A 111,179-nucleotide genomic window follows, 5' to 3' on the forward strand; every position below is an offset into this window, starting at 1 on the left:
GTGATCTTCACCGTTTTCGGGCAATGCGTGGCCGGCGCGCTAATCGTGATGGGTTTCGCCTGGCTGAATGAAAAAGAGGAAGCGGCTAAACGGCGCATCGTTCGCAGCATGTTTTTTCTCTGGGTAGTGATGGGTATTGGGTTTATGGCCTCGGTACTGCACCTCGGCTCCCCGCTGCGCGCCTTCAACTCGCTTAACCGCGTGGGAGCGTCAGCGCTGAGTAATGAGATCGCAGCGGGTTCGATCTTCTTTGCCGTGGGCGGTTTCTGGTGGCTGGTATCGGTTATCGGTAAAATGCCCCCTGCTTTAGGCAAAATCTGGCTGGTGGTCAGTCAACTCCTGGGGGTCGTTTTTGTCTGGGCGATGACCCGTGTCTATCAGATTGATACCGTTCCGACCTGGTATACGGGCTACACCACGCTGGCCTTCTTCCTGACGATGGCGCTTGCTGGTCCGCTTCTGACCGCGCTGCTGTTGCGGGTTGCAAACGTGACATATAAAGGTACCGTTGCCGCCTCCGTCAGCGTGCTGGCGCTGCTCGTCTGCGTGGCGGTCGTCGTGTTGCAAAGCAATGCGCTGGCGACGATCCAGAGTTCCATTCAGCAGGCCAGCGTCCTGCTGCCGGATTATGGTTCGCTTCAGGTCTGGCGCATCGCGCTGCTGACGGCGGGCTTAGGCTGCTGGATCTGCCCGCTGATTCGGCGTCAGGAGCCGAAAACGCTCGGTCTGTTGACAGGTTTTGTGCTGGTGGCGCTGGGTGAACTTATTGGCCGTGGGCTATTTTATGGTCTGCATATGACCGCAGGGTTAGCGATTGCAGGTTAACACAGGCGCGCGGGACCGCCCGCGCGCAAGTAAGGAAAGTTGTAATGAATGACGTCTCACATCGCGAATCGTTCGCGTTCAGCGCCCGGGTACTGGGCGCGCTGTTTTATTTTGCCCCGGACAGCGAACAGACTGCGCCGCTGGTGAGCGCCCTGATCGCCGGTGACTGGGTGCAGGACTGGCCGCTGCCGGAAGAAAGCCTGCTGCCCGTCGCCGCTGCGTTTAAAGCCCCGTCGGACGAAGCGTTGAAGGACGCGTGGCAGCGTCTGTTTATTGGCCCATATGCCCTGCCCGCTCCTCCGTGGGGCTCCGTCTGGCTCGATCGCGAGTCCGTGCTGTTTGGCGATTCGACCCTCGCGTTGCGTCAGTGGATGCGTGAAAACAATATCGCCTTTGAAATGCAGCAGAATGAGCCGGAAGATCACTTCGGCACGCTGCTGATGCTGGCGGCGTGGCTTGCCGAGAACGGTCGCGACACAGAACGCGACCAGCTTCTGGCCTGGCATCTGCTGCCGTGGAGCACGCGTTTCCTGACCGTATTTGTTGAAAACACGGCCCATCCTTTCTACGCGGCGCTGGGTAAACTGGCTCAACTGACCCTGGCAGACTGGCAGTCCACTTTGCTGATCCCGATTGCAGAAAAAACGCTGTACCGATAACAGCGCCTGGCTTGCACATCCGTTGTGCTAGCCAGTTTCGCACATTTTTGCTGCAACACCACTTCGCAACTGTTATACTGTATATAATTACAGTACCGGAGGCGCAAAATGGCTGTTGAAACAAAATTTGTTGTCGTAAGAAAGGGTGAAGAGAAAATGACATTTGCCAGTAAGAAAGAGGCTGACGCTCACGACAAACTGCTCGATATGGCAGAAGCGTTCACCGACTGGCTGTTGCAAAGCGAAATGCAGATGGATGAAACGCAGGCGGAGAACCTTGGGCTGTATCTTGCCGAGCAGAAAGAAGCTGTTCAGCATATTCTGCGTACCAGCAAGCTTCCCGAGCGCGATGCTGCAACGGATAAAACAGCGTCGGATGCGGATGGCAGTAAAAAAATCCGTGCCGTTAAAGCGGCCTGATCGTCAGAATCCCCATCACTTGTCCTGCCACCGTGAGCTGGAAACGGCTCACGGCTTTAACATTGTCGGCTTACAGAACGTCGCGCTGGATATTCTGCCTTTAATTCATCCAGCGTCACCATAAGAAGGGCCTGTTATCTCGATTTGTCCGCCTCAACATTTACGCTAACGTTCAGCCTTTTTGCTTCTATGGTTAACATTTTTTGAGCCAAACCCATATCACCCCCGTGCACTTTATCTATAAGATTTTGTACAAGGGTCATCATCAGGAAATGTTTATTCGCGGGACAGAAATCTGTCATAGTGATCCCGTTATCCTTCAGGCGTTGATGCGCAACCGTCTCTGTCTCTGCAATTATTTCAGCAACTTTTTCATGCATGATGTCGATCTGCTCAAAAACAATGCCGTTAATCATTTCAATCTGTTCTGGCGTAAAATTCGGTTCCATCAATTCCCCTCGTCAGGCGTAGGTTAAAAACACGTGCATCACACGGTGAGCGCTTCGGAATGGCGCGGTAAATTATCACATAACTCTTGCAACTCATTGATCAGCCTTGCCAGGTGGAAACCATCGCACACGGAGTGATGGACCTGAACGGCGAAAGGCAACAAGACTTTTCCATCCTGGTTATAGTATTTTCCAAAGGTGAACATGGGAGCAAAAAAGTTCTGCATGTTAGCCACGTTGATATTAAAACTGGTAAAGCTCGCCCACGGAATATCCGATATGAAGAATATATTTTCCCGGAACTCTTCCTTAGGCCAGTAGGCAAGATTATCACCATAGCGAGAAACGTCTTCTGCATAAACGTTCTGAAAGTGATGAATATTCCCGTCGAAGTGACTCCACAACGATGAAAACGTCTCCGTTTCTTTATGGAAAAGGGTATAGCTTGGATGCACCTCCTTCCATATTACAAGTTCATTATCCTTCATAGCCATACGGAACTCAGAATGGCGGTTAACGACTGTGGCGATAATAGAAATAATCGAAGGATAAAATTTCCAGCCAACCTCTTTGATATGTTTCAGCAGCGCCGTAATATCCAGCTGAACCGTTTGGTTAATCGTGCATTGAGCAAAGCTCTGAAAGACTTCAAAATGCTCTTTCCTTGCCCAACTTGATAAATCTACAGCCGTATATTCTGGCGTTAATTTTGTCATTTCTTAGCCTTAATTGAGCAGCGCTATATATAAGAGTAGCGTAACACAAACCCAGGAGCTGTATAGACGGCAGCGCAGAGGCACCCCTAAATTTTCAGCGTATCGATTACCGCTCTCAGCGCCGGGGAGACGTTGCGGTGCGGGTAATAGAGGTAAAGCCCGTCCATGCGCAGACTGTAGCGCTGCAAGACCCGTATAAGCGTCCCGCGCTCCAGATCGTCAGCCACCAGCTCTACCGGGACATAGGCCAGCCCGAGTCCCAGCCGCGCGGCTTCGGCTTCCATATAGCTGTCCGAAAAGGCCCATTGTCCTTCCGGGCGGTGCGCAATACTTTTTCCGTCCTGAATGAGCTCCCACTGATAGTGGCGACCGTCGGCGAACTGATAGGCAATGCAGGGATGCGAAGTCAGATCAGCAGGCACCTGCGGGAAACCATAGCGCCGGAAATGCGCCGGGGCGGCAACCACGGCCATCTCCATATCGGGCGTAATGCGCACGGCAATCATACCTTGCCCCACCTCCGGCCCCAGCCGGACGCCCGCATCGAATCGCTCGGCAATAATGTCCACGAACCGGCTTTCATTCATTAATTCCAGACGAATATCCGGGTAACGCTGTTTGAATATAGCGAGCTTTGGCAGCAGACATTTTTCAATGGCGTGCTGGCTGGCATTAATGCGCACCGTGCCGGACGGCGTCTGGCGGTAATGTGCCAGTCTGGTCAGCCCGGTATCGAGCGCATCAAAGGCGGAGCCGGCAGTCTGGTAAAGCTGTTCTCCGGCGTGGGTCAGCGACAGCTTGCGCGTGGTACGCACCAGAAGCTGAACGCCCAGCCGCTCTTCCAGCTCCCGAACCGATCGGCTGATCCCGGATTGTGCCAGCCCGAGCCGCTGTGCGGCTGCCGTGAAGCTCCCCTCCCGCACCACCTGGATAAACAGATACAGCTCATTGTAGTTCTCTCGCTTTGCCATTACGCCTCGCGAACCTATAACAAAATGATATTAATTCTAGCAGACCCTGGCCTCTAATCAGCACTATTACTGCTAATTATAATGACCGCATAACAACAACACACGGTATCTCTTATGAAAACATTCACCCAAAAACTATCCGTTGCGCTGCTGCTATGCGCATCATTAAGTGGAGTGACAACAATGAGTTATGCAGAAACGCTAAATCCAAACGCCCCCGTTTCCATGGTGACTACCTGGGATAAAACCTTCGCCGAGAGCGATAAAGTCATTCACCGCAAGGTGACGTTCCAGACCCGATACGGGATCACTCTGGTGGGCGATCTGTACCTTCCTCAGAACCGCGGCGACCAGAAACTGGCGGCGATTGCCGTCAGCGGGCCGTTCGGTGCGGTTAAAGAGCAATCCAGCGGTCTGTACGCCCAGACCCTGGCTGAACAGGGGTTCGTAACCCTGGCCTTCGACCCATCCTATACGGGTGAAAGTGGCGGCCAGCCGCGTAACGTTGCCTCCCCTGATATCAACACCGAAGACTTTAGCGCCGCAGTGGATTTCCTGGGGCTCCAGAAAGAAGTCGACCGTAATCGTATCGGCATTCTCGGCATTTGCGGCTGGGGCGGTATGGCGCTGAACGCGGCATCCATGGATACCCGCGTGAAGGCGGTCGCCACCAGCGTAATGTACGATATGAGCCGCGCGATGGGTCACGGCGTGGGCGACGGGAAAGATCGCTATTCAGCGGCTGACCGTCGGGCCGTGTTGGAGTATCTGAACGCCCAGCGCTGGAAAGATGCCGAGAGCGGCACTTTCGCCCATGGCGGTCATGATATTAATGTCGATGAGAACGGTAAGGTGACGGCAGCCGAGCGTATTCTGCCGGAAGCATTGCCCGCCGATCCGCATCCGGTACTGAAAGAGTTCTACGACTACTACCGTATGCCGCGCGGCTTCCATGCCCGTTCCGTAAACTCCACCGGCGCATGGACCGCGACCATGCCGTTGTCCTTTATGAATATGCCGCTGCTGAGCTATGCCGGGGAGATCGCCATCCCGACGCTGATCGTGACCGGTGAAAACGCGCATTCTCGCTATTTTGCGGAAGATGCGTTTAAGGCCGTCGGCAGCAAACAGAAAGAGCTGGTGATTGTTCCGGGTGCAAACCATGTTGATCTCTACGATAACGTCGCAGGAAAAATCCCGTTCGCGCACTTTGAGCAGTTCTTCAAAACCAGTCTGAAATAAGCTCTCAGCCCCCGGCAATCACGGGGGCGGTATTTTTGCCCGTCAGTCTGCTCGCGCCATCAGCAGTAAGGCATTATATTAACAGGGTTATTTTATTTAATTACAAAACCGCGAATACCTCCCGTTGAATTAATAATTAAGCAATATCCTGGTCAGCCAGCGATATCGCTTTGTTAGCTTGAGGAATCAGGCAAAGCTCAAACCGGAGGTATTCTTTGCTGATTAAGTTAAAGAAAGAACGAACGCATCAGGAGGATCGCCGTCTTGCTCTCTGGCTGGCCACCTCCGCAGGACTGCTGAATGCCATTGCGCTGGGCGCGTTTGGCTTTTTTCCCTCACACATGACCGGCAATACCTCACAACTCTCCAGCGAAGTCTCCTCCACCGACCTCAACGATATTCTTTTTTTTGGCGCCATTATTCTGTCGTTCGTCACGGGTGCCATCGTTGCGAGGATGATTGTTATCTGGGGGATTATCCATAACGTCAGGCTGGTATTCAGCCAGGTTCTTTTTGTTGAAGGGCTATTACTGGCCGGGGTATCTCTGTACGAAATGTATTTTCACTCCTTCGCCACGAATCAGGAGATTATTATTTTCCTGTGCGGGCTGATGGGCATCCATAATTCCACCTCCACTCAGCTATCCGGTGGTCGGGTGAGATCCACGCACATTACCGGCACGCTGACCGATGCGGGCATTTCGCTGGCCTCCGTTATGGTCGCCATGCTGCGCCGGGATTATTCTAAAGACACGGCTGCGCAAAAGAGCCAGCTCAAGACCCATTTAACCACCCTTTTCTCGTTTATTACCGGAGGGATCGCCGGGCTGATCCTGTTCAGAGAATTTGGATTCCACGCGATGCTGGCGCTGGGGCTAATGCTGGTATTCATCGCCGCCTTTTCGATCGTTCGCATCTCCTGGCGCGTGCGAAAGGTGCGCGCCGCCCTCGGTCGTTAGGGTTTATTAATGAGTCTTAGGTGACATTGTCACTTAAGACTCGCTTCTTTAAGACTATTCTGCCTGCCCGCTGACAGCCCTTATGCCATAAGGCTTAACCCAGGTTGTCACTAATTTCATAGGGTTACTGTTTTACCCCCTTCGCTGGAACCCTTCCGCTTCGCTTGCTATAGGTGAAGTACCCCTGCCGAAACATGGCATAACAACAGGCAACCGCAACCGGTGGTTGCTATAACGCATGCGCACAGGGAGACACACCGCAATGCATCCACTACTCAAACGTTCGCTGCTTTTTGTCGGCGCCATTATCGTGGTTCTCGCTCTCCTCACCTGGGGAATTGGGCTGGAGACGATCAAGGCGCGCCAGGTTGACCTGATCTACCTCGGGCAACAGCATTTAATTTTGGTTTTCTCCTCAATGTTCTTTGCCCTGCTGGTCGGTATTCCAAGCGGCATCCTGCTGAGCCGTCCGGCGGCACGGGGTATCGCCGAATACGTGATGCAAATCTTTAACGTGGGCAACACCCTGCCGCCGCTGGCTGTTCTGGCGCTGGCGATGGTGGTGATTGGCATCGGCGATAAGCCGGCCATTATCGCCCTCTTTCTGGCCTCTCTGCTGCCGATTGTGCGTAACACCTATGCCGGGCTGTGCTCTGTTCCCGCGTCACTGCTGGAGGCGGCAAACGGCATCGGCATGACCCGGTGGCAGCGCCTGCGTCAGGTCGAAATCCCTAACGCCTGGCCGGTGATGCTTTCAGGTATTCGTATTGCCACGGCGATTAACGTTGGTACCGCGCCGCTGGCATTCCTGATCGGTGCCAGCAGCTACGGCGAGCTGATTTTCCCGGGTATTTATCTGAATGACTTCCCGACGCTGATCCTGGGCGCGGCGGCCACCGCCCTGTTCGCCCTGATTCTGGATACGCTGCTGGCGGCACTGGGTCGACTGCTGAGCCCACATCTCGCACGATAATTATAACAAGGAGCTTCTATGAGACTGTTTTCCGGCCTGACGGCGCTGTGCGCCGCCGCGCTCTTCACCAGCCAGGCGCTCGCCGCGCCGCTGATCCTGGCGACCAAGAGCTTTACCGAGCAGCACATTCTCTCGGCCATGACCGTGCAGTATCTGCAAAAGAAAGGGTTTCAGGTGCAGCCGCAGACCAATATTGCGACGGTGATATCCCGAAACGCGATGATCAACAAACAAATCGATATGACCTGGGAGTACACCGGTACGTCGCTGATCATCTTCAACCACATCAACAAACGCATGTCGCCGCAGGAGTCTTACGAGACGGTGAAACGTCTTGACGCGAAGCACGGTCTGGTGTGGCTCAAACCTGCCGACATGAACAACACCTATGCTTTTGCCATGCAGCGCAAGCGCGCCGAGGCTGAACATATCAACACCATGTCTGAAATGGTGGCGAAGATTGAGCAGATCCGTAAAACCGATCCGGATAACAACTGGCTGCTGGGTCTTGACCTGGAGTTTGCCGGGCGTAGCGACGGGATGAAACCGTTGCAGGCGGCCTACAACATGACGCTGGACCGCCCGCAGATCCGCCAGATGGATCCGGGACTGGTCTATAACGCGGTGCGCGACGGGTTTGTCGATGCGGGGCTGATCTACACCACCGACGGGCGCGTGAAGGGCTTCGATCTCAAAGTGCTGGAAGACGATAAAGGCTTCTTCCCGAGTTACGCCGTGACGCCGGTTGTACGTAAAGACACGCTGGAGGCGAACCCGGGGCTGGAGGAGGCGCTGAACACCCTCTCTGCCCAGCTGAATAACGACGTTATCACCGAACTGAATAAAAAGGTGGATATCGACCATCAGTCACCGCAGCAGGTCGCCCGAGATTTCCTGCGTAGCAAACAGTTGCTGTAGGAGGCGCTATGGAGACGATTCACTATATTTTCGACAACTGGGACTATCTCTTAACCCTGACACTGCAACACCTGTGGCTGGTCGCGCTGGCCGTGGGCCTGGCGATTATCATCGGCGTGCCGCTGGGCATTTTGATTGTTCGCCACAAATGGCTGGCAACTCCCGTGCTGGGGATCGCCACTATTGTGCTCACCATCCCGTCTATCGCGCTTTTCGGCCTGATGATCCCGCTCTTTTCGCTGGTCGGTCAGGGCATTGGCGCCCTGCCCGCAATAACGGCGGTGTTTCTCTACTCTCTGCTGCCGATTGTGCGTAACACCCACACGGCGCTCGACAGCCTCCCCCCCGGCCTGCGTGAAGCGGGACGCGGCATCGGCATGACCTTCTGGCAGCGTCTGCGCTGGGTGGAAATCCCGATGGCGCTGCCGGTCATTTTTGGCGGCATCCGCACCGCCGTGGTGATGAACATTGGCGTCATGGCGATTGCCGCCGTGATTGGCGCGGGCGGTCTGGGCCTGCTGCTGCTTAACGGTATTGGCGGGAGTGATATTCGTATGTTGATTGCGGGCGCGCTGATGATTTGTCTTTTAGCGATTGTGCTCGACTGGTTGCTGCACCGTTTGCAGGTGGTACTGACTCCGAAGGGGATTCGATAATGATAAAACTGGAAAACCTCACCAAACAATTTTCACAGAAACACGGCCAGACGTTTAAGGCCGTCGACAACGTCAACCTGAACGTGCCCGAAGGGGAAATGTGCGTGCTGCTCGGCCCGTCCGGCTGCGGCAAAACCACGACCCTGAAGATGATTAACCGTCTTATTACGCCCAGCAGCGGGACGATCCTGATTAACGGCGAAGACACCAGCGGGATGGACACCGTGACGTTGCGCCGCAACATTGGCTATGTGATCCAGCAGATTGGCCTGTTCCCGAACATGACCATCGAAGAGAACATTACCGTTGTGCCGCGAATGCTGGGCTGGGACAAAGCGCGCTGTAAATCCCGTGCCGAGGAGCTGATGGATATGGTGGCAATGGATCCGCATAAATTCCTTCACCGCTATCCGCGTGAAATGTCCGGCGGCCAGCAGCAGCGCATCGGCGTCATCCGTGCGCTGGCAGCGGATCCGCCGGTCCTGCTGATGGATGAACCGTTCGGCGCGGTCGACCCGATCAACCGCGAGGTGATCCAGAACCAGTTCCTGGAGATGCAGCGCAAGCTGAAAAAGACCGTGATGCTGGTGAGCCACGATATTGACGAAGCGCTGAAGCTGGGCGACCGTATCGCCGTTTTCCGTCAGGGACGTATCGTGCAGTGCGCCAGCCCGGACGAACTGCTGGCGAAGCCGGCGAATGAGTTTGTCGGTTCGTTTGTGGGCCAGGACCGGACGCTGAAACGTCTGCTGCTGGTATCAGCGGGTGACGTCACCGATCAGCAGCCGACCATTACGGTACGCGAATCAACGCCGCTGTCGGAGGCCTTCGCCACCATGGATGATAACGATATTCGCGCCATTACCGTGGTTGATGAGCACGGAAAACCGCTGGGCTTTGTGAAGCGCCGCGAAGCGCGTCACGCCAGCGGTGCCTGCGCGGACATTCTGCACCCGTTCCGCATGACCGGGAAAGCCGAAGACAACCTGCGCGTGGTGCTTTCTCGCCTGTATGAAAGCAACACCAGCTGGATGCCGATTGTGGACGAAGACGGGCGCTATAACGGCGAAATATCCCAGGACTATATTGCGGAGTATTTGAGTTCAGGACGTACGCGCCGGGCGTTGAATATTCATAGCGACACTTAATCCTGTATGCCGGGCAATGCCCGGCTTTTTTTCGCACGTATACCTTTTGCTAACCTCACGTTTTCCCATCACAATATTGTTTTGTCCTCACGTAATTGCGACCCATGCAACGTCTTCACGCTTACCCCGACATCCGCGCGATGTTTCGCCGACTCCTGATCGCTACCGTCACCGGCGTGCTGGCGGCGCTGGCCGTTGCGGCGTTTCGCCACAGCATGTATCTGCTGGAGTGGCTGTTTCTGAGCAACGAAAGCGGAAGCCTGGTGAATGCCGCTGCTGCGTTATCGCCCTGGCGTCGCGCGCTCACGCCTGCGCTGGGTGGTCTGGCCGCGGGAATGCTGCTGTGGGGATGGCAGCGCATGACGGCACAACGTCCCCACGCCCCGACCGATTATATGGAGGCGCTGGAAACGGGTGATGGCCAGTTTGATTACGGCGCCAGTCTGGTGAAATCGTTCGCCTCGTTGCTGGTGGTCGCCAGCGGAAGCGCCATTGGCCGGGAAGGTGCCATGATCCTGCTCGCCGCCCTCGCCGCCTCCTTTTTTGCACAACGCTGTACGCCGAAATCTGAATGGAAACTGTGGATCGCCTGCGGTGCCGCCGCCGGGATGGCCAGCGCCTATCATGCGTCGCTTGCGGGCAGCCTGTTTATCGCAGAGATCCTGTTTGGCACGCTGATGCTGGCTTCCCTCGGCCCGGTAGTGATTGCCGCCGTGGTGGGCCTGCTCACCACACGTCTGTTAAGCCCCGGCGCAAATACGCTTTATGCGGTGCACCTGAGTGAGACATTAACGGCGGCAGATTATGCGTTGATAGTTGGCGTGGGTCTGCTGGCGGGCGTTTGCGGTCCGCTGCTGATGTGGCTGATGGGGTTTAGCCACGCGCTGTTTCTGCGTCTTAAGCTCTCGCCGCCGTGGCAGCTGGCGCTGGGCGGGCTGATCGTCGGGCTGCTGTCGCTGCTGACGCCAAAGGTATGGGGGAATGGCTACAGCGTGGTTCAGGCATTTTTGCAGTCGCCGCCGCTGCTGTCAGTGATTGCTGGCATCTTTATCTGCAAGCTGCTGGCGGTGCTGGCAAGCAGCGGGTCCGGCGCGCCGGGAGGGGTGTTTACGCCAACCCTGTTCGTCGGTATGGCAACGGGAATGCTGTTTGCGCAGATAGTTGCGCTGTGGTTTCCTGGGGCTGAGACGGCGATCCTGCTTGGGCTGGCGGGTATGGCGACGCTGCTCGCCGCCACCACGCATGCGCCAATCATGTCGGCATTGATGGTATGTGAAATGACCGGGCAGTATTTTTTACTCCCCGGTTTGCTGGTTGCCTGTGTTGTGGCGTCGGTATTGTCGAGAACGTTACGCCACGACTCGATCTACGGACAGCATACCGCCGAAAGCCGAGAGATCGATGTAGTGCGCTAGTTCGCGCTGCTCTGCGCGAGGCAGATAAGGCAGTTCGCCTACCAGCGGGCCAGGCAGTTTTTTGCTCAGCACGTCGATGATTTCAGCGTAGTGTGCAAGGCCCGGATTGATCCGGTTCGCCACCCAGCCAATCAGCGGCAGGCCGTCATTAGCGATAGCCTGCGCCGTCAGCAGGGCATGGTTGATGCACCCTTCCTGAATGCCCACGACCATAATCACCGGCAACTGCTCCTGCACCACCCACTCGGAAAGGGGACGTAAATCGTTCATCAGGCTGCGCCAGCCGCCGGTCCCTTCAACGACAACGTGGTCAACCTTTTCGCTAAGATTCGCCAGACCATCTGAAAGCAGGCTGTAGTTGATCGGCCCGCTATGAGCGACGCTGCTTTCCTCCTCGCTCAACGCGATAGGATTGACGGCATCATACGGCAGTTCCAGAGACGAGACGCTTTGCAGAACCAGGGCGTCCTTATTGCGCAGCCCTTCTGGCGTCTCTTTACTGCCTTTTGCAACCGGCTTGTATCCTGCAACGCGTTTACCGCTCGCCGCCAGGGCCTGGAGTAACGCGCGGGATACGACGGTCTTCCCGACAGACGTATCCGTACCAGTAATAAAGAAACGCTTAAGCATGACTCATTCCACCTCTTGGGTATGCTTCAAAAAATATAAACCAGGTAAATAATTCAGTGGAGAAAGTCTACGGGAAGCGTGCGCTACCCGGCTTGAGATAGCGCAATTTTTCGTACATCTCTGGAAAAGAGTTAGCCCTGAAGCAAACGAATCAGTAATGAGCCGTTGTACATGGCATCTTTAACCAGTGCGGCACCGGCCATCGTGCCCTGGTTGGAAAATTGCGTACTTTCGACCACGATATTTTTGCTGTATGCGGGAAGCGACTGCTGGTTGATACAGGCGGAAATCGCCGGGAAGAGGATATCCGCCGCCTGGCTGAGCGGGGAGCCAATGAGTATTTTTTGCGGATTAAACAGGTTCACCATAATCGCCAGGATGCGCCCGACATTATTGCCTACGCCGGTAATGATGTCCTTCGCCAGCAGATCGCCCTGCCTTGCCGCAGTGCACAGTGCGTCTACGCTCAGCGGCTGTCCGTGCAGCGTGGAGCTCATCGACTGGCTAAGCCGCACCTGCGCCAGCTCCAGCACGCTTTCCACGCTGGCAATCGTCTCCAGGCAGCCATGGTTACCGCAATAGCAGCGTTTTCCATACGGATCGACCTGCGTATGGCCGATCTCCACCAGGCTACTGCTGCCGGCGTGTAAAAGACGCCCGTCGGTGATCACCCCCGCGCCAACGTTGTGATCAATCACAACCTGAATGACGTCGCGCGCGCCGCGCGAGGCGCCAAACAGCGCCTCCGCCATCGTCCAGGCGCTGATATCATGCTGAATGTAGACCGGCACACCGGTATGGCTTTCCAGCACTTCACCCAGCGGCATCTCTTTAACGTTCTCGTAAAAGGGCATGCGGTGCACAATGCCATTTTCGGTATCAATAATTCCCGGCAGGGTGATCGCAATTGCCGTTAAGCGTTCAAGACGCTGCTGGTGGCGAATAAAGAACTGGTCGATATGGGACAGAATGGCATCGAGGAGAGGTTGCTCTGCATCGAGCGGAAGGTCCAGCCGGTCTTCCACCACCAGTTTGCTGCTGAGGTCGCGCAGCGCGAGGAAGATTTCCCCGCGGCTGATGCGCATCGACAGGTAGTGCCAGGCTTCCGTTTCCACCACCAGCCCTACCGCCGGACGGCCACGGCTGCCCGGCTCCTGAATTTCCGTCTCCTGAACCAGATGGGCTTCCAGCATTTCGCGGACAATCTTGGTAATACTGGCGGGTGCCAGTTGTGCCAGGCGCGAAAGATCGATACGCGAAACCGGACCAAGCTGATCAATCAGGCGATAAACGGCGCCCGCGTTGGTCTGCTTGATCTGATCGATATGCCCTGGCTGACTATCAGCAACCACCTCGTACTCCCTTATTTTCGAGCTTCGAAATAAACTGAGGGCTATGGTGAAGCACTTCAATGGCCGACGTCAAATTTTTACTTAGCCATGTGATTTACTGCACATTTTTGCCCACTTTTCCCTATAATTATTGCCCGTAAGATGCGGTAAGTAATTGTGCTTTGAAACGCTGTGCCGCATGGCTCTGTTCATGATGTTTAGACCACACCAGCCACATCTCCGAGACCGCATCCTGCTCGACAATCTTCACCCAGCGCATCTCCGGCAGCTGCACCCGTTTAAACGAGGCCGGGAGAATCGACACGCCAAGCCCTGCGGCAACGAGCCCAATGATCGTCATGGCTTCCCCCACCTCCTGCGCGATAGTCGGAACAAGGCCATATCGCCGCATCAGACCCAGAATATCGTCGTACAGCCCGGTTCCCACCTGGGGGTCAAAAAAGACGAACGGCTCTTTCGCCAGTTCAGCCAACGTGACGCCAGGCCGGGCGGCAAGAGGATGGTCGCTGGGGATCATCGCCATCAGTGGTTCTCGCAGGATCACCTGCCACGCCAGGGTATCAGGCAACTGCGTGTTACGCATCAACCCCAGGTCGAGCGATCCTTCGTTCAGCGGCGCGATTTGCTCCCGGGTATTTATTTCACGCGTCTGAATATGCACATCCGGAAAGTGACGGCGAAACGATGAGAGCGTTTGTGAAACGGCGCTGATAAAGGGAGCCGAGGAGGTAAACCCGATGCGCAGCTCCCCCGTCTCACCGAGATAAAGCCGTTCCGCTCTGGCGGCGGCGTCTTCCACCATGCTCAGGATCTGTCGGCTATCGGTGAGGAACTGTTTTCCCGCTGCCGTCAGGCTCACGCTACGGTTGGTTCGCGCCAGCAGACGCGCCCCCACCTGCTGCTCCAGGATCTGAATCTGCTGGCTTAGCGGTGGCTGAGAGATATTCAGCCTTGCCGCCGCGCGCCCAAAATGCAGCTCTTCGGCGACGGCGACAAAATAGCGGAGGTGACGCAGCTCGATATTCATATTTTTAAAGTATCATTTGAGATTATTAATATATTAGACAGAATATTTACATTTTCCTACTCTGATCTTGTGGTCATACCCGTCACCAGAAACCACGGGGATGTTTAAGCAAGGATTATGTGTGAGCCGTACAACGACTATTGATATCGCGCCGGCCAGCGACATTGATGATTTACCCGCAGCACCGCAGCCGGTTCAGTTTATTAAGCGTGGTACCCCCCAGTTTATGCGCGTCACGCTGGCGCTCTTCTCAGCGGGTCTCGCTACCTTTGCCCTGCTCTACTGCGTTCAGCCAATCCTGCCGGTTCTGTCGCATGAGTTTGGCGTGTCGCCAGCCAGCAGCAGTATTTCCCTTTCCATTTCCACCGGAATGCTGGCGATTGGTCTGCTGTTTACCGGTCCACTTTCGGATGCTATCGGACGTAAGCAGGTCATGGTAACGGCGTTAATGCTGGCCTCCGTGTGTACCTTGCTTTCTACCATGATGACCAGCTGGCACGGTATTCTGGTCATGCGCGCGCTGATTGGGCTCTCTCTCAGCGGCGTGGCGGCGGTCGGGATGACCTATCTCAGCGAAGAGATCCACCCGAGTTTCGTGGCCTTCTCAATGGGGCTGTACATTAGCGGGAACTCTATCGGCGGGATGAGTGGACGCCTGCTGAGCGGTGTGTTTACGGATTTCTTTAGCTGGCGCATTGCGCTGGCCGTTATCGGCTTCTTCGCGCTCGCCTCGGCGCTGATGTTCTGGAAAATTTTGCCGGAATCGCGCCATTTCCGCCCGACCTCCCTGCGTCCGAAGACGCTGTTTATCAACTTCCGTCTGCACTGGCGCGACAAAGGTTTGCCGCGACTGTTTCTGATGGGATTCCTGCTGATGGGGTCATTCGTCACGCTGTTTAACTATATTGGCTACCGGCTGATGCTCTCGCCGTGGCATCTCAACCAGGCATTGGTGGGTTTGCTCTCTGTGGCGTATCTCACCGGGACGTGGAGTTCACCAAAAGCCGGCGCCATGACCGCTCGCTTTGGCCGCGGGCCGGTGATGCTGGTTTCCACCGCCGTCATGCTGTTCGGGCTGCTGATGACGCTGTTCTCCTCCCTGTGGCTGATTTTTGCCGGGATGCTGCTCTTCTCTGCCGGCTTCTTTGCCGCGCACTCCGTTGCCAGCAGCTGGATTGGCCCGCGCGCGCGCCGCGCCAAAGGTCAGGCGTCGTCACTGTATCTGTTTAGCTATTACCTGGGTTCCAGCATCGCCGGGACCCTCGGCGGCGTGTTCTGGCATCACTACGGCTGGAACGGCGTGGGCGGGTTTATCGCCCTGATGCTGTGCGCGGCGCTGCTGGTGGGCGCGAGCCTGCATCAACGTCTGAAATAGGTTAACGTTATTCCCGCATGAACGTAATTGTGCGGGGCTCATTTCTGACGTTAGTTATTCTTAATTCAAAATTAATTAAAATCAACGACTTATTACCATTTCGTGTATTTATCACCCTTCCCTCTCTCTGTAAGCTCATTGACTCCATTCTATAAAAAGAGGGTTTTACATGGCTATTCCAGGCAACATGTGGTTGTACGATGACGGTGGTGCACTGATCAAAGGCGGTTGCGACGTGCAGCAGAGGGAGTACAGCATTGAATTTAAGGGTTTTCACCATAATCTTTCCACGCCGACCGATAATCTGACAGGCAAACCCACGGGTAAACGCATCCACTCCCCGATGATGATTGTTAAGGAATTCGATTACTCATCACCCTATCTCTATAAGGCAGTCGCCACTGGTCAGGCTCTGCAAAAAGCCGAACTCAAGTTCTACAAGATTAATGATGCAGGCCTGGAAGCGGAGTACTTCAATATTCTTCTGGTGGGGGTGCGGATTGTTTCGGTATCACCTGCCATGGCCGCGCCGGGCGACAACAATAACAATCACCTCGAAACGGTTGAATTGCGCTACGAGAAAATTACATGGAAGCATAACGATGGAAATATTATTTTCTCTGACGCATGGAATGAGCGGGCGTCAGCATAACTGGGATCGATATGGATACAATCGAAGAAGTTAACGGCACCTACTTTTACAGAGGCCATTCAAACGTCACCCCGGGCGAGTTACTTGAGATCATTTTTCTGGAGGAGTTCTGTATAGAGTTGGGGATAGATGCAGTTTCAGGTGCGGCTATTTTGGGCGGGCAACCGTGGTTAGGTACGCGAAAGAAGCCAGGGAATGCCATTGAAGGAACAAGCGTTATTTCAAAGTATGCGCGAATGATTTTGAAGGATGTGAAAACCCCATTCGGAATTCGAGTCAAAACTCCGGTGGGTGTACGGATGAGAACAACAACAAGCCTTGCCGCTGTTATTGCCCGCTATTGTCCCTGGTTAGGTTGGGGGTCATTAGTGACCACCCTTTACAGAATTTCGTCGCGCACTCAGGAGAAATATAACCTGATCGCACGACCTAAAGACCGTATACAGTGGACATCGTTCTAATGCTGACAGACGAAATTAGCTCTAAAGTCCTTGATATGTTCAACGATGAAATTTCACGCGAACTTGACGATAACTGGAACGAGATATTGCTTGAACTCGATTCTGATTTATTCGGTTCACCAGGCGATGACCTTCACGACGCGTTAAACCGGTACGAGAAAGAATTTAACGTGGATTTATCTGCTGTTAAATGGTCTCGTTATTTTCCCTGGCAGAACACCCCATTATTAAAGCGCTGGTTTAAGCTGAAGCGGGAAGAGGTGGAATCAACCCGCATTCCGTTAACAGTAAGAATGTTTGCTGAATCTGCAAAAGCAGGAAAATGGCTCTACGACTGAATTGACAGGGGCTTCACGCCCCTGTTATCAAAAGTGCACGGTTCCTCCCTGATTCGCGTTACACTCCCCAGAACACCTCTAACAGAACGAGAACAATAATTATGCAGAAAAACGTTTCTTATCAACAACTCACCCGCACCTTCCAGCGTCTCTCCCGCTTCTCTCACCTCTCCTCCATCGCCAGCTGGGACATGTTTACCATGATGCCGCCCGGCGGCAGCGCCGCGCGCGGTGAGGCGCTGGCGGAGATGAGCGTCCTGCAACATCAGATCCTGACCGATAAAAAAATGGGTGAATGGCTGGCTGCGGCGGCTGAAGAAGATTTGAACGACGTAGAGCAGGCCAACCTGCGTGAAATGACGCGCCACTACCAGCAGGCCACCTTACTGCCGGAATCGCTGGTAGAGGCAAAATCGCTGGCAGGTAGCAAGTGTGAACACGCCTGGCGCACTCAGCGTCCGGCCAACGACTGGCAGGGCTTTTCAGCCAACCTGAAAGAGGTGGTGAAGCTCAGTCGTGAAGAAGCTCGCCTGCGCGCCGAGGCCAAAGGCTGCACGCCTTACGACGCGCTGCTGGATATTTTTGAACCCGACATGACCAGCGCCCGCCTGGATGTGCTGTTTGGCGATATGAAGTCGTGGCTGCCGGACCTGCTGGCAAAGGTTGTGGAAAAACAAGCTCAGCGATCGTTCGTTCCGCCACAGGGTCCCTTCCCGACCGCCACGCAGCGCGAGCTGGGCCTGGAAGCGATGAAAATGCTGGGCTTCGATTTTAACGGCGGTCGTCTGGACGTTAGCGCCCACCCGTTCTGCGGCGGCGTGCCGGAAGATGTGCGTATCACCACGCGTTACGATGAAGACGAGTTGCTCAGCGCGCTTTTCGGCGTGATCCACGAAACCGGACATGCCCGCTACGAGCAAAATCTTCCCCGAGCGTGGGCCGGGCAGCCCGTTGCACTGGCGCGCTCTACGGCGATCCATGAATCCCAGAGTCTGTTCTTTGAGATGCAGCTGGGCCGCAGCGAGGCATTCCTCAAGCATCTGCTTCCGGCGGTCCATGCCCGTTTCGGCAGTCAGGCGGCGTTCAGTGAAGAGAATTTCATTGCCTGGAACCAGCGCGTGAAACCGGGATACATTCGCGTGGATGCGGATGAAGTGAGCTACCCGGCGCACGTGGTGCTGCGCTATGAGATCGAGCGCGCGCTGATCAACGGCGAAATCGAAGTCGACGATATTCCCGCCCTGTGGGATGAGAAAATGCAGGCCTGGCTTGGGTTATCCACCAGGGATAATTATCGCAACGGCTGTATGCAGGATATCCACTGGACCGACGGCGGTTTCGGCTACTTCCCGTCTTACACGCTGGGGGCAATGTATGCGGCACAGCTCTTCCATGCTGCCAAAACTGCGCTGCCCGGGTTGCAGGCATCCATTGCCGGAGGCGATTTCTCGGCGCTGTTTGACTGGCTGCGTCAGAACATCTGGCAGCACGGCAGCCGCTTCAGCACGTCGCAGTTAATCACTCAGGCAACGGGTGAGGATCTGAACATCCGTTACTTCCGCGAACACCTGACTTCCCGCTACCTGTAACCGAACGCGCCGGGGTGACGCCCCGGCGTTGTACATACGGTTACACGCCGATACCAATCACTCACGGAAACCTCGAATTTACAGGGATATAGTTCTTTCAACGGCCCCGCAGTGGGGTTAAATGAAAAACCAAATTCGAGGGTATGAAAATGAAAAAAGTATTAGCTCTGGTTGTTGCCGCTGCTATGGGTCTGTCTTCTGCTGCATTCGCGGCTGAAACTACCGCCACCGCAGCGCCTGCGGCGACCACTTCTGCTCCGGCCAAAACGGTTCACCATAAAAAACATCACAAAGCGGCTAAACCTGCGGCAGAACAGAAAGCACAGGCGGCTAAAAAGCACCACAAAAAAGCGGCAAAACCCGCGGTAGAGCAGAAAGCACAGGCGGCTAAAAAGCATCACAAAAAAGCGGCAAAACACGAAGCGGCTAAACCTGCTGCACAGCCAGCAGCGTAAGAGTACACGCTTAACCGTGCCCTTCGGGGCACGTTGGTAAACCGGCGCTGAACGGGTTTGAGGTCAGCGCCGTTTTTTTATCCGGAGGGCGTATGCTGCGGCGCTATCGGTTTGAGTTCATTCTTATCCTGCTAATCTTGTGCGCGCTCATCGCCAGCCACTTTTATCTTTCCTGAATGTAGCACGCTGATTTTACTCCCACTTTCTCGCTGTCGCGTCTATAGTATTTTCATAGGGTTCACTTTTAATAATCATAATTACCCCCACCAGAGTGTGATATGCGTAAATCTGTTGTGTTGTTACTGGGAACGTTTAGCCTTTTTGCTGGCTTTTCACATGCGGATGATGGTGACGATGTCGCCATTAGCGCCAAAGAGGTAAAGACGCTGTTTTTTGGTCATGACGATCGTACGCGTGTCACCGATCCTACCGAAGCGCCCTGGGATGCCATCGGGCAACTGGAAACCGCCAGCGGCAATTTATGTACCGCAACGCTCATTACGCCACGCCTTGCGCTGACGGCGGGTCATTGCCTGCTAATGCCGCCCGAGGGCAAACCGGATAAAGCGATCGCCCTGCGCTTTGTGTCGCAAAAAGGAATATGGCGCTACGAAATCCACGGTATTGAGGGGCGGGTGGATCCGTCGCTCGGTAAACGCTTAAAACCGGATGGCGATGGCTGGATTGTGCCGCCCGGTGCGGCATCATGGGATTTCGGTCTGATCGTTTTGCGTTATCCGCCATCCGGGATCGCTCCCCTACCGCTTTTTGATGGCGACAAAGACGCGCTCACCGCCGCCCTGAAGGCCGCCGACCGCAAAGTGACGCAGTCAGGCTACCCTGTTGATCACCTCGATTCGCTTTACACCCATACGGACTGCGTGGTGACGGGCTGGGCGCAAAACAGCGTGCTTTCGCATCAGTGCGATACGCTACCGGGTGATAGCGGATCGCCCCTGATGTTAAAAACCGCTAACGGCTGGCAGTTGATTGGCGTTCAGAGTTCAGCTCCGGCGGCGAAAGACCGCTGGCGTGCCGATAACCGGGCGTTGGCGGTGACCGGTTTTCGCGACAGGCTGGAAGCCCTGGCGCAGCTGTAGGTTACTCAGGCCAGTTTAATCATAATCATGCCGGCGAGCAGTAATACCAGCCCTATCCAGCCTTTATTGTTTAAACGCTGCCCGAACATAATCCAGCCTGCCGCCAGGGTGGCGGCAATACCGAAGCCGCCCCACAGCGCATAGGCCACGGAAAGATCGATGCCTTTTACCGCCTGTGACAGGGCGCTAAACGCCCCCAGCACCGCGGCAATCGATAGCAGGCCGTAGGCTTTGCGACGAAAACCGTCGGAAAACTTCAGAAAGACGTTCGCAATAATTTCCAGAACGATCGCTAAACCCAGCCAGGCCGCGTGGATCCATTCAAACTGCTGCATGGGTCTGCTCCTTCTGCTGTTTTGCCGGCTTGCGCGTACCCGATTTAATCAGCACGATACCTGCCACCAGGGTCGTCAACCCGGCAATTTTCATTGTCGTCAAGGTTTCATCAAATATCATGACGCTGAAAAGCGTAATCAATAAAATACCAATACCTTCCCACAGGGCATATGCCACGCCCAGCGCGATTTTTTTAACCGCGAAGGAGAGGAAAATATAGGAAAGCGTAATCATGACCAGCATCAAAATAAATCCGGTGCTGCCATCACTCACGCTCGCCCATTTCATCGACAGGGTGCCGGTAATTTCAGCTACGATAGCCAGCGCTAATAAAATCCAGTAAAACATGTTTTTCTCCTGCTTGAGAATATAATCCATCGAGGCTCGCTGCGGACAGCAAACCAAAAAAATTGGGAATTAAATCAGACAGCTAAGCGCATAGCGCCAGCTCAGGCAGAAGACGTGACTATAGCGCGGAACGCCAGTGTTGTTCACCGGAAAGCATGCAGAGGGAGGTTGAAAACAGAGCAGTGTTGTTTGAAAAATACGTCCTGAACAAATTGTCCATAAAATTACAATTATCCGCGGTGTTGCTTCTCGTCTTTGCGGATGAAAATTGTCCTCAGTAGTTGAACACGCCTGATTTGTATCATAAGCCAGGAATTTACTCAAAGCCTTTTCATTTCTTTACCCAGTCTGTTTGATTTTGGTTAGTTTTTTTAATCCGCTTTCCCCTCTATTATAAATAAAAAACTTTTCAGGAACGTTCATGGCCAAACCCATTATCACCCTCAACGGGCTTAAGATAGTCATCATGCTGGGCATGCTGGTGATCATTTTGACCGGCGTTCGTTTTGCGGCCGATATCATCGTGCCCTTTATCCTGGCGCTTTTTATCGCGGTGATCCTAAACCCGCTGGTGCAGCGGATGGTGCGGATGCGCATACCGCGGGTGCTGGCGATCAGCCTGCTTATCAGTATTATCATCGTTGCGATGGTGCTGTTAGTTGCCTATCTGGGAACATCCCTGAACGAGCTGGCGCGAACCCTACCGACATACCGTTCTTCCCTGGCGACCCCGCTGCTGCAAATTGAACCCTGGCTACAACGCGCCGGCATTGAAGTCTCGGTTGAGGAGTTGCTTAAATACATCGATCCGAATGCTGCCATGACGATTGTCACCAGCCTGCTGACACAGCTTTCCAACGCCATGACCTCCATTTTCCTGCTGTTCCTGACGGTCGTGTTTATGCTGCTGGAAGTCCCTCAACTGCCTGCAAAGCTACAGCACATCATGGTGCGTCCGGTGGAAGGAATGGGCGCCATTCAGCGCGCGCTCGACAGCGTTTCACGCTATCTGGTGCTGAAAACGGCCATCAGTCTGGTGACGGGATTCGTGGTCTGGGGGATGCTCGCCGCGCTGGACGTGCGTTTCGCCTTTGTCTGGGGGCTGCTGGCCTTTGCCCTTAACTACATTCCTAACATCGGCTCCGTGCTGGCGGCGATCCCCCCTATCCTTCAGGTGCTGGTTTTCAGCGGTTTGTATGATGCGCTGATTCTGCTGGCAGGCTATCTGGTGATTAACCTTGTCTTCGGGAACATTCTTGAGCCACGCATCATGGGGCGTGGGCTGGGGCTTTCAACCCTCGTTGTGTTCCTGTCCCTGATCTTCTGGGGCTGGCTGCTTGGGCCTGTCGGCATGCTGCTCTCCGTTCCGCTGACGATTATTGTGAAAATTGGCCTGGAGCAGACCGCCGGTGGACAAAGTATCGCTGTACTGCTGAGCGACATGAGCCATAAGGCCGATTAATTCTCCATCGACAGCACGGGCTTGCGCGTTCTTCCCGCTTCGCGATAGTTGCCCAATGCCCGCTGCCATTCCGTCAGAGGGTAAAGGGTGACATCGCTGCACTGGCTGGCCCGCAGTTTCGGCCAGATGCGCTGAAACTCCGCCTGCCACGCCTCCGTGCTGAGTGCGTCCAGGTAATTACGAATGTGAAACCACGCCACGCGCGGCAACGCCCGCTGCTGCCGGAATGTCTGACCGGAGAGCAGCCCGTAGCAGACAAACGTGCCGCTTTCAGGCATCACGCCCAGGATCGTTTCCGCCAGGCTGCCGCCCGTGGCGTCGTACACCACGTCTGCGCGCGCGGCGGCAGCGTTGACTGCGGCCATATCCTGTTGCGCAATGGGGACGATCCCTAATCCGGCCAAACGTTGAGCGTGCACGGGCGAGCGGTGGATCCCGTAAACCGCCTCTGCACCCGCCTGACGAGCCCATTGCCCGAGCAGAACGGCGCAGTCAGAACCGGCAGCGGTGAGCAGCACCGTTTTACCGGCCGGAGGATAGCGGTCCAGCATCATCTGTGCGGCAAGCGGGTTGATATACGCCCGCGCGGCAAGCAGCGAGTCGACGTCGTCCGGGACAGGAACCGCGTACCCTGCCGGGCAATCGACATAACGCTGCCACGTCCCCTTTCCCCGTAACGGCAGCACCCGCTTGCCCAGCAGCGTCGGGTAAGCGGCGGGCGTTTCGGTTACTATTCCGACCCCTTCATAACCGGCTATCGCAGGCAGCGGCGTGCGATGGCGATACGCCCCGGTTATGGGGATAAGATCGGAGGCGTTCACCGGCGAAAAAAGCATGCGCACACGTATCTCTCCCGGCTGGCGCGGCGGCATGGGGGCGGTTTCCGGTTGCAGTACCGATTCAGGCTCACCAAACCGGCGATACCAGAGGGCCAGATTAAGCATTACGATCGCGCCATCCCATTTCCGGTGCGACATGTTTCAGTATGGACTCGATGACATGCGCGTTGTATGCCACGCCCAGCTGATTCGGCACGGTAAGCAATAGCGTATCCGCTTCAGCGATGGCTTCATCCTTTTTCAGCTGTTCAATCAGCTTGTCTGGCTCTGCGGCGTAACTGCGTCCGAAAATTGCCCGCGTTTTCTCATCCAGATAGCCAACGCTGTCGCTCTCGTTGCGGCCTGAACCGAAATACATCCGGTCGCGATCGTCCATCAGGGCAAAAATACTGCGGCTGACCGAAACGCGCGGCTGACGAGTATGCCCAGCCTCTGCCCAGGCCTGTCGGTAGGCACGGATCTGTTTTGCCTGCTGAATATGAAACGGCTCGCCGGTTTCATCGTCTTTTAGCGTTGAGCTTTGCAGGTTCATCCCCAGTTTGGCCGCCCATACTGCCGTTGCATTGGAGCCAGCCCCCCACCAGATACGATCGCGTAAGCCTTCTGAATGCGGCTCCAGACGCAACAATCCCGGCGGGTTGGGGAACATCGGCTGTGGGTTAGGCTTCGCAAACCCTTCACCACGTAATACATCAAGCAGTACTTCGGTGTGGCGGCGCGCCATATCGGATTCATTTTCCCCTTCCTGCGGCACGTAACCAAAATAACGCCAGCCATCAATCACCTGCTCCGGAGAGCCCCGGCTGATACCCAGCTGTAATCGTCCGCCGGAGATGAGATCTGCCGCGCCAGCATCTTCCGCCATATACAGCGGATTCTCGTACCGCATGTCGATCACGCCCGTACCGATTTCGATGCGTTTGGTTTTCGCGCCTATCGCAGCCAGCAAGGGGAATGGCGAACTGAGCTGGCGGGCAAAATGGTGCACGCGGAAATAAGCGCCGTCCGCGCCCAGCTCTTCAGCGGCGACCGCCAGATCGATGGACTGTAGCAGCGCGTCAGCCGCGGTCTGCGTGCCGGACTGGGAAGACGGCGTCCAGTGACCAAACGACAAAAATCCAATCTTTTTCATAGTGGAATATCCTGATGAAGCATTGCGTGATCCCTACTCTACGCATTCGCGGATGAGAATAAATGGTGATTATTTAACGGAATGCTTCAAATAAACTGACAGAAAACGCAGACCACAGGCATCCCTCCCGCCGAGGAGGCATTCTCCTGCCATCTCATAATGGGATATAGTGTGAACTATTCTTTTTTAACAGGTAACAACAGCAATGGCTCTGATCCCCAAAAACTACGCACGGCTGGAAAGCGGCTACCGTGAAAAAGCGCTTAAAATTTACCCGTGGGTCTGTGGGCGCTGCTCGCGAGAGTTTGTTTATTCGAATCTTCGTGAACTCACGGTTCACCATATCGACCACGATCACACCAATAACCCGGAAGACGGCAGTAACTGGGAGCTGTTATGCCTGTTTTGCCACGACCACGAACACTCAAAGTACACCGAAGCAGACCAGTATGGCACCACCGTTGTCGCGGGTGAGGATGCGCAAAAAGACGTGGGTGTCGCTACGTTTAATCCTTTTGCCGATCTCAAAGCGATGATGAACAAGAAGAAATAATATCAACGGCTTTACCGCCCATCGGCAACAATACGATGTGCCGATCGTCTTACTGTTAAGTGATATTAACAATTGCTGCTAAGTTGTAAATTTCCCCTTGCCGGACGGGACAAATCGGTTATCGTGCCAGGCAACTTTTTCGGCAATACAAGACAGTGGGATGCGCTATGGCGATTTTTGATGGTCACAATGACCTGTTGCTTAACTTATGGCTTCACCATCGCCAGGATCCGGTAACGGCTTTCTTTTCCGGTATTGAGAACGGACATCTCGATTATCCCCGCATGCAGCAAGGCGGATTTTCCGGCGGGCTGTTCGCGCTGTTCGTGCCGCCGCAGGCGTATATCGCCCGCATGGCGCCGCAATACGCCAGCGAGCCGTGGGAGCCGATCGACATTCTCTGGCAGCAGTTGACGATCCTTAAGCAGCTTATCGCACACTCCGCAGGCCGGGCGCGGTTGTGCCTGAGCGCGGCGGATATCGAACGCTGCCGTCAGGATAAGGTGCTGGCAATGGTGGCGCATATTGAGGGCGCGGGCGGTTTTGACGGCGAGGGAGACGATCTACGGGCCTTTTATGCCGCCGGCGTGCGCAGCATTGGGCCTTTCTGGAACATTGCTAACCGTTTCGGCACCGGCGTTAACGGAGCATTTCCCGGCAGCCCGGACAGCGGCCCTGGCCTCACCGCAGAGGGGATCGCCCTCGTCAGGCAGGCTAACGCCCTGAACATGGTGATTGACGTCTCGCATATGAATGAAAAGGCGTTCTGGGATACTGCTCGTCATTCCTCTTCCCCGCTGGTCGCTACCCATTCCAACGCCCATGCTCTGTGCCCGCAACCGCGCAATCTGACCGATCGGCAGCTGCTGGCCATCCGCGACAGCGGCGGCATGGTGGGCGTTAATTTCGGCAACGCCTTTCTGCGCGCCGACGGTAAACGCGATAGTGATACTCCGCTCAGCACAATCGTTCGCCATATCGACTATCTTATTAACATCATGGGTGACGATCACGTCGCGCTCGGCTCCGATTTTGACGGCATTACGTTGCCGGATGAGTTGCACGATGTGAGTGGTTTACCGCGGCTGATCGGCGCGTTGCGCGATAGCGGCTATGATCAATTTGTGCTGAATAAACTGCTGTGGGGCAACTGGCAAAAGGTATTGCAAAATGTTTGGCAACAATAGGTTGCGTTGTAAACATTACGTTAATTCCTTACATATTTTGGGTTGAGCTTTGCCCCCCTGTAGCGCATTATTTGATGACCATCACAAAACTGGCACAAACGATGGCGTTAGTGCTGTATTTTTAAAGAGGAAAAAACGATGTGGAAGAAACCTGCTTTTATTGATTTACGTCTTGGCCTGGAAGTGACGCTGTACATTTCCAACCGCTAATCACTCAGCCCGCCATTCGTGCGGGCATTTTCGTTTTACTACCTGGCCTATCTTCATGTTTATTAAAGTCCTCGGTTCCGCCGCCGGCGGCGGTTTCCCACAGTGGAACTGTAACTGTGCCAACTGTCAGGGTTTGCGCAACGGTACTCTTCAGGCGACCCCTCGCACCCAATCGTCGATCATCGTCAGCGATAACGGCAAAGAGTGGGTGCTGTGTAACGCCTCGCCCGATATCAGCCAGCAGATTGCCCACACGCCAGAACTGAACAAGAAAGAGGTTCTGCGCGGCACGCATATTGGCGGCATTATTCTCACCGACAGCCAGATTGACCACACCACCGGGCTGCTCAGCCTGCGCGAGGGCTGCCCGCATCAGGTATGGTGTACGCCCGAGGTGCATGAAGATCTTACCAGCGGTTTCCCGATTTTTACCATGCTACGGCACTGGAACGGCGGCCTGATTCATCATCCGATTGCCCCGCTCACCGCCTTTAGCGTGGAAGCCTGCCCTGATTTGCAGTTTACCGCTGTCCCCATCGCCAGTAACGCACCGCCCTATTCGCCTTGGCGCGACCGCCCGCTGCCCGGGCATAACGTGGCGCTGTTTATCGAAAACCGCCGCAACGGTCAGACGCTGTTCTACGCGCCGGGTCTCGGTGAACCCGATGACGCCATTCTGCCGTGGCTTAAAAAAGCGGACTGTCTGCTGATTGACGGCACCGTCTGGCAGGACGATGAGCTTCAGGCCGCCGGCGTCGGGCGCAATACCGGCCGCGACATGGGCCATCTGGCGCTCGGCGATGAACACGGCATGATGGCGCTGCTGGCCTCACTGCCGGCAAAGCGCAAGATTCTGATTCACATTAATAACACTAACCCGATCCTTAACGAGCAATCGCCGCAGCGTCACGCCCTCACGCAGCAGGGAATAGAAGTGAGCTGGGACGGGATGACCATCACGCTTCAGGACTAACTATGCACATTCGCGAAACGCTCTCGCCGCAAGAGTTTGAACACGCCCTTCGGGCGAAAGGCGCCTATTATCATATTCACCATCCGTACCATATTGCGATGCATAACGGCGAGGCCAGCCGCGAGCAAATCCAGGGCTGGGTGGCGAACCGTTTTTACTATCAGACGACGATCCCGCTGAAGGACGCGGCAATTATGGCGAACTGCCCGGATCCGCACACGCGTCGCAAATGGGTGCAGCGCATCCTCGATCACGATGGCAGCAACGGTCATGATGGCGGTATTGAAGCCTGGCTCCAGCTGGGCGAGGCCGTGGGGCTTAGCCGCGACGACTTAATCAGCGAACGCCACGTGCTGCCCGGCGTCCGTTTCGCCGTCGACGCTTACGTTAACTTCGCCCGCCGCGCCAACTGGCAGGAGGCGGCATGCAGCTCGCTAACCGAGCTGTTTGCCCCGCAAATTCATCAGTCGCGTCTCGACAGCTGGCCACAGCACTATCCGTGGATCAAAGAGGAAGGCTATTTTTATTTCCGCAGCCGCCTCAGCCAGGCCAGCCGCGACGTTGAACACGGTCTGGAGCTGGCGAAGAGTTACTGTGACAGCGCGGAAAAGCAGGACAGGATGCTGGAGATCCTTCAGTTTAAACTCGATATCCTGTGGTCAATGCTCGACGCGATGACCATGGCCTACGCGCTACAGCGTCCGCCTTATCACACGGTCACCGACAAAGCGGCCTGGCACACAACCCGACTGGTATAAGCATGCAAAAGAACTCAATTGTCGCCTTTCGCCGCGGCTATCGCCTGCAATGGGAAGCCGCGCAGGACAGCCATGTGATCCTCTATCCGGAAGGCATGGCTAAACTCAATGATACCGCGGCCGCCATCCTCGAACTGGTCGATGGCCAACGCGATGCGGCAGCCATTATTGCCGTACTCAACGAACGCTTCCCGGAAGCCGGCGGCGTGGATGACGACGTCGTTGAATTCCTGCAAATCGCTTATCAACAGAAGTGGATTATTTTCCGTGAGCCAGAATAAACCCGCCGTCAATCCACCGCTGTGGCTGCTGGCGGAGCTGACCTATCGCTGTCCGCTACAGTGTCCTTACTGCTCTAACCCGCTGGACTTCGCCCGGCAGGACCAGGAGCTCACCACCGAACAGTGGATCGACGTTTTCCGCCAGGCGCGGGCGATGGGCAGCGTGCAGATAGGCTTTTCCGGCGGCGAACCGTTGACGCGTAAAGATCTGCCGGAGCTAATTCGCGCCGCCCGCGATCTCGGTTTTTATACCAACCTGATCACCTCGGGAATTGGCCTGACGGAGAGCAAGCTCGACGCGTTCAGCGAGGCCGGTCTGGACCATATCCAGATTAGCTTCCAGGCCAGCGATGAAGTGCTTAACGCTGCGCTGGCGGGGAATAAAAAAGCCTTCCAGCAGAAGCTGGCGATGGCCAAAGCGGTTAAAGCGCGCGATTACCCGATGGTGCTGAATTTCGTCCTGCACCGGCACAATATCGATCAGATCGATAAGATCATCGAACTGTGCATCGAACTGGACGCCGATGACGTCGAACTTGCCACCTGCCAGTTCTACGGTTGGGCGTTCCTCAACCGTCAGGGGCTTCTGCCGACGCGGGAACAGATCGCCCGCGCCGAGCGCGTGGTCGCTGACTACCGGCAAAAAATGGCCGCCAGCGGCAATCTGACCAACCTGCTGTTCGTCACTCCCGATTATTACGAAGAGCGGCCAAAAGGCTGTATGGGCGGCTGGGGATCGATTTTCCTAAGCGTGACTCCGGAAGGCACGGCGCTGCCCTGCCACAGCGCGCGCCAGCTGCCGGTGGAATTCCCGTCGGTGCTTGAGCAGAGCCTGGAATCCATCTGGTATGACTCTTTCGGCTTCAACCGCTATCGCGGGTTTGACTGGATGCCGGAGCCGTGCCGCTCCTGCGATGAAAAAGAGAAAGACTTCGGCGGCTGCCGCTGCCAGGCCTTTATGCTTACCGGGAATGCTGATAACGCCGATCCGGTGTGCAGCAAATCGCCGCATCATCATAAAATTCTGGACGCGCGACGCGAAGCAGCCTGTAGCGATATGAAAATTGGCCAGCTTCAGTTCCGCAACCGAACCCGTTCTCAGCTTATCTATAAAACCCGGGAACTGTAGCGACAATGACCATCCGCATCGTTGAGCTGGCGGGCGGTTTACGCGCAACGCTGGTTTATCAGCCGCAGGCGGCGCGCGCGGCGGCGCTGGTGCGCGTGAGCGCCGGAAGCCATCATGAGCCACCGCGCTTCGCCGGCCTCGCGCATTTGCTTGAGCACCTGCTGTTCTGCGGTAGCGAGCGCTATCGGGGCGACGATCGTCTCATGGCCTGGATCCAGCGTCAGGGCGGCAGCGTCAACGCCACCACGCTGGCTCGCCACAGCGCGTTTTTCTTCGACGTTGCCGCCGATAACCTGTCCGACGGCGTCGCACGACTGCGGGATATGGTGCAGGCGCCGCTGCTTTCCCGGCAGGACATCCAGCGCGAAGTGGCGGTCATTGATGCGGAAAACAGGCTCATCCAGCAGCATGATGCCGCCCGGCGCGAAGCCGCGGCGCGCCACGCAATGGAACAACCGGGGACTTTTCGCCGTTTTCAGGTGGGTAGCCATGAATCTCTGGGGCAAGACACGGGATCGCTGCACGCCGCGTTGCGCGGATTTCATCGCCGCTATTATGTGGCCGGACACCTGCAATTGTGGCTACAGGGACCGCAAACGCTGGATGCGCTAGCCGAGCTTGCCCATACGTTTGCGACAGGTTTTGCTTCAGGTGACGTGCCTGAAGCCGCCCCCCCGTTACGCCTTAGCGCTGAAGCAGATTATCAGCTGGCGGTGACGGAGCGACCCGCGCTGTGGCGCTGTCCGCTAATCCGAAAAAGTGACAACGTCACCTTGCTTCGGGAATTCTTGCTGGACGAGGCCCCCGGAAGCCTGATTGACGGGCTGCGGGCGGGCGGGCTGGCAGAAGAGGTATCGCTGGACTGGCTTTATCAGGATGACGATTACGGCTGGCTGGCGCTAACGCTTGACGGCGAACGGCCCGAGGCCATAGATCCGCATATCACGCGCTGGCTGCGGGCCCTACAGCAAACGACGCAAGAGCAACAGCGGCATTATTATCGTCTGGCACAGCAGCGCTTTAGCGCCCTGTCGCCCCTTGACCAGCTGCGCCAGCGGGCGTTCGGTTTTGCACCCGGCGCGGCGCCGGTTGATTTTTCCGCCTTCTGTGCCGACTTACTGGCGGCGCCCACCTCGTATCTGGCCTGCAAAAAAATGGACGCCGCCGAAACAATTTCCAGCCAGGGTTTTTCCCTGCCGCTTAGCCACTGGCGTCGCCAGCCGGTTGCGGATGAGAGCCCCATCGCGTTTTCCTTCTACCCGCAGGCTACCCAATATTCTGCCCCAGCCCTGACGCCAGAAGCCGTTCCGCTGCTGCATTTACCGGCGCAGGCACAACCGCCGACGCTGATCCTCCGCAGGCCTTTTTATTCGCGCGTAAGCGAGTCACAGGGTGTGGCGGCAGGCAAACAATTACGCCCTCTTCTGGCTGAATTGCGCCATATCGGCGGCAGCGGCGAGTGGCAAACGGTGGAGGGTAGCTGGCAGCTAACCCTGCGGCTGCCTGACGCAGTGGTGACGGCGGAACCCATCCTCAGGGCGATTGCCGATCGCCTTTCCCGCCCCACACCGGCTATTACGCCAGCGCCAGAAGGCATCGCGATCCGTCAGCTGCTTAAGCAATTGCCTGAACGGCTGGCATCGGAACCGCCCCGGGACGGCTGGCTGGCGGCGTTAGCTGGCGGCAGCGCCGAACACGCGCACGGGTTAGCCCGGCAACTTGGCCTGCTCCGGGCGCCTGTTAACGCTAAGGGGTCGCCGTTTAGCGATTGTCCCGGCGGGATCGAACGTATCCCGCACGCCAGCGCGGATTCGGCGCTGCTGGTGTTTATTCCGCTGCCACCGGGCGCTTCGCTCGCCGCGCTGCGGCTGCTGGCGCTATGCTGCGAACCGCAATTTTTCCAGCGCCTGCGCGTGGAACAGCAAATTGGCTACGTGGTCAGCTGTCGTTATCAGCGTATTGCCGATCGCGATGGCCTGCTGCTGGCCCTACAGTCACCTGACCGTTCACCCGTGGATCTGCTGGGCTGCTGTAAACGCTTTTTGCGCGAGCTGACGCCGTGCGATGAATCCGGGTTCAGCCTATTGCGACAGCAGCTGGCGACGCAGATCCGGTCACCGAGGGATGCCAGCACCACGGCAGTGGCCGCCCTTCGCCAGCGCTATGGTTTGCCGGTGTTAACCCCGCAGGCTATCGATGCCCTGCAACAGGATGAGATCATCGCGCTGTGGCGCGAAATGACTCGCCGTCGCCGCCGCTGGCGGGTGCTTTTCGCTGGCTGACCGAAACCGCCGCTTTCCTGGTATGCGTGATTTTTAACCATAAAAAAAGCCCCGTACTAAGACGGGGCCTGGCTGCTTATTTCGCTGTTATTTATCCAGCGCGTAGGCAATCACGTAATCACCACGATCCGGCGACTGGCGTGCACCGCCGGCAGAAATCAGAATGTACTGTTTGCCGGTTTTCGGTGATACATAGCTAATAGGACCGCCCTGGCTACCCACCGGGAGACGCGCTTTCCACACTTCTTCCCCCGTAGAGGAATCAAAGGCACGCAGGTAGTAATCCTGGGTTCCGGCAATAAAGACCAGACCGCCCTGAGTGGCGAGCGTACCGCCCAGCGTCGGCATACCGACAGGCATTGGCATGCGCATTTTTACCCCAAACGGACCGGTATCCTGAACGGTACCGACCGGCACCTGCCAGACGATTTTCTGCGTTTTCAGGTCAATGGCAGACAGGGTGCCAAACGGGGGTTTCTGGCACGGAATGCCCAGCGGTGACATGAAGCGGTTTTTGTTGACCGAGTATGGCGTCCCTTTCATAGGAACGGCGCCCATTCCGGCGTTCACGGCTTCACCGCCGGTGTTTGCCACTGCGCTTTGCGGATCTTGCTTAATCAGCTGAACCCACAGACCCAGACGCATGTCGTTGACGAAAATGTACTGGTTGTTCGGATCCGTGGACAGACTGCCCCAGTTCATTCCTCCCAGCGAGCCCGGGAAACTCAGGGAAATATCGGTGCCCGGCATCGTGTACAGACCGTCGTAACGCATCGATTTGAAGCTGATACGACAGGCCAGCTGGTCAAACGGCGTCGCCCCCCACATATCAGACTCTTTCAGGGTCTCCGCGCCAATCTGCGGCATGCCCACGGAACGTGGCTGCGTTGCGGGATACTGCTCACGCGGAATATCCGCTGGTTTTACCGGAACCTCTTTCACTTCGGTGAGCGGTTTACCGGTCAGGCGATCGAGAACGTAAATCTGCCCCGCCTTAGTGCCCACCACGACCGCTGGCTTGTTGCCTTCTTTGGTTGGGAAATCAACCAGGCTCGGCTGCATCGGAATATCGAAATCCCAGAGGTCGTTATGCACGGTCTGGTATACCCACTTCTCTTTCCCGGTTGTCGCATCCAGCGCCAGGATTGAGGTGGCGTACTTGTGGTCTTCCGGAATACGGTCAGCGCCCCACAGGTCAACAGAGGAACTTCCCATCGGGATAAACACGGTATTCATCGACGCATCCCAGGACATAGGGGCCCAGGAGTTTGCGGAGCTACGTTTGTAGTGTTCGCCCGGCTTCAGAACATAGTTCGGATCCGGATTACGCGGATCGAATGCCCAGCGCAGCTGGCCGGTGATCACGTCATAGCCGCGCAGCACGCCGCCCGGCATATCGGTGCTTACGTTATCCGCAACGCGCCCGCCCACCACGACCGTGGTGCCCGCCAGGGTTGGGGCCGACGTCAACACGTAGGTGGGATCTGACACATCGCCCATCCCTTCATGCAGGTTAACGCTGCCGCTAGTGCCGAAGTCCGGACAGAATTTGCCGTTATCGGCGTCTAACGCGATCAGCTTACCGTCAATGGTATTCATCAGAATACGACGCTGGCATGCTGCGCCCGGTGCGACCTGCGCAGGCAGAACCGGCGTGGAGCCGGCTACCGTTGGCTGCACCAGCGGTTTGGTGGCATCGAAGTACGCCAGACCACGGCAGCGCATCCAGATGGCAGACTTGGCGTTGATTTCCGCTTTCCAGATCTCTTTACCGCTGTCGGCATCCACGGCGATCACGTTGTTATGCGGCGTACACAGGAAGACACGATCGCCTACCTGTAACGGCGTTTGCTGATCTTCTGCGCCATTGCCATCCGGGCTTAGCGGAATGTCACCGGTATGGTAGGTCCAGACCGGTTTCAGATCTTTCACGTTGTCACGGGTTATCTGGTCCAGCGCCACAAAGCGACTGCCACCAGCCGTATTACCGTAGTGATCCCAGTTCTGCTGTTTCGCCTCGTCTTTTACCGGCACCAGCGGGCGCTTGTCGCCGCTAAACGGCACGGTCGGATGGGGTTGAAACATCTGAACAAACGTGACGCCCATGCCGATAATAAGGACTGCACAGACCCCCATCGCCCCTTTTGTGGAGGACGGTTTTCCTTCACGCTTGCGCAGTGCAGGCCAGCTGGCTGCTGCCAGCACCATCAGCCCGGCGGGTACCATCAAACGGGAAACCAGCGGCCAGAAGTCGAGTCCGGCATCATAAAATGCCCAAATCAGGGTGCCAAGAAACACAAGGGCAAACAGCCCCACGGCGGAAGACTTGCGGCGGAAGAACTGGATTGCAGAGAGTAGCGTGATAACCCCGGCAATGAGAAAGTACCAACTCCCTCCCAGGGTAACCAGTTTAAAACCGCCGATGGCAAAGAACAGCCCCGTCACAAGAAGTACCACACCCACCAGCAGGCACCACAGGCCTAACCAGCCGAACGGGCGGGGATTATTGTCTGACATAAAAATGAATCTCCTGATTTCTTTATATAAAGCAGGGTTTTATTAACTGCCACGATGCTAAAACCCTGCACAACGCTAATTGTTCGTATGCGAAGCATAAATTAAAAAGAGAACGTAGACAAAAGCTATTATGTGGTAAGAAATGAAAACCAGCGTAATTGCATGGGTTTAGCCGGGTGCAATAAGTGAATATCGCTAACTCCCTCGCTATCGCTGGAATATATGACCAGCCAGGCGTTGCTTAAAGGATGAATATCAGGATTTCCCGACAAGGCCGTTCTTATAACCTCAGATTTTTACAGCTGAGCCTTCAGACAATAGATTTAATTACGCAATACCCATTAATAAGCAGAGAGATTAACCTGAATTAAGTTTCAGGCAGAAATTATTCATGGGTGTGTTAAACATTCAGTCATTAACAGAACTGTAAATGATACTTTCTGCATAAATGCGGATTCACAGCGTGGATAACGCAGACACTACATGAACACTTCGTTAAGACTTCAGTAATAACAACCCCAAATCATAATCACTACATGATCACTATTCATTGACTTTACATTGAGACTAGCGCATATTTTACAGCACAAATCAGCAAGACAATTTTTGGAGGACGTTTTCTATGCCCGCCCGTGATTATCCCGATAAGCGTGTCGCTCGCGGTTTAGCAAAGGAGGCCGATCTCAGGATGTTAAGCGCGCGCATCGATCCCGCGCTGATGGAGTACATCCGCATCACTGCGTATGAAACACGGAAAAGTAAGCAGGAAATCGTGGCGGAAGCGTTAGCGCTTCACCGTGAACAAAGTCAGATTGGATCGTAAACAACAAAAGCCCGAAAGATCCTCCGGGCTTCCGTTGCCGTCGGGATTACTTCACCAGCGAATTTAACGTCTCCAGCGCCTCAGGCGGTAAAACCAGATCGGCTGCCGCCAGGTTTTGATGCAGATGCGCCACCGAAGAGGTTCCCGGGATCAAAAGGATATTTGGCGAGCGTTGCAGCAGCCATGCCAGGGCCACCTGCATCGGCGTCGCACCCAGTGAATCCGCCACCGCCTGTAGCCCGGAAGATTGCAGAGGCGTGAAGCCCCCCAGCGGGAAAAACGGCACCCAGGCAATCCCCTGCTCCGCCAGCGAATCGACCAGCGCATCGTCACCACGATTCACCAGGTTGTACATGTTCTGTACGCACACCACGGAAACCATTTTCTGCGCCTCAGCAACCTGTGAAGCGGTGACGTTGCTCAGCCCTATATGGCGAACCAGCCCCTGCTGTTGCAGCTCCGCGAGGGTGCTTAGCGGCTCGGCAATCGATCCCTCCGCCGGCCCGTGGGCGCTAAACATAATCCGCAGGTTAACCACGTCCAGCACATCCCGCTTCAGATTACGCAGGTTGTCATGCACCGCCTGCGTCAGCTCCTGCGCGGAAAACGCCGGTAGCCAGGAGGCATCTTCACCGCGTCGGGCACCGATCTTGGTCACAATCGTAAGGTCGTCCCGGTATGGATGAAGCGCCTCGCAGATAAGCTGGTTGGTTACATGGGGGCCGTAAAAATCGCTGGTATCGATGTGATTGACGCCCGCCGCCACCGCTTCACGCAGCACCGCCAGCGCGGCATTTTTGTCTTTTGGCGGACCAAAAACCCCCGGTCCGGCAAGCTGCATTGCACCATAGCCAAACCGTTTAACCGTACGCGTTCCGAACGTGAACGTGCCGCTTTTATCAATGCTGCTCATGCTGACTTTCCTCATAAAAATGATCCGGATTTACAACAGGTTCCGCAACGAAACCATTAGTTAAGCAATAGTAAAATTAAAGTTTAAATTCGCTACGACGATAGTATTGATGTAACCCTGCCTCTTCTCTTACGGACGACCGCTATGCTGAAAAATCTGCACGTGATTACCGGTATTCTCTTTGCCCTCACCATATTCTGTCTGCTGCAAGTTGTCACGGGAGGGTTGTTCTACTCTGCCGTTAACAACGATCGTCACAACTTTCAGAACTCCGGGTTGCTCAATGCCCAACAGGAGAGCCTGAGCGACAGCGTTAACACGCTGATTAAAACGCGCGTCACCGTCACCCGCGTGGCGATCCGCTACCTGAAAAACCAGCGTGACCCGGCCTCTCTCGCGGCGATAAACACGCTGCTGGGTACCGCGAACGGTTCGCTGACCAAAGCCGAAAGCTATTATAAGAACTGGCAGGAGATCCCGCAGGTTAACGGTCAGGATCCCGCCCTTACCGAAGAGATGCAGAAGGCCTGGCAGCACATGCACGAGGTGATGCGCTTGTCCATTGCGTATCTGCGCGCCGATAACTATCAGGCCTATGGAGACCTGGACGCCCAGCAGGCGCAGGATAAGATGGAGGCGGTCTATACCCGCTGGCGCGCCGAAAACAACGTTCTGCTGAAAGCCGCCGCCGACGAGAACCAGAGTAGCTTTACCCAGATGCAGTGGACGCTGGCGGCGATTTTCCTGACCGTTATCATCGTGCTGGTCGTGATCTGGCAGGGTTTACAGCACCTGCTATTGAGACCACTCAACGCCATCATGAACCATATTCGCACCATCGCGAGCGGCGATTTGACGCAAAACGTCGATATTTCCGGGCGCAACGAAATGGGCCAACTGGCCGCCGGCCTGCACGAGATGCAGCAGTCGCTGGTGAGCACCGTCAGCGCCGTGCGTGGCAGCACGGATTCCATCTACACGGGCGCAGGGGAAATTGCCGCCGGGAGCAATGACCTTTCCGCCCGCACCGAGCAGCAGGCCGCCTCGCTGGAAGAGACCGCCGCCAGCATGGAAGAGCTGACGGCCACCGTCAAACAGAACTCGGATAATGCCCGTCAGGCGACGCTGCTGGCGAAGAATGCGTCTGAAACCGCCGCTCGCGGCGGTCAGGTTGTGGATAACGTGGTGCGTACCATGAATGACATCGCCGACAGTTCTCAGCAAATTGCGCATATCACCGGCGTTATCGATAGCATTGCCTTCCAGACCAACATTCTGGCGCTCAACGCCGCGGTTGAAGCCGCGCGTGCCGGGGAACAGGGTCGCGGCTTTGCGGTTGTGGCAGGTGAAGTACGGACGCTGGCCAGCCGCAGCGCGCAGGCGGCGAAAGAGATCAAAGGGCTTATAGAGAGCTCCGTCAGCCGGGTGAATACCGGCTCTGAGCAGGTGAGCGAGGCGGGTGCGACCATGAAGGAGATCGTCGTGGCCGTGACGCGCGTGACCGATATTATGGGTGAAATCTCGTCGGCGTCTGACGAGCAGAGCCGCGGTATTGAACAGGTCAGCCTGGCGGTCTCGCAGATGGACAGCGTTACGCAGCAAAACGCCGCGCTGGTACAGGAATCGGCAACGGCGGCGGCCGCGCTGGAAGATCAGTCAGAACAGCTGCGCCAGGCCGTGGCGGCGTTCAGGCTGAATGCTCAGGCTTCTCCGGCATCCCGTCCTGAAAACGTGAAAGCGCCCGCACTGCTGCGCCCGTCAACGGCAGGCGCAAATTCCTCCGACGCAAACTGGGAAACCTTCTGAGTGACGGGCGGGCGAGCCTGTCGCCCGCCTGGCTGATTAGCGGCTACGCTTGGCGTGGCGCTCCCAGTTATCTCGCTTCGCTTCCTCAGACTTACGCAACGAGACATAGCATGCTCCACTGCCGCCGTGATACGGCTGCGCTTCGCAAAAGGCTTGTACTTCGTCAAACTCGGTCAGCCAGCGCGCAAGATAGCTGCGCACCACGTTAGGGTGCGATTGCTGCTCACGCCCTTTACCGTGCACGATGATCAGGTTGCGCAGCCCGTCACGTCCGGCCTGGCGAATAAAGGAATATACCTGCTGGCGGCATTGCTCCGCGGGCTGGCGTAACAGCGTTAAGCTGGCCTGACGGGAATATTTGCCGGAACGCAGCTTATCAAATACTCCCTGCTGTACCCCTTCCCGCTGGAACATCAGCGGCTCTTCGAGGGGTAGCAGTTCAAGAAACCCCAGCGTCAGAAAGTTATCCAGCTGCTCGGTATCCATTTCCTGACGCGCCCGCGTGTTGCGGCTCTGCTGCCAGTGAATATCCGTGCAGCGTTTGAGCGGCTGGACATCCTCCATGGCGTCAAGGAAAAGTGATTTGTCGTCAGGGTTCATGGAATTCCTCCGGCTACATCTGAGTAAGTACTATACCTGCGCCCGTTGCGGGCCTCAATCACTCCGGCAATGGTTCAAATAATGATCTAAGAAGCGGAGTAATGACAGAGGCTATTAAAGTTAATCCAACCTTAACTTAAACTTCAGCCTTCATTAATTTAAACGTTTACGTTAAAAAATCGTGAAATAAATCACTTAACGTTCTTTTCTTTTAACAAAAAGCTGTTATAAATTATTAAACCTGCCCAATGGATAATGCATGTAGGGTCCGCGAAAGGATGCACGACTGTGTGTACTGTGGAGTCTGTTTGATGTCGGGCAGACTCTATTTTTTTAATATTGTTATCTTTATTAATTTCATTTTCTGGCTTCCTTTCTGAACTGCGTTATTAAATAACTTTCCCGGTGCGTAGGCATTGTCCCTTTATATTCCAGCAGCTCATTAATTGTGGTCGCCCCTGTTGCCGGATGACCCGCCCGGCAAAATACATCGAAAGGTTTTTCGAACGTAAATTCATGATCGTACGGCCCCTGATAATAAATTTTGATGGTGAAATCCAGTTCACCCTGTGGTCATTCATTCATCACTGTTTTTAGGCTTCCTGCAACGCTACAGACCGGAGGCTACTATGGATACCTACTATTCGCTGGTCCTGCCCTATCCGCTTATCTTTTTAGGGGTATGGCTGGTGATGCTTTTGGCGTGGTATCTTGTCGGCCTGCCGATTGGACCGGGGGTTTACCCGAGGCTGAATTAAGGAGTATTGATGCTGAGATTACTCGAAGACAAGATTGCGACGCCGCTGGGGCCGCTATGGGTTATCGCGGATGAAGCGTTCAATCTGCGCGCGGTGGAGTGGGAAGAGCACAGCGACCGGATGGTTGAGCTGCTCAATATCCATTATCGCGCCGAGGGTTACCAGCGCATCACCGCCCGCAATCCTGGCGGGCTGAGCGAGAAACTGACGGCCTACTTCGAAGGCGATCTCAGCATTATTGATACCCTGCCAACCGCCACGGCGGGCACCCCTTTCCAGCGCGAGGTGTGGCAGGCGCTGCGTAATATTCCCTGCGGGCAGGTGATGCACTACGGTCAGCTGGCAGAGCAGCTTGGCCGTGCCGGTGCGGCGCGCGCCGTCGGTGCGGCAAATGGCTCTAACCCCGTCAGCATTGTGGTGCCTTGCCATCGCGTGATTGGACGTAACGGCACCCTGACCGGCTATGCCGGAGGCGTTCAGCGCAAAGAGTGGCTGCTGCGTCACGAAGGGTATTTTCTGCTGTAATTCCCAGGCTATTTGTGCCTATTTTTCTTCCCCTTAGGCTCATAATCCTTAATCAATCTGTGGAATTTCAAGGAGATGGCAATACGCTGCCATCTCTTGCCTTTATTGAAGGATTGCCAGGCTTACGTCCTTACCAAAAAGATGTTAAAATTGACCAATATCAATTAAGGCTTGAGCAAACCTATGATCCCGGAAAAGCGAATTATACGACGCATTCAGTCTGGCGGTTGTGCTATCCATTGCCAGGATTGCAGCATCAGCCAGCTCTGTATCCCGTTTACCCTGAATGAGCATGAACTCGATCAGCTTGACAACATTATCGAGCGCAAAAAGCCAATTCAGAAAGGGCAGACGCTGTTTAAGGCGGGAGACGAACTGAAATCGCTCTATGCTATCCGTTCTGGCACCATCAAAAGCTACACTATTACCGAACAGGGCGACGAGCAGATCACCGGCTTCCATCTGGCAGGCGATTTAGTCGGCTTTGACGCCATCGGGAGTGGCCATCACCCGAGCTTTGCTCAGGCGCTGGAAACCTCTATGGTCTGCGAAATCCCGTTTGAAACGCTGGACGATCTGTCCGGTAAGATGCCGAACCTGCGCCAGCAGATGATGCGTCTGATGAGCGGTGAGATCAAAGGCGACCAGGATATGATCCTGCTGCTTTCCAAAAAGAATGCGGAAGAGCGTCTGGCCGCGTTTATCTACAACCTCTCCCGCCGTTTCGCGGAACGCGGATTCTCTCCGCGCGAGTTCCGTCTGACCATGACGCGTGGCGATATTGGTAACTATCTGGGCCTGACCGTGGAAACCATCAGTCGTCTGCTGGGTCGTTTCCAGAAAAGCGGAATGCTGGCGGTTAAAGGTAAGTACATCACCATCGAAAACGGTGAAGCGCTGGCGATTCTGGCCGGTCACTCCCGCAACGTGGCATAACCCGCCCGGATAACGAATGCCAGGTCGATAAATTTTCATGATTTATTGATCTGGCAAAAACTTCCCCCCTGTTTCATTCAAGATATATAGGTTACTCTTTTACTTACAGACTGTGGTGACAGTTGTAAGGAGACCTGTATGGCAAAGTATCAAAACATGCTGGTGGCTATCGATCCTAATCAGGACGATCAGCCAGCATTACGACGTGCTGTGTATTTACATCAACGGATTGGTGGCAAAATTAAAGCCTTTTTGCCGATTTATGACTTCTCATACGAGATGACCACCCTTCTGTCGCCTGACGAGCGTACCGCTATGCGTCAGGGAGTGATCAGCCAACGTACCGCGTGGATCCGCGAGCAGGCGAAATATTACCTGGAAGCGGGCGTACCTATCGATATTAAAGTGGTCTGGCACAACCGCCCTTTCGAAGCCATTATTCAGGAAGTGGTGGCCGGTGGGCATGACCTGCTGCTGAAAATGGCGCACCAGCACGACAAACTGGAATCTGTGATTTTCACGCCGACCGACTGGCACCTGCTGCGTAAATGCCCTTGCCCGGTATGGATGGTGAAAGATCAGCCGTGGCCTGAGGGCGGGAAAGCGGTCGTGGCGGTCAATCTGGCCAGCGAAGAGGATTATCACAATTCGCTGAACGAGAAGCTGGTGAAGGAGACCCTTCAGCTTGCCGACCAGGTTAACCACACCGAAGTCCATCTGGTGGGAGCGTATCCGGTTACGCCAATCAATATCGCCATCGAGCTGCCTGAATTTGACCCGAGCGTGTATAACGACGCGATTCGCGGCCAGCATCTGCTGGCAATGAAAGCATTGCGCCAGAAATTCAGCATCGATGAGAACATGACGCACGTAGAAAAAGGATTACCGGAGGAGGTTATTCCGGACCTGGCAGAGCATTTGCAGGCCGGTATTGTGGTGCTGGGCACCATTGGCCGCACCGGGATTTCTGCCGCGTTTCTGGGGAACACCGCCGAGCAGGTGATTGACCATCTGCGCTGCGACCTGCTGGTTATCAAGCCGGATCAGTATCAGACGCCGGTTGAACTGGACGATGAAGAAGACGATTGACCCAAAATGAAAGCCCGCCGGTAACGGCGGGCTTTTTTTATTACGCTTCGCTCAACCGCTGGGCGGGTGCCTCGTCGCCGGCGTCCATCCAGGGCGCGTGAAGAACCATGCTCGGCAGCGCCAGCTTGATCTCCTGCTGATTCAGCCCTTCCAGAATACGGATGTTGATTTCCTGCTGAATATCCATGTACTTATTGTAATCCGCCGTATTAACGATATGGACCACCTCGAAAGTCAGACGATCGCGATCGAAGCCCAGGAAATGGGCGCGGTCAAACTTCGTTTCCCCGACGTCGGTAATGATCTGTTTAACCATCTCACCCACAGAACGCAGTTTATCCGGCGCCGTGTCGCTGGCGACGCCGAAGGTAAAGACGATTCGGCGCGTTTGCATCCGCTTATAGTTATGCAGCGTCTGTTGCAGCAGGATGGCGTTCCCGCAGACAATCTGCTCCCCGCTCAGGCTGCGTATACGGGTGGTTTTCAGACCAATGTGCTCGACCGTGCCGGCGACATCGTTAAACACCACAAAATCGCCAATTTCGAACGGCTTATCAAAACCGATGGAGAGCGAGGCGAACACGTCGCTCAGGATCGTTTGCACCGCGAGGGCGATTGCAATACCCCCTACCCCAAGGCTGGCAACCAGAGCAGTGATGTTGACGCCCGCGTTAGCAAGAATAGACAGCAGCATCACTGACCAGACAATGGCACGGAGGATGAGCCCCGTGATCACCAGCGTAACCGGGTTTTTATGGCTTCCCGGTGCCAGCATGACGTGACGAAGCCACGACACAACCCCCTGATCCATCCACAGCGCCACCTGAATGGCGAAGACCAGGAACCAGGCGTGGCTCACGGTGCCAAAGAGATGATCCGGTAAGTCAACGAAGCGCAGGCTGAACAACAGCGCCACGACAAACAGCAGGACGCGGCTGGTGCGGTTAAGCATATCCGTCAGGATAAAGCGCATCCGGTTGGTGGTGGGATGCTTGTCGCCCCAGGTGGTGATGCCTTTCTTCACGAAGGCGATCAGGCGCGTCAGCAGCCAGTATACCAGCAGCGTCACAATGACCACCGTGGCGACGCCAATCCAGAATGATGGCGTCATCATCAGCGCGATGATGTCGAAGCGGGACAGAAATTGCATTACACCTCCTCGTATTACACAAAGGGTAAAGTATAGACAGAGGAGAATGGCTGACCGCAGAAATAAGAAAACCGCCCCAGGGGGCGGTTTGGCAGGATGAAGCGAAATTAAAGCGATTTCAGAATCGCATCCACGCTGGCCTTGGCGTCGCCAAACAGCATGTGGGTGTTCTCTTTAAAGAACAGCGGGTTCTGCACGCCAGCGTAGCCGGTATTCATAGAGCGTTTGAAGACAATGACGTTCTGCGCCTTCCACACTTCCAGAACCGGCATGCCCGCAATCGGGCTGCGCGGATCTTCCTGCGCTGCCGGGTTAACGGTGTCGTTGGCGCCAATCACCAGCACGGTGTCGGTATCGGCGAAATCATCGTTGATCTCGTCCATTTCCAGCACGATGTCGTAAGGCACCTTCGCTTCCGCCAGCAGCACGTTCATGTGGCCTGGCAGACGCCCCGCCACCGGATGAATACCAAAGCGCACCTTGATACCGCGCGCGCGCAGTTTTTCCGTGATTTCCGCCACCGGATACTGCGCCTGCGCCACCGCCATGCCGTAACCCGGGGTAATGATGACGGAATGCGAGTTTTTCAGCATCTCTGCGGTGTCTTCCGCGCTTATCTCTCTGTGTTCGCCCACTTCTTCGTCAGAGCCGGTAGAAGAACCGTCAGAACCGAAGCCACCGGCGATGACGCTGATAAACGAACGGTTCATCGCCTTACACATGATGTAAGACAGGATCGCACCGGAAGAACCGACCAGCGCACCGGTGACAATCAGCAGATCGTTGCTCAGCATAAAGCCTGCCGCCGCCGCTGCCCAACCGGAGTAGGAGTTCAGCATGGAAACGACCACCGGCATATCTGCCCCACCGATAGACGCCACCAGATGCCAGCCGAACGCCAGCGCGATAATGGTCATCACCAGTAACGCCAGCACCTGCAAGCCTACGCTTTCGGTGCGCACGAAGATCACCAGCAGCACAAAGGAAACGACCAGCGCCGCCAGGTTCAGCTTGTGGCGGTTAGGCAGCATCAGCGGCTTAGACGAAATCTTACCGCGCAGCTTGCCGAACGCCACAATCGACCCGGTGAAGGTCACTGCACCGATGAAGATGCCAAGGAACACTTCAGTCAGGTGAATGTTAACCAGAATCGGCTCCAGGCCCGGTTCGTGGTACAGGTAGCTGTTAAAGCCCACCAGCACCGCAGCCAGACCCACGAAGCTGTGCAGAATAGCAACCAGCTCCGGCATCTCGGTCATTTCTACGCGTTTCGCCAGACGAATACCAATCGCGCCGCCGATGATCATCGCCACCAGGATCCACGCCACGTTGCCGGTGTCCGGCCCGAAGATGGTGGCAATCAGCGCAATCGCCATCCCGGCGATACCAAAGTTATTTCCCTGCTGAGACGTTTCGTGTTTGGAAAGCCCCGCCAGACTGAAAATAAACAGGATTGCAGCAACAATGTATGCGGCTGTGACTAATCCTCCAGACATATGCTACCCCTTAGCCTTTACGAAACATTTTCAGCATGCGCTGAGTCACGGTGAAACCACCGAAAATATTGATACTGGCGATCAGCACCGCAATAAAGCTCAGGAAGCTGATCCAGCCGCCGTGACCAATTTGCAGCAATGCCCCAACCACAATAATCCCGGAGATGGCATTGGTGACCGACATCAGCGGCGTATGCAGCGCATGGGAGACGTTCCATACAACGTAGTAACCGACCACGCAGGAGAGCGCGAAGACGGTGAAGTGGCCAAGGAACTCTTTTGGCGCGACGTCCGCCAGCCAGCCAAACAGGATAATGACCAGCGCCATGATGACGTATTTGCGCCACGGTGATGCCGGTTTCGCTGGCTCAACGGGCTCTGGCGCCGCTTTCGGGGCAGCCTGAGGCTGAGCAGAAACCTGAATCGGCGGTGCAGGCCAGGTGATTTCACCTTCACGCACCACGGTCACGCCGCGCACCACCACATCATCAAAATCAACGGTGATGTTGCCATCTTTCTCTTTGCAGAGCAGTTTCAGCAGGTTAACGAGGTTCGTGCCGTACAGTTGAGAGGACTGGGTTGGCAGACGCCCCGGCAGGTCGGTATAGCCGATCACCTTCACGCCGTTCGCGGTCGTCGTCACCTGATTTGGCACGGTATATTCACAGTTACCGCCGTTTTGCGCCGCCAGATCGACAATCACGCTGCCCGGCTGCATGGAGTCTACCATTTCTCGGGTGATCAGCTTCGGTGCCGGTTTACCCGGAATAAGCGCGGTGGTGACAATAATGTCCACCTCTTTCGCCTGCGCCGCAAAAAGCGCCATTTCCGCTTTGATAAAGGCCTCAGACATGACCTTCGCGTAACCATCACCGCTGCCCGCCTCTTCCTTGAAGTCCAGCTCAAGGAACTCGGCGCCCATACTCTGCACCTGCTCCTTCACTTCCGGCCGGGTGTCAAACGCGCGGACAATAGCGCCCAGGCTGTTTGCCGCCCCGATAGCGGCAAGGCCTGCCACACCGGCACCAATCACCATCACTTTTGCGGGTGGTACTTTACCTGCCGCCGTAATTTGACCGGTAAAGAAGCGACCAAACTCATGAGCAGCTTCGACAATGGCGCGATAGCCGGCAATGTTCGCCATAGAGCTCAGCGCATCCAGAGACTGCGCGCGCGAAATACGCGGCACGGAGTCCATTGCCATCACGGTGACGCCGCGTGCCGCCAGCTTCTCCATCAGCTCCGGGTTTTGGGCTGGCCAGACAAAACTCACCAGCGTGGTGCCCGCGTTCAGCAGTTCAATTTCACTCTCTTCCGGTGCATTGACCTTCAGAATAATGGGTGATTGCCAGACTTCAGCACCGTCCACGACGTCCGCGCCAGCCTGAATAAAGGCCTCGTCATCGAAACTCGCCAGTTTGCCCGCGCCGCTTTCAATCGCGACGGTAAAACCCAGCTTAAGCAGTTGCTCCACCGTTTTCGGTGTTGCCGCTACGCGGGTTTCATTGGCTAACCGTTCTTTTGGTACCCCAATACGCATAGTTTTCCCTTCCATCGGTTTTTGATGATGGTTTGTCGATAATAGCCCGCGGTTTGTATCAATTTTCGCCAGCGTGATAGCGGCGGAGAATGATTAACCCCGGAAAATAAAACAGTAACAAACTTTCTATAACCTACTGAAAATAGCGCCCGCGATCTACCGCCAGAAAACACTATTTATTACTTTATCTGTGAAAAATAAGCGATCGGGGTCACTGACAGAGATATTTACCTTAAATTCGCCTTCAGGACCGATAAATCGCGCAAGCGAAGCGGTAAAAACATGATATAGCGCCATAAAAGAACAACTCATTAACATTAAATTAACTTGTAAAAGTCATATGCTTTATCAGTTTTGCTTGTCAAACGTCTGTTTTTTCCACATATCACTAAATGTTATCGAATCAGATCCTTTGGTGAGCACAGGCTGTGAAAAATGCCGCAGACAGCGACGGGTGTTAAATGCCATAATCGGGACCGTCTCAAATTAACAACAACACCAGTACATGGTTTGCGCAAGGCGAAGGATTATTTTTATGAAGCTTAAGAACACACTCCTGGCGTCCGCACTTCTTTCCGCGACCGCCCTGTCTGCGAATGCCGCGACAGAGTTAACGCCGGAGCAAGCGGCAGCGTTAAAACCTTTTGACCATACGGTCATTGTGGGTCGCTATAACTCCATTGGCGATGCCGTCGCCGCTGCATCAAAAGCCGCCGATAAAAACGGCGCTGCCTCGTTTTACGTTGTTGACCAGTCCGATCAGGGCAACAGCGGCAACCAGCGCGTGACCGTTGCGCTGTACAAAGAGAATGCCCCGAAAGCGGATGAACAGAAAAACCGCGTGATTAACGGCATTGTTGAACTGCCGAAAGATCAGGCCGTTCAGCTGGAACCGTATGATACCGTTACCGTTCAGGGCTTCTACCGCAGCCAGCCTGAAGTTAACGATGCCATCACCAAAGCCGCGCGAGAAAAAGGCGCTTACGCGTTCTACATCGTGCGTCAGGTAGATGCCAACCAGGGTGGAAACCAGCGCATCACCGCCTTCATCTATAAGCAAGATGCGAAAAAACGCGTGGTGCAAAGCCCGGATGCGATTCCAGCGGATTCAGACGCCGGTCGCGCCGCGTTAGCGAAAGGCGGTGAAGAAGCGAAGAAAGTGGAAATCCCGGGCGTAGCAACGTCTGCTGCACCAAGCGCTGAAGTGGGCCGTTTCTTTGAAACCCAATCCACGAAAGGCGGTCGTTATACCGTTACGTTGCCAGACGGCACGAAAATTGAAGAGCTGAACAAAGCCACCGCCGCGCAGATGGTGCCGTTCGACAGCATCAAGTTTACGGGCAACTACGGCAACATGACGGAAATCTCCTATCAGGTGGCGAAGCGTGCCGCGAAGAAAGGTGCGAAGTACTACCACATCACCCGCCAGTGGCAGGAACGCGGTAACAACCTGACCATCAGCGCCGATCTGTACAAGTAACAAAACGGTTTCATAAAGGCGGCACACTGCCGCCTTTTTTGTTACTTTTTTTCTGATTTCTGCCCCACGTCATTGCATGCATCCGTCACACTCCGTAAAATCCCGCGCCTTAGTGTGATCCACCATTTTTATGCGCCTTAGCGAAATAATTATTCTGGGTTTGGACCTTTCATAACAGGAAGCCAATGGAAAAGAAACTTGGCCTGAGTGCTTTAACTGCACTTGTATTGAGCTCAATGCTGGGCGCGGGCGTATTCAGTTTGCCGCAGAACATGGCGGCCGTTGCCAGCCCTGCCGCATTACTGATTGGCTGGGGCATTACCGGTGTCGGGATTTTGCTGCTGGCGTTCGCCATGCTGCTGCTGACCCGTATTCGCCCGGATCTGGACGGCGGAATATTCACTTACGCCCGTGAAGGTTTCGGCGAGCTGATTGGCTTCTGCTCCGCCTGGGGTTACTGGCTGTGTGCGGTGATCGCCAACGTCTCCTATCTGGTTATCGTCTTCTCGGCGCTCAGTTTCTTTACCGATACGCCCGAGCTGCGCCTGTTTGGTGACGGCAATACCTGGCAATCCATCGTCGGCGCCTCGGTGCTGCTGTGGATCGTCCACTGGCTGATTTTGCGCGGTGTTCAGACCGCGGCCAGCATCAACCTGGTGGCGACGCTGGCCAAGCTGGTGCCGCTTGGCCTGTTCGTCGTCCTTGCCTTCCTTGCCTTCCGTCTCGATGTGTTTACGCTCGATTTCAGCGGCATTGCGCTGGGCGTCCCCGTCTGGGAACAGGTAAAAAATACCATGCTGATCACCCTGTGGGTGTTCATCGGTGTTGAAGGGGCCGTCGTGGTCTCTGCCCGCGCGCGCAACAAGCGCGACGTGGGACGCGCCACGCTGCTGGCCGTCCTGGCGGCGCTGGGCGTATATCTGCTGGTGACGCTGCTGTCGCTCGGCGTGGTGGCCCGCCCTGAACTGGCGGAAATGCGTAATCCGTCCATGGCCGGGCTGATGGTGAAGATGATGGGCCCCTGGGGTGACGTGATAATCGCGGCGGGTTTAATCGTCTCCGTCTGCGGCGCGTACCTGAGCTGGACCATTATGGCCGCGGAAGTGCCGTTCCTGGCCGCCACGCATAAAGCCTTCCCGCGCCTCTTTGCCCGTCAGAACAAAAACAGCGCGCCATCGGCCTCGCTGTGGCTCACCAACATCAGCGTGCAGGTTTGTCTGGTACTGATCTGGCTCACAGGTTCGGACTATAACACGCTGCTGACCATCGCCTCCGAGATGATTCTGGTACCCTATTTCTTAGTGGGTGCATATCTGTTAAAAATTGCGACCCGCCCGGCACACTATGCGGTCGGCGTCGGCGCCTGTATTTACGGTCTATGGTTGTTGTATGCTTCCGGCCCGATGCATCTGCTGCTGTCCGTGGTGCTCTACGCGCCGGGCCTGCTGGTGTTTATCTACGCTCGCCGTACGCATCAGCTTGATAACGCCCTTAAACGCCGCGAAATGGCGTTGATAGGTCTGCTGTTAGTCGCTGCCGTGCCGGCAACGTGGATGTTAATGGGATAGCGCCGCCTGTCCCATTGTTCAACTGAAAAGGAGATTACGATGGGACACACGCAGCAACGCCCAATATTAATCACTGGCGCAGGCCGTCGCATCGGCCTCGCCCTCGCCCATCACTTTCTCAATCTTCGCCATCCGGTTATCGTCAGTTACCGAACGGAGTATCCCTCCATTGAAGGGCTTCGAAATGCAGGGGCGGTATGCATTCAGGCGGATTTCTCCACGGATGAAGGCATCCTCGCCTTTGCGGAAAACGTAAAATCCACCACCCACGGGCTGCGGGCGATTATTCATAACGCCAGCACCTGGATCCCTGAAAAAGCCGGACATTCGCTCAGCGAAACGCTTGCCTGCATGATGCAGATCCACGTTAACGCCCCTTATCTGCTCAACCATGCCCTACAGGATCTGCTGCGCGGACACGGCCATGCCGCAGGCGACATTATCCATTTCACCGATTACGTGGTGGAGCGAGGAAGCGACAAACACATCGCCTACGCGGCCAGCAAAGCCGCCCTGGATAATATGACCCGCTCGTTTGCGCGCAAGCTGGCGCCCGAGGTGAAGGTCAACGCGATTGCTCCGGCGATGATTTTGTTCAACGAGGGCGATGATGCCGAGTATCGCCAGCAGGCGCTCAACAAGTCGCTGATGAAAATCGCGCCCGGCGAGAAAGAAGTGATCGACCTGATCGATTATCTGCTGACCAGCTGCTACGTCACGGGCCGAACGTTCGCCGTGGACGGTGGCCGTCCGCTGCGCTAGTGAAAGCGGCTCCAGAAGAATATGAGTACCCAGGCGCTGAGGCTCCAGCAGACCACCGCCCCGCCCAGCGCCACGGGCAGACGCAGAAACCCGGTGAAGTACCACAGCGACAGCAGATAGATAAAATACGGGATGATTGACCACATCCCGAAGACGATCGTGGCGCGCAACGCCTCAATACCCCGCTCGGAGGCCACGATATAGTGTGCGATTAACGCAAACGTCGGGAACAGCGGGATCAGCCCGGCAATGTAATAGTTCTTCGTTTTAGCCAGCACCCCAATCAGTAACACCACCAGCGCACCCAGCGCGGCTTTTATCACCAGCCCCATGCTTTTCCCTTAACAATCAAATAACAATGCTACGCAGCATAACGGAACTCCGGCTAATTGAGAAAGATTAATGGAAGGTTAAGGTTGCGCGGTGTATGTTGACGTTTTTCGCGATAACAGACGTTGTATGAATAAGATTGTTTATGTTGAAGATGAACCCGAAGTGGGGCAATTGATCGCCGCTTATCTGGGTAAACATGATATGGACGTGGTTGTCGAGCCTCGTGGCGATCGCGCTGAGGACGTCGTCACCCGCGAAAATCCGGATCTGGTGCTGCTGGATATCATGCTGCCCGGAAAAGATGGCATGACGCTCTGCCGGGACCTACGCGCGAAGTGGGACGGCCCGATCGTGCTGCTGACATCGCTGGACAGCGATATGAATCATATTCTGTCGCTTGAGATGGGCGCGAATGACTACATCCTCAAAACCACGCCCCCGGCGGTCCTGCTTGCCCGCTTACGCCTGCATCTGCGCCAGCGCGCCAGCGCCGAACGTGATGCGCCTGCGCCTTCTTTAACGCCGCATAAAGCGATGCGGTTCGGCACGCTTTCTATCGACCCGGTTAACCGCCAGGTTACGCTTTCCGGTGAGCTGATTGCGCTCTCAACCGCAGATTTTGACCTGCTGTGGGAGCTGGCAACCCATGCCGGGCAAATTATGGACCGGGACGCGTTGCTGAAAAATTTGCGCGGCGTCAGTTACGACGGGATGGATCGCAGCGTTGACGTGGCGATTTCACGTCTGCGTAAGAAACTGCTGGATAGCGCTACTGAGCCCTACCGCATCAAAACCGTGCGCAACAAAGGCTACCTGTTTGCACCGCACGCCTGGGAAACCTGATGGTGCCCGGCGCATAAGACTTTTCTTGCTATTACAGCAAGATGTTGCATAATTGTACGTATGCACTTCTCCTTCTTCTTCAGGGCACATGCCAGCAGCAGCGACATAAACCAGGAACCGCTTCTGCCGCTTGCCCCAGTTCTTCTTAACCTTCAGAGCTTCTAAGCAGTGACACGCTTCTGACAGTGACGTTGCAAGCCGTACTTCTCCAAAAAAATCTTGATATGAGGATTTAAGCCTATGAAATATGTATAGCTACGATGATGTAGAGAACATTAAAACCAACCTTGAATGGATTGTTCATCAAACCACAGCCAGCCAAATGCTGCCTACCCGGCACGACCAAAAAGCCCTCTTTAATCTTCTGGAACTGATCCAGACCTATGAAGCGCTCCTTGAACTGATCGACGAACACGGTATTTCCGTCATTGATGAGGGTATCGCGGAAGGCCTGTCGATTACCGAAAAGCTGATAGCCAAAGTGAAACGTCCGGGAGACGCCATTTAATTATTTTGCGCATTGCCATTACGATGTGTTTTTCCATCGTAATGGCAATGAAACGTTCGGACAATTCCTCAAGATTACACCGAAATGTTAAAACCTTTTCTCGATCAAAATTTAACCGACACTCTCCTTCCGTGAGAAAAAATCATAAAAAAACCCTCACCTCCGTGAGGATTATATCATTGAAATGAAAGGGAATAATCTATGCCCAAATAAAATAACGATCAATATCAATAAGTTACGATATTGATTAACTTGAAATCTCGTGCTAAACAAAATTACAGACTTATCATCCTAACCTGAGGGAAGCATAATGGCATGGCGCGTTTTAAGTTCTGTGATCTGTCCTAATACAGGCATTGTTTACTCCTGCATCGTTGGCCTTAAACTGATCAGATTAATTATCTGGTACGAAAGCGATATATATTTAGTGCCGGGAGACAGAATTCACCCTACGAAAAACGGCGTGTTCATTAATGGAGAATTTAGCCAGATATCACTTTATAACGTGTCACCCTACCGGGAAGCGCTATGGGAAGAGATAAAAAATAAAATGGCGTGCCCGTTTAATAAAGAAAGCGAAACAAAAACCTGTTCCTATTCAGTGCATTGTAACGCGCGAAAATGCCCGCACGGCTTTACCACTAATCCGTTAATAATAGGATTACGGCGTAATCATTAATATCGCTAACGAATAACCTATGCCTGCAATGCTCTGATTCGATAAGAAACCTTAATGAGTTGGAGCCCTTTCTTGTGCACACCCCTTACTTTCCAGAAAGCCCGCGCCTGGTATTATGCGCTGCTCCGCCGTTATGAATGTTGTCAGCAGATGTAAACCCTGCTTTGATAGCGTTAATGATGGTGAACAGAAACGCTAGCGTTGCGTGTCGGTGATATTTAATGAAAAAGCTGTTTGTACAGTTTTAGTGTGCAGAAAGTTCGCAACTCATTGAAATCCTGATAAATAAATATATTTCAATGAGTTAGCTAAAAACGCTTAACGGACATCTACGGACGTGCACGGTCTTTTTTGTGCCCCTATCGATGTCCCTTCTTTCAAAATGCCCCCAAATCTGCCCCCAAAATCCCCCTCTCTTGCGTAGCTCCTTCCAGTTTCGCAACACACCGCTTCACGCATCTCTACCTGATCAGCATAATCGCCACGATTCCGCTTGTAAGACTTCACCATTAACCAGCGCACGCTACTTTTTCTCCCTGCCCTATACTTTCAGTCTGACTGACTGGAGGTTTCTATGTGTGGACGTTTTGCACAAGCCCAAACCCGTGAAGAATATCTGGCTTACCTGGCCGATGAAGCCGATCATGACATCGCTTATGACCCGGAACCTATTGGACGTTACAACGTCGCGCCCGGTACCAAAGTACTGCTGAAGAGCGAACGCGACGAAAAACTACATCTCGATCCGGTGCTCTGGGGTTACGCGCCAGGATGGTGGGATAAAACGCCTCTGATCAACGCGCGCATCGAAACGGCGGCTTCCAGCCGAATGTTTAAACCGCTGTGGCAGCACGGCCGGGCGATCTGCTTCGCGGATGGATGGTTCGAATGGAAAAAGGAAGGTGATAAGAAACAGCCCTACTTCATACACCGTGCCGACGGTCAACCGATTTTTATGGCGGCGATCGGCAGCACACCGTTTGAGCGCGGCGATGATGCAGAAGGTTTTCTCATTGTGACATCGGAAGCAGATAATGGCCTGGTCGATATACACGATCGGCGGCCGCTGGTTCTGTCGCCAGAAGCTGCAAGAGAGTGGATGCGGCTGGACGTTGGAGGGAATAAAGCGTTAGAGATAGCTTCAGACGGTGCAGTGCCCGCCGATAAGTTCAACTGGCATGCGGTAACGCGTACAGTTGGAAATGTAAAAAACCAAGGGAGGAATTTGATAGAGCATATAACAATCAAATCTAATATCAGTTAGACCTGCACCTTTTAGCTAGTCTCACAATAGCGTATTTTTAAGAAAGAAATATGTTTGCCGCCATTGGACCACTGAGTCCATTTATACGGTAGAACTCAACACGAACACCAGGACTTAACGTTTGGTTTTCGCTATTGTTTAATGCAGAGATGTGTAAGAAAACATCTTTACGCCCATCCGATGGTATAATGAACCCCTTCCCACTCTTGCAGTCAAAACTTTTGACAACGCCTGTCATTTTAAGAGTCAAATAATTTCCTTTTGTGAAATCCAATTTTACTATACAGGAAAAATTTGAATTAGCTAATCTAATTTTCATAGCCTCCCAGATGGCTAAAATAAAACTTGCTAAATAGTTTAACGCGTGCCTTAATGATCTGGTTAGTTCGATGCAATGTGAATCTGACTTTTTCTAAGTAATCCTCATAACCAGGTGCTATCTCTGATATCCCTCCTCTTGAGTCCATACGTATGCCATTATGCGTTTCTTTTCATGAAGTTGTAACTTCTTAAGTGTTCAAGGGGAGTTTTTATGTCTTCAAAAATGATAGGTCTTGTTAAGTGGTTTAACGAAGATAAAGGTTTTGGTTTTATCTCCCCACTCGATGGAAGTAAAGATATCCTTGTTCACTCTTCTTCACTACAGGGAAAGACATTCAAAACTCTTTTTGAAGGACAAAAAGTGAAATTTGTTATCATTGCCGGTACTAAAGGTCCGACAGCTGCAAATGTTACGCTCTGCGATAAATAACCCCCTCAATGGCCGTTTAAGCTTATACGAATTAAAAAACAAGAAGAGTCATTTATCGTTTGCGAATATCATTACAACAGGCCAGCATATTTCAGCACCGTCAAGTTTGCTGACCGATGTGATGAAATGCAGGACTGCTGCATGAATAGTCTCAAAGCAGAAGCTAACTGCTTATAAAATATTAAAGTGCGTAAGAGGTTAGGCAGCCTCCAAAAGCATCACATCTTATTTATTGTATGAGTTTTTTAGTAACGTTCAGGGGCTTTGAACAAAGCATTACAGTAAGGGCATACTAATTGAGATCCCTTTTGTACACGATTGTAACTATGCTCCGAATCTTTTGAGCAGTTTGGACAAGGGCATTTGACTAAATAATTTCGGCGGAATTGATTGTTTTTACGTGCAGACACAGGCTTCTCCAGTTCAAATGGGCTACTACAGTACACGCTAAGGCAGGATATTGCTTGTTTTAATTTCGAAAAACAAACAATACATAGAAAAAAGCAACACTTACCGAACAGCCACGACCGCTAAATTCGTTTGGATACATGGTGATATATGAAAAAAGTAATCATTTTCTTTAATGGTAAACCAAGTAAGGTTGTCACTGTGCTTAAAGGCGTAACATCAATACTCGAACAGTACCCTGGTGGAGAAGAGATCAATCTTCAGATAATGTCAGCCGGTTTCCCCTCTTTAACAGGGGACCATGAAGTTGTCTATGTTGCATCAGATCGAGAGCTAACCTCTCAGGAAATTTTTGATGCGGCACGAAAGTATCTATAAGCTTCGGTGTTTTTTACCAACATCGCGGAAGATATTGAACAAGAAGCATTATAAAAATAATTAGAAATCATCAGCATTGCCTACCTGGTGTAGGCTTTTTTTTATATAGCAGACGATACATTTCTTTAATGTTAAACAATACACATTGTCGCTATTTTAACTAACATACCGTTCACATGGCCTGAACCTACCCATGAGATTTCTATGAAAATCATAAGTTATACGGTGTTGCTAATGTTCGAAAGCAAGCCCTTCAATCAAATGGATAACTCCTTGATTGTAGATTTCTTAAGTAGTCGTCAATATTTGGAAAAATCTGGTAGTGGAGTGAGATTTCCTCAAAACACCTACATCGGAATTGAAAAACAAATGGTTTTAGATTGGGAGTCTGAAAAAGACGGCGCAGCCAAGTTAAAACAGCGACTTTATGGCATTCTTCGTAGGATTAAAAATTTAGAGCCTACGCCTATGGTCATTTTTTTGATGATATCACCAGAAGAAAAAACCCTTACATTTGTGCCCAGACTCAAAGGTAAAAAATGAAAAAAATGGTGAGGTAGCTTCAAGGATATGGCCAGATTTTTGCGAATTCGCTGATATTTAAGGACTCTCAATTTTGTATGTATGTTTTCATCCCTCGGGTAATTGCTCATTATGAATTTTGTCCAGCCGATCATAATAACCTGAGTAAGCTAGTTTGATGCGGGATAGCCAGCCGCCGCACTCATTACATTCTATGTAGTACGGCATTCAATACCATCCTAACTTAAGTCACATATTTTTAACTGTTTGGAATTTTTTTTGATTCACACAGTCTAAAAAATAAAATCATATAAGGGTCATTTATGATAACGCTCATAATCTCTACTATCGTCGTAATAGTTCTGGCATTGATGATATTCTGTCTGGTTAAAGTTGGGATCTGCACATCTAATAATCCTGATGATCTATAATCATTTACGTTTCGCTGATTCCCTTGAGGGCTGGGAATTTCTTATACAAAGTACATACGGCCACATCATAGATAATTGCCACCTGCTTTCTGTCCACGCCGTTTGAAATCAGCCTGCCAGCCTGCGCCCATTGCTCAGGGGTTAACTTCGGCCGTCTTCCGCCTATGCGCCCTTTCTCCCGGGCTGCCGCCAGTCCTGCCCTGGTACGTTCCACGATTAACTCCCTCTCCATCTCGGCCAGGGCTGACATGATGTGAAAAATGAATCGCCCCATTGGACTGGAAGTGTCGATGCTGTCCGTAAGGCTTTTGAAATGGATGCCGCGCTGCCGGAGTTCGTCGACCAGCAGTACCAAGTTCCGCATGCTTCGCCCGAGGCGATCCAGCTTCCACACTACCAGCGTATCGCCCTCACTCAGCGTTCGAAGAAGCTTTTTAAGCGCTGGCCGGTTCGCTACCGTCCCGCTCATTTTTTCCTCAAAAACCTGTTCACATCCTGCGCGTTCGAGAGCTTGTCGCTGAAGATCTGTGTTTTGGTCATTTGTTGACACCCTTACGTAGCCAATTTGCATGTTTTTCACCCAATATTTTCTGCAAAAAAATCAGGTGAAGTTATCGGCATGGCTGCCACAGGGCAATCTATAAAACGTCGGTTTGGGAGAGAGCAACACAGCCAATTTTGGAAGCATCGAAATTGGTGCCAAAAAACCTTCTTCTGCAAGCTTTGTGGATTTCCATTTCCTTGGCACTAACGACTATGACGCGCGCATACTGTGCGGTGGTAATTCTAATGGTGCTATGGGGAAAGGTGACTTCACATTTTACGCTGGGAAATACGTTTTTATCGGTGATAGTTTTGAGTTTCGTAACCCTATTACCTGTCAGAATAGCATCAGCGCATCTGCAAAAATTGCGACTACTTCTGATATGGAATGCAAAACTAAAATCGCTGTATTGGCTCCAGCTGACAATCAAAATGCACATGTATGGTTTTATGGTACAGGTGGGGCGTCCAGAGGAGTAATTTATTCCGGCCAAACAGGGATTATTCAGATCCGCCCTGACAATAATGATAACGGCGGCTCCAACGGATACTCTTTTGCATTTGGGGCTGATGGCAAGTTCACCTGCGTTACGATGAATCAGACCTCAGATGAGCGGGTTAAATTCGACAAAGAGCCCGTCAGCGCAGCTCTGGATAAGATATGTTCCCTGACGGGCTACACGTTCGGCATTCAGCTCACAGGAACGGAGTCAGTACGAAGCGCAGGCATCATCGCCCAGGAACTGGAACAGGTTCTGCCCGTTGCTGTGAGTTCTGGCGGGACCGGCACTACGCCAGCAGGAGAGGAAATTAACGACCTTAAAACCGTGGACTATAGTGCTATGAGCGCCCTGTATGTTGAGGCCATCAAGGAGCTGGCCGAACGGTTAAAAATCATTGAAAAAGAACTGGCCGACCTTCGCGGCGCGACAGTTTTCTAACTCTCTTCATCACTTTGCAGACGCTGCTGTGAACATTTGAAAATTGAATCCGTCGGCATATCCAGACGAACATCGATCCAGCTGTTCACCGGCACGTCCATCGGTTCCCCTTTCGTTTTGACGATCTCCCCCCCATCGCTCAGCATGTATTTCTGCTTATACAAGCGGATAGTCAGTCCGCCGCTTTCAGTTTGCTCGGCTTCAACAACACCCAGCTCCCCCATGCCGCCAGGGTCCATTGGCGGCAGTAACTGCCATCCCTCAGACGCCAGGCCTGCCGAACCGGTGAGCACGTAAACCCCAACATCGAGGCGGGAAAGGGTTATTCCCTCCGCCTCAGCGTTAGCCGTACCACAGCCGCACCAGACAAAGCCTGCTTCGTCGATATCAGTGCGCTGACATTCCTCCAGGCTTTTCACAATACGGGCAACTGGAGATGCAGCCTTAAGCGTACCGTCGCTGGATTTCGTGGTGTTCTGTGTCGAATAAAGGGTATGCGTAGTAGAAAATCCAACGTTAGTTAGCCCGGAAACAGTCCCGTTTCCCTGACGATACTTGAGGCCCTGCGACGTAGAGGCTAACTGCCATGACGTGTAGCCGCCCCCTGTTGCATCATGCCAACCACGTAGCGTTAGCATGCCGGTGTATACATCTGCACCGCTTCCACCGCCCCATGCATTCGCTCCCAGCTGAATGCCGAAAGACATTCCCAGCGGGTATTGAGTAATCAGATCGTACGAAGCGAGTGTCCGGTAATCGCGATGAACCTGAGCCATAACAGCGGCTCCGTTGATGTACGACGACACCGGGGCAAACTGATTATCAACGTCTCTTGTAGCGCTGTTTCCCAAACCGAGGTTTGTGCGACCACCTTCTGCCGTTGTTGATCCGGTCCCGCCCTGGTTCAAAGGAACAGCTCCGTTCGTTTTTGTGGCAACCGTATTAACCATGTATTGCCATGACGGACCGGTGAATGAAGAACCGTCCGGGAGCGTAACGGTTATATTGCCCGATGCACTGAATAACCGCTGCCAGTTCTGTTTGTCATAATTCAGGCCACGCAGAGCTTCGGCGCTTTGTGCCACCAGCGCAGCAGTAACAAGGTTCATCGCAACGCGTGGCACGGCATACCATGCAGCGCCGCCCTGCGTTGGTCCGGTATAGTTACTGACCAGCGTCAGGGAGGTATTGCTGTTCACCGTTTTGATGGCGAGCGTATAAGGGATGCCACCAACCGTCACAACAAGAAAATCGCCGACGGCCAGCTCGGTGGTAAAGGCGGTACCGCTGCCGGTTACCGCGGCTGAATTATTTGTCAGAGTCAGTGTTCCTGCGGACATAGTTGCTCCTTTGAAGCAATAAAAAACCCCGCCGGAGCGAGGTTCAGTAAGTTAGAAGTCGTTAAACGTACATATCGGGAATGACCGGGAGTGAAATAGGCGTAACCCCGGCGTTCGCCAGCTGCCTGTCTGCCCAGCCGACATACACTCCCCTTCCGACCCTGAGAGTCCCGTTCTGCATGACCAGCCCATAGTGGTAGTGATAAATGCGACCGCCACCGAAGCTGGGGACCCTAAGCCCAAAGCGGCCAACGGGCACATATCCGCCCCCGGGAACGGTCTGCGCCGTCGTGGAAGGAACAAAATTAACGCCGAGATAAACGAACGGGCGCCGCGCAGTTGAGAACGTGCACTGGCCTGCGGCGTTATAGATATTAAATCCGGGATTCGCGGCCACCGGCGAAACGCCTCCCGCGAAGATGACCACATCAACGGTGCCGCTCATGGGCTGGTCTTCCGTGTTTGATCCATCATTCAGAAACAGCAGCCGATTTCCGTCATAGTCCAGCGTGTAAGGGCTATTCCACTTACAGCAGACCAGGTATTTGCTGCGATCAAATCCTGCAATGGTCGGAGTAACCCAGCCGGAGGTACCGACAGTTACCCTGGCTTTGTAGATGCAGTACCCGACCCTTGACGCCGTGGTGATCGCAGTAAAATCGGTGCTGTTCTGAACGAGAAGGCCAACGTTTGAGTTCTGGCTTACGGGCAGGATCTGCCAGAGTGTGCCGGAGAACGCCACGCGCTGCGGATTGGGAAATCCGGGGTTTGAATTCCCGCTCCAGTTCTGCGTGACGTTCGCGCCGGAGATAGTGACGCTGTCCAGCTTGAATATCCCCTCGTCGCTGATTACCGTCTGAGTGGGAATGAAAATAACATTCGAACCCGAAACGTAACCCTCGACCGTCGCGGTATTAACTTTTCCGATACCGCCGGAAATGGCGCCGCCATAAGTGGGGCAGCGTAATCCGGCGGTGATTTCCATCGGCTTACCGCCATCATTGAGATCGATTAAAAGTCCTGAAGGCATAAATCACCATGAGCCAACGACGATACGGCCACCGCCAGGGATATTGACGGTAATACCGTTGTTGTTGATGACGACCGTGTTATTGGTCCCGTTGAAGGCAAAATTACCGCTGGACGCATACAGCGAGCCACGGAAAGTGCCGTTGTTGAATTCAGGCGAGCCGTCTTTTGGAATATTCCAACCTTTCGCTCCAGACTGAAAATCGTTCGAACGGATGTAGTTACCGATTTTACCGTTATCAATACTCCCATCCTGAATAAATGCAGAACGGATAAACACCTGACCGTTGAAAACAAAGAACGCAGCCTGATAGTTACCCGGATCGCTTCCTGAGTAGATGCCGAACTGATCGGCAGCAAATACCACTGTCGATTTGTATGAGCCTCCAGATGGTTCAATGGACATCCCAAACCCGGTGTTGTACTTCACCCCGTTTCTGACAATACCCAGATTCAGCGTATATGACGCTTTGGCAGTGCCGTCGCTGGTCACCTCTGCGTTCATCTTCTGGTTGACAGCCGCCGTCAGACTGCCAACCTGTGACTGCACGTATGTATCGAGAGACGAGATAGCTTTTGTGTTGTCACTGATGGCTGTCTGCTGCTGAAGGATTTGGGAATTGATTTCACCAAACTGAGCCTTAACGCTGGTTGTGAGCTGCGCAAGCGCCTGGTCAACTGTGGCGATCGTTGTTTTCACAGTCAGGATTTCGGCGTTTACCTGCCCCAGTTGTTGGAACTGGCGATCCACAGTCCCTTTGTTCGCCAGCGCGTTTTGCAGAATGCCTTCGAGGTTAGTATCCACGCCCTCGGATATATTCTTGAACGCATCAGAATCGCGGACAGCATCATCGATATCGCCAATAAGGTCTGCTGCTGACTGGTTAGTTACCCCCGTAATCCAGTCAGTCCATGCCCCGACATTTCCAATGCGATCAACGAGTCGCGCACGATACCACTGGCGAACGCCTGCCTGCATTGGACCATGAAGATAGTTAGACTGCGGATATGGTACCAGGGAAAGCAGTTGAGGATTTGAATGGTCATCAGACGAGGAACGCTGTATCTCGGTATACTCTGTGTCACCGGAATCAGCAGGGAATCCCCAGCTGAGCGCAATGTTCCAGACAACATCATCTGTCGCCTTAAAGCCTACTGGCTTTGGCACATCTCCCTGACGGCCTTTCAGGTGGGTAAGTGCAGAAGTTGCCCAGAGACTTGATGCACCGCCAGAGTTGATCGCACGTACGCGGACCAGATAATCCCCCTCGAAGATGCCAGGCACTTCGATATTGCGAAGACCGGTCTCCGGTACGTTAACCCACTCATTGTCGCCGCGCTTCCACTGCACCCGATAGGCTATGACATCCGCCTGTGGTTTGCCGTTCTTGTCGACCGGCGCATCCCAGGATGCCGTCAGGGTAGCCACTCGCTGCCCCTGGCGCACTGCGTCATAGCTCGCTACCGCGATATTGGTCGGCTGGTTAACGAGGCCGGTTGGTATCAGACTGATTGGCGGCGTGTCCAGGCGGGCATTGTTATCGACCGCATCATATTTTGATGCGTTATATTCGGCCCCGGTGATTGTGAAGGTGTTTTCTTCATCATCAAATCTCAGGTTCGTAACGCGGAAGTATTGCAGGCGCAACTGCCCGGCATCGATGACGAATACAGCGTTGGGTAACGGCTCTGCCGTGAAAGGCGTGGCGACCACCAGCTGCGTGCCGTTTACGGCCTGGATCACCCTGCTTTCAACGGTACCGCCCCGTGTGCGGATCATCAGTGCGTCACCCGCAACGGCACTGGTTCCCCGATCGGTTGTCACAGCCTTCAACCCGGCGTTATATCCGGTTATACGCCCGCCATAAACACGCCCCGAAAGGCGTTCGTCAGCAAATGCAAACACGGTACCCGGCACGTAGACATAGCCATCAAGCCCGGTCTGTAGCGTAATAATCCGGTCGAGTGAGTTGGAATACACCGCCCACCCGCCACGGCGCTGTGCTTCGCTCTCGCGCGTACAGCCGATTGCGGTGATCTGCGTCTGCTTAAACTTGAACTGCTTAACCAGGTCCGGGAACATCACCGCTGTTGTGCGGTCCTGATAGTGATTGTCAGGGTCGCTGAAGTTAATCAGCGCGCTGGAGTAGCGGGTCTTTTCACTGCCGCTCGAGTAAACCGGTTTGCCCACCACCGAAGCGCGGGTAAGGATTTGCAGCTTCGACGTATCTGCCGGCATGTCCGAGACAACATTGAACATGTTGTTGCCCCAGAACGTCATGCCATTGAACCCTGCGGCGATGTCTTTGATTACCTGCCACGCATCAGCCTGCGACTGGATGTAGACATCAAACATGAAGCGCGGCTCGGTACCGTCACCACCCTTCCCGTCAGGTACTTTTTGATCGCAACGCTGGGCAATACGGTAAAGCTCCCACTTATCCAGCATCTGCGCCGTGACGCGTCGGCCAAGACCGAAACGCGGCTCAGTGAGCACATCGAACCAGATCCATGCTGGGTTATTCGTCCAGCCCCACTTAAACGTCCCGTCCCATGTGCCGCTATAGGTTCTGGCTATCGGATCGTAATTCGAAGGGATGCGGATAATGCGCCCCTTAGGTTTACAGGAAACCTTCGGGATATTGTTGAACGATTTGGCGTTGAACGACACATACAGCAGCGCCGTATGGGGATAACGCAGGCGCGCATCAATCACCTCAGTGATTGCCTGTACCTGCGTTTTATTCTGCAACATCTGGCTGGTGCTGTCGTCGGTGTCGCGTACCACGCGGATCTGCCAGCCTGTACTGGCTTTCGGAAGATTAATGCGATGGGTCAGTTCATAGAGAGAACTGAGTTTCTCTGTCACGGTTCTTGTCATGACCGTAGAGAACGCACCACCATCTACAGCAAGATCGATATGGTACTTTACGGTAGTGCCGACAATATCCCCGTCGTTTTCCTGCTGCTGCAAACCCGGAATACCAATGCGAACGAGCACAGCGTCAATCTGGGTGTTACTCAGCGCGCGCGTCCAGGGCGTGGCTTTCGTCAGAGATACGCCAACCGTAGTTTCGTTCTCCACTGCGGGAAAACCCGGAATCGGTGTCTGGGTCTGTGTTCCCGGCCGAAATTCCCAGGAAACGTTTTCAAAGTTCATCGTTCCGTCGGCGTTTCCCAGCGGCGTACCGTCCAGGAAAATGCTGGTCGCATCCAGACCTCCAGCAAACTCACCTTCCCCGAGCGCCAGCAGCATGCGGCAGCGTGCCATTGACTGCGCCGAATCAGGTTGTTCTACAGGTGTGTGCTGTTTCTGGCTGCCACCCTTTGCACCAGTGATCGCTTCCATATTACATCCATAAAAAAAGCACCCGACTGGGTGCTTGATATTCAGAAAGGAGTTATCAGATGTCTTCGGCGACTATGCCAGCGCTGATGATGGCGCCGCCAATCTCGCGGACGCCATAGAGAAGCGCGACCGGGTTTCCCATTGCTGTGGTATTAACCGCACCGCCAAAGGCGTAACTTGGTTTATTGTCAGCATCTTGGCGCATCTGCAAACCGCTTGGTTGTGGAGATAGCATCTGGTAGACGCCACCGGCCATGGAGCTGACGCCACCAGCAATTAGCCCACCAGCCATAGTCGCCCCAATAACACCCCAACCAGCCGGACCCAGGGCGAGTCCTGCAACCACCATCACGGCGCCGAGGATGGTCTGAAACAATCCGGCTTTTTTCGAACCTTCGATAATCGGCGCAATGCGGATATCACTGTCTCCTGTCAACTCCTGGAAGTCCTGAGTGCCGATATTCCTTTTCCCGCGGAACACGGCAAAGGTCATGCCGTTTTTTTTGGCATTCATCAGATAGTCTTCCAGCCCGTCGAAATTGATGCACAGGGCTTTTACCGCTTCGGCAGATGTCTGCACTGCCAGTTTGTGCACGCGCCCGAACCGGGCGCCCAGGGCGCCATACAGACGAATGGTGATTAAACGCGCCATGGCTTAATCTCCTGTGGCAGGTCTTTGTGACGAACGCAGATCATCGTGCGGTCTTTGAAATAGCCGCGGGCATACGGTGTAATACATGAAGGCTGGCCGTAAAGGTGGTGGAGCAGTTCACCTTCTTCAGTGATGATGCCCGCGTGGTTCCACTTATCCGAATCAACCTGCATGATGACCATGCAGCCTGGTGCCGGATCGCACTCGACGAATCCTTCCCGCTCCCAGTTTTCGAAATAGAGATTGTCCGGGTACTGGCTTTCCCACCACGGGTAATCGACGCGAAAATCGTTCAGCGTGACGCCCTGAATGGCGTGCCATTCCATAATCAGCCCCCAGCAGTCATTCGAGCCCAGGATAAACGGACGTCCGATAAGCGGCACCGCCTCCGGCATTATCTCGGCGTATTCATCGCTGTCAGGTGAGTAAATACCCCAGATCACGCCGGAGTTATTGCACTGCTGGCGGTCGAGATCGGACGGAATAGGCCGGGCACCGTCACCCGGGTGGGAGTGGATGACGCGAATAATCGTCCCGATATCTTCGGCGTTAGCCCAGTGCTCGCCGTCGATGCGAAAATGCTCTGTCGGATTTTCGTGCGTATTCGGCACGGGAATGTAGCGCTGGCGACGGCCAGACTGAATAACGAAGCCACAGCACTCACGCGGGGATTCCTCCAGTGCATGCGCCCGGATAGCTGCCATTATGGTTTTATTCATTGGTACGTCCGGTTATCGGGTGAAGAGAACGGTTGCCGGGAAGCCACCAAAATCGAGGATTGCCGCGTCAGGGTCTGCCAGGCCAGCGCCAAATCGTTTACGGCAGTCACTGAGGCAACCGCCACACACATCAAGGGCAGGATCTGATACCTGATTCCCTTTAGCGTCGAAATACGCAGTGCCGTTATAGGTGCATCCATCGCCGCTGCGATACTGACCGCGCAGCGCCCATTCACAAAGCGATGTGATTTGTCGGGTGGGGATCACAAGGCTCTGCAAATCGGCTGGGCTGCTGAGTGCCCAGGTAACCACCTCATCATCTTCGGAGGTTTTGGTGTCAAGCCAGAAGGTCTGAAGTGTGAACATTGATGAATCAGCTGTAGGGTTTACGCCACCAGGGTAATTTACGGCATCGAGATAGACCGCATAGGTATCGATAATGCTCACTTTTGCGTTAACCAAGTCCTTAAATTGCAGGCACAGCGCAGTGATATGGCCGTCAAGGTTTGAGACGCTCAGGGTGGGCTCCGCCGCCTGGTCTGTTGAAAGCTCCAGGCCTGAAACCTGAAACGGCCAAAAATCGTAGGTGTTGCCACCGAAGACGATTGGCTTGGGTCCGAGCTTTTGTTCATCTCCATTGGCAACATCGATCTCTTCGGGTGTATGGGGGAAAGGTGCGTAGTGGAATCGGTGGATCCCGCCACTGAACTCTGAGGCGTCAACTTCAACCAGGCGGACCCTGCCACCCGGCGCCAGCATCGCCGCCTGATCGACTAATGCCATTATGCGTACACTCCGTAAGCCCGTTTGATGGTGAACGTCAACTCAGCAACTTTGCTGCTGATCTGCGTTTTACGAACGGAATCGGCTACGACGCGGTAAAGCCCCTTCTCTTCGCCTGGCGGCGTAATGATGAAAGCTTTCACGGTATGAGCGAGGAGAAAATCACGAATCCTGTCCACTTCCGACTCGTTGCCCGTGTGCTTCATAGGGACCTGAATAGCCGTGGAGTTAATACCGTTATCGGCCACTTGCTCATAGCCATCGCCGAACTGCGCCGCGCGAACTGCCTGGCTATATTCAATCGCGCCAGCACCGAGCTGAGAGCGCCAGCTATATGTTTCAACTGCCATATTTACTCCATAAAAAAAGCCCCGCATGTGCGAGGCTTAATATTGGTTGAAAGCATGGGAGTGAGAGTTATCAGACCATTTTGATTTAACTTCCATTCATTTCTACAAGCCGGTAATCAGTCTTCCCATCCTTGTCTTCAATACATTCGGCCCTGAATTTCTGCTCTAGTCCAAATTTATTTTTGGCGCTAAACTCCTGCGTGGCGTAAAACTTACCGTCATCACCGAGCCATCTGTTCGAGCCAAACACTGACATATCCAAGGTGCTTTTGTTAATGACTGACATCCTTACGTAAGCTTCACAGGCATTGCGAAGCTCATCTAGTTTTTTATCCGTAAGTTCCTTGGCTTCTTTTTGCTTCTTTTCTTGTTCTGAAGGTTTGTTAACCAGCGCTGCAATAATAATCACCACAACCAGAAGCAGTAATAGCCCAATGGTTCTTAAGATCTTCTTAAAGATTTTTTTAAACACAATCATCCCCTGATTCTTATGGTTATCATCATATTAACCAGGGGATGACGTAAACACTACCTGCCTTTACTAAAGTTGTAGATCATGCCTCCAGGCTTAAGGTGCTTCTGTATAACCCTTGCGGCTGCATTCTGCATTTCATCAGCAAGAGCACGCCCCATAACATCACCAGAACTGCTGGATTGCGCAGTAGCATTCCCGTTGGCGTCAACGTTTACGACAGTATTGATTACGGGTGCAGAACCGCCACCGGATCCAGAACTGCTGTTTAACCCGTACATTGGAGCACGACCAACGAACCCGCCATCTGCATAGCCCTTAGCGTTACGCATCAGCGCATAAAGATTACCTACACCCAATGCAGACGTTGCCTCTTTGGTGAATACAAACTCACCGCCGTGAACGATGCCTTTTGGCTCGAATTTTCCGCCGTCACCAGTGTATCCACCAGAGTCGAAAAGACTAACACCAGAACTCGCCGCATTGGTATAAGCTCCGCTGGGTGTATTGCCGGTACTGACATCACCAGTAATCCATCCCATGGCTTTCTGTACCGCCCAAGCCACAAGCAATCTGTTGATGATCTCAACAATCATTTTGAGGATGGATGCCGCAAACTGTCTGAAAGATGCCGTTCCTGTTGTAACAAGGCTGGTCATCATGTCGGAAATACCCCCGAGGGCAGTTTGCGCTGCCTGCGACACTGAGGAATAAACGTTCTGCGCCGTCTGAAGATATTCATTCAGCCCATTGACAGCACCAGCTCGCCAGTTCTGTTCAAGCGAGTCCTGCGCTTTATAGGTTTTGCGCATTTCAGAAAGCGCTTTCGCCTGAGCCTTAGGATTTAGAGAGTACTCTTTCTCGATACGATCGAGTTCCATCCCTCTCTGAGCATCTCGAGATGATACCCCTGTAGCGAGTAAAGCAACCTCGGCACGTTTAGCCTCTTGCTGACGCTGCAACTTCTGTGCACTGTCCATCAGATCATTCATCTTTTTCTGATGCTCAATCTGCCGGGATAAACTGGCCTCTTTCTCGAGGCTCAGCCGAATTTCCTTTTGGTGCGTAAGAATAGATTTTTCATCAGCTGTGAGTAGTTTCTTCTCCTTGAGATCAGCAATTTGCTGATTGAAAGCCAACAACCGTTTTTCACCATCAGTCATTGATTCCGTTTGCACTGACTGTTGACGCAATACCGCCAGGCGTTGTCGAGACTCCTGAAGCATTCGGGTTGCGGCATCAATACTGATCCTATCAGCTCTTACTTTTCTTTCTGATTCGTCAGCAAGCTTACTTACTGCGCTACGGGATTCTCTGCTGGTTCCCCCGTCTCCCGTTACACCAGAACCTCGAGCTTCAGCTTCATAATTTGCCTGCGCATTAGGTGCGGTGATGCGCTTCCACAAAATGTCATAGCGCTTTTTGTTCGCTTCAATTTCCTTATCAGCATCAGCCCCGGCCTTTTTCATAGCCGCGACATCCATGCCGAGGAAATTAGCTAAGGCACCCCCACCAGGTATTTTTTCAGCCCAACCAGCGATCGTCCCGGTAAATTTGGCATCCAGAGAAGTGATATTGAGGAATAGGTCGTTAATCGATGCTTTTACTAATTCAAAAATATCGATAACCTGATTGGCCCAGGCGCGAAGAGTTACCCCAATCTGCTCAAACACGTTTGATGCAGTTGTTTTTACAGTTTTCCATGCCCTGCCAATATTATCTGTAGCTTCGACGACTTTTTTGCTGCGCTCCTCCATAACGCCAGCATAAAGGCTTACCGCCTCCGTAACCGCGGCCTGCTCTCCTTTCGTCTGTTTAAGCTGGATCAGATGTTTCATTTCAGCTTCTGTCAGGAAGCCGTATTTTTCATTGAGTTCCGCCAGCCCTTTAATTGGATCTTTAAGAATCTTACCAAAGTCTGCCATGGAGTCTTTGGTATCAATGCCGGCGTCTTTCATCACCAGCATTGCCTTTGCGATCCGCTCCATTTCAGGGCCACTCGCTTTCCCCTGATTATTCAGGTCGATCAAGGTATCAGTGACTTCTGAGACTGAATTACCGGTTTCCGATGCAACCCTCGCTGCAACTGAATTCAGTTGTTCAAGCGATTTGAAACCTGCGCCCCCCATCAGCAACACTGATGACGCCGCCCGATCGAATTGCTCGGATGATTTAAAAGCCGCAGCCCCCATCAGTGCCAATGTTCCAATGAGTCCACCGATAGCGATGCGCGCAGGTGTTATCAATGACGTAACAGCCTTCAGCGCATTACCAACACCTCCAAAGGAGTCGCGGATCTGCCCCCCCTGCTGGATGGCCACCATATACACCGGCATACCTGAGGCGAGAGAGGTCACTACGTCGGTGATCTGCATCGGTAACTGGCGCATTGCGTTACGGTACTGACCAGCGCTAATTTCACCACGCCTCCAGGCATCCTCCTGTTCCCGCAGTTTTGAGATGAACGGTGCAGACTGGTCAGCTACACCCAACTGAGCAGCCTTCATTTCCAGAATTTCAGCGCGAGTTTTCCCTACTGCTGAAGCCTGCTCCTGCAATGAAGCAACGAACGCCTCTCCCGCCTGCGCTGCACGTTTCGCTGAGGCCTCCTGTTCGAGCAGCGTACGTCCTTCTTCCGTGAGGGTCATGTGCGTGCGTTGGAGCTTATTTCTGGTGTCGTCCAGTATCGCACCATAATCGCGGAATTGCTCTGTGGGCAGCAGACCTTTTTTATTGGCCTGCGTTAGCTGCGCGTAGATCTTATCAAGCTCTTCGAATGCTTTATTGGTGGGATTGATTCGGTTAAGGAGGTTCTGTAATTCCTGCTGCTGCTCCTTCAGGCTTTGGTTTTGTTGCTTACCCGACTGAGCGCCAGCCCGAAAAACACTGTTAAGATTATCCGCCTTTTGAGCAGCACCCGCAGCTGTTGCCTGGAATTTATCAAGCTCCTGATTCCCTCGCTCCAGTTCACTGGTATTTACTTTCAGGGAGATCGTTGCGATATCAGACATTCGGTATCTCCGGGTATAAAAAACCCGGGTAATCCGGGTTAATGATTTTGATTTTTATGGATGGTTCGGAGGGCTGCGGCCTCCATTACTCTCACATCCTGTAAAGCGCCTGCCTCGTCGTCGATACCGTGAATCCTCATCATCCAGGGCAAGACGTTATAGTCCAGCCCGGTCACCCCACCGATACCAGTTCTCCATTGTGTAAACATGTCTCTGAAAATACAGAATGCTGGCCACACATCAGGGAGGACGTCTATTTCAACATCGTCCAGATCGTCCAGGGTCATGCTGAATGCAGCTAATTCTTCAGCGGAGGGGTCAGGCGTAAAACACGCCTCGGCAAGCGCTATGAGTTTTTTTCGCGGACGGCGTACAACTCTTTCGTATAAGCGGAAACAATGGAGTCGAAAGCACGGGGATAATTTTCAAGCAGCAACGCAAGATTATCCCGGTTGTATTCACTGTCGATATTCCAGCTTTCAATAATTTCAGCCAGATAATTCAGGGGAGCATCTACCTGATCGGCGCTGCCATCCACCAGTTCGGCGGCACGCTTCAGGTTATCTTCCATATCTTTCAACTGCTTTCGGGTTTTATGGCGGACAATCAGAGTAACCACCCCGTCGTCTTCACCAGGGCGTGGAATGCTCACCGAAAGTTTAAAAGTTGGTTTAGGGTTTAACGTAAATTTTGTAGCCATAATAAAAATCCTTGAAGCCCCTTTCGGGGCTGGAAAGTGAATGGTTAGCTGCCCGGAGTGGTGTCTGCGTCTTTGTAGAATGTGGTGCCTTTTGACTGTACGGCAAACGCGACAGTGACTGTTTCAATCTGGTTGACTACAGGGTTTGGCTCACCAGAGAAGGACGGCACCACTGACCAGTAACGTGTTTCTTTTGCTTTAGGCACGTACATGTAAACAGCGATAGTGTCGCCAGCAAGATCGGCCTCTTTCAGAAGCGGGTAGAACGGCTGGTCAGAGTCGTGGGCGACCGTATAAGTCTGCGTTTTTGCAGATTTATACGTCGGCAGGCTTCGCTGCGTGTCATCTTCCAGGAACTGGAATTGATAATACTGCTGCTCGCCACCAGCAGCGGCTACTTCAGTGATTTGAGGGATCTGCACCCAATCAGCAGACTCAACCACCCTGAGGGATCCAGAGCCAGAGCCGGTCGGGAAAATTTTGGTGTTTGAAGTGTTTACACCACCAATTGTTGCCTGCGAGCCGGAGACTGCTGTTACTTTACCTACCAGATTATCCAGTGCGGTCCATGGGGAACTCAGCAGAACGACATCGCCTACTTTGACTGTTCCACCATTGAGCGTTAATACAGCGTTTGCTGCGTTAGAAATATCCGTGATGGTAATTGGGTTGCCTGAAGCTGGCGCCACAAATACCGTTGCGCCATTTGGTAGATGGAAAGCCATCTTTTACCTCGCATATAAAAAAACCGGCCATTAGCCGGTTGTGGGTGAATAATAGAAGTTGAGGGTTAAGTGCTTATATCAGCACGGTAGTTGAAACTTACTGGAACGGTGTAAGACACGGGTGTAGGGATGCCGCGGAATATGCCAGGCTCGCTGCTAATCCAGAAGGTGAAATCCCTGCCCTCAACCTCCAGCCCCTCGGGGAACAATTCCGCCACTCTGCCCGCCAGGGCAACGACGGAGGTACGGCCGGAGCCGGCTGGCGCCACGACATTAATCTGGTACACGCCAGAATAAGTCCGGCAGCGCAAGCCGAGATCGATTGTTCGCGGCGTAACGGGCATATCGTGAACGGCCAGGTACATCTCGTTAGCAGGGGGTGTAAACGGCACGTTCTCCCATGCAACCTGAATACCTTCTGCATCAGCCCATTCACCAAGCCTTGCGGCGAGTGCCGCGGCAATATCTGGAATCACTTGGGCACCTCTCTTACGGCTTCCTCAAAGAAGCGTTGAAACTCAGCGGCAGTTATGCGAACCATGCCGCCAGGCGCCTGTGTTGAATGCCCCATTTCAAGTGGGTAGGCATAGGGCACGTTGTTGCAGAAATAAATGGCCTTCATCCCGACTTTGAACAATGACAGCGTGTAGTTCCCGGCTGCTTTTGTCAGGTCGCCGGTCTTGTCTATTCGCCCTGTTTCATCAGTTGTAGGAGCATCAAACGATACCTGCCAGTTACCGCGAAAGCGTCCGCCCGTATACCCCGGCGGTGCTTTGATATCCATCCCATCCACCACCCGGGCTTTTTTCTTCAGTCGCCCGGTTTTGGTCAGGTTGTCGGGATTTGCCCGCTGCGCCTCGTTATGGTCGTAAACAGCGCGATTATAGGAAACGGCTGTCTGGTTAACTTCCCACAACTCCGGGTTGCCCACTGGGGACATCATCACCAGTTGGTTTAGTATTTTTATGCCGACGGCGCGCACCACAGCTTCTTGATTCGCTTTGGCCTTATTGACGAAGGCTGTGATTTCAGCGAGGAATGCCGTGTTCTCGCCCATGTTAAGCCCTCAGTTGCGCTTTGTAGCAGAGTACCAGCGAGGCAGGTTTTGCAGGGTTGGGGTTCACAACGCGGTAGGCTGTGCCGTCTATATCAACCACATCGCCGATTTTAATTTCCTGCTCTGCGGTAAAGACGATTCGAACATCACCGTTTACGATGACCGATCCATCAATTTCGCCTGGCGTGTATTCCGTTTTAACGCCGATCGCAGTGAACTGAACATCATCCGTTTTATGCTCGACTCCACCGATAACCGTTACTGAACCCTTGCGGATGACGATGTATAACGCTCCGTTCTGCCTGAGCATGCGCGTTGTTCTGGCCTGCATACGTTGGTAATCAATCGCCATATCATGCCCTCTCTGCAAATGCATTGATTGCGTAGCCACGACCACCAGCAAGGTCACCCAGCATCCCCATCACAGCAGGATAAGACGGTGTAAAGACTTCGCCATCTGCGACTGCATAGGTCATAGTGACAGCGCCTTCCACACGCTCAGTCTTCACAGCGGCTTCGCGCACGCTGGTGAGTAAATCGCCGTCGATTGCCTCTACCGCCAGCATGCACTGCGCGGTTATAACCTGACGTGGAACTTCATCCGGCGGGAAATCATGTTCATCCAGAACGACATTCTCGCGTGGCCATGCCAGAGCCTGTCTCGGGTCAGCTTTTGAGCCAACCCAGTCCAGCCCCTCCAGGTAATCCATTGCCTTAATCAGCAAAGGTGTAAGCTTGTCAGGCAGTTCAATACCGCGTATTTCCGCAAATGAGGCAAGGTCCTCTTCACTGGCGTAGCTATTAAAACCCGGGTCTGTTGGGTCGGTGATAATCATAGTTCCTCCAGGGTGCCGGCTAATGACCACGCACGCCGGGCCTCAGTTCTGGGCTTACCATCCGGATGGCGTTCAACACTTGGCCCGTCTGCATGCTCAACCAGAGATTCGGACAGATAAACCACCTCCCGCCCCCAGGCTCTGCCGATAGCAAAATCGGCTGCGAGATGATGCGGCCAGCGCGCCAGAATATCCGCCAGCTCGTTCTGGGGGATGCTATAGCAAACACCGTGGATCAGGGTTGGTAGGGTTAAGGTTTCCCTGCATGATGACAACTTTGCCGCAATAGTTGGTTGCCATTGCGGAGGCCTGCTGGTACCGAGATAGAAACTGATGAGAGAATCAGGGCATCGGGCCAGCCAGTGACTTATCTTGTTTATGAATCCGTGAACAGGTATCGCGTCGTCTTCCAGCACCACTACCCGGCAGGTTTGTTCTGCTGCCCACTCCAGCGCGCGGCGATGATTCCAGTTCGCACCGTGGTTACCGTCATCAATCAGCAGATGAGCATCCAGCAGCGCAGCAAGACGTTGTGCTTGTCCCGTCCGGGTGTGGTGACCAACCACAACAAACTTCACTTGTGTTTCCACCACGCTGCCTCCTTACCGATGCCCTCAGTTTTGAATACCGTGTGAACCATAGGGCCGGTGATCAGCCTGTCAGCGAATGACTTCGCAACAATGCCGAACGCCAGCATGTCGCCCACCGCGGCGCCAGCCTGTTCTTTCTTCCAGAAACGATAGCTCTCGATCCGATAGTAAAGACGGATGATGCCGTGAGCGAACGCCATCACATCAGCGCGGGTCCCCCCCAGCAGCCCAGCGTTAAGCATCACATCGTTGCGGTGCTTTTCAATGAACTCCTGATAGATGCGCTCCGGATGATTTTGCTTTGCCCAGGAATCGACGTAGGTCTTTGGTTCAGAACCGACGTACACCTTCCCTGCCTCCATTTCTTCCCACGGCGCGCGAAGCATTTCGACATCGGTACCATCGGTACACCAGACGAACCGGTATTCAGGGTGAACTCGCAAGTGCTGCCAGATGTGCAACCAGCGACGAAAGTAGACATTCATCTTCACGTCAGGAACGCGACATAGCTCAACATCTGCCGGGGCCGTCAGTAATTCATCCACCAGCGCTATACGACCACACTGGCGAAGCGAGGCCGCCCATTTGCTCAGCATGCCAGGCGAGGCCGCCATTTTTGTGCCGCGCTGCGGGTCAGGCTGACTGGTAAGCAGGGTTGTGATAACCACGTCGCGCTGCTGGTGGTATTCAACGTAACCAGTAAACCCGGCATCACGCCGTTCGTTGTGGATCTTCACGTTACGTTCCACCAGCGCCTGTCGGTCGGGACGCGGTACCGAACGCTCTACGGCTTCATACTCATCGAGAGAATGGATTAGCTTTTCTGAACCGACCACATCACCGTAAGCCCACGTCGTCAGGCCAGCGTTATGGATACGTAGCGCGAGGTCACTGTGTTCATACATACCACGGCCGTATATCGGATCGAATCCACCTACTTTCTCAATGGCGCTGCGGTGGTAATACAGCATCACGCCGCGCTGCCCGGTGTAAGCCACATGCTGATCGTCACGGTAAAGCTCAGAAAGGTCATTCAGCTTGTTCGTGCCAGCAAGATCCAGAAACTGGTAAGCCAGGTGCGGTTCGGGTGATTCGATGTATGGAAGGTGCCAGTTATCAGCGATGGGCCAGGCGTCATCGTCCCAAAGGAAAAGATGCTCACACCCGGCGTCCATAAGCGCGGTTAAACTGGCGTTCTTCGAAGCAACAATGCCAAGTGATGTTTCATGGCGACGCAGCTGCACGCCGTCTGGTACTACGGCGGGAGGTTTAGAGCCGTCGTCGATAACCACCACCTGCGCATCGACAGGAAGATGTTTGGTATGCTGCTCAATGGCGCGCTTTAAAACGTCTGGCCGGTTATGGGTAGTTATGGCAATGCCAATCCGTGACGCTGAAGCGCAGGCAGGCACAAACGGGACACCATCAATAGTGACCTGCATTTGATTTCCCTTTTAGACGTGAGCCTGTCGCACGGCAAAGCCGCCGAAAGTTAACGGTTTGCCCAGGCTCACAGCTGAAAGACTTTCTTCGATGTGCGCGTGCGATGCGCATAAAAAAGGGGCCAAAGCCCCTTTGTGATGATTAGCTACCGCCGCCGAGTTTGATGAGAACGCCCGCAGTGGATTTGTTACTGGTGAAGTGTTTTTTCCAGTTCCCCGCGGTGCCGATGGCGGTCAGGTCAGGGTTATCACCTTTGGCGGTATCCCAACTGTAGCCCAGCAGTTCAACGTTCACGGTACCTTCAGCTCGGTAGCCAATCGCAAGGTTTTCCTGATCGTTGATATCGTAGGAACGGAAGCCCGGCGCCTGAGACTCGGTAACAGTCACTGCGCCGGCCACCAGCCCAAGGATCGCATCAGCGTCCATGGTGTCGGTCACCAGCACAGGTTTACCCAGCGTGCCAGGCTGACCGCCGTAAACCACCACGCCCGCTTCTTCGTAGATTTTGTTGGCAATCGCCTCATCAACAATGTCGAAGTAGGTCGCAGAGTGCATCACGAACAGAGCCACGCGGTTAAATTTGTCGCCGTATTTGCGCAGGCCACGGGTCAGGGTCTTTTTACCGTCGGTCGCAATGTCGGCGGTTACGACCATGTCCGTGTTAGCACCAATCGCCGCAGTCAGCGCTTTCAGGCCATATTTCACGTAGCCTTCCAGCGTGGCATCTGCCACATCAACGCCGATCACTTCGGAGAATTCGTCTACAGAGCGGCCGCGGCGTTTGAATGCCTCTTCGGTGGTTTCATACGGGCCGTATTTCCACGGTGCTTTGACGGATACGGATTCACCGGCGCCAATCTTCTTGCCAGTCACTTTATCGGTGGAGTTCGTGTCACGCGATTCGATAGAACCGCCCACTTTGTAGAAGGCTCGCTTGCGGAAATCGCCTTCAATCAGTTCATTATCCAGCAAAATCGCACCGTTGGAGGAAGCGTTGAACACTTCCAGGTTGTCCTGGCGACGCTCAAGAAACGCGGTCTGCGCCAGATCGTCATAAATAACCAGGTCGGAATTAACAGTCGTTGCCATGGTTTGAATCCCTTATTTCGGAAGTTTGAGGAAGGCCTGCTGGCCGTGTTTGCGGATGTAGTCCGCTTTGTCGCTGGCGCTCATTTCGGAACGTTTCAGACTTCCACCACCGTTTGGCTTGTGTCCGCCCGCGCCTGTGCCTTCTGCGCGCGGGAACAGATGCGGAGCCGTCTCCTTGAGTGACTCCGCCCACTCAAGCGGGCTTAGTGGGGTTTTGCCATCTTTGCCGAACAGAACATCGCCATTTGCATCAACCGCTACGGCCTCGCCTTCGTCGTTGAGCTGGAATGTGCCTTTGGCACGCAGAATAAGATCGTCAGAAGCTTCAGGCAGCGCGCCCGCTTTGGAGGCTGCTGCACGGATTGCATCCCCGAGAACCCGATCCCGGAATTTGTTGGAGAACGCTTCAGCTTTTTCCGCGCGTTCGTTTGCCGCTTTGATCTGCTTATCAACGTCAGCACGCAGGCGCTCGGTACGCTTATCCAGCACCTCATCAATTTTCCCGGCGGCGATAAGCTTCGCCTCTTCATCGTCAGAAAAACGCTGGAGAATGCCGCGTACAGCGTCTGGATCGATACCGTCAAAGCGCGACAGGTTTTCTTTTTGCTGCTTGATGGTGCCCAGCAGCTCAGAGTTTTTCGATTTCAGGCCTGTGACTTCACTGGTCACACGCTCATCAATCAGCTTCTGGATTTCGGGGGTGATTTCGATACCACCGCCACCACTGCCCTCACCGTCGTTTTCAGGTGCGTAATATTTCAGAAGCATGTTTCGGATTAACATAATTTCCCCTCGGGATTTTGTCGGGCCTCGCCCATAAAAAAAGCCCCGGCGGATGCCAGGGCTCAGAGTGTTTGTTTAACGCTTAATCAGGGTTGTTTAGCCGGGTGTAAACCGAGCCGATCAGGACGCCAATCATCCTGCCTTCAGGCGTAGCCTCGCCAGCCTCTTTGCAGATAGCATCCAGTTGTTCGATAACGTCATCCGGCAAAGGCTCCATATGAGCCAGCTCTGACGCTTTTTTCAGGAACGGGAGTGTTGTTTCAGCCACTTGAGGATCTCGGGGTTGATAGTGTCATTCTGGCCGCTCATATACGCCGATACGATCTCAGCAAAAAGTTCTTTCGGTGCTTCTGCGGCATAGGCGCTGAGAGCACGCCACCTGCCATCATCATAAGCACTTTCAACCAGTGCACCAACTTCAGGCCGGGAATAGTACAGATGATGTCCAAGTTCATGCCACACGGTGCCCTTCACCGATGCCACCGCAACATACGGCAACTCCGCAGGCGAAACATCCAGTACATCCTGAGGCAACGTGGACGACGCAACTGATGGCCTGACCATCATTGTCATATCGATTCCTGCGCTGTTCTTCAGAATATTTTCCCATTCACCGCTGTCCATCGCCCACCTGGAAAGGTGCACGATTCGTGAGGATGATTCATAAGCGCCAGCAGCAGACGCCGGAACATCCAGAGTGTTACCGAACGCCGAGACGGGTTGGAGTCCAAACCGATGGATCACATCGAAAGCAGCCTGCGCCGCCTGTTTCGCCTCATCCAGTGATACACCATCCGGGAACTTCACATCCTGCGCCACACGCCCGGTCATCCACTCCACCAGCTCATCCAGGGTACGGGAGGATTCAAGTGTCGGGGCTGCCCCGGAACGCTCCTGAAGCTGTTCGAGGCTTATCCATTCCCCCTTGTCCGTGTACATTTCGCCAAGGTCGATTTTACCCGCCCGGAACATCCGTCCACGCTCAACCCCCAGAACCTGATCCTGTCGCTGCGCCGATTGTCGCCTCAGCCATTCCAGATACGTGGTTTTCGCCGGTACCTGTCCGTCCATGCTGGCGCGGGTACCATCGTCCATTTCATCGATATCGATACCAAGTTCGCGCCACGACTTAAGAATCAGGGTTTCGGTAGAACGGCAGCAGAAATGAATTTTCCCGGGCCCTTGCAGGTAAGGTACTTTATGCCCGATCGGTTTATTATCCAGCGTGTATCGCAGCAGGTCGCGAATAATGCAGTCGTGGCTGGTTTTATTGTCCAGCGTAGACAGCCACTGCTTACCCTTCACGATGTCGCTGTTGGCGCTGGTGAAGCTGTTGCGCGCGGTCGCAGCCAGATGATTCACGGCTGTTTTAGCGATGCTTGCGGCGTTTGCCCTGCTCATCTGGAGCGCGCCGTCGCGATAGTCTTTATTGGCATGACCGCGCACACTTCGGGAGATGGTTTCAACCGTGTCGCCAGCAAGGTAGCCACGGCGTACAGCGTTTATGACCCGCGCCAGCCTGTCCGATTCCAGATTCTCCGCCCACTCACTCAGCAGGCGCCCCTGAAATGGCTGAGCCATCGCCGCGGCATAAACCATATCGGCGGTGATTCCCTGTAGCGGGTAGCGTGCCAGCACCTGTGAGGGAAGAAGGGAATCGAACAGGCTCAACTGATAACTGACCTCGTTCCTTGAAAGCGCCAGCAGTTCCCCTTCCAGACCGGACTGCATTGAAGCCACAGCCTGATGGTTAAGTTCGCGTACGCTGCCGAGCAAGCTTTCCAGACGTGTAACCGTGAAGCTATCAGCCGGAAGCCGATCCAGTGCATCCAGCAGACGGGCATATAGTTCAGCATCAGTCTCGTTAAGCAGCTTCACCATCCGGTTAGCGACACCTGTCGCATAGCGGCTAATCCAGACGGAATGAGCAATGGCCTCATCCCGCAAACTTTCGTTGACTGTTGCCATATCAGCCCCCGGTCAATGAGGGCGCCTGATTGCGGAGCGCATCAATCACATCATCCGGGCTGTCTGCCGGGTTGATGAGGTCGAGTTTCTGAAGTGCCCGGATCATGTCAGTATCGCGCAGTGCGCCGGACTGCCAGGCGTTCACAATGGCGGTGACCATCCCGGATTCGGCAACCTTCGCTATAAATTCCTGGTTGATGATGTAAGCTGGCTCATCCCCATTAATGCCCAGGTACTTTGCACACCAGCCCAGCGCCAGCGTGTAAGCCTCAGAAACGTTCGAAACGCAGATACCTAGCACCGATGTTGATGATGTCTGCTCACCGCTCGCCTGGGTAGCAGTCTTGGCCGTGGCGTTCTGCTCAATCAGTCGGGCGCCCAGCTGCACCATGTAATCGCGCTTGCTGTCCATGGCCTCTTTAGCCAGCATGTTCGGCTGCGCCTGGGCATAGCCAAACGAGCCTTCTCTGGGAAGCATTAGCGGTGAACGGGAACCAATTTTTACTCCGGCCTTCTCAAGGTAATCGCGCCAGTTGGTATCAAGCCCAGTCATATACGGCTGCACCTGACCACAGAACCACACGCTGTCCTCATAGTCAGCGCTGTTTCGATAATGGCCATGGTTTATCTCCACCAGCGCGGCCAGCGGTGAATCATCGATAGTGGGATCGTTGTTCTGGGCGCCGACAAAGGTAAACGGAATTTCATCCCAGTAGTCCTTTCCTTTAGGCTTCGGATGATATTCGCTGTCGACGGTGTAGGTTCCGCTTGCTGTGCCATCAGCCCGGCGCCATACCCGGCATATGAACCGCCCTTCTTCCAGCGCCAGCTCCCGGTACTGTATTTCATCCTTGTAAGCATAACCATCCGGCTCTTCTACGCATTCACGCAGGACCACCAGCACCAGCTGATCGCGCCCGTTAATTCGCTTTGTCCGCCAGTTGATGATGTTCTCTGCCGGATAGCGGAGGATGATCGCTTCGTCGGATGCTTCTGCATAGTCAACATAAAGCCCCTCTCGCGCCACCTCCAGCACGTTCTCGGCCACCAGCTGCGACTGTTGATAGATGCTGGTACCAGCACCGTCAGCATTATCCAGCAGGTATTTCAGCTTTTCAGGACCGTTAAAGGTGGGATCCTTTCGATATGCCATGCCAAGCATGCCGATCTTCGTATTACCCGCAATGGCGTAAAATACAGCGCGGCGCAGATAATCTTCATTGCGTTTACGGTTGCGCGTGGATTTATCGGTTGGATCGAGATAAGGCAAATACTTATTGCCCGCCGCTTTTACGGCCTCAGCTCCTTTGCAAAAATCTCTATATTTCCGCCAGGCAGCAGAAGCCGCCCGGTGTTCTGGTCGAACCCAGGTGATGTCGTCGTTTGCCATATCAGAAAGTGGTGTCCATGGTGATTGAGTATGCGGGTTTCACGATGGGGTAATCCTTCACAATGAAGTACCCACCAGCATCATTGGGGTGATCGTTATCAGCTTTTTTGTCCGGCTCTCCGTTCGCTGCCCAGACCTGTTGTTCGAGGCTTTCGGTGTAGACCGGGCAATTCTGGACGTTCACCAGATAACGGCGCTCGCCGTTGGCGTTACAGAACATGGCGTTCATCGAGTTGATGCGGTCTTTAACCGGCGGGTTGGCATCATCAACAATGACGCTGAATCCGGCATCGTTGAGCTGAGCGATATCGGTCTTGCTGGCGTTCTGGGACTTGCGGGAGTCGCCAGAGGCATCCGGATAGATGTAAATCTCCCGGCTCTTCACGTAGCGACCATCCTCGTAGCGCCAGAACTCTTCCTGTATACGCTTAATCATCGCCGGCGTGTCGTAGACCTTCACCAGCTCGCGAACCGCTCGCGGTAACCCGTTACGCTTTACGTGAACAATCGCGGCCATTTTTCCAACGTTGAAGTCCATACCGATAAACAGCGGATCCCCATCCTTAATCTCGTCAGAACAGTTGTTCAGCTTACGGTTAAAGGTGTGGTAAATGGTTCCGCTATTGAGGTTCGTGAACTTCCCGCGCAGGTATGCCTGAATCAGTTCATCAGGATAAGAACTCAGCAGCGACGGGATGTAATCCGGGGGAAGGTTCTTCGCGTTGTCGAACGTGCTGGCCTGAATCAGCCCGTACAGAGCAGAAAGCTCAGGTTTTTCACGCACCGCTTTTACGAACTGCTGGTAAACGAATTTGAAGCCTTCCGGCGTTGTCGTGACATCGATGCCGTTACGCAACCCATCGACCTTGTAACGCATACGGGCGATGATTTTTCGCCAGGCCTGCTGCGCTTTAGCAGCCGCCATGACGTCCAGTTCATCCACCATCGCATTACCGATTTTAAAGCCGACTATCGAACCTGGCTTCTCCATCGAGCGGCAGATTGTTGTCCCGCGGTACCGTCGCCCCTCGTAGAAGTGAACCTCTTTATTCCCCTCATTGATTTTGACGCTCAGTCCCCAGTCAAAAGCCACCTCTTCAATTGTCGGGTAGAAGATGTCACGAATCTGCGGGTACGTCGGCGCGAAATAACCTTGGTTAATTTTAGGGTGCTCCCACATCCCCTTACAGATGCCGCCACAACCCACCCACGTCTTACCGGAACCGAACCCGGCAACGTAGGCTTTGAATTTGTGCTGCATCGCGAGGAAACGCGCCTGAGGAATGTTAAGTGTCGGGCTGATCCCCATCTTCCGCCCTCGCGTCCACTACGTTGATATTGATCTGCACTGGAGTCGGTTCGTCATCATCACCATCACCGGCCAGCTCTTTGCGGAGTTTTTCCACCTCCAGCTGCCGGCGGTCGATTTCGATTTGCTGGAGACGCTGCGCGAATTCGCTATCCGCCAGGCCAAGCCGCTTCATTACCGCTTCGAACATTCGCTCACGGCTGATAGTGGTTATCTCGACGCCATTCTTGCCGATCTTTACGCCGGAGTAAGCGAGCCGAGAAGTTGCCGGGAGCTTGCGTGTATCCGGGAAATAAGGCTGGCCGATGCCGTCACCGTTACAGCGCGGACAGCCAGGGTTAGGCTCTCTGGTGTGATCGTAGCCATAGCCGCCTGTATCTTGCGGCAGCCTTGCCCCTTCCCGTCCCTCCGCCTTTGCTGTTTCCTCTTCGAACTCTACAGCGTCACGCCACTGATAGTGGTGGCCGAAGCCCCAGCAGTAACGACACGCACCGCGGCGATACTGCGAAAGTTGGTTTGCATCGAAGGTGGCAAGCTGCCACATCTGTGCGAGGACTTCATCGGCACTGCCAAGCGTGCGCTCAATGGAGGCTTTTTGCTGCTGCGCAATTGCCTGCGCAACGTTAGGATTCGCTATTAGCTGACGACCATAGTTTGGGTCACTATAGCCAGCACGTGCAGCGGCTGCCGTGGCGTTATTATCCTTCAGGTATTCAGCAATAAAGTGCTTTACCTTCGCGCTTAGCTTTATAGCCACCAGCTCATCTGCGCTTTTATCATTCTGCGCAGTGCGCACTATCTTTTGCGGGTAAATTTTTGTATTTTGCGCAGCAGTTTTCTTGATATAGCGGCGAGCAGTTACATAATAAAGATTATGTGTCTCGCACCATTTCTTAGGGGATATGCCAGTAGCAGCGTGATCAGACAGGAACCGCTTCTGCAGCTCGCCCCAGTCCGGCTTAGCCATTGTCACCTCTAAACTAAATGAACTTTAGACGTCACTCACAGCTTCAGTGTTTGAAGCAAGGAAGTATTTTTCTCAAAGAAATCTTGAAATGAGGATTTAAGCTTATGAAATATGTATAACTATGATGATGTTCACAAAATCAAGGCCAATCTCGAGTGGATAGTGCATCATGCCTCTGCCCGGTCACATTTGCGCACTGAGCATGACCAATTAGTGATTTCCGATCTAATGGAACTCATCCAGACTTATGAAACTCTTCTGGACCTTGTAAGCAAATTTGGTGCTTCCGCCTTAAATTCGGAAATCATAGCGGGTCTATCAATCACAGAAGAATTCATTGCTAAAGTTAAGCGGAATGAGGGTGCGATGTGAGCGACCAACACATTGTGAGGCGATTGATTTGTGTTTTGAAGCTTCAAACTGGTGGATTGCAGTTTGAAGCTTGGGCTATTTAATTGCCGTACATCCGATTGAAAAGCGCATTTTTCATCGCATCAGAATCAATCGGATCCAGGTTTAACCAGGTCAATGTCTCTTGGTTCTTTTCTGCATTGAAATCAGAAAACACACCATGGATATCACCGTTATCAGGTGAGTAGAGAACAGCAATATTCTGTTCTGGACAACTATGAGGTTTACACCCTGACAGTGCAATATACTTTTTGCCTGCAACTGTAACTTCGGTTGATGGCGTGCTTGTGCCACCACTTTTTACCCATTCAGGTAATTTGTTTTTACTAATAAGCTGGGAGTAGCTTTTAGAGGTGCTTTTTGCACTGGCGAAGTCAGAGAGATACTGCCCCTCGTCAGCAACAGCACTGAACGAAACCAAAGCTATAGCAGCGATAATCACTTTAACCTTCATGTTATTCCTCGTTCCATAAAAACACTTCAACTCTATACCTTTGCCGTCGCTATGTCAGCCTTATGGATGATCAGAGTATTTAATGATACTGCCCAGCACAAATGGTTAGGTAAGGATTATCTTAATCACTAGCGCTTATGCTTGTTGATTACTGGCTGACTGCCAAGCTCTTCAAGACTCTGATGAGGAGATTGCCAACTTCAGGGAACCATCGATAAAAAAGAGCAAGTAAAACTGAGACTCCTCTTGCCCTCCTGGTTGGGGGGCATTTTTTATCACTTATTCGCGATAAGTATTACCCAGCCTACCAGTTGATGACCTGCGGTTCGTATAGATGTGGTGCCGGGTGCCTCCCGGTGAGCCTTTTGGTTAACCAACCATGACCCGCTTGCTTCAGAAATTCACGATGCCCTCATGAAGAAGAGTCGTCAGGTTAATTAGCCCCGCCGCTGAGGGGGATTCACCACGGTCTAACTGTAACACATGAATGCCGATCGAGTGCGGAGTTGTGAGACTTTGCTACGGTTAAAGTCCAGAGGAGAGACTGTGTCAGAGCCTCATGGATGAGGTTCTATCTTGTATGGCAATTCGCATGCCACGCTTTGTTATGCGTCAAGATGTCGCGCTTTGTCTGCCGATCCAGAACGTCGATGTCGTGATCAGTCAGGTAGATTGGTTTTACCCAGTCACAGGAGGTTTTAACCACCACTGGGATGCTTCCACATTTTACGCTGCTCGCGATAAACGATGCGTAGGTAACCTTTTTGAAGCGCGTTGTATTGAAGCAGGTTGGTAATCCGCCAAGCTGTAGATACAATGGTTTGACATATGTTAACGTCAGGACGACCTGCTCATGATTTTCCTTTATTCTTTTATTGCACTCTCCTCTCTGACAGCATTCGTCTTACTATGCTTTTTTGCAATTTATCAGTTTTCTGTTAAGGGTGACGTTAGCTTCTACGTAATGCTCTTCGCTTTGATATTCCTTTGCGTATCATTTTACGGAGCGGTGGGTTTTACTTACACAAAATTAAAAGATGCCGGAACCATCATAAAAATTATCTAAATATGCTAAGGCCGCATCTCAAATAAATGTAGAAAGACCTTATTAAGCCCACCAGCAGCTGAGCTTTGTAATTGCTGCCACTTCCCGGAGTGACCACACTCCTCCCCTTGAGCTGCTGTCGTTTCATCGACACTTAAAATCGGTACGCGTCTGGCGTTCGCGCTGCCCTATCGGAGCATTTCCCATTATTAACCCTCACATCGGTATGCTATACCTGCTCGCCAATACGCGACTCGGGGCAGCATCATGGCTGCTGCATGGCCTTATGGCTGCGGTCAACCCGCTTACTGCTTCAAGGTCTTTAGCCCATCTACCAGTGAAAACAATCTGAGGAAATTCTTAATATCCCACGCTTACGTTTGTTGTTATCTGCCTGGCTGCCAGGCTATACATGACTCTGATGCGGAGAATGCCAACTCCGGGAAACATCAATAAAAAGAGCAACGAAACTGAGACTCCTGTAGCCCTCTCTGAGAGGGCTTTTTTTTGCAAAAAAAAGCCAGCTCGGACAGAACTGGCTGGGTCTAGCAGTAAGTAGGTATTACTTCGCACTCATTTCGACGTGTACCCTATTCCTTTAGTCAAGCATTCAGATGCCGGGTGCCTCCCGGTGGACTTGCATCACTCTGCAAACCCGCAACGTTACGTCCAGCAGTGACTGGTTGCCCCTCCGCTCAGGGGGATTCATCTGTATGGCAGAGATATCGAATCACTCGTGCCATTAAAACGTAGCTGACAGACAAAATAAAGTTGTGAGCATTGTTAAAATTCTTCGCTAATCATTCATTCCGTATACCCATCAGGCATTAGAAGAAAGTAGATTTTCGTTCCTTTGAGTTATTTATTTAATACACCTTTTTACTTTTGAGAAATGGATTACATTTACATTCTCTTGTAATGATGACCCCTTTGGTCTCCCTTCCGAGTTGCAGGATTTCATTTCGGAAGGGACTTTTTCCTTTCCCGCCTTGATAAATACTCATTGTTTTCTAGACTCTTACATAGACTTTGCTATGTCAGGTGAAGTCGTCGTTCAGGACTACCCGTGTGCTCAAGGATGAGCCACCCTGATTTGTTCAAGCTTTTCCCTGCCATTTAATTTTCTCCCCCCAAAGAATTGTCCATTCGTATTATGGAGTACTCAATGTTTGCTACGGTTAAAGTCCAGAGGAGAGACTGTGTCCGAACATCAAGGATGAGGCTCAATTTTTCCCGCAATTTGCTTTCCATGCTTTGTTATGCGCCAGGATGTCTTTCTTCGTCTGGCGGTCCAGAACGTCGATGTCTTGATCCGTCAGGAAGATTGGCTTCACCCAATCACAACCGGTATCAACCACCACCGGGACGCTTCCATTCGTTACGCAGCTCGCGATCAACATCGTCGCCAGGCATATGATTAACAGTCTGATGTACATTGCTGGCCTCTTTCGTTGTTTCTACCCTGCGTTCGGCTGCTGCGACCATTGCCGCTGCGTTATCTTCGGTTCGCTGCTGGTCGGCTTTAGCTTCTGCTTTGCTGGTGCCGCGAATATGGCCCAGACCAAAAGCGCCGGCGATAGCGGAAATGACCAGTGCGGCCAGCCCGATTATTGTCTCGATACCCACACTCACCTCATACCAGAACTGATTTCGCCAGGTTAAACAATGCACGGCGTTTTTCCAGCCCGTTGCGGCCGCCATTGATTAACAGTGTCACGCGCTCAACGTCGCCGGAATGAAGAAGGCAACCGCGGGAGGCATAAAACCATGCGGCTGAGCGCGCGGCGTATTCATCCTCTTCAAGCAGTTCCGGGTGGGTTACAAGGTCCAGTTTCAACGCCTGGCCACAACTGCGATAGTTACTCAGACCAGTAACCTGTTTCAGCCCGCGACCGCGATATTTCCATCCATCACCGTCAACCTGATTGCCCAGGTGTTCTTTTCCCCACTCACCACCGTATACCAGATTAGCGATCGCTTTCTGGTTCGCCGGTTGTGTTGTCGTTCTGCCAAGTGCAGCGGCTTGCTGAGATGTGATGCGGTGGCTGCCGAACGTCGGCACCAAGTTTTCTGCCGCATAATTAAGATTTTCCACCACACGGGTAAATCTGGAGCTTTCGTGCCCCATCTGGGCAATAAACATCGCCTGATCAAGCGGTGTGGTTATGCCGTACTCCTTCATAGCGGCGTCGATATGCGGAAACCAGCGCGCAGCTAACCCGGCGCTGATACCAGCCGCCTTCTGAAATTGTGTTTGATTCATTAGTGTCTCAGATGATCAACCAGACGTGCAACGTTGCCTTTGACGGCCACCTGCACGGAAAGGAATATGATGTTTGCCGCAATGGTGGCCCATGATGAATGCGGGTAAATCCCACACAGGTACGCCAGCGGTACAGCGCTGTAGGTGACGGTAATCAGCCAGGCTAAACGCGAAATCCATGGCCGATGCCGCGAATCTCCACGGCGATAAAACATCAGAGTAATCACAACACCGGCGCAGAGCAGCGCGTTGATAGTTGCTGTTGGGTCATTTAGTACCACCCGAACCTCCCCGGCGCGTTATCAGCGCCACCAGCGAGCCGATGTCCTGCTTGTTCAGGAACGTAAGGATTTGAACGGCCAGCGCAGAAACAATCACGGCACCGATGGCATCCAGTGGTTTATCGCTATATTCCGTCCAGGACGCGAGTTTAGAACCAACCAGACCAGAGCCAAGAATGCCGACGATATACGACACGACGAAGTAGGCCAGCCGGCGCAACACACTCAGGTCAGCTGCTGTCGCGATGTAAAATACGGCGCCTGCAAATGCACCAAAAACAACACCGTAGTCTGTCCCGGTCAATAAACCGTAGACACTGGCTCCGGTCAAAGCTAAACCGGCCAGCCCCGTGCCAGAAAATGGATCGGACATCGGCCCCCCCTCATATTGCTGTGAATCCTCTCAGTAAATTTGAGGGGAAATAAAAAAGGCCGCCCTGAGGCAGCCTGTGTTCTTCGAATTATGTTCATAAAGGTGGGGGTATGGGTCCTTCCAGAACGACCGCTTCACCGTTATGGCAAAGATCGTAGCCACGAGTTAGATGCCAGACGCCTCTGATTATTTTTCCTGTAACCATATCTTCGGTTTTACCGTGCGAAAAGTAGGCGATCTGGACACAGTCATTGTGTCTAATCCAATAATATCCCTCTTTCATAATTCACCTCTTAAATTGTTTCATTTAGAAGTGTATATGACGATTCAGAACCTGGTGGTCGACAAAACGTTTATTTGAGGATGAGATGCCGGGTGCTTCCTGGAGACTTATCTCTGCTCGTCAAAGTCGCGTACATACCTGCACATAGCAATTAACAAGACGTTCCACCGCTTAGGTGGGATTCACAACATTCATAACTAAACAGGTACATTCATATGATCAATAGACAAGTAAATCATGCAAAAAAAAGCCTGCTCAAATAGCAGGCATAAATAGCTAAGTTGGCAATAACTGAGGGTGTGGTGCCGGGTGCCTCCCGGTGGAAATGCTTACAGAGTTCATCTCCGCGCGCTGGTTGGACACTCTGGAGAAATGTCCTGCTGAACCGCCCCTCCGCTTAGGGGGATCCACCACAAAAACGCTTTCAGAAACATCCATTACGCAGGATGCTTAAGAAGCATATGTGCAGTATGAAAAATCTGCCACATAATCAGATGAATATATTCATTTCATTGGCACAGACAGTGGGCCTTCAATCACTTCAGCCTCACCGTTGTGGCAAATATCATCACCTCGTGTCAGATGCCAGACACCAGTTATTGTCTGGCCCGTTTCAAGGTCCTCGGTGACACCGGCGGTGTAGTAAGCGACCTGCACTATGCCGTTGTGCTGTATCCAGTAGAAACCTTCTTTCATTGATATCTCCTCATAGTGAGGATTTGATTATATGGCAGCGGTGTGAGTGATGATGTTAGAAATACTAAATCGTTAATTAAGTAATTCTCTGGTCCGCCATCGAGGATTCGAACCCCGAACCACAGAGGTAGAAGCTCCGTGCTCTTTCCAGTTGAGCTAATGGCGGAAAAAAAAAGACCAGCAATGAGATGCTGGTCATGGGTCATGCAGTTTTCTCTGCGATGTAGGTGTATCCCCACCAAGTGTTTTCAGTATCGAGAGCATTATCAAATGCCTATTAAAAGATAGTTCCTTTGATGAAACATATGCCAAATAGTTGCGCTTCCCGAAATTTCTAAGAAAATTCTTGGCCCAACCATAAACACAAACACCTTCTAGAGTGAGCTGTTTGTGCAAGAGGTAGGTCATAAAGCAAAAAAGCTGCCTTTGGGCAGCCTAAAGATAAAGAAATTAAAGTTGTGGTGCCGGGTGCCTCCCGGTGACTCTGCGCTAGACCACAGAACCGCGTTCCATAAACCCGACTGGTTTTGCCTAGCCGCCCCACCGCTTAGGGGGATTCACCACCTGAGCACTTTACGCGGCATAACGCTTAAAAGATACATTTTATTTACTATTTACAAAGAAACAAAAATCCCGCCGTAGCGAGGTTCAGAATTTTTAACTATGGATATATAAAGCCCATCGTTAGACTAAAATTACCACAGTTTAGGGAAAAGTAAATAGCTCACGATAAATTCACGCCCTATTTTGTTATCTGCTTGAACTGCGCATCAGCCCAAGCCTCTTCTATGTCAAACTTGGTGATCAGATGATCGTAAAATGGTTTAACAGACTTCTTCCAGGAATCGAGGCTGATTGCATCAGTTATCTGACACACCGCTGCGTATGCCTCGGTAGATGGGATTCGTTCATATCCACGGCCACTACAGCGTTTGCAATCAGCCAGAACCGGGATGCCCTGGTGTTCTGTAAGAGCCTGATTGATGGCTTTCCCGCGTCCATGACAATCTCTACAGGCACAACTTACAACCTTCTTACCCTTACACTGAGGGCAGAGAACGCGAGCTATCTCCCTGACATGTCTGCGTACCTCGTATTCAGAAGGTCGAATATTTTCGACGCCCATATTCAGGGACAACCTCACGAACTTCTTCTCTTTTGCCGGAGTGTGAGACTTCGTGCTGAAAACCTCCGCATCAACAAACCCTTCCCCATTGCAGCTATCGCACTGCTTCACGCTGGCGGCGCTGCGGGAATAGTCCTCGAACGCGATGGTGGCCAGCTGGTGCATCACCATCGGTTTAATCTCTGCATCAAGCTTCCGCAATGCCGCAACCCGGTCACATTTGGTCAGCGCGTACTGGGCCAACAATTCAATTGCCCTCTCCCGGTCATTATTGCTGATCCCCGTCTTCCCGAGAAAAGCGCTATAACCCATGGCGGCCCGTTCCTGCGTCATGCCTATAGCGGCCATAATATCCGTTCCGGTTAATGAGTCTGACGCAGTAGCACGCGGAGAGTCGCTAATCATTGTCGATTTGGCGAAGTGGTATTTGAGGGTATTTTCAAGATTCATGCGGTCTCCAGCTCGGTAATGGTGAGTTCTAATTTCCCGCCCTTAACGACAGGCATCTTCACAACGCGATAGTCGACTACCTGGCAGTCATCCAGCCAGAATTCCGCCTTGGTTAAAGCGTCGAATGCAGCTTTTTGGAGGTTATCCAGATCGCGGCGCCGGCGGTCGGGCATATGACATTCAATTCGGATTTTGAGTGGTGCGGCCGTCCGGATATTAAGCCGGGCGCTTCGAATGGCACTGGCAACCGCGTAGCGATACGCGACGCCTTCAGCGCTAATGTGCGTGCGCCCGCGGTTGTGCCGGTAATACCGGTTGTTGCTCGGCGGCCAGGGCAAAGTGAATTGATATGTCTTCACATTCACCCCCACATCCGGTTTCGCCAGCGTATATCCGGGCGTGCTGGTGTATTTGAGGTCGGAAGGAATGCACTGACAGTCCAGGTCACGTAATCCTGGTTAAGGCTGCGCTCCACTCTCACACCGCGCGCTCTGTAACGCTTAACCAGTTCGTCGGCCTGTTCGGTGCTGCATTCGGTATGATGGAACCAAGAATGTTGCATGCCCATCACCCCGCAAAGCCAAGCAGCTGCGCGGCGACATTTTCGGCCTCATCGCGACTGCGGAATGAACGAGACAGGACCCAGCGCCAAAGAACATCGAGCGCAGCTTTATAAAGTTGCTGGAACTCGAGTTCGTCCATGTTGGCGAATGAGATGCTACGTGGATGCTTTTTTAGTGTGCCGTCAGGTAGCTGAATAGCATCAAAGTGCCCTGCCTCGACGATTACCCATGAGCGGTAAGCATCGAAGGATTTGCACAAGCTAATGCCATTTGTGACGCGCCGGTAAGCAACCTGCTCAAGATACTGCTCGGCAGCGTCGATCAGCGCGCCCTCATTCCCGCCATACGAAGCCAGGAACTTGGCGTAGCCGGTTATCAGCTTCCGCTCGTTACTCGAGATAGCCCCGCCGGCTGGTTCCCAGTATTCAAAACCGAGGCTGAGAAGCGCGAAAAAGCGCCGGTGAAATACAGGGTTTCGTACCCGCCTGAACTCGGCAACAAGAACATCGCCAAGCCGGGTTTTGGTTTGCAGGATATCGCTGGTCTCGGGCGTAGCCGGGATCAGTATTCCTGAGTGGTGTTTTATAAGTTGTAATTCTAGCGCCATGGTTATCTCCGTGGCGCATCAGGTATAGGTTGTTCAGGCCTATGAAAGAATAATATCAGACGGTGGTGTAACTCGGTACCCCAGTCGTTTTGCAAATTGCATAAACCCGTTGAGAGTAAAGATTTTTTCCTCGTCGAGTAACGGTCGTAATGAAACTATTCCATTTACTCGATAAACCAGATATCTCCCTTCCGCCGGGAAGCTATAAATAACTGCTTTATCGGCCCTTCTGACCACGTCGTACCATTGATCATCTGCATTAAAGGCTTCTGCACTACACACTATTTCCCCCAGAGCGACGTATTGACGCAATAAACAGTAACCGGGAACAGCCAGGGGAACGCAAACAGCGATACTCTTTGAAACTGCTCCAGTGAAATTCACGCGATTAATAAAACCACTCGTCCGCGCTTTTCCAGTTCTTCTGCACGTTGTGTTCGACCTCTTTCTTGTCGCCCCCGAAATCAGCCAACCCATCATTGCCGGCACGCTTAATCGTAAGCTGGTAATCATCGAACTGCTTACTGAGTCTTTCGAGCAGTTTTGACTCAAGTGCAGGTATAGCCCTATCAGGAAGTTTCTTCATGCGATCAATGGATAACTCGATTTTCATTTTCCCCTCCGCAATGAACAACTGTATGCATATACAGTGCATTTATAAACGTATCTCACGGATTTTGCAACGATTAATGAGTGTTAGGACGACGGAGCGCTTGCAGGCTTGTAGGTATCTGTTTTATGGACGATATAGTAGGAATCTCGGATTTGGCCGTCAAAAATCAATAGTTATGTTGAATAGCTTTAAGTGGAGTTTTGTGCAGTTTCGCTACAAGATTTTGGTTTTGAGGTGAAATTAATAGAATGAAAATTCGGAAAGGCTATTATGGAGCTTGCTGTTATTGAGAAAAAAATTAGTCAGCAAGCTCTGAAACGACATGAAGCATTACCAAAGCGTAATGTGATCCAACCGATTATCGAAATTCACTGAGATGCAGGCACTCTATCATCCTGACGTAAAGCCTCGATCCCGACTTTCTGACCATAAGAAAGTTCAAGTGTATTGCCATCAGGATCAGCGAAGAAGACATAATAACCTACCGGTTCGCCTGCCTGAGCCGGTTCTTTTCGCAAGATGCCCTCCATTCTAGCCATCGCTACCTTATTGTCGATTTCTTCAATGCTTGAACAAGCTACTCCCAAGTGACCAAAATTACCTAAAGGGGTGTCAGTCACAGCATCAACCTGGACAAGGACAAGCGCAAAAGGGCGAGCTCGGTCACTTAACCACGCGACTTTACGTGCCTCCGGAAGATCAGGCTCTCGCCTATGTACGACTTCCATACCAGCATAACGGCTGTAGAAATCAATACTTTTTTCCAAATCTCTAACAACAAACGCAACGTGCGTAAAACCGACATCAATCTCTTTCATTAGGCTAATCCTTTGACTATATCGAGAATCGCCATCTTAAAAACTCAAGCTAACTTGAGGTCAAGTGCCTTTCATTCAATGCTTTTGCTGGATTTCTTGCACGTATCGTTCAATGTCGTTCAGGGTTGCAGCCTATGCTAACTAGCTCCAGCAAAATGAAGATAAGGCCCGCTACGCAAAGAAGAAGAGATAAAGTTAAAGCCACAATGAAAACCATTAGAACCTCCATGTGATAATTTTTACTATCACAATCTTAGAATCAATTTTTACTTTGTCACGTGTGCATACCAAGCAAATTTACGTTGCAGAATCGTGCATTTCTTGCAGGATTAAACCACATTAATTTACTGGTTTTTTTTGTGAAGCATTTTACTCTTCATGGACAATTTTAACGTTACCGTACTCGAATTTGTAAATTTTTCAGTTAAATAGCCCAAACTGATCTTTCTTATGCTACTTTAGAAGAAAATCCTTTAAAGTGTGCAACTATGCTTACCACTCTCATCTATCGAAGCCACCTGCGAGCTGATACACCAATTCAATCCATTATTGACATGGTCAGTGAAGCAAATTCCCGAAATGAATGTGCGGGGGTAACTGGTGTTTTACTTTTCAATGGGATTCATTTCTTACAGCTTCTGGAAGGTGATGAAGCAGCTGTAATGCAAATCTATGAAAAGATTTGCCTGGATACACTTCACTTCAACATTGTAGAACTCTTATCCGATTATGCCCCCTATCGACGATTTGGCCGCTCAGGCATGGAATTAATTGATATAAGACTATTCAGTAAAGAAGAGTGTCTGGACAGGGTTCTTCAACGTGGAACAACCCAACATAAAATGCTTTACAACGACAGAGCCTTAAGGTTTTTCCGTACATTTATAGATTCTGCTGAGACAGATAGCTATTATGAACTTCCTGATAGGTTCAGTTGGTTTTTTTCATCCGATCAAATAGATGTATCATCAGTTGATCCCGCCATTATCGAAGATATGTATGCAGTTATAGACCCTCTCGCTGCCCAGATCCATTCTTTTGTCTTGAATGCTAAATCAGATAATGACGTTATAAAAGCCAATAATTTACTTTTTGATTTGGAATCGAAGAAAGATTTGTTAAAAATTGCAGGGGGTTTCATTACCTCTTCACAACGAGTATCAATAACACTCCTGCCTTTAACCTTACTGAGGGTACCGAATGCGATTGAGATTTTGCTCGATTACATCAGAGAAAGTAACTTACACCCAGAACAAGTTTTAGTTGAGTTTTCTGAGAGCGAAATAATCCCTGAAATTGATGAGTTCGCGCATTCCGTGCAGATTCTCAAAAGCTGCGGTTTAAGTGTTGCTATTAATGACTTTGGTGTGGGAAATGCAGGTTTATTGTTTCTTTCGAAATTTCAGCCTGAGAAGCTCAAAATACACCCTCAACTAATCCATAATATACATAAGGACGGCTCTAAGCAGGCGATACTGCAAAGTTTAATACGTTGCGGCGAACTTTTAGAGATAAGGATTTGTGCAACAGGTGTCGAACAACCAGAAGAATGGATGTGGCTAGAATCCGCTGGTATATTTTGCTTCCAGGGCAATCTTTTTTCAAAATATGATAAAAATGGATATTTGAAGATCTTCTGGCCAGAATCTAATGAATTCATAGAATGTTAAAAAAAACTTGTAGACTTATTACTTTTTCATAGGCTTAACGCAGTCATAATCGATGGGTGTCAAGCTGGAAGCGGATAAACTAATATATAGTGAAAAGTCAGCGGGCCCGGCGGGTGCACAAGCAATGCTTCAGTACTCAGCTAAAATGCGGTAAACGGCGCAGGCTTAGATATTTGGCCTCAATTTCGTTTACGAAGAACCAGTTCATCCCTATACCCTCCTACCAGTTTTCATCCAGTCATATTTGGCTTTTATAGCTCAGCTGGTACCGACCGGTAAGCGATACTTGGGCAGCAAACGCTGCCGCGCCTATACAGTATTGGCTTACCTTTTATCTGAAGTGCTCACGCTTTCATCCTCTTTCCCCTTGCGATGTTAATTCTCTCAACGCATTCTCTTAATGCTTTGACTTGCTCCGAAGATAGCTCAGATTCATCAATTGTGGCTAGAAGTGCGTTGAGGGAGCGCTCAATATCGTTTTTAGTCAATCGTAAACAGATAACCTTAACCCAACGTGGCGAGAACTTGCTGAGGCCGATTGCTCTTGTAATGCGCTGTTTCATGAGATGCCTCTTTACCGCCAGTGGTGGCGATTTGTAACTCGGTTATAACACACGTGGAGAAGACTTATGTGACTATTTCGCCTTAGAAATTTCTAAGGGTCGTTTAGCCAGGGTAACCGGGCTTTCAGTGAACATCTAAGTTGGTTTTCCAGCATGTCACAAAAGCGCCTCGTCATTACCCGAAGCGGCTTATCACGCGAAGGTAGTTTTTACGGTCATACACAGGCTGGAATGTCAGCTTTGTGCCAGTAGCGAAAGTAGTTAACAACCATCAGTGTTGTTTAACGGGGAAAGGATCACTACAACCTCTCAAATAAAGCGTTGCTCGATGCAGGTTTATTGACGTCGGGCACAACCGCTTGCCCGTTTCATTTGGTTATTTTTATCTTGCTAGCCTTTTTTCAATACTGCCATAATGCATTGATAACAATATAATAACATCATCTCGGGTCACCACCTTTTGCAGGGAGAAGAATGAAGATGTTGCGATCGCTACAGGCGCTCTGCCTGATGAGCTTTTTTCTGGCGGATGTGCGCGATGGGCTCGGCCCCTTTCTCGGCATTTATCTCACTGAACAGCACTGGCGACCGGATGATATTGGATTTGTGATGACCGCAGGCGGGATTGCGGCGCTGCTGGCGACGGTACCCGCAGGGATTATGATCGATGCCACGCGCAAAAAGCGCCTGCTGCTGCTCGCCTGCTGCGCGCTGGTCACGCTGGCGACGCTCATGCTCTGGTACAGCACCCGTTACAGCATTGCGATGTTTTCGCAGATTGTGTCCGGGCTGGTCGCCGCGCTGATTGGCCCGTTGGTAGCGGGGATCACGCTGGGCCTGACCGGCCAGCGCGGCTTCACGCGGCAGATGGGCCGCAACGAGGCGTTCAACCACGGCGGCAATATGCTGGCGGCCGTGCTGGCAGGCGGCGCGATGTGGCTGTGGGGCATCGGCGCTGTCTTTGTCCTGATGACGGGCATGGCGGTTTTCACCGCGCTTAGCGTACTGGCGATCCGCGAGCAGGATATTGATCATGACGCGGCGCGCGGCCTTGAAACCGGCGATAAGGCGCAGGTGGTGCCGCAGCTGTCAGTGCTGATGCGTCATCCTGTGTTGCTGACGACCGGGATCACGCTGCTGCTGTTTCACCTCGGAAACGCTGCGCTGCTGCCAATGCTCAGCATGCGCGTGGCTGCTACCGGCAGCAGCCTGTGGAGCCCTGGAATCTACGCGGCGGCGACGGTAGTGATTTCGCAATGCGTGATGATCCCGGTCGCCCTTCTGACCTCCGCGCAGGCGCAGCGCTATGGCTACCGGCGGCTTATTCTGATTGCGCTTATTGTGCTGCCGGTGCGCGCCGCCCTGGCCGCCAGTTTTGCCGGGCCGTTATCCGTTATTCCGGTGCAAATTCTGGATGGCGTTGCCGCTGGGATCCTGGGCGTGGCGGTGCCGGGCTATATTGTTAACGCGCTACGCGGGTCCGGGCACATCAACGCGGGGCAGAGCGTGATTATGCTGATGCAGGGCGCGGGTGCCGCGTTTAGCCCGGCGCTGGCGGGCAGCATCGTCGCGCATTCGTCATGGCGCATGGCATTTGCGACGCTTGGGGGGGTGGCGCTTGCGGCATTAATTGTCTGGTGGCGCGCGGCCGGACGGGTATCGGCTACGGCATAATGACCGCCGCAAACCAGCTGCTCAGTATATACTGTTGATATTGCGTTCTTCTTTGTGAGAATGGCTCATGATCGCTTCCGTTCTTATCGCGCTTGTCGCCGTCATACACATACATATTCTCGTGCTTGAGATATTTTTGTGGGACACGAAAACAGGCCGCAAGGCTTTTAATCTCAGCGCTGATTTCGCCCGAGACAGCCGGGTGCTAGCCGCCAATCAGGGGCTGTATAACGGTTTTTTAGCGGCGGGATTGTTCTGGGGGCTGTGGCTGGGCGACGGTGGTCTCCAGTTTAAATTGTTTTTTCTAGTATGCGTGCTGATTGCGGGTCTGTTTGGCGCAATCACCGCCAGCAGGATAATTCTTTATGTGCAGGTGCTGCCCGCACTGCTGGCGTTAATTGCGCTGTGGATGGGACTATAACGGCGCAGGCCGCGCATGTGCCTCATTCAATAATACTTACCTGCGACTGGCTGTTCTACCAGGAGAACAGCACGAGATGCCAGAGCCTTGGCTCTTTGCGGGAAGGGTCGATTAATCTGACGTGTTCCCTGATAATTCACACAGAAGGCTGTTAGCAATGTCCGTTCCTCGCTCAAAGCAGACCATTTAATCCCTACGCCCTCCCATCGGCTTTCATCCGCTCATACTTGGCTTTGAGCAACTCAGCTGGCGTTGGCCCCTTCTGCGTCAGTGGCGCAGCCAGAGCCCGTCGAACAGGCGGAATCGGCTTCCCAGCCAGCACCCGCTTTTCCCACTTATCCAGAATATCTCCGGCTTCACGCTCGAGCTCTTTATGACTGAGTTGCCCATCAGTTCCGCGGCGCCGTAGTTCGAGGCAAATGTGGTAATAAACCGGCTTAGGCCACGGATACAGCTCGCTGCTCGGGTACCGGAACACCAGCTTACGCCACTTCCAGTATTCAGCCATGACGTCACCGGTGGTGATTCTCAGCACGCAGCGCCCTTCCCTGCACCACTTGATGAACTGGCCAGGTGGCGGCAGGAATGGACGCTCCTGACGACGCACCATGCGCATGCCTGCTTCAACCTGCTCCATTGTGGTTATCCCGTTTTCTTTGAACGCCAGCACCCATTGCCGGCGAATCTCGTTCACGTCTTCCTGGCTGCGATTAACCAGGCTTGCCGGGAACGCGGCGGCCAGCTGTACGAATAGCCCATTGATAATCTGCGCCACCTGCTGCGTTTGTTCGCGCTCGGTGTACTGCTCAGGCAAGTTATGGGCCACACGGCGAGCCTGTTCCCTGTCAAAATTGCGAATGCTCTCGGCAAGGTTTTTCATTCCAGTACCCCGTCAATCCAGTCGGTGTTATGCAGGTCGATACCGCTCCGGAAAGGTTTTACCGCCCCGGTTGCGCGCAGCCGTTTGGTGGTGAGCTGATCCCACTGTTTGCGAAGACTCGAAGGGCTCAGGATGTTGTCTTTCCAGAACTCGTCCCTGTTGGCCCACTGGAACAAATCGCAGATTTCGTAGTGCGTGCGCTTGTCCTGGACGCGCATCAGCCTGATGGTGTTTGCCCATTCAGCCCAGTTTGGTTCGGATAGCGAAGCGTTGACGGTGAGAAGCCTGTCGTAAATCCAGCGAGCGGCCTTGAGGTCGTCAGCGGATCCCCATGATTTACCTGCCGGGGTGTATATCCCGGCGGCAGCTTCTGGATGGCGCGAGAGAAACTTTTGAGTTTTCTGGTTTCGGGATTCGTCAGAATTCCGAGACGAGGATCTTTTAATATTGTTCTTGTTATAGTCTTGGGTGTCTACCGTTTCCGGGAAGGTTTTTCCCGTTTTCGGTAACACTTTTCCCGATTTCGGGAAGACTTTTCCCGTTTTCGGTTTGTCTAAAATCCAGGCAGAAAGGTCAGTATTTATACCAACAGTTTTCATAACGCCCTGCTTTTGACTGAAGATAATTTTGCGTTCTGCGAGCGATTTGAGCGCATCAGAAACATGCGAATCACTCAGCCCTGTAAGCTCAGCGATAACCGTGTTTGTAACGCGGTCCTGTTTCTTGTTCCAGCCGTAGGTAAGCCAGATCACCGCCTCAAAACACTGCCACTCCCGGCCTGACAATCTCAGGCGTGGCTTAAGCCGCTGGATCTCGTTAGCGACCTTGGTATATCCATTCGACAGGTCGGCCATACGACCTCCCGGTTGTTCGGTTCTGTGGGGGAAATTGATAATTTCAGCTGTGTTTGACATACTTAGCTCCGCAATTACACTCCGTTTTTGCAACTGAAAGCCGTTGGTGTTCGAGCACCGCGGCTTTCGCCTTTTCCGAAGTCTTCACATTGCCCCCAGCATGGTTGTGACCATTGTCATTAGCGGGCCTAACTGCTCCGGCATCAAACGGAACAGTGATGCTATTCCCTCACTCAGCTCTTTGAGCTTCTGATGCTCTGGTGCGTCCAATAATATGGCCTGTTTTGCCTCTGCAACTTCCTTCTCGGCTTCTGCCAAGCGAGAGTTCTTACAATTGGTTCCAATTAGACGTCTACGATATTCCAATGGCAGAACGGCTATGATTGCCGGTGTTAGCTTTCGAATGTTTTCACGGTATTGCTCAGAGTCGAAACGGTTATCCAAGTACCGAAACAATTTCTGACGCGCCCGACAATGGTCTGATGGGAATTCGATACCCTTCCCCCGCTGCTTGCGCCACTCTTCAACGATGTGAGCTGAAACGGACTCCTGCCCAACTGCTGCTGCCCAAGCGCGCACCGCGTCTCGGATGGCGTCGTGGTTATCAAAGTGATTTGGATGAAATCGGTTTATCAACGTATCCGGTTGAAAACCACTATTATGTTGGAATGTAAGTGGATGCATTTGCTTTCTCTTGATTAAATGAATGATGTTTATCTAAAAATCAGTGACTTAATTTGAGTTCACGATTATTAACAAGTAATGTATTGAAGTTCGCTATCCTGACGTCTTTCCATACAGCAACCAGCCAGGGTCGCAATCTAGAGCCTTAGCGAGTTCAAATAAGTAACGAGGTCGCTTTGTTACTCCAGCCTCGATTAACTGAATTGACTGCTGCTTGACACCTGCTTGTTCTGCCAACTCAGCTTGTGTCATCTCATGCTCAAGTCGCTTCATCTTTAAACGTTCTTTGATAGTTTGCATTGCTCCCCCTTATACAATCTTTCTTGTATTTAATTACAAACAATATTGTTTGTCAAATACAGGTTTTCTTGTAAGCATCTCTTTGTAAAAATGAGGTGAAATATGACCATCGCAAACCGAGTAAAGGCTAGAAGGGAGCAGCTTGGGCTGACGCAGACAGAGCTTGCTGAAAAAGTTGGAACATCACAGCAGGCTATCGAACAATTAGAAGGCGGAAAGACAAAAAGACCGCGATACTTACCTGAGTTAGCTTCGTTTTTTGGCGTATCTATTGAATGGTTGCTTGATGGATCAAGTAAATCTAATTTCACCTTCGTAAGTAAAAATGAGCCGAAGGGGAAATATCCATTGATCAGTTGGGTTAATGCAGGCAGTTGGGCGGAAGCATGTGAACCGTACGACTTGAGTCAGATTACTGAGTGGATTGAGACCGACACGAAATTACTTGGCAATGGTTTTTGGTTACGAGTGGAGGGTGACTCGATGACATCCCCCGTTGGTCAGAGCATTCCAGAGGGTCATCTTGTTCTCGTTGACACGGGTCGCGAAGCCAAAAACGGCAGCTTGGTCATAGCGAAAATGACTGATGCGAATGAGGCAACCTTTAAGAAGTTAGTGATTGATGGAGGGCAAAAATACCTGAAAGGGCTAAATCCCTCATGGCCTATGATGCCTATAGACGGGAATTGCAAAATCATTGGTGTTGTTATTGAAGCTCGTGTGAAATTTATATGACCAAGACAATAATTGGCCTGTTTTTACTCGTCTTTTCAATTAACGCTTACGCAAAGTGTTGGATCGTGTCTGACCTTCAAGGTAAGTCTTCATTCAGTGATGATGGATATGAATTCATCGATGACGCAATGTCGGGTGTTGCTTACAAGCTAATCATACATGGTAAAAAAGCATTTTTAACTAACATGAATGGTTCCCCTGTTTCTGATGTTGCTTACGTTCCTTTGTCGTACAACACTATGGTAGGTAGTTACCAATCAGGCGGTGGCATTACTGTTGAGACGTGGTCTATAACAGAAGACAATAAAGTTATGTACTCAAAAGTCATGAACATCCCTAGTTTCCAAAAGCTTACGTCAACAAAGGCTTTTGTTGGTGATGTTGCTGGTACTTGCAACGAGTAACGCTTTTCCTTTCCCTTTAAAATCATAAAAACAAACTATTTCCCATTTAAAAACAAAGGGTTTGTTTTTGTGACTCCTGAAATTACAAATTATATTGTTTACTCATAACAAACTATCTTGTATTGTTGTTCTATCGGTAGCTGCTTCGACCATTTTGCTTAAAAGGTTGAGGTTTAAGAACAGGCGGCCATAACGGCCAATATAAAGCGCATCAGGTGTAAATGTTCCGCTGGCCGGCGATAAGGCAAACGAGGGTGAGAATGATTGATTTCGCACGCAAACCAGGACGGCAACAGGCTGTAAAGCTGAACTTCTTCGAAGTGATTCTTCGCCGCTTATGCTACCTGCTGGCGCAAAAGGGGGATTCAGATGTGTAACTCGACGAAATGCGGGTACTGCGGCAAGCCGGTTGAACCGGAGGAAGTAGTTAAAAGCACCCTTCTCTATCGCAACGGCTCACAGCTGGCGCGCAAAGAAAAAGAATACTGCTCTGAACGTTGTGCTTCGTACGACCAGATGGCCCACGAGGCATAACGTAAAAGCCGCGCAAGGCGGCCCGTACGTCCGGTGCTCCCGACCAAAGTTACACCGGAAAACTACTTAAACAACCAAAGTTCACCCAATGGGCGCTATCTCTGGCCCGGGGATCTTACATCCAAAAAAGAGGATCTCACATGGAATTTTTCTATGTAGTTAAGGCTACGCAGAAATCTGGCAAAGAAGACGCAGTGATTTGGTTCACTGCTAAATCAGAAGCCCGTGCAAACCTACAGCTCGATGTTGAGCTGGAAGATGCCGGTATTGAAACCGGCCGCGGTAAGGATTATGCCAAACCGGTTCGCACCGATTTCCCTGTTTACAACGACCTGCCGGAAGAAAGCACAGTGGATTACACCTGGTGCAAACGCTACGCCCTCCAGGACGATGGACGCTCCTGGCTGCCAAAGGCTGGTACTGAGTCGACTGGTGCCGTGGACATAACTGCCGCACCGGAAACGACCGTTAAAGTCGAAACTATCGTCGAGAGTGTCCCGCTTGAAAACCGCACTCCAGCGGTCCGTTTTGCTGTCCACCTGATCAGCGACAAATACCAGTCAAACATCACTAAAGAGCAGCAGTTGGCTGCAAGCGAAATGTCTCTGGATGAAGGCAACACCTATCTCCAGAATCTGCTGCTGGCGAAGAACGACATCCCTGAAGTTGCCGAACTCAGCCTGAACGCTGAGTGGAAACTGGTTCAGGCGATTAAGCAGGTCTTCGCGCCAGATGAAGAGCACGAAGTAAAGCTACTTACTGCTTTCATGGCCGACTGGTTGAGAGTAGATGCCGGCGACCGTAATGAGGTAGTGAGAGAGTGGAGGAACGGAAAGCTTACTCTGCTCAAATCAGAAAGAACCAGCGACGCCGATTTTACAACCGATCAGGTTCCAGAACCTGAAAACGGTATTCAGATTGACGAGAATGATGACGAAACCACACGTTATCCGGTCGTTCGTATGCCATTTCGCAAGCAGCTACTCGCTCAGTTCACCGCCGATGAACTGCGCCACCACTTAACCCGCGAAGAATACGAAGGTATCAGCGCGCTGGAAATGGACACAGACAACAGCTATGTCCAGAACCTGCTGCTGGCGGCAGAAAACTGCGAAGAGGTGAAGGGTTACGATACCAAAGACCTGTGGCGCTACACCGACGCCATTCGCAAAGTGTTCAGCCAGGAGAAGCGTCACGAACTCGCTTTGGTTCTCCGATTCACCAGAATCTGGGCTGCGACTGATTACATTGACCGCGGCACCCTGGTGCGCGAATGGGTTGAGGGTAATCGAATTTCTGAAGTAGGTTCTCCTGCACCTTTAGAACCAGAAAAACCAGAAACAACCGAATCCTATAAACGCGCTGTTGCCCAGAACATGGCGAACTTGAGCATTGAGATCGCGATTGCTCAGCTTTACCCAGATGCAGTACCGGGGCAAATCAACCGTACGCAACTCCTGGCCGCCAAAGAACTCGCTGACAAAAAAGATGAGTCGCACGCCAAGGCGCTCAAGGTTCTTAGTAAAACCACCGACATCCTCGACTACGACGCCAACAGTATTTTTGGAGTTACCCGCGCTATTTCATGGTCTGGAGAAGAAAGCACAACCAAACTGCGTAGCCAGGTGCGTGAGTGGTTCACGGCGAACGGCATCTATGAAAGCGGTGAGCGCTCTAAAGGCTATCCAGAATGGAACGAAGACTCCCGCGAGGTTCGTCATTCCACAGTGGAAGAACCAAGTACTCCAAGCCAGACAAAGGTCGCAAGCCTTGGAAGCGGCGTGTTCTTCATCGATGGCCTGATGGATGGAAATACCGAACCGGTCATCAATACCAACTCAAATGAAGTCGAAAAAACGGAAAACACAGCGGAGACCACCAGCGATGTGCAGATGGAAACGGCTAAGCCAGAAAAAGACGAAGATGTTGGTTCGGTACCACCGAGCGAAAGCACTGATGCAGCTAATTCGCAGACAAATTCCGTAGAAGCAGACCAGTTGCACGAAACAACAATTGACGTTCAGGAATCGAACCCAGAAGTGGAGTTCCCTGCATACTTCGAACCTGGCCGCTACGAAGGTCTGCCGAATGATGTTTATCACGCAGCAAACGGCATCAGCTCAACTCAGGTGAAAGATGCCCGTGTGTCGCTGATGTACTTCAATGCGCGCCACGTTGAGAAAACCATCGTCAAAGAGCGCTCTGCGGTGCTGGACATGGGCAACTTGGTACATGCGCTGGCGTTGCAGCCTGAACAACTGGACGCAGAATTCAGCGTTGAACCGGTAATCCCGGAAGGCGCATTCACAACGGCCGCGACCCTGCGCGCCTTTATCGATGAGTACAATGCCAGCCTGCCGGCGCTGCTGTCTGCCGACGACATTAAGGTGTTACTGGAAGAGTACAACGCCACCCTGCCGCCGCAGGTTCCGCTTGGCGCTAACCTGGAAGAAACGGCGCAGAACTATATGGCGCTGCCAGCTGACTTCCAGCGTATTGATGGTGACCAGAAGCAGACGGCGACGGCAATGAAGGCTTGCATCAAAGAGTACAACGCGACCCTGCCGACGCCGGTTAAAACCAGCGGCAGCCGTGACGCGTTGCTGGAGCAGTTGGCAATCATCAACCCTGACCTTGTGGCTCAGGAAGCACAGAAACCGGCGCCACTGAAAGTGTCCGGTACCAAAGCAGACATGATCCAGGCCGTGAAGGCAGCCAAACCAGATGCCGTGTTTGCCGACGAGTTGCTAGATGCCTGGCGCGACAACCCGGAAGGGAAAGTACTGGTCACACGCCAGCAACTCAGCACCGCGCTGGATATTCAAAAAGCTCTTCTGGCACACCCGACCGCTGGCATGCTGCTGACCCACCCGAGCCGCGCCGTCGAGGTGAGTTACTTCGGCTTTGATGAGGAGACGGGCCTGGAAGTTCGTGTGCGCCCTGACCTTGAGATCGGCCTGGACGGCGTGCGTATTGGTGCTGACCTGAAAACCATCAGCATGTGGAACGTTAAGCAGGAAAGCCTGCGCGCCAGGCTACACCGGGAAATCATTGAACGTGATTATCACCTGAGCGCGGCTATGTACTGCGAAACCGCGGCGCTGGACCAGTTCTTCTGGATTTTCGTCAACAAAGACGAGAACTATCACTGGATCGCCATCATCGAGGCATCCGCAGACCTTCTGGAACTGGGCATGCTCGAGTACCGAAAAGCAATGCGCGCTATAGCAACCGGCTTCGACACAGGGGAATGGCCAGCGCCAATCATCGACAATTACACCGACGAACTGAACGACTTCGACCTGCGCCGCCTTGAAGCGCTGCGCGCTCAGGCTTAAGGGGGATTTATGCAAAATACTAATGTTACGGTTACTGACCAAAACACCGTTGTTAACTCAAACGTGGCTTTGTTCGATTCCCAGTATCTGAACGCCATCAGCACGTTCGCGCAGATCATGGCGCAAGGCACCGCGACTGTTCCTAAACACTTACAGGGTAATCAGGCCGACTGCATGGCGGTAGCAATGCAAGCGGCACAGTGGCAGATGAATCCCTTTGCCGTGGCGCAGAAGACGCACCTGATTAACGGTGTGCTCGGGTATGAAGCTCAACTGGTTAATGCCGTCATTTCACGCAGCGGCGTGCTTGCCAGTCGTTTTGATTATGAGTGGTACGGTCCATGGGAAAAGGTTGTAGGAAAATTCCATATCCGCAAAGGCGACAAAGGTGAGTACCGCGTCCCGGGCTGGACCCTGGCTGACGAAGCCGGGATCGGCATCATTATCCGCGCAACCCTGAAAGGCGAAGATCAGCCGAGGGAACTTGATTTACTGCTGGCTCAGGCCCGCACCAGAAACTCTACCCTGTGGGCTGACGACCCTCGCCAGCAGCTGGCGTACCTGGCTGTCAAACGTTGGGCGAGACTGTTCTGTCCGGATGTGATTCTGGGCGTTTATACCCCCGATGAATTGGATGATCGCCGTGAAGAACGAGAGGTAAACCCTGCCTCAGCGCAGCACGTAAGCCTTGCAGACATTTCAGGTGACAACGTCACTACAACGCAAACGGCTCAGGAATCAGCTCAAAACATCGATGCACTTGCTGATGATTTCCGCGACCGCATCGAGGCGGCTCAGGATGTGGATAGCGCTAAAGCTCTGCGCGCAGATATTGAAACAGTGAAAGCAACGCTGGGTTCTGCCCTGTTCACTGAGCTGAAAAACAAGGCCGTGAAGCGTTATTACCTGGTTGATGCACGGAACAAAGTCGAAGCAGCCATCAATTCCTTGCCACCTTCAGATGAGCCCGATGCAGCTGAGCGGTTCGCAGAAGTAGAGCGCGTTCTTGCATCATCGAAACGCCATCTGGGCGACGAACTGCATGGTCAGTTCAGCATCACCCTGGCGGATATGAAACCGGAATACGTGGACTAACGAGATCGGGAGGGGAAACCCTCCCTCAAGGAGAAGAAATGCGACTGATTAATCGAGGCAGTAAGCAATCCCCTTTGGCTCGCCAGGCATGTGGAATCGCACTCGCAGCCCACCAGCAAAGATATGGTGACTATGGGCGCAGCAAGATGAAAGAGACCTATACGGTGAGAGTGGAAGGCGTGAAGGTCTGGGTTGAAGTGGTCAACTGCAAGGCAAGCTACGTGGCCACAGCCATGACCGGCATGCGCCGACTTCGTTCCCTGCCCGGCCAGGCAAACTGAAACTGAAATATCAACGACTAAAGACCGGCATATCTATACTCATGCCGGTTACCTGAGGTGAACCATGTCGCAGGTAATTTACGATTCAGAATGGGGCGTTGCTTCAAAACTAAAAGAGAAGACAGGCCTTACAGATCGTCAGATTAAAAGCTATCGCCAAACCTCCTGGGTAGAAGGTGTTCATTTTAAGAGAATCCCATTGGATGGAAGCAGCTCCGAAGAGCGAGGACTTGTCTGGTACAACATCCCAAACATTAACAGGTTTGTGAAGGAGGCATAATGGCTGCAATGCCAACGGGTGTTGAGATCCACAACAATAAAATACGAATTAGTTTCAATTTTCAGGGCGTTAGATGCCGAGAAACACTGAAAGGATGGATCGTAAATGCTTCGAATCTCAAAAAAGCAGGGAATCTAAGGGCCAAAATTGTAAGCGAGATTCAACTGGGCACTTTTGACTACCGGGGCATGTTCCCGGAGTCAAAAGTAGCAGCAAAGTTTTATACATCTAAAAACATTACGACGTTCGCCGAACTTGCATCAACCTGGTATGAAAACCATAAAATCGATCTCTCACCCAATGCCACAAGAAGCTATGGGATAGCTGTAAGAACGTTAACAAAACTAATCGGCCCTGAAACGCTGGTTGCATCCATCACCAACAGCGACATTCTGGGCTGGAGAAAGGAATTGCTCACTGGTGAGACTAACTATGCTCCCGAAAAGAGGAGAAACAAAACCGGCCGAGCCGTTAGAACAGTAGATTATTATCTGGCCATCCTGCGACAAATCCTCGACTATGCGGTTAAAAATAAAGTCATTTCATATCAACCATATGTTGGGATAAAAAGGCTTCGCAAAGGGCAATCAAAACCAGATCCACTTCTGAGGCATGAGTTTGAGCAGTTGAAAGAGGCTGCTCCGGCTCAGCAGAAAAACATGTGGCAATTTTTTGCTTACACTGGCGTTCGGCCCGGCGAGCTTTGCGCTCTTGCCTGGGAAGATATCGATCTTAATTCCGGCGAAGCTAACATAGCGCGCAATCTAACTCAGGAAGGCTTGTTTGGACCACCCAAAACTGAAGCTGGATACCGGAGGATAAAGTTACTTGAGCCGGCTCTGGAGGCTTTGCGAGCTCAAAAGGTGCTAACGGGAGGTTCCCCAAAGGTACCAATCACTTTTCACCACCGGGAGTTCGGAAAAACAGAAACGCAGAAACTGCATTTTGTGTTTATGCCTCGACCTCAGAAAGGCAAGCAGGCAGCCTACTATTCAGTTAGTTCTATTGTGTCACTATGGGATATTACGGTAAGACGATCGGGCATTCGCCGCAGACGCCCCTATCAGTTGCGTCATACATACGCGTGCTGGATGTTGTCGGCAGGTGCTAATCCTGCTTTTATAGCGAATCAGATGGGTCATGAGAATGCAGAGATGGTCTTCCATGTATACTCTGCGTGGATAAATGCTCTCGATAGCGATCAGGTATCATTTTTGAATCAGCGCTTTGGCGGATATGCTAATGCCCCTATAGTGCCCCTGAAGCTAAAAACAAAGTAGTTAATTTATTGATTTTCCGGTGATATTTAATGAAAAAGCTGTTTGTACAGTTTTATCTTCTGCTGTTTGTCTGCTTCCTGGTAATGACGATGCTGGTCGGGTTGGTCTATAAATTCACCGCAGAGCGCGCGGGCAGACAATCCCTGGACGACCTGATGAAAAGCTCCCTCTACCTGATGCGCAGCGAGCTGCGTGAAATTCCCCCGCATGACTGGGCACGCACCTTAAAAGAGCTGGATCTGAATCTGTCGTTTGACCTGCGCATCGAGCCGATGAAGGATTTTGATTTAGCGCCGCCCGCGATGCAGCGCCTGCGCGACGGAGACATCGTGGCGCTGGACGAAAAATACACCTTTATTCAGCGTATTCCACGCAGCCATTATGTCCTGGCCGTTGGGCCGGTACCCTACCTCTATTACCTGCACCAGATGCGCCTGCTGGATCTCGCCCTGCTGGGCTTCATTGCCATCTCGCTCGCTTTCCCTGTTTTCATCTGGATGCGCCCGCACTGGCAGGACATGCTGAAACTGGAATCCGCCGCGCAGCGTTTTGGGGAAGGTCATTTCACTGAACGCATACACTTCGACAGCGGCTCCAGCTTTGACCGCCTCGGCATTGCCTTTAACCAGATGGCCGATAACATCAACGCCCTGATTGCCAGTAAGAAACAGCTGATCGACGGCATTGCGCATGAACTGCGCACGCCGCTGGTACGCCTGCGGTATCGTCTGGAGATGAGCGAAAACCTGACCGATGCGGAATCCCAGGCGCTCAATCGGGATATTGGCCAGTTAGAAGCGCTGATTGAAGAGCTGCTGACCTATGCCCGCCTCGATCGGCCTCAGACAGAATTGCACCTGAGTACGCCGGATCTCCCCGCCTGGTTACAGACGCACATTAACGATGTGCAGAGCGTTAATCCTCAGCGAAAACTGCTGACGACTATTACTCCCGGGGCGTACGGCGCGCTGGACATGCGCCTGATGGAACGCGTGCTGGATAATCTGATGAACAACGCCATGCGCTACAGCGAAACGACGCTGCGCATAGGTTTAGATTTACAGGGGAGCCAGGCGATTCTGCATGTGGAAGACGATGGTCCCGGCATTGAGCCAGCCGAGCGTGAAAAGGTGTTCGAGCCGTTTGTGCGCCTCGACCCCAGCCGCGACCGTGCTACCGGCGGCTGTGGTCTGGGGCTGGCGATTGTCCGATCCATTGCCCAGGCGATGGGCGGCACGGTTCGCTGTGAAGCAAGCGAACTGGGAGGGGCCCGCTTCGTCTTTAGCTGGCCGATCTATCACAACATTCCCCTTCCCGTACCTGCCTGACCTAAACCGCACGCTGGCCTGACCCGGCATGTTGTGCTATACCTTTAGTATGTTGTAACTAATTAAGGGCGATCATGGCGACTTACGATCTCATCGAAAGGCTGAACACCACGTTTCGGGAAATAGAGCAGGCGTTGTTGACCCTGACGGGGCAACTACAGGGCTGCCGCCTGCTGGCCGCCCGCGTCTTTTCCCTGCCCGACGTGGCGAAAGGCGCGGAACACGATCCGCTGAACACCATCGAAGTGACGCAGCATATTGGTAAGGCTGCCCTGGAGCTGACGTTGCAGCACTATCGCCGCCTCTTCATCCAGCAGCAGTCCGAAAATCGCAGCAGTAAGGCCGCCGTTCGCCTGCCCGGCGTCATCTGTCTGCAAACGGATACCGCAACGCGTGAAGAGATTGAGGCGCAGATTACGCATATTAATGCGCTGAAAGCCGCCTTCGAGAAGATCGTGACCGTTGAGTCCGGGCTGGCGCCCGCAGCCCGCTTTGAATGGGTGCATCGCCAGCTTCCGGGGCTGATCACCCTGAACGCTTACCGCTCGCTGACGGTACTGCGCCACCCCGCCACGCTGCGCTTCGGCTGGGCCAACAAGCACATCATTAAAAACTTCACGCGCGATGAGATCCTGGCGCAGCTGGAGAAAAGCCTGAAATCGCCGCGGACGGTCGCCCCGTGGTCGCGGGAGCAGTGGATTGAACGGCTGGAGCAGGAGTACCACAGCATTGCCTCCCTGCCGGCTGAGACGCGTCTTAAGATAAAGCGTCCGGTGAAGGTGCAGCCTATCGCCCGCGTCTGGTATGCCGGACAGCAAAAGCAGGTGCAGTATGCCTGCCCAACGCCGCTGATTGCGCTCTACGATGCCGATCGGGGTGCGGTAGTGCCGGATATCGGGGAACTACTGAACTACGATGCCGAAAACGTTCAGCATCGCTATAAACCCCAGGCGCAGCCGCTACAGCTGATTATTCCGCGGCTGCACCTGTATGTGGCGCAGTGATTACTTAAGGCTGCCCACCATCGCTTCCGGGCGGACCCAGGCGTCAAACTCGGCGTCCGTCAGGTAGCCCAGCGCCAGCGCAGAGGCTTTCAGGGTAAGCCCCTCTTTGTGCGCTTTTTTCGCGATTTCGGCCGCTTTGTCATAGCCGATATGGGTGTTCAACGCCGTTACCAGCATCAGGGACTCATTCAGCAGCTGGCTGATTCGCTCGCGATTTGGCTCAATGCCCACCGCGCAGTGCTCGTTAAAGCTCTCCATGCCGTCGGCCAGCAGACGAATCGATTGCAGTACGTTGTGGATCACCATCGGGCGATAGACGTTAAGCTCGAAGTTACCCGACGCGCCGCCCATGTTCACCGCCACGTCATTACCCATCACCTGGCAGCACAGCATGGTCATGGCTTCGCACTGCGTTGGGTTCACTTTACCCGGCATAATGGAGCTGCCCGGCTCGTTTTCCGGAATGCTGATCTCGCCGATGCCGCAGCGCGGGCCTGAGGCCAGCCAGCGGACGTCGTTGGCGATTTTCATCAGCGAGGCTGCCAGCCCTTTCAGCGCGCCATGGGTGTGAACCAGCGCATCGCAGGTCGCCAGCGCTTCGAACTTATTCGGGGCGGTAACAAACGCCTGCCCGGTGATCTTCGCCAGCTCGTCGGCCACGCGCACCGCGTACTCGGGATGGGTATTTAACCCGGTGCCAACCGCCGTTCCGCCAAGCGCCAGCTCCGCCAGGTGCGGCAGGCTGTGTTCGATATGCTTAAGGTTGTGCTCCAGCATCGCCACCCAGCCGGAAATTTCCTGGCCGAGCGTCAGCGGCGTGGCGTCCTGAAGATGCGTACGACCAATTTTAACGATGTCGCGGAAAGCCTGCGCTTTCTCATTAAGCGTCGATTTGAGCACGTTGAGCTGCGGAATAAGCTGCTCGCGGACAGCGATGACAGCCGCCACGTGCATGGCCGTCGGGAACACGTCGTTGGAACTCTGGCTTTTGTTCACGTCATCGTTCGGGTGAACCTTACGCTCCATGCCGCGTGCGCCGCCAAGCAGCTCGCTCGCGCGGTTCGCCAGCACCTCGTTCATGTTCATGTTGCTCTGGGTGCCTGAACCGGTCTGCCAGATGGCGAGGGGGAATTCGTCGGGATGCTTGCCCGCCAGCACTTCGTCGGCGGCGTTAATGATGGCGCTGGCCTTATCGGCATCCAGCAGGCCCAAATCCTGGTTTACTTTGGCGGCTGCGCGTTTGGTCAACGCCAGCGCCTGGATGAGCGAGACGGGCATTTTTTCTGTCGAAATGCGGAAATGCTCCAGCGAACGCTGGGTTTGCGCGCCCCATAGCTTGTCGGCCGGGACGTCGATGGCGCCCATAGAGTCTTTCTCGCGGCGATGCATTGTCATTACTTACTCCTTGATAACAAAGATGGGATTGCTCACATGCTTAAGAGATAAGTATTGATGACTTCTGAGAAACGTTATGGCGCTTTGTGCGCTCTTTTTGACGTTGGGTGGCGCTTACCCGACCTACGAGAGTGTAGGCCGGGTAAGCGCCACCCGGCAATTTACAGAATTACTTCACACACGCCGAACACTGAGACGACTGGATCTGTTTGAAGAAGTCGTTACCTTTGTCATCCACAAGGATGAACGCCGGGAAGTCTTCCACCTCAATTTTCCAGATCGCTTCCATACCCAGCTCCGGGTACTCCACGCACTCCAGGCTCTTGATACTGCCCTGCGCCAGCACCGCTGCCGGGCCGCCGATGCTGCCGAGGTAGAAGCCGCCGTGCTTGTGGCACGCGTCCGTCACCTGCTGGCTGCGGTTGCCTTTCGCCAGCATGATCATGCTGCCCCCGTTGGCCTGCAACTGGTCAACGTAAGAGTCCATACGGCCCGCCGTAGTGGGGCCTAACGAACCGGAAGCATACCCC

The 111,179-nt window shown here is 53.0% G+C and carries 121 protein-coding genes, 1 tRNA gene and 5 pseudogenes (1 of these 127 running past the window's edge); 60 read left to right on the forward strand and 67 right to left on the reverse strand.

Annotation, left to right across the window (positions count from 1 at the left end):
* The 3 genes from E0L16_RS08535 to E0L16_RS08545 all read left to right on the forward strand — a co-directional run.
* Positions 1-825 (forward strand): dimethyl sulfoxide reductase anchor subunit family protein (locus E0L16_RS08535; RefSeq protein WP_131636720.1); only part of this gene is annotated, 825 nt, incomplete at its 5' end.
* A gap of 44 nt (positions 826-869) precedes the next feature.
* Positions 870-1,484 (forward strand): Tat proofreading chaperone DmsD, encoded by a 615-nt coding sequence (gene dmsD / locus E0L16_RS08540; RefSeq protein ID WP_131636721.1) that lies wholly within the window; start codon positions 870-872, stop codon positions 1,482-1,484.
* A gap of 108 nt (positions 1,485-1,592) precedes the next feature.
* Positions 1,593-1,904, forward strand: coding sequence for a YebG family protein (locus E0L16_RS08545; protein ID WP_063451466.1), 312 nt, complete (start codon positions 1,593-1,595; stop codon positions 1,902-1,904).
* A 134-nt stretch (positions 1,905-2,038) separates the two neighbouring features.
* On the opposite strand, the gene E0L16_RS08550 is transcribed toward E0L16_RS08545, so the two are convergent.
* From E0L16_RS08550 to E0L16_RS08560, 3 genes are all read right to left on the reverse strand, one after another.
* Entirely contained in the window at positions 2,039-2,353 is a 315-nt protein-coding gene (locus tag E0L16_RS08550; RefSeq protein WP_131636722.1) for a nitroreductase, read from the reverse strand.
* 38 nt (positions 2,354-2,391) lie between these two features.
* On the reverse strand, positions 2,392-3,069 hold the full coding sequence (catA, locus tag E0L16_RS08555) for a type A chloramphenicol O-acetyltransferase (protein WP_131636723.1): 678 nt from the start codon (positions 3,067-3,069) through the stop codon (positions 2,392-2,394).
* An 86-nt stretch (positions 3,070-3,155) separates the two neighbouring features.
* Positions 3,156-4,040 carry a LysR family transcriptional regulator gene (locus E0L16_RS08560; RefSeq protein WP_063866833.1) on the reverse strand — a complete coding sequence of 295 codons (885 nt, stop codon included), beginning with the start codon at positions 4,038-4,040 and terminating at the stop codon, positions 3,156-3,158.
* Positions 4,041-4,154: 114 nt separating this feature from the next.
* Between E0L16_RS08560 and E0L16_RS08565 the strand changes: the two genes are divergently transcribed.
* From E0L16_RS08565 to clcB, 7 genes are all read left to right on the forward strand, one after another.
* A complete protein-coding gene (locus E0L16_RS08565) occupies positions 4,155-5,282 on the forward strand; it encodes an alpha/beta hydrolase (RefSeq protein WP_131636724.1) in 1,128 nt (375 codons plus the stop codon).
* 215 nt (positions 5,283-5,497) lie between these two features.
* Positions 5,498-6,241, forward strand: coding sequence for a YoaK family protein (locus E0L16_RS08570; RefSeq protein ID WP_063866834.1), 744 nt, complete (start codon positions 5,498-5,500; stop codon positions 6,239-6,241).
* Positions 6,242-6,503: 262 nt separating this feature from the next.
* Complete coding sequence (osmY, locus tag E0L16_RS08575; protein ID WP_063451471.1) at positions 6,504-7,214, forward strand: osmoprotectant ABC transporter permease OsmY; 711 nt, start codon at positions 6,504-6,506, stop codon at positions 7,212-7,214.
* A gap of 18 nt (positions 7,215-7,232) precedes the next feature.
* Positions 7,233-8,132, forward strand: coding sequence for an osmoprotectant ABC transporter substrate-binding protein OsmX (osmX, locus tag E0L16_RS08580; RefSeq protein ID WP_063866836.1), 900 nt, complete (start codon positions 7,233-7,235; stop codon positions 8,130-8,132).
* Positions 8,133-8,140: 8 nt separating this feature from the next.
* Positions 8,141-8,788 carry an osmoprotectant ABC transporter permease OsmW gene (gene osmW, locus E0L16_RS08585; protein WP_063451473.1) on the forward strand — a complete coding sequence of 216 codons (648 nt, stop codon included), beginning with the start codon at positions 8,141-8,143 and terminating at the stop codon, positions 8,786-8,788.
* Positions 8,788-9,936, forward strand: coding sequence for an osmoprotectant ABC transporter ATP-binding protein OsmV (osmV, locus tag E0L16_RS08590; protein ID WP_063451474.1), 1,149 nt, complete (start codon positions 8,788-8,790; stop codon positions 9,934-9,936). The genes osmW and osmV overlap by 1 nt, the downstream gene beginning before the upstream one ends.
* A 104-nt stretch (positions 9,937-10,040) precedes the next feature.
* Positions 10,041-11,351 carry a voltage-gated ClC-type chloride channel ClcB gene (clcB, locus tag E0L16_RS08595; protein WP_131636725.1) on the forward strand — a complete coding sequence of 437 codons (1,311 nt, stop codon included), beginning with the start codon at positions 10,041-10,043 and terminating at the stop codon, positions 11,349-11,351.
* On the opposite strand, the gene bioD is transcribed toward clcB, so the two are convergent.
* The 3 genes from bioD to E0L16_RS08610 all read right to left on the reverse strand — a co-directional run bounded on the left by bioD (position 11,286) and on the right by E0L16_RS08610 (position 14,360).
* Positions 11,286-11,981, reverse strand: a complete 696-nt coding sequence (gene bioD, locus E0L16_RS08600) for a dethiobiotin synthase (protein WP_063451476.1) — start codon at positions 11,979-11,981, stop codon at positions 11,286-11,288. The two genes, clcB and bioD, sit on opposite strands and share 66 nt — an antisense overlap.
* A gap of 131 nt (positions 11,982-12,112) precedes the next feature.
* Entirely contained in the window at positions 12,113-13,333 is a 1,221-nt protein-coding gene (gene mlc / locus E0L16_RS08605) for a sugar metabolism global transcriptional regulator Mlc (RefSeq protein WP_112793270.1), read from the reverse strand.
* A gap of 127 nt (positions 13,334-13,460) precedes the next feature.
* The gene (locus tag E0L16_RS08610) at positions 13,461-14,360 is read right to left on the reverse strand and encodes a LysR family transcriptional regulator (RefSeq protein ID WP_112793269.1); all 900 of its coding nucleotides are present in this window, start codon (positions 14,358-14,360) and stop codon (positions 13,461-13,463) included.
* A 121-nt stretch (positions 14,361-14,481) separates the two neighbouring features.
* On the opposite strand from E0L16_RS08610, the gene E0L16_RS08615 reads away from it, so the two are divergent.
* The 8 genes from E0L16_RS08615 (at position 14,482) to E0L16_RS08650 (ending at position 20,330) form a co-directional block, all read left to right on the forward strand.
* Complete coding sequence (locus tag E0L16_RS08615; protein ID WP_131636726.1) at positions 14,482-15,735, forward strand: MFS transporter; 1,254 nt, start codon at positions 14,482-14,484, stop codon at positions 15,733-15,735.
* A gap of 169 nt (positions 15,736-15,904) precedes the next feature.
* Complete coding sequence (locus E0L16_RS08620) at positions 15,905-16,387, forward strand: Hcp family type VI secretion system effector (RefSeq protein ID WP_131636727.1); 483 nt, start codon at positions 15,905-15,907, stop codon at positions 16,385-16,387.
* Between the two features lie 11 nt (positions 16,388-16,398).
* Complete coding sequence (locus tag E0L16_RS08625; RefSeq protein ID WP_131636728.1) at positions 16,399-16,848, forward strand: STM2901 family protein; 450 nt, start codon at positions 16,399-16,401, stop codon at positions 16,846-16,848.
* The gene (locus tag E0L16_RS08630; RefSeq protein WP_242672218.1) at positions 16,833-17,186 is read left to right on the forward strand and encodes a DUF1493 family protein; all 354 of its coding nucleotides are present in this window, start codon (positions 16,833-16,835) and stop codon (positions 17,184-17,186) included. Before E0L16_RS08625 ends, E0L16_RS08630 begins: the two co-directional genes overlap by 16 nt.
* Positions 17,187-17,287: 101 nt before the next feature.
* Positions 17,288-18,775, forward strand: a complete 1,488-nt coding sequence (locus E0L16_RS08635; RefSeq protein ID WP_131636730.1) for a carboxypeptidase M32 — start codon at positions 17,288-17,290, stop codon at positions 18,773-18,775.
* A 149-nt stretch (positions 18,776-18,924) separates the two neighbouring features.
* On the forward strand, positions 18,925-19,230 hold the full coding sequence (gene asr / locus E0L16_RS08640; protein WP_063451542.1) for an acid resistance repetitive basic protein Asr: 306 nt from the start codon (positions 18,925-18,927) through the stop codon (positions 19,228-19,230).
* A gap of 92 nt (positions 19,231-19,322) precedes the next feature.
* Entirely contained in the window at positions 19,323-19,406 is an 84-nt protein-coding gene (gene ydgU / locus E0L16_RS22330; RefSeq protein ID WP_057979992.1) for a small membrane protein YdgU, read from the forward strand.
* Positions 19,407-19,508: 102 nt separating this feature from the next.
* Complete coding sequence (locus E0L16_RS08650; RefSeq protein ID WP_131636731.1) at positions 19,509-20,330, forward strand: trypsin-like serine peptidase; 822 nt, start codon at positions 19,509-19,511, stop codon at positions 20,328-20,330.
* A gap of 5 nt (positions 20,331-20,335) precedes the next feature.
* On the opposite strand, the gene mdtI is transcribed toward E0L16_RS08650, so the two are convergent.
* The 3 genes and pseudogenes from mdtI to E0L16_RS22335 form a co-directional block, all read right to left on the reverse strand.
* Positions 20,336-20,665, reverse strand: a complete 330-nt coding sequence (mdtI, locus tag E0L16_RS08655; RefSeq protein WP_063866842.1) for a multidrug/spermidine efflux SMR transporter subunit MdtI — start codon at positions 20,663-20,665, stop codon at positions 20,336-20,338.
* Positions 20,652-21,014 carry a multidrug/spermidine efflux SMR transporter subunit MdtJ gene (gene mdtJ / locus E0L16_RS08660; protein ID WP_112793265.1) on the reverse strand — a complete coding sequence of 121 codons (363 nt, stop codon included), beginning with the start codon at positions 21,012-21,014 and terminating at the stop codon, positions 20,652-20,654. Before mdtJ ends, mdtI begins: the two co-directional genes overlap by 14 nt.
* Positions 21,015-21,132: 118 nt before the next feature.
* A pseudogene (locus tag E0L16_RS22335) lies at positions 21,133-21,303 on the reverse strand (protein YdgV).
* Between the two features lie 132 nt (positions 21,304-21,435).
* On the opposite strand from E0L16_RS22335, the gene E0L16_RS08665 reads away from it, so the two are divergent.
* Positions 21,436-22,476 (forward strand): AI-2E family transporter, encoded by a 1,041-nt coding sequence (locus E0L16_RS08665; RefSeq protein WP_131636732.1) that lies wholly within the window; start codon positions 21,436-21,438, stop codon positions 22,474-22,476.
* Here E0L16_RS08665 and E0L16_RS08670 read toward each other — a convergent pair.
* The gene (locus E0L16_RS08670) at positions 22,473-23,420 is read right to left on the reverse strand and encodes a zinc-dependent alcohol dehydrogenase family protein (RefSeq protein WP_131636733.1); all 948 of its coding nucleotides are present in this window, start codon (positions 23,418-23,420) and stop codon (positions 22,473-22,475) included. The genes E0L16_RS08665 and E0L16_RS08670 overlap by 4 nt on opposite strands.
* Positions 23,413-24,447 carry an LLM class flavin-dependent oxidoreductase gene (locus tag E0L16_RS08675; protein WP_063451489.1) on the reverse strand — a complete coding sequence of 345 codons (1,035 nt, stop codon included), beginning with the start codon at positions 24,445-24,447 and terminating at the stop codon, positions 23,413-23,415. Before E0L16_RS08675 ends, E0L16_RS08670 begins: the two co-directional genes overlap by 8 nt.
* Positions 24,448-24,652: 205 nt before the next feature.
* On the opposite strand from E0L16_RS08675, the gene yajD reads away from it, so the two are divergent.
* From yajD to pqqF, 8 genes are all read left to right on the forward strand, one after another.
* On the forward strand, positions 24,653-25,000 hold the full coding sequence (gene yajD / locus E0L16_RS08680; RefSeq protein ID WP_006808895.1) for an HNH nuclease YajD: 348 nt from the start codon (positions 24,653-24,655) through the stop codon (positions 24,998-25,000).
* A 167-nt stretch (positions 25,001-25,167) separates the two neighbouring features.
* Positions 25,168-26,187 (forward strand): dipeptidase, encoded by a 1,020-nt coding sequence (locus tag E0L16_RS08685; RefSeq protein ID WP_131636734.1) that lies wholly within the window; start codon positions 25,168-25,170, stop codon positions 26,185-26,187.
* Positions 26,188-26,325: 138 nt separating this feature from the next.
* On the forward strand, positions 26,326-26,397 hold the full coding sequence (gene pqqA / locus E0L16_RS08690) for a pyrroloquinoline quinone precursor peptide PqqA (RefSeq protein WP_002905689.1): 72 nt from the start codon (positions 26,326-26,328) through the stop codon (positions 26,395-26,397).
* Positions 26,398-26,452: 55 nt separating this feature from the next.
* A complete protein-coding gene (gene pqqB / locus E0L16_RS08695; protein ID WP_063451494.1) occupies positions 26,453-27,370 on the forward strand; it encodes a pyrroloquinoline quinone biosynthesis protein PqqB in 918 nt (305 codons plus the stop codon).
* A gap of 2 nt (positions 27,371-27,372) precedes the next feature.
* Positions 27,373-28,128 carry a pyrroloquinoline-quinone synthase PqqC gene (pqqC, locus tag E0L16_RS08700; RefSeq protein ID WP_131636735.1) on the forward strand — a complete coding sequence of 252 codons (756 nt, stop codon included), beginning with the start codon at positions 27,373-27,375 and terminating at the stop codon, positions 28,126-28,128.
* A gap of 2 nt (positions 28,129-28,130) precedes the next feature.
* The gene (gene pqqD, locus E0L16_RS08705) at positions 28,131-28,409 is read left to right on the forward strand and encodes a pyrroloquinoline quinone biosynthesis peptide chaperone PqqD (protein ID WP_063451496.1); all 279 of its coding nucleotides are present in this window, start codon (positions 28,131-28,133) and stop codon (positions 28,407-28,409) included.
* The gene (gene pqqE, locus E0L16_RS08710; RefSeq protein ID WP_063866848.1) at positions 28,396-29,538 is read left to right on the forward strand and encodes a pyrroloquinoline quinone biosynthesis protein PqqE; all 1,143 of its coding nucleotides are present in this window, start codon (positions 28,396-28,398) and stop codon (positions 29,536-29,538) included. Before pqqD ends, pqqE begins: the two co-directional genes overlap by 14 nt.
* A gap of 5 nt (positions 29,539-29,543) precedes the next feature.
* A complete protein-coding gene (gene pqqF, locus E0L16_RS08715) occupies positions 29,544-31,820 on the forward strand; it encodes a pyrroloquinoline quinone biosynthesis protein PqqF (protein ID WP_131636736.1) in 2,277 nt (758 codons plus the stop codon).
* Positions 31,821-31,907: 87 nt separating this feature from the next.
* Here the strand turns inward: pqqF and E0L16_RS08720 are convergent, their stop codons facing one another.
* Complete coding sequence (locus E0L16_RS08720; protein WP_131636737.1) at positions 31,908-34,337, reverse strand: glucose/quinate/shikimate family membrane-bound PQQ-dependent dehydrogenase; 2,430 nt, start codon at positions 34,335-34,337, stop codon at positions 31,908-31,910.
* 622 nt (positions 34,338-34,959) lie between these two features.
* Here E0L16_RS08720 and E0L16_RS08725 point away from each other — a divergent pair.
* Positions 34,960-35,160 carry a hypothetical protein gene (locus tag E0L16_RS08725; RefSeq protein ID WP_063451500.1) on the forward strand — a complete coding sequence of 67 codons (201 nt, stop codon included), beginning with the start codon at positions 34,960-34,962 and terminating at the stop codon, positions 35,158-35,160.
* A gap of 46 nt (positions 35,161-35,206) precedes the next feature.
* Here the strand turns inward: E0L16_RS08725 and E0L16_RS08730 are convergent, their stop codons facing one another.
* The gene (locus tag E0L16_RS08730) at positions 35,207-36,073 is read right to left on the reverse strand and encodes an aldo/keto reductase family oxidoreductase (RefSeq protein WP_131636738.1); all 867 of its coding nucleotides are present in this window, start codon (positions 36,071-36,073) and stop codon (positions 35,207-35,209) included.
* A 144-nt stretch (positions 36,074-36,217) separates the two neighbouring features.
* On the opposite strand from E0L16_RS08730, the gene tcp reads away from it, so the two are divergent.
* Complete coding sequence (gene tcp, locus E0L16_RS08735; RefSeq protein WP_131636739.1) at positions 36,218-37,879, forward strand: methyl-accepting chemotaxis citrate transducer; 1,662 nt, start codon at positions 36,218-36,220, stop codon at positions 37,877-37,879.
* A gap of 36 nt (positions 37,880-37,915) precedes the next feature.
* Here the strand turns inward: tcp and smrA are convergent, their stop codons facing one another.
* On the reverse strand, positions 37,916-38,479 hold the full coding sequence (gene smrA, locus E0L16_RS08740) for a DNA endonuclease SmrA (RefSeq protein WP_063866853.1): 564 nt from the start codon (positions 38,477-38,479) through the stop codon (positions 37,916-37,918).
* Between the two features lie 393 nt (positions 38,480-38,872).
* Positions 38,873-39,049: pseudogene (locus E0L16_RS22185) on the reverse strand (LysR family transcriptional regulator); the annotation flags it as partial.
* Between the two features lie 14 nt (positions 39,050-39,063).
* Here E0L16_RS22185 and E0L16_RS08750 point away from each other — a divergent pair.
* The 4 genes and pseudogenes from E0L16_RS08750 to uspE all read left to right on the forward strand — a co-directional run.
* Positions 39,064-39,237, forward strand: a pseudogene (locus E0L16_RS08750) (AbgT family transporter); the annotation flags it as partial.
* A gap of 9 nt (positions 39,238-39,246) precedes the next feature.
* The gene (gene ogt, locus E0L16_RS08755) at positions 39,247-39,762 is read left to right on the forward strand and encodes a methylated-DNA--[protein]-cysteine S-methyltransferase (RefSeq protein ID WP_112793256.1); all 516 of its coding nucleotides are present in this window, start codon (positions 39,247-39,249) and stop codon (positions 39,760-39,762) included.
* A 183-nt stretch (positions 39,763-39,945) separates the two neighbouring features.
* Positions 39,946-40,698, forward strand: a complete 753-nt coding sequence (fnr, locus tag E0L16_RS08760) for a fumarate/nitrate reduction transcriptional regulator Fnr (RefSeq protein ID WP_000611906.1) — start codon at positions 39,946-39,948, stop codon at positions 40,696-40,698.
* A gap of 138 nt (positions 40,699-40,836) precedes the next feature.
* A complete protein-coding gene (gene uspE / locus E0L16_RS08765; protein ID WP_003857535.1) occupies positions 40,837-41,787 on the forward strand; it encodes a universal stress protein UspE in 951 nt (316 codons plus the stop codon).
* A gap of 40 nt (positions 41,788-41,827) precedes the next feature.
* On the opposite strand, the gene E0L16_RS08770 is transcribed toward uspE, so the two are convergent.
* From E0L16_RS08770 to pntA, 3 genes are all read right to left on the reverse strand, one after another.
* Positions 41,828-42,937 carry a mechanosensitive ion channel family protein gene (locus E0L16_RS08770; RefSeq protein WP_063866858.1) on the reverse strand — a complete coding sequence of 370 codons (1,110 nt, stop codon included), beginning with the start codon at positions 42,935-42,937 and terminating at the stop codon, positions 41,828-41,830.
* Positions 42,938-43,044: 107 nt separating this feature from the next.
* Entirely contained in the window at positions 43,045-44,433 is a 1,389-nt protein-coding gene (pntB, locus tag E0L16_RS08775) for a Re/Si-specific NAD(P)(+) transhydrogenase subunit beta (RefSeq protein ID WP_131636740.1), read from the reverse strand.
* A gap of 10 nt (positions 44,434-44,443) precedes the next feature.
* On the reverse strand, positions 44,444-45,973 hold the full coding sequence (gene pntA / locus E0L16_RS08780; protein WP_131636741.1) for a Re/Si-specific NAD(P)(+) transhydrogenase subunit alpha: 1,530 nt from the start codon (positions 45,971-45,973) through the stop codon (positions 44,444-44,446).
* Positions 45,974-46,508: 535 nt separating this feature from the next.
* Here pntA and ydgH point away from each other — a divergent pair.
* The 3 genes from ydgH to folM all read left to right on the forward strand — a co-directional run bounded on the left by ydgH (position 46,509) and on the right by folM (position 49,783).
* Entirely contained in the window at positions 46,509-47,453 is a 945-nt protein-coding gene (ydgH, locus tag E0L16_RS08790; protein ID WP_063451508.1) for a DUF1471 family protein YdgH, read from the forward strand.
* A 185-nt stretch (positions 47,454-47,638) separates the two neighbouring features.
* Complete coding sequence (locus E0L16_RS08795; protein ID WP_064910640.1) at positions 47,639-49,021, forward strand: amino acid permease; 1,383 nt, start codon at positions 47,639-47,641, stop codon at positions 49,019-49,021.
* A gap of 39 nt (positions 49,022-49,060) precedes the next feature.
* Positions 49,061-49,783, forward strand: a complete 723-nt coding sequence (folM, locus tag E0L16_RS08800) for a dihydromonapterin reductase (RefSeq protein ID WP_131636742.1) — start codon at positions 49,061-49,063, stop codon at positions 49,781-49,783.
* On the opposite strand, the gene E0L16_RS08805 is transcribed toward folM, so the two are convergent.
* Entirely contained in the window at positions 49,780-50,115 is a 336-nt protein-coding gene (locus tag E0L16_RS08805) for a GlpM family protein (RefSeq protein WP_063451511.1), read from the reverse strand. The two genes, folM and E0L16_RS08805, sit on opposite strands and share 4 nt — an antisense overlap.
* Before the next feature lie 127 nt (positions 50,116-50,242).
* Between E0L16_RS08805 and rstA the strand changes: the two genes are divergently transcribed.
* From rstA to E0L16_RS08825, 4 genes are all read left to right on the forward strand, one after another.
* Positions 50,243-50,959 carry a two-component system response regulator RstA gene (gene rstA, locus E0L16_RS08810; protein WP_107535238.1) on the forward strand — a complete coding sequence of 239 codons (717 nt, stop codon included), beginning with the start codon at positions 50,243-50,245 and terminating at the stop codon, positions 50,957-50,959.
* A gap of 247 nt (positions 50,960-51,206) precedes the next feature.
* Positions 51,207-51,467: a hypothetical protein gene (locus E0L16_RS08815; RefSeq protein ID WP_107535237.1), complete on the forward strand. Its 261-nt coding sequence runs from the start codon at positions 51,207-51,209 to the stop codon at positions 51,465-51,467.
* 310 nt (positions 51,468-51,777) lie between these two features.
* Positions 51,778-52,146, forward strand: a complete 369-nt coding sequence (gene iraM, locus E0L16_RS08820; protein ID WP_074161062.1) for an anti-adapter protein IraM — start codon at positions 51,778-51,780, stop codon at positions 52,144-52,146.
* Positions 52,147-52,720: 574 nt separating this feature from the next.
* On the forward strand, positions 52,721-53,410 hold the full coding sequence (locus E0L16_RS08825) for an SOS response-associated peptidase (RefSeq protein WP_064910646.1): 690 nt from the start codon (positions 52,721-52,723) through the stop codon (positions 53,408-53,410).
* Between the two features lie 37 nt (positions 53,411-53,447).
* Here E0L16_RS08825 and cspF read toward each other — a convergent pair whose 3' ends face one another.
* On the reverse strand, positions 53,448-53,660 hold the full coding sequence (gene cspF, locus E0L16_RS08830; protein ID WP_131636838.1) for a cold shock-like protein CspF: 213 nt from the start codon (positions 53,658-53,660) through the stop codon (positions 53,448-53,450).
* Between the two features lie 282 nt (positions 53,661-53,942).
* On the opposite strand from cspF, the gene E0L16_RS08835 reads away from it, so the two are divergent.
* Complete coding sequence (locus E0L16_RS08835; RefSeq protein WP_131636743.1) at positions 53,943-54,161, forward strand: cold shock domain-containing protein; 219 nt, start codon at positions 53,943-53,945, stop codon at positions 54,159-54,161.
* 245 nt (positions 54,162-54,406) lie between these two features.
* Here E0L16_RS08835 and E0L16_RS22190 read toward each other — a convergent pair whose 3' ends face one another.
* Entirely contained in the window at positions 54,407-54,607 is a 201-nt protein-coding gene (locus E0L16_RS22190; protein WP_308464266.1) for a YnfU family zinc-binding protein, read from the reverse strand.
* 112 nt (positions 54,608-54,719) lie between these two features.
* On the opposite strand from E0L16_RS22190, the gene E0L16_RS08840 reads away from it, so the two are divergent.
* From E0L16_RS08840 to E0L16_RS22340, 3 genes are all read left to right on the forward strand, one after another.
* Entirely contained in the window at positions 54,720-54,947 is a 228-nt protein-coding gene (locus E0L16_RS08840) for a hypothetical protein (protein ID WP_032645629.1), read from the forward strand.
* A 204-nt stretch (positions 54,948-55,151) separates the two neighbouring features.
* Positions 55,152-55,490 carry a hypothetical protein gene (locus tag E0L16_RS08845; protein WP_131636744.1) on the forward strand — a complete coding sequence of 113 codons (339 nt, stop codon included), beginning with the start codon at positions 55,152-55,154 and terminating at the stop codon, positions 55,488-55,490.
* Between the two features lie 302 nt (positions 55,491-55,792).
* Positions 55,793-55,900: a YnaM/YnfT family protein gene (locus tag E0L16_RS22340; RefSeq protein ID WP_350188533.1), complete on the forward strand. Its 108-nt coding sequence runs from the start codon at positions 55,793-55,795 to the stop codon at positions 55,898-55,900.
* Positions 55,901-55,904: 4 nt separating this feature from the next.
* On the opposite strand, the gene E0L16_RS08850 is transcribed toward E0L16_RS22340, so the two are convergent.
* Positions 55,905-56,471 carry a recombinase family protein gene (locus tag E0L16_RS08850; protein WP_131636839.1) on the reverse strand — a complete coding sequence of 189 codons (567 nt, stop codon included), beginning with the start codon at positions 56,469-56,471 and terminating at the stop codon, positions 55,905-55,907.
* 82 nt (positions 56,472-56,553) lie between these two features.
* Here E0L16_RS08850 and E0L16_RS08855 point away from each other — a divergent pair, with 82 nt between their 5' ends.
* Complete coding sequence (locus tag E0L16_RS08855) at positions 56,554-57,384, forward strand: tail fiber domain-containing protein (protein ID WP_131636745.1); 831 nt, start codon at positions 56,554-56,556, stop codon at positions 57,382-57,384.
* On the opposite strand, the gene E0L16_RS22015 is transcribed toward E0L16_RS08855, so the two are convergent.
* The 26 genes and pseudogenes from E0L16_RS22015 to E0L16_RS08990 form a co-directional block, all read right to left on the reverse strand.
* Positions 57,381-58,724: a phage tail fiber protein gene (locus E0L16_RS22015; RefSeq protein WP_165498403.1), complete on the reverse strand. Its 1,344-nt coding sequence runs from the start codon at positions 58,722-58,724 to the stop codon at positions 57,381-57,383. The genes E0L16_RS08855 and E0L16_RS22015 overlap by 4 nt on opposite strands.
* A 61-nt stretch (positions 58,725-58,785) precedes the next feature.
* Positions 58,786-59,754 (reverse strand): DUF6453 family protein, encoded by a 969-nt coding sequence (locus E0L16_RS08865; protein ID WP_131636747.1) that lies wholly within the window; start codon positions 59,752-59,754, stop codon positions 58,786-58,788.
* 3 nt (positions 59,755-59,757) lie between these two features.
* Positions 59,758-63,024: a TipJ family phage tail tip protein gene (locus tag E0L16_RS08870; RefSeq protein WP_345788983.1), complete on the reverse strand. Its 3,267-nt coding sequence runs from the start codon at positions 63,022-63,024 to the stop codon at positions 59,758-59,760.
* 133 nt (positions 63,025-63,157) lie between these two features.
* Entirely contained in the window at positions 63,158-63,754 is a 597-nt protein-coding gene (locus E0L16_RS08875; protein ID WP_131636749.1) for a tail assembly protein, read from the reverse strand.
* Positions 63,742-64,473: a C40 family peptidase gene (locus E0L16_RS08880; RefSeq protein WP_131636750.1), complete on the reverse strand. Its 732-nt coding sequence runs from the start codon at positions 64,471-64,473 to the stop codon at positions 63,742-63,744. Before E0L16_RS08880 ends, E0L16_RS08875 begins: the two co-directional genes overlap by 13 nt.
* 12 nt (positions 64,474-64,485) lie before the next feature.
* Complete coding sequence (locus tag E0L16_RS08885; protein ID WP_165498404.1) at positions 64,486-65,256, reverse strand: phage minor tail protein L; 771 nt, start codon at positions 65,254-65,256, stop codon at positions 64,486-64,488.
* Complete coding sequence (locus E0L16_RS08890) at positions 65,256-65,606, reverse strand: phage tail protein (protein WP_022651622.1); 351 nt, start codon at positions 65,604-65,606, stop codon at positions 65,256-65,258. The genes E0L16_RS08885 and E0L16_RS08890 overlap by 1 nt, the downstream gene beginning before the upstream one ends.
* Before the next feature lie 85 nt (positions 65,607-65,691).
* Positions 65,692-66,078, reverse strand: a complete 387-nt coding sequence (locus tag E0L16_RS08895; RefSeq protein WP_131636752.1) for a hypothetical protein — start codon at positions 66,076-66,078, stop codon at positions 65,692-65,694.
* 56 nt (positions 66,079-66,134) lie between these two features.
* Positions 66,135-69,089 (reverse strand): phage tail tape measure protein, encoded by a 2,955-nt coding sequence (locus E0L16_RS08900; protein ID WP_131636753.1) that lies wholly within the window; start codon positions 69,087-69,089, stop codon positions 66,135-66,137.
* A 38-nt stretch (positions 69,090-69,127) separates the two neighbouring features.
* Positions 69,128-69,376 (reverse strand): DUF1799 domain-containing protein, encoded by a 249-nt coding sequence (locus tag E0L16_RS08905; protein WP_060460419.1) that lies wholly within the window; start codon positions 69,374-69,376, stop codon positions 69,128-69,130.
* A gap of 59 nt (positions 69,377-69,435) precedes the next feature.
* Positions 69,436-69,789 (reverse strand): phage tail assembly chaperone, encoded by a 354-nt coding sequence (locus E0L16_RS08910; protein ID WP_131636754.1) that lies wholly within the window; start codon positions 69,787-69,789, stop codon positions 69,436-69,438.
* Between the two features lie 44 nt (positions 69,790-69,833).
* A complete protein-coding gene (locus E0L16_RS08915; RefSeq protein WP_032666000.1) occupies positions 69,834-70,514 on the reverse strand; it encodes a phage tail protein in 681 nt (226 codons plus the stop codon).
* 65 nt (positions 70,515-70,579) lie between these two features.
* Positions 70,580-70,990, reverse strand: a complete 411-nt coding sequence (locus E0L16_RS08920) for a phage tail terminator-like protein (RefSeq protein ID WP_032665998.1) — start codon at positions 70,988-70,990, stop codon at positions 70,580-70,582.
* On the reverse strand, positions 70,987-71,571 hold the full coding sequence (locus tag E0L16_RS08925) for a hypothetical protein (RefSeq protein WP_131636755.1): 585 nt from the start codon (positions 71,569-71,571) through the stop codon (positions 70,987-70,989). Before E0L16_RS08925 ends, E0L16_RS08920 begins: the two co-directional genes overlap by 4 nt.
* 1 nt (position 71,572) lies before the next feature.
* A complete protein-coding gene (locus tag E0L16_RS08930) occupies positions 71,573-71,923 on the reverse strand; it encodes a hypothetical protein (RefSeq protein ID WP_131636756.1) in 351 nt (116 codons plus the stop codon).
* A gap of 1 nt (position 71,924) precedes the next feature.
* Positions 71,925-72,407, reverse strand: coding sequence for a DnaT-like ssDNA-binding protein (locus E0L16_RS08935; protein WP_131636757.1), 483 nt, complete (start codon positions 72,405-72,407; stop codon positions 71,925-71,927).
* Positions 72,404-73,000 (reverse strand): hypothetical protein, encoded by a 597-nt coding sequence (locus tag E0L16_RS08940; RefSeq protein WP_131636758.1) that lies wholly within the window; start codon positions 72,998-73,000, stop codon positions 72,404-72,406. The genes E0L16_RS08935 and E0L16_RS08940 overlap by 4 nt, the downstream gene beginning before the upstream one ends.
* On the reverse strand, positions 72,982-74,439 hold the full coding sequence (locus E0L16_RS08945; protein WP_131636759.1) for a glycosyltransferase family 2 protein: 1,458 nt from the start codon (positions 74,437-74,439) through the stop codon (positions 72,982-72,984). The genes E0L16_RS08940 and E0L16_RS08945 overlap by 19 nt, the downstream gene beginning before the upstream one ends.
* 142 nt (positions 74,440-74,581) lie before the next feature.
* Positions 74,582-75,529: a major capsid protein gene (locus tag E0L16_RS08950; protein WP_032665986.1), complete on the reverse strand. Its 948-nt coding sequence runs from the start codon at positions 75,527-75,529 to the stop codon at positions 74,582-74,584.
* 12 nt (positions 75,530-75,541) lie between these two features.
* Entirely contained in the window at positions 75,542-76,312 is a 771-nt protein-coding gene (locus E0L16_RS08955; RefSeq protein WP_102751291.1) for a hypothetical protein, read from the reverse strand.
* Between the two features lie 82 nt (positions 76,313-76,394).
* Positions 76,395-76,580, reverse strand: a complete 186-nt coding sequence (locus E0L16_RS08960) for a hypothetical protein (protein ID WP_048228552.1) — start codon at positions 76,578-76,580, stop codon at positions 76,395-76,397.
* Between the two features lie 608 nt (positions 76,581-77,188).
* Positions 77,189-78,280: pseudogene (locus tag E0L16_RS08965) on the reverse strand (structural protein); the annotation flags it as partial.
* Position 78,281: 1 nt separating this feature from the next.
* Entirely contained in the window at positions 78,282-79,670 is a 1,389-nt protein-coding gene (locus E0L16_RS08970) for a DUF4055 domain-containing protein (RefSeq protein WP_131636760.1), read from the reverse strand.
* A gap of 1 nt (position 79,671) precedes the next feature.
* Complete coding sequence (locus tag E0L16_RS08975) at positions 79,672-80,979, reverse strand: terminase large subunit domain-containing protein (RefSeq protein WP_131636761.1); 1,308 nt, start codon at positions 80,977-80,979, stop codon at positions 79,672-79,674.
* Positions 80,957-81,946, reverse strand: a complete 990-nt coding sequence (locus tag E0L16_RS08980; RefSeq protein ID WP_131636762.1) for a terminase small subunit — start codon at positions 81,944-81,946, stop codon at positions 80,957-80,959. Before E0L16_RS08980 ends, E0L16_RS08975 begins: the two co-directional genes overlap by 23 nt.
* Positions 81,947-82,397: 451 nt before the next feature.
* Entirely contained in the window at positions 82,398-82,811 is a 414-nt protein-coding gene (locus tag E0L16_RS08990) for an Ivy family c-type lysozyme inhibitor (RefSeq protein ID WP_131636763.1), read from the reverse strand.
* A 580-nt stretch (positions 82,812-83,391) separates the two neighbouring features.
* Between E0L16_RS08990 and E0L16_RS22020 the strand changes: the two genes are divergently transcribed.
* Positions 83,392-83,607: a hypothetical protein gene (locus E0L16_RS22020; RefSeq protein ID WP_165498405.1), complete on the forward strand. Its 216-nt coding sequence runs from the start codon at positions 83,392-83,394 to the stop codon at positions 83,605-83,607.
* Positions 83,608-85,079: 1,472 nt separating this feature from the next.
* Here the strand turns inward: E0L16_RS22020 and E0L16_RS22110 are convergent.
* The 13 genes from E0L16_RS22110 to E0L16_RS09060 form a co-directional block, all read right to left on the reverse strand.
* Positions 85,080-85,217, reverse strand: coding sequence for a hypothetical protein (locus tag E0L16_RS22110; protein WP_063135099.1), 138 nt, complete (start codon positions 85,215-85,217; stop codon positions 85,080-85,082).
* The gene (locus tag E0L16_RS08995; RefSeq protein WP_058689407.1) at positions 85,207-85,482 is read right to left on the reverse strand and encodes a hypothetical protein; all 276 of its coding nucleotides are present in this window, start codon (positions 85,480-85,482) and stop codon (positions 85,207-85,209) included. Before E0L16_RS08995 ends, E0L16_RS22110 begins: the two co-directional genes overlap by 11 nt.
* Positions 85,483-85,489: 7 nt before the next feature.
* On the reverse strand, positions 85,490-86,119 hold the full coding sequence (locus E0L16_RS09000; RefSeq protein WP_131636764.1) for a glycoside hydrolase family 19 protein: 630 nt from the start codon (positions 86,117-86,119) through the stop codon (positions 85,490-85,492).
* Positions 86,119-86,400, reverse strand: coding sequence for a phage holin family protein (locus tag E0L16_RS09005; protein WP_131636765.1), 282 nt, complete (start codon positions 86,398-86,400; stop codon positions 86,119-86,121). Before E0L16_RS09005 ends, E0L16_RS09000 begins: the two co-directional genes overlap by 1 nt.
* Positions 86,387-86,773 (reverse strand): phage holin family protein, encoded by a 387-nt coding sequence (locus E0L16_RS09010; RefSeq protein WP_063448877.1) that lies wholly within the window; start codon positions 86,771-86,773, stop codon positions 86,387-86,389. Before E0L16_RS09010 ends, E0L16_RS09005 begins: the two co-directional genes overlap by 14 nt.
* A gap of 787 nt (positions 86,774-87,560) precedes the next feature.
* The gene (locus tag E0L16_RS09020; RefSeq protein ID WP_063448879.1) at positions 87,561-87,752 is read right to left on the reverse strand and encodes a hypothetical protein; all 192 of its coding nucleotides are present in this window, start codon (positions 87,750-87,752) and stop codon (positions 87,561-87,563) included.
* Positions 87,753-87,841: 89 nt separating this feature from the next.
* Positions 87,842-87,918 (reverse strand) — tRNA-Arg (locus E0L16_RS09025).
* A gap of 576 nt (positions 87,919-88,494) precedes the next feature.
* Positions 88,495-89,328: an antitermination protein gene (locus E0L16_RS09030; RefSeq protein WP_131636766.1), complete on the reverse strand. Its 834-nt coding sequence runs from the start codon at positions 89,326-89,328 to the stop codon at positions 88,495-88,497.
* Positions 89,325-89,687, reverse strand: coding sequence for a crossover junction endodeoxyribonuclease RusA (gene rusA, locus E0L16_RS09035; RefSeq protein WP_063449446.1), 363 nt, complete (start codon positions 89,685-89,687; stop codon positions 89,325-89,327). Before rusA ends, E0L16_RS09030 begins: the two co-directional genes overlap by 4 nt.
* Positions 89,688-89,689: 2 nt before the next feature.
* Entirely contained in the window at positions 89,690-89,896 is a 207-nt protein-coding gene (locus E0L16_RS22200; protein ID WP_074160880.1) for a hypothetical protein, read from the reverse strand.
* On the reverse strand, positions 89,896-90,498 hold the full coding sequence (locus E0L16_RS09045; protein WP_131636767.1) for a DUF1367 family protein: 603 nt from the start codon (positions 90,496-90,498) through the stop codon (positions 89,896-89,898). The genes E0L16_RS22200 and E0L16_RS09045 overlap by 1 nt, the downstream gene beginning before the upstream one ends.
* A 388-nt stretch (positions 90,499-90,886) precedes the next feature.
* Positions 90,887-91,111 carry a DinI-like family protein gene (locus E0L16_RS09055; RefSeq protein WP_063448882.1) on the reverse strand — a complete coding sequence of 75 codons (225 nt, stop codon included), beginning with the start codon at positions 91,109-91,111 and terminating at the stop codon, positions 90,887-90,889.
* 368 nt (positions 91,112-91,479) lie between these two features.
* The gene (locus tag E0L16_RS09060; RefSeq protein ID WP_063448883.1) at positions 91,480-91,929 is read right to left on the reverse strand and encodes a VOC family protein; all 450 of its coding nucleotides are present in this window, start codon (positions 91,927-91,929) and stop codon (positions 91,480-91,482) included.
* 488 nt (positions 91,930-92,417) lie between these two features.
* Between E0L16_RS09060 and E0L16_RS09065 the strand changes: the two genes are divergently transcribed.
* From E0L16_RS09065 to E0L16_RS09080, 3 genes are all read left to right on the forward strand, one after another.
* The gene (locus E0L16_RS09065) at positions 92,418-93,599 is read left to right on the forward strand and encodes a diguanylate phosphodiesterase (RefSeq protein ID WP_014884018.1); all 1,182 of its coding nucleotides are present in this window, start codon (positions 92,418-92,420) and stop codon (positions 93,597-93,599) included.
* 1,043 nt (positions 93,600-94,642) lie between these two features.
* The gene (locus E0L16_RS09075; RefSeq protein WP_131636840.1) at positions 94,643-95,836 is read left to right on the forward strand and encodes an MFS transporter; all 1,194 of its coding nucleotides are present in this window, start codon (positions 94,643-94,645) and stop codon (positions 95,834-95,836) included.
* A 67-nt stretch (positions 95,837-95,903) separates the two neighbouring features.
* Positions 95,904-96,257, forward strand: coding sequence for a DUF1304 domain-containing protein (locus E0L16_RS09080; RefSeq protein ID WP_063448886.1), 354 nt, complete (start codon positions 95,904-95,906; stop codon positions 96,255-96,257).
* A gap of 193 nt (positions 96,258-96,450) precedes the next feature.
* Here E0L16_RS09080 and E0L16_RS09085 read toward each other — a convergent pair whose 3' ends face one another.
* From E0L16_RS09085 to E0L16_RS09100, 4 genes are all read right to left on the reverse strand, one after another.
* Positions 96,451-97,137, reverse strand: coding sequence for a replication protein P (locus tag E0L16_RS09085; protein ID WP_131636768.1), 687 nt, complete (start codon positions 97,135-97,137; stop codon positions 96,451-96,453).
* The gene (locus tag E0L16_RS09090) at positions 97,134-98,051 is read right to left on the reverse strand and encodes a replication protein (RefSeq protein ID WP_165498406.1); all 918 of its coding nucleotides are present in this window, start codon (positions 98,049-98,051) and stop codon (positions 97,134-97,136) included. Before E0L16_RS09090 ends, E0L16_RS09085 begins: the two co-directional genes overlap by 4 nt.
* Positions 98,052-98,135: 84 nt before the next feature.
* Positions 98,136-98,675, reverse strand: coding sequence for a toxin YdaT family protein (locus E0L16_RS09095; RefSeq protein WP_064791027.1), 540 nt, complete (start codon positions 98,673-98,675; stop codon positions 98,136-98,138).
* 93 nt (positions 98,676-98,768) lie between these two features.
* On the reverse strand, positions 98,769-98,975 hold the full coding sequence (locus tag E0L16_RS09100) for a helix-turn-helix domain-containing protein (protein WP_064791028.1): 207 nt from the start codon (positions 98,973-98,975) through the stop codon (positions 98,769-98,771).
* A 102-nt stretch (positions 98,976-99,077) separates the two neighbouring features.
* Here E0L16_RS09100 and E0L16_RS09105 point away from each other — a divergent pair, with 102 nt between their 5' ends.
* From E0L16_RS09105 to tus, 11 genes and pseudogenes are all read left to right on the forward strand, one after another.
* Complete coding sequence (locus E0L16_RS09105) at positions 99,078-99,710, forward strand: LexA family protein (protein ID WP_064791029.1); 633 nt, start codon at positions 99,078-99,080, stop codon at positions 99,708-99,710.
* Positions 99,707-100,114 carry a hypothetical protein gene (locus E0L16_RS09110; RefSeq protein WP_131636770.1) on the forward strand — a complete coding sequence of 136 codons (408 nt, stop codon included), beginning with the start codon at positions 99,707-99,709 and terminating at the stop codon, positions 100,112-100,114. The genes E0L16_RS09105 and E0L16_RS09110 overlap by 4 nt, the downstream gene beginning before the upstream one ends.
* A gap of 224 nt (positions 100,115-100,338) precedes the next feature.
* Positions 100,339-100,491, forward strand: a pseudogene (locus tag E0L16_RS22210) (hypothetical protein); the annotation flags it as partial.
* A complete protein-coding gene (locus tag E0L16_RS22025) occupies positions 100,484-100,648 on the forward strand; it encodes a YdaE family protein (RefSeq protein ID WP_023296471.1) in 165 nt (54 codons plus the stop codon). The pseudogene E0L16_RS22210 and the gene E0L16_RS22025, both read left to right, overlap by 8 nt.
* Positions 100,649-100,788: 140 nt before the next feature.
* Positions 100,789-103,986 (forward strand): RecE family exodeoxyribonuclease, encoded by a 3,198-nt coding sequence (locus E0L16_RS09115; RefSeq protein WP_131636771.1) that lies wholly within the window; start codon positions 100,789-100,791, stop codon positions 103,984-103,986.
* 9 nt (positions 103,987-103,995) lie between these two features.
* On the forward strand, positions 103,996-105,081 hold the full coding sequence (locus E0L16_RS09120) for a RecT family recombinase (RefSeq protein ID WP_131636772.1): 1,086 nt from the start codon (positions 103,996-103,998) through the stop codon (positions 105,079-105,081).
* A gap of 38 nt (positions 105,082-105,119) precedes the next feature.
* The gene (locus tag E0L16_RS09125) at positions 105,120-105,362 is read left to right on the forward strand and encodes a DUF4060 family protein (RefSeq protein ID WP_131636773.1); all 243 of its coding nucleotides are present in this window, start codon (positions 105,120-105,122) and stop codon (positions 105,360-105,362) included.
* Between the two features lie 64 nt (positions 105,363-105,426).
* Positions 105,427-105,642 carry an excisionase family protein gene (xisR, locus tag E0L16_RS09130; protein ID WP_047647992.1) on the forward strand — a complete coding sequence of 72 codons (216 nt, stop codon included), beginning with the start codon at positions 105,427-105,429 and terminating at the stop codon, positions 105,640-105,642.
* Entirely contained in the window at positions 105,642-106,922 is a 1,281-nt protein-coding gene (locus E0L16_RS09135; protein ID WP_131636774.1) for a site-specific integrase, read from the forward strand. The genes xisR and E0L16_RS09135 overlap by 1 nt, the downstream gene beginning before the upstream one ends.
* Positions 106,923-106,951: 29 nt before the next feature.
* Entirely contained in the window at positions 106,952-108,250 is a 1,299-nt protein-coding gene (gene rstB / locus E0L16_RS09140) for a two-component system sensor histidine kinase RstB (RefSeq protein WP_131636775.1), read from the forward strand.
* 74 nt (positions 108,251-108,324) lie between these two features.
* Positions 108,325-109,254, forward strand: a complete 930-nt coding sequence (gene tus / locus E0L16_RS09145; RefSeq protein WP_131636776.1) for a DNA replication terminus site-binding protein — start codon at positions 108,325-108,327, stop codon at positions 109,252-109,254.
* Here tus and fumC read toward each other — a convergent pair whose 3' ends face one another.
* Complete coding sequence (gene fumC, locus E0L16_RS09150; protein ID WP_112792995.1) at positions 109,255-110,649, reverse strand: class II fumarate hydratase; 1,395 nt, start codon at positions 110,647-110,649, stop codon at positions 109,255-109,257. It abuts the gene before it with no gap.
* A gap of 169 nt (positions 110,650-110,818) precedes the next feature.
* On the reverse strand, positions 110,819-111,179 hold the 3' portion of the coding sequence (gene fumA, locus E0L16_RS09155) for a class I fumarate hydratase FumA (RefSeq protein ID WP_131636777.1). The gene runs 1,286 nt beyond the window's last position; the window shows 361 of its 1,647 coding nt (coding positions 1,287-1,647); its start codon lies beyond the right edge, outside the window; it ends in the stop codon at positions 110,819-110,821.

Origin of the sequence: Enterobacter quasihormaechei (assembly GCF_004331385.1) — a bacterium.
GTDB lineage: Bacteria > Pseudomonadota > Gammaproteobacteria > Enterobacterales > Enterobacteriaceae > Enterobacter > Enterobacter quasihormaechei.

What these genes read in the sequence shown, in the direction of transcription:
- E0L16_RS08900 (WP_131636753.1), bottom strand. Translation starts at nt 69,089, where the DNA reads ATGTCTGATATCGCAACGATCTCCCTGAAAGTAAATACCAGTGAACTG.
- E0L16_RS09000 (WP_131636764.1), bottom strand. Translation starts at nt 86,119, where the DNA reads ATGAATCAAACACAATTTCAGAAGGCGGCTGGTATCAGCGCCGGGTTA.
- E0L16_RS08720 (WP_131636737.1), bottom strand. Translation starts at nt 34,337, where the DNA reads ATGTCAGACAATAATCCCCGCCCGTTCGGCTGGTTAGGCCTGTGGTGC.
- ydgH (WP_063451508.1), top strand. Translation starts at nt 46,509, where the DNA reads ATGAAGCTTAAGAACACACTCCTGGCGTCCGCACTTCTTTCCGCGACC.
- pqqF (WP_131636736.1), top strand. Translation starts at nt 29,544, where the DNA reads ATGACCATCCGCATCGTTGAGCTGGCGGGCGGTTTACGCGCAACGCTG.
- pntA (WP_131636741.1), bottom strand. Translation starts at nt 45,973, where the DNA reads ATGCGTATTGGGGTACCAAAAGAACGGTTAGCCAATGAAACCCGCGTA.
- E0L16_RS08925 (WP_131636755.1), bottom strand. Translation starts at nt 71,571, where the DNA reads ATGGGCGAGAACACGGCATTCCTCGCTGAAATCACAGCCTTCGTCAAT.
- dmsD (WP_131636721.1), top strand. Translation starts at nt 870, where the DNA reads ATGAATGACGTCTCACATCGCGAATCGTTCGCGTTCAGCGCCCGGGTA.
- E0L16_RS08685 (WP_131636734.1), top strand. Translation starts at nt 25,168, where the DNA reads ATGGCGATTTTTGATGGTCACAATGACCTGTTGCTTAACTTATGGCTT.
- E0L16_RS08915 (WP_032666000.1), bottom strand. Translation starts at nt 70,514, where the DNA reads ATGGCTTTCCATCTACCAAATGGCGCAACGGTATTTGTGGCGCCAGCT.
- E0L16_RS22200 (WP_074160880.1), bottom strand. Translation starts at nt 89,896, where the DNA reads ATGGGCATGCAACATTCTTGGTTCCATCATACCGAATGCAGCACCGAA.
- E0L16_RS08635 (WP_131636730.1), top strand. Translation starts at nt 17,288, where the DNA reads ATGCAGAAAAACGTTTCTTATCAACAACTCACCCGCACCTTCCAGCGT.
- fnr (WP_000611906.1), top strand. Translation starts at nt 39,946, where the DNA reads ATGATCCCGGAAAAGCGAATTATACGACGCATTCAGTCTGGCGGTTGT.
- rstA (WP_107535238.1), top strand. Translation starts at nt 50,243, where the DNA reads ATGAATAAGATTGTTTATGTTGAAGATGAACCCGAAGTGGGGCAATTG.
- mdtI (WP_063866842.1), bottom strand. Translation starts at nt 20,665, where the DNA reads ATGCAGCAGTTTGAATGGATCCACGCGGCCTGGCTGGGTTTAGCGATC.
- E0L16_RS08815 (WP_107535237.1), top strand. Translation starts at nt 51,207, where the DNA reads ATGTATAGCTACGATGATGTAGAGAACATTAAAACCAACCTTGAATGG.
- osmW (WP_063451473.1), top strand. Translation starts at nt 8,141, where the DNA reads ATGGAGACGATTCACTATATTTTCGACAACTGGGACTATCTCTTAACC.
- bioD (WP_063451476.1), bottom strand. Translation starts at nt 11,981, where the DNA reads ATGCTTAAGCGTTTCTTTATTACTGGTACGGATACGTCTGTCGGGAAG.
- E0L16_RS09100 (WP_064791028.1), bottom strand. Translation starts at nt 98,975, where the DNA reads ATGCAAACTATCAAAGAACGTTTAAAGATGAAGCGACTTGAGCATGAG.
- rstB (WP_131636775.1), top strand. Translation starts at nt 106,952, where the DNA reads ATGAAAAAGCTGTTTGTACAGTTTTATCTTCTGCTGTTTGTCTGCTTC.
- E0L16_RS08545 (WP_063451466.1), top strand. Translation starts at nt 1,593, where the DNA reads ATGGCTGTTGAAACAAAATTTGTTGTCGTAAGAAAGGGTGAAGAGAAA.
- E0L16_RS08610 (WP_112793269.1), bottom strand. Translation starts at nt 14,360, where the DNA reads ATGAATATCGAGCTGCGTCACCTCCGCTATTTTGTCGCCGTCGCCGAA.
- pqqC (WP_131636735.1), top strand. Translation starts at nt 27,373, where the DNA reads ATGCACATTCGCGAAACGCTCTCGCCGCAAGAGTTTGAACACGCCCTT.
- osmY (WP_063451471.1), top strand. Translation starts at nt 6,504, where the DNA reads ATGCATCCACTACTCAAACGTTCGCTGCTTTTTGTCGGCGCCATTATC.
- E0L16_RS09055 (WP_063448882.1), bottom strand. Translation starts at nt 91,111, where the DNA reads ATGAAAATCGAGTTATCCATTGATCGCATGAAGAAACTTCCTGATAGG.
- E0L16_RS08625 (WP_131636728.1), top strand. Translation starts at nt 16,399, where the DNA reads ATGGATACAATCGAAGAAGTTAACGGCACCTACTTTTACAGAGGCCAT.
- pqqB (WP_063451494.1), top strand. Translation starts at nt 26,453, where the DNA reads ATGTTTATTAAAGTCCTCGGTTCCGCCGCCGGCGGCGGTTTCCCACAG.
- E0L16_RS08970 (WP_131636760.1), bottom strand. Translation starts at nt 79,670, where the DNA reads ATGGCAAACGACGACATCACCTGGGTTCGACCAGAACACCGGGCGGCT.
- asr (WP_063451542.1), top strand. Translation starts at nt 18,925, where the DNA reads ATGAAAAAAGTATTAGCTCTGGTTGTTGCCGCTGCTATGGGTCTGTCT.
- E0L16_RS09020 (WP_063448879.1), bottom strand. Translation starts at nt 87,752, where the DNA reads ATGAAAGAAGGTTTCTACTGGATACAGCACAACGGCATAGTGCAGGTC.
- E0L16_RS09095 (WP_064791027.1), bottom strand. Translation starts at nt 98,675, where the DNA reads ATGCATCCACTTACATTCCAACATAATAGTGGTTTTCAACCGGATACG.
- E0L16_RS09110 (WP_131636770.1), top strand. Translation starts at nt 99,707, where the DNA reads ATGACCAAGACAATAATTGGCCTGTTTTTACTCGTCTTTTCAATTAAC.
- E0L16_RS08840 (WP_032645629.1), top strand. Translation starts at nt 54,720, where the DNA reads ATGAAAAAAGTAATCATTTTCTTTAATGGTAAACCAAGTAAGGTTGTC.
- E0L16_RS09065 (WP_014884018.1), top strand. Translation starts at nt 92,418, where the DNA reads ATGCTTACCACTCTCATCTATCGAAGCCACCTGCGAGCTGATACACCA.
- E0L16_RS22340 (WP_350188533.1), top strand. Translation starts at nt 55,793, where the DNA reads ATGATAACGCTCATAATCTCTACTATCGTCGTAATAGTTCTGGCATTG.
- E0L16_RS08770 (WP_063866858.1), bottom strand. Translation starts at nt 42,937, where the DNA reads ATGCAATTTCTGTCCCGCTTCGACATCATCGCGCTGATGATGACGCCA.
- E0L16_RS08870 (WP_345788983.1), bottom strand. Translation starts at nt 63,024, where the DNA reads ATGGCACGCTGCCGCATGCTGCTGGCGCTCGGGGAAGGTGAGTTTGCT.
- E0L16_RS08795 (WP_064910640.1), top strand. Translation starts at nt 47,639, where the DNA reads ATGGAAAAGAAACTTGGCCTGAGTGCTTTAACTGCACTTGTATTGAGC.
- E0L16_RS08955 (WP_102751291.1), bottom strand. Translation starts at nt 76,312, where the DNA reads ATGTTAATCCGAAACATGCTTCTGAAATATTACGCACCTGAAAACGAC.
- E0L16_RS08905 (WP_060460419.1), bottom strand. Translation starts at nt 69,376, where the DNA reads ATGACCCTGGACGATCTGGACGATGTTGAAATAGACGTCCTCCCTGAT.
- tcp (WP_131636739.1), top strand. Translation starts at nt 36,218, where the DNA reads ATGCTGAAAAATCTGCACGTGATTACCGGTATTCTCTTTGCCCTCACC.
- E0L16_RS08725 (WP_063451500.1), top strand. Translation starts at nt 34,960, where the DNA reads ATGCCCGCCCGTGATTATCCCGATAAGCGTGTCGCTCGCGGTTTAGCA.
- osmX (WP_063866836.1), top strand. Translation starts at nt 7,233, where the DNA reads ATGAGACTGTTTTCCGGCCTGACGGCGCTGTGCGCCGCCGCGCTCTTC.
- E0L16_RS08565 (WP_131636724.1), top strand. Translation starts at nt 4,155, where the DNA reads ATGAAAACATTCACCCAAAAACTATCCGTTGCGCTGCTGCTATGCGCA.
- E0L16_RS08950 (WP_032665986.1), bottom strand. Translation starts at nt 75,529, where the DNA reads ATGGCAACGACTGTTAATTCCGACCTGGTTATTTATGACGATCTGGCG.
- smrA (WP_063866853.1), bottom strand. Translation starts at nt 38,479, where the DNA reads ATGAACCCTGACGACAAATCACTTTTCCTTGACGCCATGGAGGATGTC.
- E0L16_RS09135 (WP_131636774.1), top strand. Translation starts at nt 105,642, where the DNA reads ATGGCTGCAATGCCAACGGGTGTTGAGATCCACAACAATAAAATACGA.
- E0L16_RS22025 (WP_023296471.1), top strand. Translation starts at nt 100,484, where the DNA reads ATGTGTAACTCGACGAAATGCGGGTACTGCGGCAAGCCGGTTGAACCG.
- ogt (WP_112793256.1), top strand. Translation starts at nt 39,247, where the DNA reads ATGCTGAGATTACTCGAAGACAAGATTGCGACGCCGCTGGGGCCGCTA.
- yajD (WP_006808895.1), top strand. Translation starts at nt 24,653, where the DNA reads ATGGCTCTGATCCCCAAAAACTACGCACGGCTGGAAAGCGGCTACCGT.
- E0L16_RS08850 (WP_131636839.1), bottom strand. Translation starts at nt 56,471, where the DNA reads ATGCAAATTGGCTACGTAAGGGTGTCAACAAATGACCAAAACACAGAT.
- E0L16_RS09060 (WP_063448883.1), bottom strand. Translation starts at nt 91,929, where the DNA reads ATGAAAGAGATTGATGTCGGTTTTACGCACGTTGCGTTTGTTGTTAGA.
- clcB (WP_131636725.1), top strand. Translation starts at nt 10,041, where the DNA reads ATGCAACGTCTTCACGCTTACCCCGACATCCGCGCGATGTTTCGCCGA.
- E0L16_RS08620 (WP_131636727.1), top strand. Translation starts at nt 15,905, where the DNA reads ATGGCTATTCCAGGCAACATGTGGTTGTACGATGACGGTGGTGCACTG.
- catA (WP_131636723.1), bottom strand. Translation starts at nt 3,069, where the DNA reads ATGACAAAATTAACGCCAGAATATACGGCTGTAGATTTATCAAGTTGG.
- uspE (WP_003857535.1), top strand. Translation starts at nt 40,837, where the DNA reads ATGGCAAAGTATCAAAACATGCTGGTGGCTATCGATCCTAATCAGGAC.
- E0L16_RS09075 (WP_131636840.1), top strand. Translation starts at nt 94,643, where the DNA reads ATGTTGCGATCGCTACAGGCGCTCTGCCTGATGAGCTTTTTTCTGGCG.
- E0L16_RS08980 (WP_131636762.1), bottom strand. Translation starts at nt 81,946, where the DNA reads ATGGCTAAGCCGGACTGGGGCGAGCTGCAGAAGCGGTTCCTGTCTGAT.
- pqqD (WP_063451496.1), top strand. Translation starts at nt 28,131, where the DNA reads ATGCAAAAGAACTCAATTGTCGCCTTTCGCCGCGGCTATCGCCTGCAA.
- E0L16_RS08650 (WP_131636731.1), top strand. Translation starts at nt 19,509, where the DNA reads ATGCGTAAATCTGTTGTGTTGTTACTGGGAACGTTTAGCCTTTTTGCT.
- E0L16_RS22020 (WP_165498405.1), top strand. Translation starts at nt 83,392, where the DNA reads ATGGCAATTCGCATGCCACGCTTTGTTATGCGTCAAGATGTCGCGCTT.
- E0L16_RS08675 (WP_063451489.1), bottom strand. Translation starts at nt 24,447, where the DNA reads ATGAAAAAGATTGGATTTTTGTCGTTTGGTCACTGGACGCCGTCTTCC.
- E0L16_RS08865 (WP_131636747.1), bottom strand. Translation starts at nt 59,754, where the DNA reads ATGCCTTCAGGACTTTTAATCGATCTCAATGATGGCGGTAAGCCGATG.
- fumC (WP_112792995.1), bottom strand. Translation starts at nt 110,649, where the DNA reads ATGACAATGCATCGCCGCGAGAAAGACTCTATGGGCGCCATCGACGTC.
- ydgU (WP_057979992.1), top strand. Translation starts at nt 19,323, where the DNA reads ATGCTGCGGCGCTATCGGTTTGAGTTCATTCTTATCCTGCTAATCTTG.
- E0L16_RS09125 (WP_131636773.1), top strand. Translation starts at nt 105,120, where the DNA reads ATGCGACTGATTAATCGAGGCAGTAAGCAATCCCCTTTGGCTCGCCAG.
- E0L16_RS08910 (WP_131636754.1), bottom strand. Translation starts at nt 69,789, where the DNA reads ATGGCTACAAAATTTACGTTAAACCCTAAACCAACTTTTAAACTTTCG.
- E0L16_RS08945 (WP_131636759.1), bottom strand. Translation starts at nt 74,439, where the DNA reads ATGCAGGTCACTATTGATGGTGTCCCGTTTGTGCCTGCCTGCGCTTCA.
- E0L16_RS09080 (WP_063448886.1), top strand. Translation starts at nt 95,904, where the DNA reads ATGATCGCTTCCGTTCTTATCGCGCTTGTCGCCGTCATACACATACAT.
- E0L16_RS08845 (WP_131636744.1), top strand. Translation starts at nt 55,152, where the DNA reads ATGAAAATCATAAGTTATACGGTGTTGCTAATGTTCGAAAGCAAGCCC.
- E0L16_RS08825 (WP_064910646.1), top strand. Translation starts at nt 52,721, where the DNA reads ATGTGTGGACGTTTTGCACAAGCCCAAACCCGTGAAGAATATCTGGCT.
- xisR (WP_047647992.1), top strand. Translation starts at nt 105,427, where the DNA reads ATGTCGCAGGTAATTTACGATTCAGAATGGGGCGTTGCTTCAAAACTA.
- iraM (WP_074161062.1), top strand. Translation starts at nt 51,778, where the DNA reads ATGGCATGGCGCGTTTTAAGTTCTGTGATCTGTCCTAATACAGGCATT.
- E0L16_RS08990 (WP_131636763.1), bottom strand. Translation starts at nt 82,811, where the DNA reads ATGAAGGTTAAAGTGATTATCGCTGCTATAGCTTTGGTTTCGTTCAGT.
- E0L16_RS08550 (WP_131636722.1), bottom strand. Translation starts at nt 2,353, where the DNA reads ATGGAACCGAATTTTACGCCAGAACAGATTGAAATGATTAACGGCATT.
- E0L16_RS09090 (WP_165498406.1), bottom strand. Translation starts at nt 98,051, where the DNA reads ATGTCAAACACAGCTGAAATTATCAATTTCCCCCACAGAACCGAACAA.
- E0L16_RS22015 (WP_165498403.1), bottom strand. Translation starts at nt 58,724, where the DNA reads ATGTCCGCAGGAACACTGACTCTGACAAATAATTCAGCCGCGGTAACC.
- E0L16_RS08975 (WP_131636761.1), bottom strand. Translation starts at nt 80,979, where the DNA reads ATGGGGATCAGCCCGACACTTAACATTCCTCAGGCGCGTTTCCTCGCG.
- E0L16_RS08890 (WP_022651622.1), bottom strand. Translation starts at nt 65,606, where the DNA reads ATGGCAGTTGAAACATATAGCTGGCGCTCTCAGCTCGGTGCTGGCGCG.
- E0L16_RS08835 (WP_131636743.1), top strand. Translation starts at nt 53,943, where the DNA reads ATGTCTTCAAAAATGATAGGTCTTGTTAAGTGGTTTAACGAAGATAAA.
- osmV (WP_063451474.1), top strand. Translation starts at nt 8,788, where the DNA reads ATGATAAAACTGGAAAACCTCACCAAACAATTTTCACAGAAACACGGC.
- E0L16_RS08805 (WP_063451511.1), bottom strand. Translation starts at nt 50,115, where the DNA reads ATGGGGCTGGTGATAAAAGCCGCGCTGGGTGCGCTGGTGGTGTTACTG.
- E0L16_RS08560 (WP_063866833.1), bottom strand. Translation starts at nt 4,040, where the DNA reads ATGGCAAAGCGAGAGAACTACAATGAGCTGTATCTGTTTATCCAGGTG.
- E0L16_RS09115 (WP_131636771.1), top strand. Translation starts at nt 100,789, where the DNA reads ATGGAATTTTTCTATGTAGTTAAGGCTACGCAGAAATCTGGCAAAGAA.
- E0L16_RS09030 (WP_131636766.1), bottom strand. Translation starts at nt 89,328, where the DNA reads ATGAATCTTGAAAATACCCTCAAATACCACTTCGCCAAATCGACAATG.
- E0L16_RS08930 (WP_131636756.1), bottom strand. Translation starts at nt 71,923, where the DNA reads ATGGCGATTGATTACCAACGTATGCAGGCCAGAACAACGCGCATGCTC.
- tus (WP_131636776.1), top strand. Translation starts at nt 108,325, where the DNA reads ATGGCGACTTACGATCTCATCGAAAGGCTGAACACCACGTTTCGGGAA.
- E0L16_RS08875 (WP_131636749.1), bottom strand. Translation starts at nt 63,754, where the DNA reads ATGGCGCGTTTAATCACCATTCGTCTGTATGGCGCCCTGGGCGCCCGG.
- E0L16_RS08670 (WP_131636733.1), bottom strand. Translation starts at nt 23,420, where the DNA reads ATGCTTAATCTGGCCCTCTGGTATCGCCGGTTTGGTGAGCCTGAATCG.
- E0L16_RS09105 (WP_064791029.1), top strand. Translation starts at nt 99,078, where the DNA reads ATGACCATCGCAAACCGAGTAAAGGCTAGAAGGGAGCAGCTTGGGCTG.
- E0L16_RS09085 (WP_131636768.1), bottom strand. Translation starts at nt 97,137, where the DNA reads ATGAAAAACCTTGCCGAGAGCATTCGCAATTTTGACAGGGAACAGGCT.
- E0L16_RS08730 (WP_131636738.1), bottom strand. Translation starts at nt 36,073, where the DNA reads ATGAGCAGCATTGATAAAAGCGGCACGTTCACGTTCGGAACGCGTACG.
- E0L16_RS08665 (WP_131636732.1), top strand. Translation starts at nt 21,436, where the DNA reads ATGGCCAAACCCATTATCACCCTCAACGGGCTTAAGATAGTCATCATG.
- E0L16_RS08885 (WP_165498404.1), bottom strand. Translation starts at nt 65,256, where the DNA reads ATGGCATTAGTCGATCAGGCGGCGATGCTGGCGCCGGGTGGCAGGGTC.
- E0L16_RS08880 (WP_131636750.1), bottom strand. Translation starts at nt 64,473, where the DNA reads ATGAATAAAACCATAATGGCAGCTATCCGGGCGCATGCACTGGAGGAA.
- mdtJ (WP_112793265.1), bottom strand. Translation starts at nt 21,014, where the DNA reads ATGTTTTACTGGATTTTATTAGCGCTGGCTATCGTAGCTGAAATTACC.
- E0L16_RS09120 (WP_131636772.1), top strand. Translation starts at nt 103,996, where the DNA reads ATGCAAAATACTAATGTTACGGTTACTGACCAAAACACCGTTGTTAAC.
- E0L16_RS09045 (WP_131636767.1), bottom strand. Translation starts at nt 90,498, where the DNA reads ATGGCGCTAGAATTACAACTTATAAAACACCACTCAGGAATACTGATC.
- E0L16_RS08935 (WP_131636757.1), bottom strand. Translation starts at nt 72,407, where the DNA reads ATGATTATCACCGACCCAACAGACCCGGGTTTTAATAGCTACGCCAGT.
- folM (WP_131636742.1), top strand. Translation starts at nt 49,061, where the DNA reads ATGGGACACACGCAGCAACGCCCAATATTAATCACTGGCGCAGGCCGT.
- E0L16_RS09010 (WP_063448877.1), bottom strand. Translation starts at nt 86,773, where the DNA reads ATGTCCGATCCATTTTCTGGCACGGGGCTGGCCGGTTTAGCTTTGACC.
- pntB (WP_131636740.1), bottom strand. Translation starts at nt 44,433, where the DNA reads ATGTCTGGAGGATTAGTCACAGCCGCATACATTGTTGCTGCAATCCTG.